At 38.4% G+C, this 115,343-nt stretch carries 97 protein-coding genes (2 of these 97 running past the window's edge); 22 read left to right on the plus strand and 75 right to left on the minus strand.

Annotated features, from left to right (window positions below; all coding sequences use genetic code 11):
• The 4 genes from tsaB to rpmH form a co-directional block, all read right to left on the minus strand.
• On the minus strand, positions 1–64 hold the beginning of the coding sequence (gene tsaB, locus LVD16_RS01850; protein WP_233771880.1) for a tRNA (adenosine(37)-N6)-threonylcarbamoyltransferase complex dimerization subunit type 1 TsaB. It extends 623 nt beyond the left edge of the window; only the first 64 of its 687 coding nucleotides appear in the window; it begins with the start codon at positions 62–64; its stop codon lies off the left edge, out of view.
• Positions 64–1,719 carry a S41 family peptidase gene (locus LVD16_RS01855; RefSeq protein ID WP_233771881.1) on the minus strand — a complete coding sequence of 552 codons (1,656 nt, stop codon included), beginning with the start codon at positions 1,717–1,719 and terminating at the stop codon, positions 64–66. Before LVD16_RS01855 ends, tsaB begins: the two co-directional genes overlap by 1 nt.
• Positions 1,697–2,095 (minus strand): ribonuclease P protein component, encoded by a 399-nt coding sequence (gene rnpA / locus LVD16_RS01860; protein WP_233771882.1) that lies wholly within the window; start codon positions 2,093–2,095, stop codon positions 1,697–1,699. Before rnpA ends, LVD16_RS01855 begins: the two co-directional genes overlap by 23 nt.
• 68 nt (positions 2,096–2,163) lie before the next feature.
• Positions 2,164–2,319 carry a 50S ribosomal protein L34 gene (gene rpmH / locus LVD16_RS01865; RefSeq protein ID WP_233771883.1) on the minus strand — a complete coding sequence of 52 codons (156 nt, stop codon included), beginning with the start codon at positions 2,317–2,319 and terminating at the stop codon, positions 2,164–2,166.
• A 196-nt stretch (positions 2,320–2,515) separates the two neighbouring features.
• On the opposite strand from rpmH, the gene LVD16_RS01870 reads away from it, so the two are divergent.
• Positions 2,516–4,240: a M61 family metallopeptidase gene (locus LVD16_RS01870; RefSeq protein WP_233771884.1), complete on the plus strand. Its 1,725-nt coding sequence runs from the start codon at positions 2,516–2,518 to the stop codon at positions 4,238–4,240.
• A 55-nt stretch (positions 4,241–4,295) separates the two neighbouring features.
• Here the strand turns inward: LVD16_RS01870 and LVD16_RS01875 are convergent, their stop codons facing one another.
• The 3 genes from LVD16_RS01875 to LVD16_RS01885 are packed head-to-tail and all read right to left on the minus strand — an operon-like array spanning position 4,296 to position 8,764.
• Entirely contained in the window at positions 4,296–6,362 is a 2,067-nt protein-coding gene (locus LVD16_RS01875; RefSeq protein ID WP_233771885.1) for a M16 family metallopeptidase, read from the minus strand.
• 1 nt (position 6,363) lies between these two features.
• Entirely contained in the window at positions 6,364–7,722 is a 1,359-nt protein-coding gene (locus tag LVD16_RS01880; protein WP_233771886.1) for a M16 family metallopeptidase, read from the minus strand.
• A 43-nt stretch (positions 7,723–7,765) separates the two neighbouring features.
• Complete coding sequence (locus LVD16_RS01885; RefSeq protein ID WP_233771887.1) at positions 7,766–8,764, minus strand: adenosine kinase; 999 nt, start codon at positions 8,762–8,764, stop codon at positions 7,766–7,768.
• A gap of 153 nt (positions 8,765–8,917) precedes the next feature.
• Between LVD16_RS01885 and LVD16_RS01890 the strand changes: the two genes are divergently transcribed.
• Entirely contained in the window at positions 8,918–12,004 is a 3,087-nt protein-coding gene (locus tag LVD16_RS01890; protein WP_233771888.1) for a sensor histidine kinase, read from the plus strand.
• Here LVD16_RS01890 and LVD16_RS01895 read toward each other — a convergent pair.
• Positions 12,001–12,858: a glycerophosphodiester phosphodiesterase gene (locus LVD16_RS01895; RefSeq protein ID WP_233771889.1), complete on the minus strand. Its 858-nt coding sequence runs from the start codon at positions 12,856–12,858 to the stop codon at positions 12,001–12,003. The genes LVD16_RS01890 and LVD16_RS01895 overlap by 4 nt on opposite strands.
• A gap of 138 nt (positions 12,859–12,996) precedes the next feature.
• Here LVD16_RS01895 and LVD16_RS01900 point away from each other — a divergent pair, with 138 nt between their 5' ends.
• On the plus strand, positions 12,997–13,602 hold the full coding sequence (locus LVD16_RS01900; RefSeq protein WP_233771890.1) for a DUF6515 family protein: 606 nt from the start codon (positions 12,997–12,999) through the stop codon (positions 13,600–13,602).
• Positions 13,603–13,638: 36 nt separating this feature from the next.
• Here LVD16_RS01900 and LVD16_RS01905 read toward each other — a convergent pair whose 3' ends face one another.
• The 10 genes from LVD16_RS01905 to LVD16_RS01950 form a co-directional block, all read right to left on the minus strand.
• Entirely contained in the window at positions 13,639–14,586 is a 948-nt protein-coding gene (locus LVD16_RS01905) for an alpha/beta hydrolase (protein WP_233771891.1), read from the minus strand.
• Between the two features lie 3 nt (positions 14,587–14,589).
• The gene (locus LVD16_RS01910) at positions 14,590–16,113 is read right to left on the minus strand and encodes a sulfatase family protein (RefSeq protein ID WP_233771892.1); all 1,524 of its coding nucleotides are present in this window, start codon (positions 16,111–16,113) and stop codon (positions 14,590–14,592) included.
• Between the two features lie 25 nt (positions 16,114–16,138).
• Complete coding sequence (bglX, locus tag LVD16_RS01915; protein ID WP_233771893.1) at positions 16,139–18,421, minus strand: beta-glucosidase BglX; 2,283 nt, start codon at positions 18,419–18,421, stop codon at positions 16,139–16,141.
• 9 nt (positions 18,422–18,430) lie between these two features.
• A complete protein-coding gene (locus LVD16_RS01920) occupies positions 18,431–19,216 on the minus strand; it encodes a carboxylesterase family protein (RefSeq protein WP_233771894.1) in 786 nt (261 codons plus the stop codon).
• Positions 19,209–20,606, minus strand: coding sequence for a glucoamylase family protein (locus tag LVD16_RS01925; RefSeq protein WP_233771895.1), 1,398 nt, complete (start codon positions 20,604–20,606; stop codon positions 19,209–19,211). The genes LVD16_RS01920 and LVD16_RS01925 overlap by 8 nt, the downstream gene beginning before the upstream one ends.
• A 13-nt stretch (positions 20,607–20,619) precedes the next feature.
• Positions 20,620–22,575, minus strand: coding sequence for a glucoamylase family protein (locus LVD16_RS01930; RefSeq protein WP_233771896.1), 1,956 nt, complete (start codon positions 22,573–22,575; stop codon positions 20,620–20,622).
• Between the two features lie 103 nt (positions 22,576–22,678).
• The gene (locus LVD16_RS01935) at positions 22,679–23,788 is read right to left on the minus strand and encodes a LamG-like jellyroll fold domain-containing protein (RefSeq protein WP_233771897.1); all 1,110 of its coding nucleotides are present in this window, start codon (positions 23,786–23,788) and stop codon (positions 22,679–22,681) included.
• 16 nt (positions 23,789–23,804) lie between these two features.
• The gene (locus tag LVD16_RS01940) at positions 23,805–25,301 is read right to left on the minus strand and encodes a RagB/SusD family nutrient uptake outer membrane protein (RefSeq protein WP_233771898.1); all 1,497 of its coding nucleotides are present in this window, start codon (positions 25,299–25,301) and stop codon (positions 23,805–23,807) included.
• 11 nt (positions 25,302–25,312) lie between these two features.
• A complete protein-coding gene (locus LVD16_RS01945; RefSeq protein ID WP_233771899.1) occupies positions 25,313–28,312 on the minus strand; it encodes a SusC/RagA family TonB-linked outer membrane protein in 3,000 nt (999 codons plus the stop codon).
• Positions 28,313–28,633: 321 nt separating this feature from the next.
• Positions 28,634–28,819 carry a hypothetical protein gene (locus LVD16_RS01950; RefSeq protein ID WP_233771900.1) on the minus strand — a complete coding sequence of 62 codons (186 nt, stop codon included), beginning with the start codon at positions 28,817–28,819 and terminating at the stop codon, positions 28,634–28,636.
• Positions 28,820–28,951: 132 nt separating this feature from the next.
• Between LVD16_RS01950 and LVD16_RS01955 the strand changes: the two genes are divergently transcribed.
• The 4 genes from LVD16_RS01955 to LVD16_RS01970 are packed head-to-tail and all read left to right on the plus strand — an operon-like array spanning position 28,952 to position 33,598.
• Entirely contained in the window at positions 28,952–30,415 is a 1,464-nt protein-coding gene (locus tag LVD16_RS01955) for a BatD family protein (protein ID WP_233771901.1), read from the plus strand.
• Between the two features lie 18 nt (positions 30,416–30,433).
• Positions 30,434–31,513, plus strand: coding sequence for a chorismate synthase (gene aroC, locus LVD16_RS01960; protein ID WP_233771902.1), 1,080 nt, complete (start codon positions 30,434–30,436; stop codon positions 31,511–31,513).
• Between the two features lie 14 nt (positions 31,514–31,527).
• Positions 31,528–32,955, plus strand: a complete 1,428-nt coding sequence (locus tag LVD16_RS01965; RefSeq protein ID WP_233771903.1) for a dicarboxylate/amino acid:cation symporter — start codon at positions 31,528–31,530, stop codon at positions 32,953–32,955.
• Between the two features lie 52 nt (positions 32,956–33,007).
• On the plus strand, positions 33,008–33,598 hold the full coding sequence (locus LVD16_RS01970; protein WP_233771904.1) for a NifU family protein: 591 nt from the start codon (positions 33,008–33,010) through the stop codon (positions 33,596–33,598).
• Between the two features lie 82 nt (positions 33,599–33,680).
• Here LVD16_RS01970 and guaB read toward each other — a convergent pair whose 3' ends face one another.
• Positions 33,681–35,150, minus strand: a complete 1,470-nt coding sequence (guaB, locus tag LVD16_RS01975; protein WP_233771905.1) for an IMP dehydrogenase — start codon at positions 35,148–35,150, stop codon at positions 33,681–33,683.
• A 122-nt stretch (positions 35,151–35,272) separates the two neighbouring features.
• Here guaB and LVD16_RS01980 point away from each other — a divergent pair, with 122 nt between their 5' ends.
• Positions 35,273–35,923: a septal ring lytic transglycosylase RlpA family protein gene (locus LVD16_RS01980; protein WP_233771906.1), complete on the plus strand. Its 651-nt coding sequence runs from the start codon at positions 35,273–35,275 to the stop codon at positions 35,921–35,923.
• A gap of 2 nt (positions 35,924–35,925) precedes the next feature.
• On the plus strand, positions 35,926–37,476 hold the full coding sequence (locus tag LVD16_RS01985) for a hypothetical protein (protein ID WP_233771907.1): 1,551 nt from the start codon (positions 35,926–35,928) through the stop codon (positions 37,474–37,476).
• Here LVD16_RS01985 and LVD16_RS01990 read toward each other — a convergent pair.
• Entirely contained in the window at positions 37,473–38,219 is a 747-nt protein-coding gene (locus tag LVD16_RS01990) for a toxin-antitoxin system YwqK family antitoxin (protein ID WP_233771908.1), read from the minus strand. The genes LVD16_RS01985 and LVD16_RS01990 overlap by 4 nt on opposite strands.
• Complete coding sequence (locus LVD16_RS01995) at positions 38,216–39,616, minus strand: flavin monoamine oxidase family protein (RefSeq protein WP_233771909.1); 1,401 nt, start codon at positions 39,614–39,616, stop codon at positions 38,216–38,218. Before LVD16_RS01995 ends, LVD16_RS01990 begins: the two co-directional genes overlap by 4 nt.
• Positions 39,617–39,693: 77 nt before the next feature.
• Here LVD16_RS01995 and pnuC point away from each other — a divergent pair, with 77 nt between their 5' ends.
• Together pnuC and LVD16_RS02005 are read left to right on the plus strand one after the other, a co-directional pair.
• Entirely contained in the window at positions 39,694–40,296 is a 603-nt protein-coding gene (pnuC, locus tag LVD16_RS02000; RefSeq protein WP_233771910.1) for a nicotinamide riboside transporter PnuC, read from the plus strand.
• Positions 40,293–40,808, plus strand: coding sequence for an AAA family ATPase (locus LVD16_RS02005; RefSeq protein ID WP_233771911.1), 516 nt, complete (start codon positions 40,293–40,295; stop codon positions 40,806–40,808). Before pnuC ends, LVD16_RS02005 begins: the two co-directional genes overlap by 4 nt.
• Here LVD16_RS02005 and LVD16_RS02010 read toward each other — a convergent pair.
• From LVD16_RS02010 to LVD16_RS02040, 7 genes are all read right to left on the minus strand, one after another.
• A complete protein-coding gene (locus LVD16_RS02010; protein ID WP_233771912.1) occupies positions 40,798–41,451 on the minus strand; it encodes a lipoprotein signal peptidase in 654 nt (217 codons plus the stop codon). The genes LVD16_RS02005 and LVD16_RS02010 overlap by 11 nt on opposite strands.
• Positions 41,451–44,750 carry an isoleucine--tRNA ligase gene (gene ileS / locus LVD16_RS02015; protein ID WP_233771913.1) on the minus strand — a complete coding sequence of 1,100 codons (3,300 nt, stop codon included), beginning with the start codon at positions 44,748–44,750 and terminating at the stop codon, positions 41,451–41,453. Before ileS ends, LVD16_RS02010 begins: the two co-directional genes overlap by 1 nt.
• A 19-nt stretch (positions 44,751–44,769) precedes the next feature.
• Entirely contained in the window at positions 44,770–47,196 is a 2,427-nt protein-coding gene (locus tag LVD16_RS02020) for an efflux RND transporter permease subunit (protein ID WP_233771914.1), read from the minus strand.
• Positions 47,197–47,346: 150 nt separating this feature from the next.
• Positions 47,347–48,669, minus strand: a complete 1,323-nt coding sequence (locus LVD16_RS02025; RefSeq protein WP_233771915.1) for a deoxyguanosinetriphosphate triphosphohydrolase — start codon at positions 48,667–48,669, stop codon at positions 47,347–47,349.
• Positions 48,670–48,819: 150 nt separating this feature from the next.
• A complete protein-coding gene (locus LVD16_RS02030) occupies positions 48,820–49,644 on the minus strand; it encodes a ferritin-like domain-containing protein (RefSeq protein ID WP_233771916.1) in 825 nt (274 codons plus the stop codon).
• A gap of 39 nt (positions 49,645–49,683) precedes the next feature.
• Positions 49,684–50,379 carry a ferritin-like domain-containing protein gene (locus LVD16_RS02035; protein WP_233771917.1) on the minus strand — a complete coding sequence of 232 codons (696 nt, stop codon included), beginning with the start codon at positions 50,377–50,379 and terminating at the stop codon, positions 49,684–49,686.
• Between the two features lie 326 nt (positions 50,380–50,705).
• Entirely contained in the window at positions 50,706–51,842 is a 1,137-nt protein-coding gene (locus LVD16_RS02040; RefSeq protein WP_233771918.1) for a DUF3103 family protein, read from the minus strand.
• Positions 51,843–52,098: 256 nt separating this feature from the next.
• On the opposite strand from LVD16_RS02040, the gene LVD16_RS02045 reads away from it, so the two are divergent.
• Positions 52,099–53,271, plus strand: coding sequence for an IPT/TIG domain-containing protein (locus tag LVD16_RS02045; RefSeq protein ID WP_233771919.1), 1,173 nt, complete (start codon positions 52,099–52,101; stop codon positions 53,269–53,271).
• Positions 53,272–53,540: 269 nt separating this feature from the next.
• On the opposite strand, the gene LVD16_RS02050 is transcribed toward LVD16_RS02045, so the two are convergent.
• The 5 genes from LVD16_RS02050 to mazG form a co-directional block, all read right to left on the minus strand.
• Entirely contained in the window at positions 53,541–53,927 is a 387-nt protein-coding gene (locus LVD16_RS02050; RefSeq protein ID WP_233771920.1) for a DUF2750 domain-containing protein, read from the minus strand.
• Between the two features lie 132 nt (positions 53,928–54,059).
• Positions 54,060–54,869, minus strand: a complete 810-nt coding sequence (locus LVD16_RS02055; protein WP_233771921.1) for a zinc-dependent peptidase — start codon at positions 54,867–54,869, stop codon at positions 54,060–54,062.
• A gap of 1 nt (position 54,870) precedes the next feature.
• Positions 54,871–56,418, minus strand: a complete 1,548-nt coding sequence (locus LVD16_RS02060; RefSeq protein WP_233771922.1) for a glycine--tRNA ligase — start codon at positions 56,416–56,418, stop codon at positions 54,871–54,873.
• 64 nt (positions 56,419–56,482) lie between these two features.
• Entirely contained in the window at positions 56,483–58,198 is a 1,716-nt protein-coding gene (locus LVD16_RS02065; protein ID WP_233771923.1) for a sensor histidine kinase, read from the minus strand.
• Positions 58,199–58,312: 114 nt separating this feature from the next.
• On the minus strand, positions 58,313–59,131 hold the full coding sequence (mazG, locus tag LVD16_RS02070) for a nucleoside triphosphate pyrophosphohydrolase (protein ID WP_233771924.1): 819 nt from the start codon (positions 59,129–59,131) through the stop codon (positions 58,313–58,315).
• 84 nt (positions 59,132–59,215) lie between these two features.
• Here mazG and LVD16_RS02075 point away from each other — a divergent pair, with 84 nt between their 5' ends.
• The gene (locus LVD16_RS02075) at positions 59,216–59,446 is read left to right on the plus strand and encodes a hypothetical protein (protein ID WP_233771925.1); all 231 of its coding nucleotides are present in this window, start codon (positions 59,216–59,218) and stop codon (positions 59,444–59,446) included.
• Here LVD16_RS02075 and LVD16_RS02080 read toward each other — a convergent pair.
• Positions 59,443–60,408: a calcium/sodium antiporter gene (locus LVD16_RS02080; RefSeq protein WP_233771926.1), complete on the minus strand. Its 966-nt coding sequence runs from the start codon at positions 60,406–60,408 to the stop codon at positions 59,443–59,445. The two genes, LVD16_RS02075 and LVD16_RS02080, sit on opposite strands and share 4 nt — an antisense overlap.
• A gap of 157 nt (positions 60,409–60,565) precedes the next feature.
• On the opposite strand from LVD16_RS02080, the gene glmM reads away from it, so the two are divergent.
• From glmM to LVD16_RS02095, 3 genes are read left to right on the plus strand one after another with little or no spacing between them, the layout of a single operon-like run.
• The gene (gene glmM, locus LVD16_RS02085) at positions 60,566–61,957 is read left to right on the plus strand and encodes a phosphoglucosamine mutase (RefSeq protein WP_233771927.1); all 1,392 of its coding nucleotides are present in this window, start codon (positions 60,566–60,568) and stop codon (positions 61,955–61,957) included.
• A gap of 5 nt (positions 61,958–61,962) precedes the next feature.
• A complete protein-coding gene (locus tag LVD16_RS02090) occupies positions 61,963–63,105 on the plus strand; it encodes a cysteine desulfurase family protein (RefSeq protein ID WP_233771928.1) in 1,143 nt (380 codons plus the stop codon).
• Positions 63,106–63,118: 13 nt separating this feature from the next.
• The gene (locus LVD16_RS02095; RefSeq protein WP_233771929.1) at positions 63,119–64,051 is read left to right on the plus strand and encodes a polysaccharide deacetylase family protein; all 933 of its coding nucleotides are present in this window, start codon (positions 63,119–63,121) and stop codon (positions 64,049–64,051) included.
• 2 nt (positions 64,052–64,053) lie between these two features.
• On the opposite strand, the gene hemH is transcribed toward LVD16_RS02095, so the two are convergent.
• From hemH to LVD16_RS02115, 4 genes are read right to left on the minus strand one after another with little or no spacing between them, the layout of a single operon-like run.
• Positions 64,054–65,070 (minus strand): ferrochelatase, encoded by a 1,017-nt coding sequence (gene hemH / locus LVD16_RS02100; protein WP_233771930.1) that lies wholly within the window; start codon positions 65,068–65,070, stop codon positions 64,054–64,056.
• A gap of 51 nt (positions 65,071–65,121) precedes the next feature.
• Positions 65,122–65,682, minus strand: a complete 561-nt coding sequence (locus tag LVD16_RS02105) for a YqaA family protein (protein ID WP_233771931.1) — start codon at positions 65,680–65,682, stop codon at positions 65,122–65,124.
• Between the two features lie 15 nt (positions 65,683–65,697).
• Positions 65,698–66,864, minus strand: a complete 1,167-nt coding sequence (locus tag LVD16_RS02110) for a GNAT family N-acetyltransferase (RefSeq protein ID WP_233771932.1) — start codon at positions 66,862–66,864, stop codon at positions 65,698–65,700.
• 20 nt (positions 66,865–66,884) lie between these two features.
• The gene (locus LVD16_RS02115; RefSeq protein WP_233771933.1) at positions 66,885–69,521 is read right to left on the minus strand and encodes a PAS domain-containing sensor histidine kinase; all 2,637 of its coding nucleotides are present in this window, start codon (positions 69,519–69,521) and stop codon (positions 66,885–66,887) included.
• 163 nt (positions 69,522–69,684) lie between these two features.
• Between LVD16_RS02115 and LVD16_RS02120 the strand changes: the two genes are divergently transcribed.
• Positions 69,685–70,527: a YdeI/OmpD-associated family protein gene (locus LVD16_RS02120; protein ID WP_233771934.1), complete on the plus strand. Its 843-nt coding sequence runs from the start codon at positions 69,685–69,687 to the stop codon at positions 70,525–70,527.
• Here the strand turns inward: LVD16_RS02120 and LVD16_RS02125 are convergent.
• From LVD16_RS02125 to LVD16_RS02175, 12 genes are all read right to left on the minus strand, one after another.
• On the minus strand, positions 70,524–71,147 hold the full coding sequence (locus tag LVD16_RS02125; RefSeq protein ID WP_233771935.1) for a class I SAM-dependent methyltransferase: 624 nt from the start codon (positions 71,145–71,147) through the stop codon (positions 70,524–70,526). The two genes, LVD16_RS02120 and LVD16_RS02125, sit on opposite strands and share 4 nt — an antisense overlap.
• Complete coding sequence (locus tag LVD16_RS02130; protein WP_233771936.1) at positions 71,131–71,970, minus strand: UbiA prenyltransferase family protein; 840 nt, start codon at positions 71,968–71,970, stop codon at positions 71,131–71,133. The genes LVD16_RS02125 and LVD16_RS02130 overlap by 17 nt, the downstream gene beginning before the upstream one ends.
• Before the next feature lie 70 nt (positions 71,971–72,040).
• A complete protein-coding gene (gene atpG / locus LVD16_RS02135; protein WP_233771937.1) occupies positions 72,041–72,925 on the minus strand; it encodes an ATP synthase F1 subunit gamma in 885 nt (294 codons plus the stop codon).
• 40 nt (positions 72,926–72,965) lie between these two features.
• A complete protein-coding gene (atpA, locus tag LVD16_RS02140; RefSeq protein ID WP_233771938.1) occupies positions 72,966–74,546 on the minus strand; it encodes a F0F1 ATP synthase subunit alpha in 1,581 nt (526 codons plus the stop codon).
• A gap of 13 nt (positions 74,547–74,559) precedes the next feature.
• On the minus strand, positions 74,560–75,120 hold the full coding sequence (gene atpH, locus LVD16_RS02145; RefSeq protein ID WP_233771939.1) for an ATP synthase F1 subunit delta: 561 nt from the start codon (positions 75,118–75,120) through the stop codon (positions 74,560–74,562).
• Between the two features lie 7 nt (positions 75,121–75,127).
• The gene (locus LVD16_RS02150) at positions 75,128–75,628 is read right to left on the minus strand and encodes a F0F1 ATP synthase subunit B (RefSeq protein ID WP_233771940.1); all 501 of its coding nucleotides are present in this window, start codon (positions 75,626–75,628) and stop codon (positions 75,128–75,130) included.
• Positions 75,629–75,720: 92 nt separating this feature from the next.
• Positions 75,721–75,909 (minus strand): ATP synthase F0 subunit C, encoded by a 189-nt coding sequence (atpE, locus tag LVD16_RS02155; RefSeq protein ID WP_202245536.1) that lies wholly within the window; start codon positions 75,907–75,909, stop codon positions 75,721–75,723.
• A gap of 38 nt (positions 75,910–75,947) precedes the next feature.
• On the minus strand, positions 75,948–77,045 hold the full coding sequence (atpB, locus tag LVD16_RS02160; protein ID WP_233771941.1) for a F0F1 ATP synthase subunit A: 1,098 nt from the start codon (positions 77,043–77,045) through the stop codon (positions 75,948–75,950).
• A 100-nt stretch (positions 77,046–77,145) separates the two neighbouring features.
• Positions 77,146–77,538 carry a DUF6168 family protein gene (locus tag LVD16_RS02165; RefSeq protein ID WP_233771942.1) on the minus strand — a complete coding sequence of 131 codons (393 nt, stop codon included), beginning with the start codon at positions 77,536–77,538 and terminating at the stop codon, positions 77,146–77,148.
• A gap of 7 nt (positions 77,539–77,545) precedes the next feature.
• Positions 77,546–77,752: an AtpZ/AtpI family protein gene (locus LVD16_RS27845; protein WP_370687634.1), complete on the minus strand. Its 207-nt coding sequence runs from the start codon at positions 77,750–77,752 to the stop codon at positions 77,546–77,548.
• Positions 77,736–78,170, minus strand: a complete 435-nt coding sequence (locus tag LVD16_RS02170; RefSeq protein ID WP_233771943.1) for a bactofilin family protein — start codon at positions 78,168–78,170, stop codon at positions 77,736–77,738. Before LVD16_RS02170 ends, LVD16_RS27845 begins: the two co-directional genes overlap by 17 nt.
• Positions 78,171–78,183: 13 nt before the next feature.
• A complete protein-coding gene (locus tag LVD16_RS02175) occupies positions 78,184–78,885 on the minus strand; it encodes a M23 family metallopeptidase (RefSeq protein ID WP_233771944.1) in 702 nt (233 codons plus the stop codon).
• Positions 78,886–79,241: 356 nt separating this feature from the next.
• On the opposite strand from LVD16_RS02175, the gene porW reads away from it, so the two are divergent.
• Genes porW through uvrC form a run of 3 tightly spaced genes read left to right on the plus strand, consistent with a single transcriptional unit; the run spans position 79,242 to position 85,935 of the window.
• On the plus strand, positions 79,242–81,815 hold the full coding sequence (gene porW, locus LVD16_RS02180) for a type IX secretion system periplasmic lipoprotein PorW/SprE (RefSeq protein ID WP_233771945.1): 2,574 nt from the start codon (positions 79,242–79,244) through the stop codon (positions 81,813–81,815).
• Positions 81,805–84,135, plus strand: a complete 2,331-nt coding sequence (locus LVD16_RS02185; protein WP_233771946.1) for a transglycosylase domain-containing protein — start codon at positions 81,805–81,807, stop codon at positions 84,133–84,135. Before porW ends, LVD16_RS02185 begins: the two co-directional genes overlap by 11 nt.
• Positions 84,136–84,138: 3 nt before the next feature.
• The gene (gene uvrC / locus LVD16_RS02190; RefSeq protein ID WP_233771947.1) at positions 84,139–85,935 is read left to right on the plus strand and encodes an excinuclease ABC subunit UvrC; all 1,797 of its coding nucleotides are present in this window, start codon (positions 84,139–84,141) and stop codon (positions 85,933–85,935) included.
• A gap of 32 nt (positions 85,936–85,967) precedes the next feature.
• Here uvrC and porN read toward each other — a convergent pair whose 3' ends face one another.
• From porN to LVD16_RS02230, 9 genes are all read right to left on the minus strand, one after another.
• Positions 85,968–86,870 carry a type IX secretion system ring subunit PorN/GldN gene (gene porN, locus LVD16_RS02195; RefSeq protein WP_233771948.1) on the minus strand — a complete coding sequence of 301 codons (903 nt, stop codon included), beginning with the start codon at positions 86,868–86,870 and terminating at the stop codon, positions 85,968–85,970.
• Between the two features lie 21 nt (positions 86,871–86,891).
• Positions 86,892–88,478, minus strand: a complete 1,587-nt coding sequence (gene porM, locus LVD16_RS02200) for a type IX secretion system motor protein PorM/GldM (protein ID WP_233771949.1) — start codon at positions 88,476–88,478, stop codon at positions 86,892–86,894.
• A 55-nt stretch (positions 88,479–88,533) separates the two neighbouring features.
• Entirely contained in the window at positions 88,534–89,367 is an 834-nt protein-coding gene (gene porL, locus LVD16_RS02205; RefSeq protein ID WP_233771950.1) for a type IX secretion system motor protein PorL/GldL, read from the minus strand.
• A gap of 75 nt (positions 89,368–89,442) precedes the next feature.
• A complete protein-coding gene (gene porK, locus LVD16_RS02210) occupies positions 89,443–90,516 on the minus strand; it encodes a T9SS ring complex lipoprotein PorK/GldK (protein ID WP_233771951.1) in 1,074 nt (357 codons plus the stop codon).
• A gap of 196 nt (positions 90,517–90,712) precedes the next feature.
• Positions 90,713–91,669, minus strand: coding sequence for a PorP/SprF family type IX secretion system membrane protein (locus LVD16_RS02215; RefSeq protein ID WP_233771952.1), 957 nt, complete (start codon positions 91,667–91,669; stop codon positions 90,713–90,715).
• A gap of 118 nt (positions 91,670–91,787) precedes the next feature.
• The gene (locus LVD16_RS02220) at positions 91,788–92,564 is read right to left on the minus strand and encodes a uroporphyrinogen-III synthase (protein WP_233771953.1); all 777 of its coding nucleotides are present in this window, start codon (positions 92,562–92,564) and stop codon (positions 91,788–91,790) included.
• Positions 92,565–92,593: 29 nt separating this feature from the next.
• Positions 92,594–93,298, minus strand: coding sequence for a DUF4271 domain-containing protein (locus tag LVD16_RS27850; protein WP_370687635.1), 705 nt, complete (start codon positions 93,296–93,298; stop codon positions 92,594–92,596).
• Between the two features lie 6 nt (positions 93,299–93,304).
• On the minus strand, positions 93,305–93,718 hold the full coding sequence (locus tag LVD16_RS02225; protein WP_233771954.1) for a hypothetical protein: 414 nt from the start codon (positions 93,716–93,718) through the stop codon (positions 93,305–93,307).
• Positions 93,719–93,748: 30 nt separating this feature from the next.
• A complete protein-coding gene (locus LVD16_RS02230; RefSeq protein ID WP_233771955.1) occupies positions 93,749–95,536 on the minus strand; it encodes a BamA/TamA family outer membrane protein in 1,788 nt (595 codons plus the stop codon).
• Between LVD16_RS02230 and hemW the strand changes: the two genes are divergently transcribed.
• Together hemW and LVD16_RS02240 are read left to right on the plus strand one after the other, a co-directional pair.
• Entirely contained in the window at positions 95,474–96,598 is a 1,125-nt protein-coding gene (hemW, locus tag LVD16_RS02235; protein WP_233771956.1) for a radical SAM family heme chaperone HemW, read from the plus strand. The two genes, LVD16_RS02230 and hemW, sit on opposite strands and share 63 nt — an antisense overlap.
• A 173-nt stretch (positions 96,599–96,771) precedes the next feature.
• Positions 96,772–97,146 (plus strand): hypothetical protein, encoded by a 375-nt coding sequence (locus tag LVD16_RS02240; protein ID WP_233771957.1) that lies wholly within the window; start codon positions 96,772–96,774, stop codon positions 97,144–97,146.
• Between the two features lie 10 nt (positions 97,147–97,156).
• Here the strand turns inward: LVD16_RS02240 and LVD16_RS02245 are convergent, their stop codons facing one another.
• From LVD16_RS02245 to LVD16_RS02320, 16 genes are all read right to left on the minus strand, one after another.
• Positions 97,157–97,879 (minus strand): LytR/AlgR family response regulator transcription factor, encoded by a 723-nt coding sequence (locus LVD16_RS02245; protein WP_233771958.1) that lies wholly within the window; start codon positions 97,877–97,879, stop codon positions 97,157–97,159.
• A complete protein-coding gene (locus LVD16_RS02250; RefSeq protein ID WP_233771959.1) occupies positions 97,876–98,919 on the minus strand; it encodes a sensor histidine kinase in 1,044 nt (347 codons plus the stop codon). Before LVD16_RS02250 ends, LVD16_RS02245 begins: the two co-directional genes overlap by 4 nt.
• 92 nt (positions 98,920–99,011) lie before the next feature.
• A complete protein-coding gene (locus LVD16_RS02255) occupies positions 99,012–99,257 on the minus strand; it encodes a hypothetical protein (RefSeq protein WP_233771960.1) in 246 nt (81 codons plus the stop codon).
• Entirely contained in the window at positions 99,254–100,567 is a 1,314-nt protein-coding gene (locus tag LVD16_RS02260) for an NAD(P)/FAD-dependent oxidoreductase (RefSeq protein WP_233771961.1), read from the minus strand. Before LVD16_RS02260 ends, LVD16_RS02255 begins: the two co-directional genes overlap by 4 nt.
• Positions 100,568–100,785: 218 nt before the next feature.
• Positions 100,786–103,641: an excinuclease ABC subunit UvrA gene (gene uvrA / locus LVD16_RS02265; protein ID WP_233771962.1), complete on the minus strand. Its 2,856-nt coding sequence runs from the start codon at positions 103,639–103,641 to the stop codon at positions 100,786–100,788.
• A 101-nt stretch (positions 103,642–103,742) separates the two neighbouring features.
• Complete coding sequence (gene msrB, locus LVD16_RS02270) at positions 103,743–104,213, minus strand: peptide-methionine (R)-S-oxide reductase MsrB (RefSeq protein ID WP_233771963.1); 471 nt, start codon at positions 104,211–104,213, stop codon at positions 103,743–103,745.
• 90 nt (positions 104,214–104,303) lie between these two features.
• The gene (gene arsM / locus LVD16_RS02275; protein WP_233771964.1) at positions 104,304–105,275 is read right to left on the minus strand and encodes an arsenosugar biosynthesis arsenite methyltransferase ArsM; all 972 of its coding nucleotides are present in this window, start codon (positions 105,273–105,275) and stop codon (positions 104,304–104,306) included.
• Positions 105,276–105,277: 2 nt separating this feature from the next.
• Positions 105,278–106,096 carry a purine-nucleoside phosphorylase gene (locus tag LVD16_RS02280; protein WP_233771965.1) on the minus strand — a complete coding sequence of 273 codons (819 nt, stop codon included), beginning with the start codon at positions 106,094–106,096 and terminating at the stop codon, positions 105,278–105,280.
• Between the two features lie 13 nt (positions 106,097–106,109).
• Positions 106,110–107,165 carry an arsenosugar biosynthesis radical SAM (seleno)protein ArsS gene (gene arsS / locus LVD16_RS02285; protein ID WP_233771966.1) on the minus strand — a complete coding sequence of 352 codons (1,056 nt, stop codon included), beginning with the start codon at positions 107,163–107,165 and terminating at the stop codon, positions 106,110–106,112.
• 13 nt (positions 107,166–107,178) lie between these two features.
• Positions 107,179–107,514: an arsenosugar biosynthesis-associated peroxidase-like protein gene (locus LVD16_RS02290; protein WP_233771967.1), complete on the minus strand. Its 336-nt coding sequence runs from the start codon at positions 107,512–107,514 to the stop codon at positions 107,179–107,181.
• Positions 107,515–107,661: 147 nt separating this feature from the next.
• A complete protein-coding gene (locus tag LVD16_RS02295; protein WP_233771968.1) occupies positions 107,662–108,624 on the minus strand; it encodes a lytic transglycosylase domain-containing protein in 963 nt (320 codons plus the stop codon).
• A 149-nt stretch (positions 108,625–108,773) separates the two neighbouring features.
• Entirely contained in the window at positions 108,774–109,532 is a 759-nt protein-coding gene (locus tag LVD16_RS02300; RefSeq protein ID WP_233771969.1) for an LOG family protein, read from the minus strand.
• A 167-nt stretch (positions 109,533–109,699) separates the two neighbouring features.
• Positions 109,700–110,605 (minus strand): TIGR01777 family oxidoreductase, encoded by a 906-nt coding sequence (locus LVD16_RS02305; protein ID WP_233771970.1) that lies wholly within the window; start codon positions 110,603–110,605, stop codon positions 109,700–109,702.
• A 100-nt stretch (positions 110,606–110,705) separates the two neighbouring features.
• A complete protein-coding gene (locus tag LVD16_RS02310; protein WP_233771971.1) occupies positions 110,706–111,215 on the minus strand; it encodes a hypothetical protein in 510 nt (169 codons plus the stop codon).
• Positions 111,216–111,436: 221 nt separating this feature from the next.
• Positions 111,437–112,615, minus strand: a complete 1,179-nt coding sequence (locus LVD16_RS02315; RefSeq protein WP_233771972.1) for a beta-helix domain-containing protein — start codon at positions 112,613–112,615, stop codon at positions 111,437–111,439.
• 21 nt (positions 112,616–112,636) lie between these two features.
• Positions 112,637–115,343, minus strand: the 3' portion of a protein-coding gene (locus tag LVD16_RS02320; protein ID WP_233771973.1) for a TonB-dependent receptor. Its footprint extends 41 nt past the window's final position; the window shows 2,707 of its 2,748 coding nt (coding positions 42–2,748); its start codon lies off the right edge, out of view; its stop codon occupies positions 112,637–112,639.

Here is a 115,343-nt window from a genome sequence, read left to right on the forward strand (position 1 = left end):
TGTTATTATAAACGGCTACGGAGCAAATTGGAGTAGCTGTTTCTATACTAAGTATTAACGCCATTAATTAACTGCCAGAATCTTATTATAGGTTTCAGTATCGTTTAAAACTGAAATTGCTTTTTGAATATCAGTGTCTTTTCTAAAAGAAGCTTCTATGTCTCCTCTAACAAAGTAGTAGCGAGAGGCTATTTCAACTTCTAAGGCCTGAACAATTTCTTCTTTAAAATTTTGCAAATCAAGTTCTTTATTGTGCTTAACCTTTTCTTTCAAAGCCAAAAGCTGCTTGTGAATATCTTCGTAATACTTTTCTTTTTTAGACGACTCTTCCAACTCGTCAATCTCCTGCTCTACTCTGGTAGTATAATCATAGTTTTTACTCTGCAACCATTTTCCAAAGGCTGCATATTCCTGATCAGTGAGTCTAAATTCCTTAGCAGCAGGAATGGTGGCGTGTTCACTTGCATACTTAGTCGCATAATTAAAAATCAATCCTTTGGTGATTAGGCTCATGGTAATAGGAGCATAATACTCATGATCTACTTTTACGTCCGGATCAAGACCCTGCCCGTCATAAACCACTCTGCCACTAGTTGTTTTAAATTCCGTTTTTAAAGAATCGGCAATCTTGTTGACAGATCCGTCTTCATTTTTATGAGTATAATCTAAGGCTTGAATACATCTGCCACTCGGTATATAGTACTTTGCAGTGGTCACTTTAAGCTGGGCATTATAAGATAGTGGTCTGGTAGTTTGCACTAAGCCTTTTCCAAATGTCCTAGCACCTAGTAGAATTCCTCTATCATAATCCTGAATTACACCGCTAACAATTTCAGATGCCGATGCACTGCCTCCATTAGTAAGGACAACCAAAGGGATCTCAGTATCTACCGGACTGTTCAGTGTTTTATAAGTTTTGTTCCATTCAGTGACCTTTCCTTTGGTAGATACCACTTCACTATTTTTCGGGATAAAGACATTACTAACATTTACGGCCTCGCTTAAAAGCCCTCCAGGATTACCTCGCAGATCGAGAATGATTTTGGTGGCTCCTTGCTTTTTAAGTTCCTCCACTGCATTCGCCACTTCTTTTCCTGCTTCGGTGGTAAAATCTTCCAGCTTCACATACCCCACCTCTTTACCTACCATTCCGTAATACTGCACATTATCTATAGTGATTTTCTCTCTTTGGATATGGAATTCTATCGGTTCACTTTTCCCAAAACGTTTCACAGTAACATCCACCTGAGTTCTGGCTTGACCTTTTAATAAAAGACTAATATCTGAAATCCCCTTTTCGTCATCTACTGTATGGCCATCTACCGATATAATTTCATCACCTATTTTCAGGCCAGCCTTTTGTGCAGCGAATCCTTCGTAAGGCATGGTGATTAAAATCTTACCGTCAACTTTTCCAATCAGTGCTCCGATACCTGCATACTGACCTGTAGTCATGGTGCGGAAACTCTCAATATCTTCTTCGGGAATGTAATTAGTGTAAGGATCTAGAGAGCCAAGCATTGCATCTATACCAGTCTCTATCATTTGATCAGGGTCTACCTCATCTACATAATAAGCATTCACCTCTTTAAAGAGGGTAGCGAATATGTCTAGGTTTTTGGCTATTTCGAAATAGCGCTCCGTAGGTTCGCGGAAAGCAAACAGGGTAATAACTACAAAAAGGGGGATTAGTATTTTAGCCTTTAGAACTCTCTTCATCTTCATTTTGCTTTGGGACTAATATTCTGTTTAAACGCTGTCCGACAGAAATCAGTTTCTTTTCTATAGTTTGATAAGGCAAAATTTCCTTAGCGGTATAAATATAAGCAATTTGAAGATTGCAAGGGCACTGATAATGCTCCTTGTTTAATCGGTAGGATTCTCGAACTCTTCGCTTGATTTTATTTCTATCCACAGCCCTTTTAAATGACTTTTTAGACACAGCCACCAATACCTGATGGCTATCTATGTCCTCTTCAGCCATATAAAAGACTTTGAACGGATATAAATAAAAAGAGGAACCCTTTGAAAAGAGTCCCTGAATATGTTTTTTTCTGGAAAGCCTTTCCGACTTTCCAAAGCTATTAGATTTCATTCCAGCGGTTTTTTTCAGCCAATGAAAAAAACAACTTACACGGAAATATTATTGCCTCAGCAAAAATATTATTTGTGAGTCTTCTCGTCAGAAACAGTAAGTTTCTTTCTTCCTTTAGCTCTTCTTCTAGCTAAAACGGCTCTACCATTAACAGACTCCATACGAGCTTTGAAACCGTGCTTGTTTTTTCTCTTTCTTTGCGATGGTTGAAATGTTCTTTTCATTTTGTATATTCTTTATTCCCTCTCAGTAAAATAAGAAGGAGTGTTCACCTTCACTTTAATTTTTTCTGGGCTGCAAAGATAAGTAGCTTTTTTGTAATAACAAACTAGCTGCGAATAATTATTAAAGACTTTAAAATTACCCTTGCATCCTGCTAAGACTATTTTCTTTAGCGTTACTTTTACAAAAAGTCAAAGTATGCAATATAATATCTCATTCCCTAATCCTTTACAGCATTTTTTTGAAATATCAGTTTCAATAGATACCACCCACAAATCAGAGCTAGAAATATTTCTACCTATCTGGAGACCAGGGAGGTATGAGGCTGCTAATTTTTCTAAATATTTAAGAGATTTTAAGATTGAGTCTGAGGCCGGAGATATAATTACGCATAGAAAGACCTCCTCCAGTTCCTGGAAAATAGATGCTTCTTCAGAGGATACTGTTATAGTAAAATATAAATATTGGGCATATAGAATGGATGCAGGAAGCAGTTGGTTTGATGAGGATTTGATCTACATCAACTTTGTTAACTGCATGGTTTATGTAAAAGAACTGATGACAGAACCTTGTGAGATTGTGTTAGATCTGCCAGAGAATTTCAAGGTAGGATGTGGACTGAAAAGGCAAGGAAATAAATTTGAGGCCTCAGATTATTATGAGCTGGCAGACAGTCCATTAATAGCTTCTGCCGAGTTAGAGCATTTGACATATACAGCGGGAGATACTGACTTCCACGTATGGATAAGCGGTAAGCATAGCGTTGACTCTGAAAAAATTGTGACTGATTTTAAAAAGTTCAGTGAATCGCAAATACAGATCATGGGTGAGTTTCCAGAGCCAGATTATCATTTTATCCTGATCATGCTTCCGTTTAAATTCTATCATGGAGTGGAGCATCATGACTCTACAGTAATTTGTCTTGGCCCCGGTATAGCGACAGACATAGATGAGCTTTATACTCAGCTAATAGGCGTAAGCTCTCATGAGCTTTTCCACTCCTGGAACATTCTAAAGATAAGGCCAAAAGAATTGATGCCTTATGAATATAATAAGGAAGCCTTTTTTCCAACGGGTTATGTAGCAGAAGGTTTTACTACTTACTATGGAGATCTATTCCTGGCAAAAAGTGGAGTATTTGATCAAGAAGCTTATTTCACTGAGCTCAATACATTATTTAAGAGACATTTTTACAACTTCGGAAGGCTCAACTATTCGGTGGCAGATTCTTCTGAAGATCTATGGATAGATGGCTATGCTTTGAATTTCCCAGATCGCAAAAGCTCCATTTATGTAGAAGGAGCTATGGTAGCTTTATGCCTTGATTTAATGATCAGAAAAAGTAGCAGTGACGAGAAATCATTGGATGATGTGCTCAAGAAATTATATGTTGATTTCGGTAAAACAGGAAAAGGCTATACCTCTGACGATGTGCAACAAATCTGTGAGGAGCTATATGGAGATTCTTTATCAGACTTTTTCCAGAGGCATGTATTTGGGACGGATGATAAGGAGGAACTCATTAACGGTCTACTCTCTCATGTTGGGTGTATGCTATGGAAATCTGAAAACACAAATCCATTTGAAAATTACCTAGGCATAAGATTAAGTAGTGTAGGAGATAACAAGGGTGGACTGAAGGTATCCCACATAGCACCTGGAGCAATAGGAGAAGGATTTTTCTCTATTAATGATGAAATTGTAACTGTAAATAACCAACCTCTTACGATAGAGACCATTGAACAGTTTGATCCAGGAGAGTATACATTTTTAGTGAAAAGAAGCTTTGACAAAACGGTGACTTTCACTGTAAAGCCGGGAGAACAACGCTATTTCCCTCAATATAAAATTACTCCTTTACTTCACCCCACGCCGCAACAGAGAGATTCTTTTGAAAGCTGGACCGGGTTGAAATTAGCATAATAAAAAAGGCCAAAGGTGCATTAACTTTGGCCTTTTCACTTTCCTAAAAGTCTATTTATTTAAAAGTATCATCCCCTACTTTAGGATTTACTTCTATGCTATCAGTTTTGATATTTAACTTCATAGGGCCCATCGGTTGAATGATGGTATGCGGGAAGTAAATTCCTGAAACCTCCTTGTAGTCAGTAAAGTCGGTGGACACTACCATCTCACCTTGTGGTGTATTCACAGTTTTAGACTCTCTTACTTTGAAACCTGTTTTGGTATCGTAGTATTCTGTAGATTTCGTACCTGAAGGATAAACCACTTCTATAGCGTAAGCATCTTTTCCTTCCACCTTCTCTACACTTTTAAGCTCAGTCTTTACTCCTAACTCGTCATACTTTAATTCTACGAATGGATAAGCAGACATTTTTAGTTGCTCTTTGGTGTTATCATCAACCGGAAGATTATTTCCCATTTGAGAAACAGAAGCCTGGTCACCGTTAATCATCTGCTTGCTTACAACATTTCCTCCCATACTTATTTCCATAACCATTTTACCGGGAACCTTCTTCACAGATTTTAAGCTAAGGGATCTTCCTCCCATATCCGCGCTCATGTTAGTAATCAAAGTGTTCACTTTATTAACAGCCTCTTCACCGCCAATAACCTGGATGTATTTGTCAATCACCTTTTCGGCAGTAAGACCTTCAGGGATAGAAGCCACTGCAGGCTCATATTCTTCACCATAAATATCAAAGTACTTCACCTCACCGAACGTGGTTAACTTATCAGCGATATCAGATGCTTTACCTACAATTACAATGTTAGAATGATCTGGTAAGATATACTTATCTGCCATAGCTTTAACATCTGCTAAAGATGTAGCTGAAACATTCTTTAGGTAATTCTGATAATAATCTTCAGGCAACTTGTAGATAGCGCTATTGATAGCAAAACGTGCAATGGTAGAAGGTTCTTCCAGTGATCTTGCGAAACTTCCAATAATAGAAGCTTTGGCAGCGTCTAATTCACCTTGCTCTACGTTTTCATCTCTCATTTTCTTTAGCTCATAAAGAAATTCGTAAACCGCACTATCAGTAACATCGTTTCTTACACTGGCAGATGCTGTGAAAGTACCGATAAGATCATCGCTAGAAATTGATGAGCGAGCGCCATAGGTAAAGGCTTTATCCTCACGAAGATTTTGCATTAGTCTTGAAGAAAATCCTCCACCCAGTATCTCATTCATTACTCTAGACTTGATTACATCTGGGCTTCCCGGCTGCAATTCTACAGGGTAAGTAATATTAATTACAGACTGCACACTACTTGGTCTGTCTACTAAGGCAATGTAAGTACTCTCAGGCGCAGATGGTGAATCATAAGTTGGCTGAGTAATTTCACCTCTTTCCCAATCACTAAAGTACTTTTTAACCAATTTCTTGGCGTCTTTGAAGCTGATATCTCCCACAACAGCCAGATAGGCTACATTTGGTTTAAAATATTTACTGTAATATCCTTTTATATCCTCCACAGTAACATTTTTCACTGTTTCTTCAGTAGTAAGCTCTCCGTATGGGTGATTCTTTCCATAGGCCATTATATCAGAAACATTAGATGCTATAGCGTTTGGATTCTCTTTACTAGCCGCAAGTCCAGATAACGTTTGCTTTCTGATCTTTTCCAGCTCGTCCTCAGGAAAGGCTGGATGGAAAAGGACATCAGTCATTAATTGCAATAACTTATCTGTATGCTTGGTTAGAGAAGAAGCGTATACGCTGCTAGAACTAGCGCTTAAAGAAGCCCCGATGAAATCAATTTCTTCATCAAGCTCAGCTTTAGTTCTACTAGTGGTTCCATTTCTAAGCAACTGACCTGTCATTGAAACATATCCTGCCTTATCATTCTCCATGATAGGATCATTATCAAACATCAATGAAAAAGTAGTTCTTGGAATCTTGTGATTTTCAACTACGTAAACCTTTAATCCATTTTTCAATTCGAAGGATTTGTATTCACCGATCTGAATCTTAGGGGCTGGGCCCGATTCTGGTGCTTTAGTACGATCTATTTGCGCAAACAAAGCTGATGAGGCAAATACGAACGTAAATAATAGTGATATATATTTGGTTTGCATTTTAGTTCTCAGTTTTAGTTTCAACACTCTCAGTTTGTTCTTTTGCAGATTCAGGAAGATAATAAAGCACTACTCTGTTTTCCTTTTTTAAGTACTTGTTAGCCACTCTTTTAATATCTTCTTTAGTTACCTTCATGTATTTCTCTATCTCGGTGTTTATAAGATTAGCATCTCCAAAATACACATGGTAATTGGCCAGATTTTCTGCAATACCTGTTACACGGCTATTTTTGGTAACAATATCATTCTCAACCTGATTTCTGATCTTTTGCAACTCCTTATCTGTAATTAGCTCAGTTTGGACCTTAGCAATTTGCTCATCCATGCCTTTTTCAAGATCTGAAGCCTCTACACCCATATTCGCTAAACCAAAAACCAGGTATAAACCAGGGTCTTCAGAGCCGAAAGGAATAGCCACTACCTGCAACGCCTTTTGATCTTCGTCTACTAATTTTTTATACATTCTGGAGCTCTGTCCATCTGAAAGTAAAGTACTTAAAAGGTTCAAAGCATAGTAATCGTCTGTACCTTGCGCAGGCATGTGATAAGCTTGGATTACTGCAGGAAGCTGAATTTTGTCGTATACAATATCACGAACCTCTTCTTTTTGCTCTGGCTCTACTTCTTTAGGGAAAGGAATATTTTTGCCTCCTTTTGGGATATCAGCAAAATAGTCATTCACTAGTTTTTTTGTTTCCTCAATGTTTAAGTCTCCAGCGATAGAAAGAGTAGCATTTTCAGGAACATAAAATGTTTTATAGAAATCTCTGAACTCCTCAATAGTAGCAGCATTTAGATGATCTAGTGAACCTATGGTAGTCCATCTGTAAGGGTGAACTTTATAGGCTCTTTTACTGATCTCAGCTAGAATAGAACCATAAGGCTGGTTATCTACTCGCTGTCTTTTTTCTTCTTTTACCACTTCGCGCTGAGTTTCAACCCCTGTTTCGTCAATTTTAGCATGCATTAAACGCTCAGACTCTAACCATAAGCCTAACTTTAGCTCATTAGAAGGTAGTACTTCATAGTAAAAAGTACGGTCATTAGTAGTATTAGCATTATTTACAGCACCAGCATTAGTAATGTATTTATCGAACTGTCCTCTTGGAATATTTTCAGACCCTTCAAAAAGTAAGTGCTCAAAAAAGTGAGCAAACCCAGTGCGGCTAGGATCTTCATTTTTAGAACCTACATGGTACATCATAGTAACCGCTACAATCGGCGTACTATTATCCTGATGCAGAATAACATGCAGGCCATTGTCCAAATCATACTCGGTAAATTCAATCTTCTTCCCCTGACCATAAGCAGTAGCGCCTATAAGCAAGACAAAAAGCAAACCGATCATTGCTTTTTTCATATTGATTAGGTTAAAGTTAAGTTTATAGATATTTAAAATTATTCTAGTTTGCAAGATGCTCAAGGATGGCCTTTGCCTCTGTTTTTTCCAACCTAGGACCAAACTGAGAAACTATTTTAGAAGAAGCCAGACTGGCTAATTTACCTGCTTCTGCGTAACTATGTCCATTTGTAATGGCATACAAAAACGCCCCAGCAAACATATCTCCAGCTCCGTTAGAGTCAATGGCTTTCACCTGGTATGGTTCTATATCGATGAAAGTATCCCCATCAAAAATAATTGCTCCGTTAGCACCTAAGGTGATGGCAAATTTCTTGGCCACTTTCTTCAATTCTTCTCGAGCTTCAATGATGGAATCCTTATCAGTAAAGAGCATAGCTTCTTCTTCATTACAAAATAAAAGATCTACGCCGTCTCCTACTACTGCCTGCATTGGTTCTTTGAAATACTTCACCATGCTTGGATCAGAAAAAGTAAGGGCAACTTTTGTACCAGCTTCTTCCGCCAATTTTTTCGCATGCTTCATGGCTTCCTGGCCATTTTCAGAAGTAATAAGATACCCTTCGATATACAAATAAGATGAGTCTTTAAGCTTAGCCTCGTCAATCTGACTTTTTGAAAAAGTAGCTGTAATTCCCAAGAACGTATTCATTGTACGGTTGGCATCAGGTGTGGTCATTACCAGACATTTACCAGTAATGCCTTCTTCCATATTAGACTCCTCAAGGTTGGTGTCTACGCCATTAGCTTTAAGGTCTGAAAGATAGAATTTACCTAACTCATCCTGAGCTACTTTACAATTATAGAATGTGCTGCCTCCAAACTGGCTCGCCGCTATGATTGAGTTGGCCGCTGAGCCTCCGCATTTCTTATCTGCCTCTGGAAGGTTGATAGCGTTCATTAATTGAGACTGTCTTTCTTCATCTACCAACGTCATGAAGTTTTTCTCAATGCCGTGAGTATCAAGGAAATCATCACTTACTTCAGTAACAATATCTACTAAGGCATTGCCCATGCCATAAATGTCGTATGTTTTTTGCATAAAATGTTCTTGGTAATTATTTGTTGCTAATTTAGTCTTTTATGTATTTAATTAAAATTTCAAAAAAGGCCTTATTTAGCCTTCTGAAATGATTGAGATTTTGAATAGGATCACATATAAAATTTTTAGTATATTGATAGCTTAATTTTTTTTATGTGGTTTAAGCGTTTTATAAGCCTCCTCCTTATTCTTACTACCTTTCAAGTAGTTCATGGGCAGCTTTATGTACCACAAGGATACCATGAAAAAGATGGTTTACCTTCTAATATTGTTCCGGGAATAGCACAAGGCCCCAAGGGTCTTCTCTGGTTTTTAACAGATCAAGGCTTATGTAGTTATGATGGAATTTCATGGGAAATAATGCACAACCTTGCCACGCCAAAAGGTTGGAGTGCCCGACTACATAATTTCCCTGATCAATCAATGATCATTACAGGCTTCGAAAGAAAGAATTTCAAAATCCTGTTTTATGAAAAGGAATGGAAAGAAATTGATTTCAACCTATCTGATGAGTATAGAAAATGGTATGATTTAGCCCTCACACAAGGTTTCTCTAAAGATGGTAAATACAAGAAATTTGCTTTTAACACAAAAGGCTATATTCATGAATATGATCTTTTAAATAGTAAGTGGACTACTTTTAAGATACCAGAAGAGGTAGACAATTTACAAACCATGAGCTATGTAAATGATACCCTTTACTTCACCACTAGCCATGTCATATATTATCACACCTCAGGAGAAAAAGAATTTAAGAAATTAAAGGTCTTCCCTCCAAAAACGCATTTTATTCATGTCTACAAAGTGGCCAACAGCCCTCGTGTATATATAGTTGGCAATGGCTGGATCGGCCTACTGGTAGATGATGAAATAAAAGTTATCGCCGACTTTTCTGATCCAACCTTCTTACAAACGAGCAATATCACAGATGATGGAATGGGTAATTTATATTTTACCTCGTCAGACTGGTTCTATAGGTTTAATACAAAGACCCATGAATTTTTAAAGTTCAGACTTGAAGATTCTAATGCAGTACCCTTACACTCCAGAATATTTTTTGACAATGAAAAGAATTTCTGGGTAAATAGCTACCGTGGTGCCTACAAGGTTAATAGTTTTAGCTTCACCAGTTATAATAAGTTCTCAGGTCTGATAGAAAATGAAGGCACTTCCATTTTTGAAGTTGAGGAAGGAAAAATAATGGCTGGAGGAATTTCCGGTTACAGCATTATTGACACTAAAAATGACACAATTGAAGCATATGACCTCAGCCAACAAATTGACAGAAGATATATCCACAGGTTTTTTGACATTAAAAAGACTAAAAACAATGAAACCTATGTAGTAGGAGGAGTTCTTGGGCTGGGAAAACTAAATTCTGATCATAAAATAACATGGCGAAAATTTCCAGAGATACCTGAAGTGGTAGCCATCTACCCTTGGGGTGATTCTATGTATATTGCCAATCAGCACAGCCTGTTCCTTTTACATGAAAATAAATTAAGTAGGATAACTTCTATTCCGGCTTATACCAGGCAGATCACTACACTACCCGATGGCAGATTGTGCCTGCTTACTTCGGAAGGGTTGTTTACACTTGAGAAAGACCAGCTTAAGCCCTATTATTATAATCACGAGGCCAGCTCTAATTTTTATGTGCTAAAACAAATTGATGGACATTTGTATGTGGGCTCACATCTGGGGCTGCTTGAATTTAAGAATGACTCAATTATACAGGGTGAAATAAATGGCTTCAAAATAGATAGACCCATCTACGATATTTTAGAAACCCGCACTGGCCATGTATGGGTTGGAACTGACAACGGAGTTTCTCTGATAAAAGATAATAGCATTACTCAGTACACTCCCGAGGAAGGCCTTATAGGTAATGAAATCAATAGGAATTCATTATTTGAAGACAGTAAAGGGCGTGTTTGGATAGGTAGTAATGATGGAGTATCATGCTTTGATCCTTTGATGGATTTGCCACCAATAAATCCTCAAAGTGTTGAGGTTCTAAAAATCTCAAATAAGAACACCATTTTAGATCAGGATGATCTCTCAGACCTCAGTTATAAAAAGAATGATTTAGAGTTTCATTATAGGGCCATATCCTTCAGTGATGAAAAAAGTGTTAATTATCGAATACGATTAAAGGGACTGGAGTCAGAATGGCGTTATCTCAAGTATCCTCAAACTTCGGTTTTGTACACATTTCTTCCCTATGGACAAAAATATCAATTGGAGATACAGGCACGAGTGAAACAAGGTCCTTGGAGTCCTTCTGCATTTAGTACGGAAGTATCTATTAATCAGCCTTTCTACAGCAGCTGGTGGTTTATTGTAGCATGTCTTCTAGTGTCTATTGGAATTGGGTACCTTATCCAATATAATGTGAATCAGGTTCAAAACAACCTATTTCTTAAAAAGACCGTAGCCGAAAAAACAGCTGAAATTGCAGCATCGCGTGAAATACTAAGGGAGCAAAACAAAAAGCTACTGGAAGAGATTGAAGAACGAAAGAAGGCCGAAGCAGAAAGATCAAAACTTATTGAAGAGCTTACCAAGATCAATAAGGAACTTGACTGGTTTATTTACAGTGCTTCTCATGATTTAAGTGCCCCGATTAAAAGCCTGGATGGCCTGATGAACATTATGGCTCGTGAGCAAATTGAAGAACCTGGCGCGCAGTATTTATCGCTCATGAAAAAGAGTCTTAGCAAACTTGAAGTATTCATTAATGAGCTGATAGACTTTTCACGAAATGCCAGGACCAAGGTAACTAAAGAGGAAATAGTGATTAAGCCTTTTGTGACTGAGATTATTGATAATTTTAAGTTTTATAAAAATTATCCTTCTATAACATTCAGTATTGAAACAGGAGAAGAAGCGGAAAGTATACTAAGCGACCCTTTTAGGATAAGAGTGATCATGACAAACCTGATTTCTAATGCCATCAATTATCATGATACTAGCAAAGAAGCTCCTTTTGTAACCATCAAAACCAGTAAGGTTGAGAACAAAGTTTTAATCAAAGTAAGTGATAACGGGCACGGCATACCATCCAAGATGATTCCCAATATCTTTAACATGTTTTTTAGGGCCACAGATAAGTCTAAAGGCTCGGGTTTGGGGCTTTATATTGTAAAAGAAGCCATGGAAAAAATACACGGCAAAATACATGTGCAGTCTCAACTGGAAGAAGGCACCACCTTTACCCTGGAACTGCCTGTGGATTAGTGCGAACTATCTTGTTTCTTTATTTCTCTGGTAAGTCCTAACTGATGGGCTTTATTTGGAAAGTCAGTAATGATACCATCTACTTTCCATCTTACCAATTTCTTAAAATCACCTTCATCATTTACTGTCCATGGAATTACCTTAATATCCTTTTTGTGCAGATCCTCGACAGAGTTCTCAGTAATCAGCTTAAAATAAGGACTATAAATAGTTGGCTTAAAGCCTAAATTAGCCAGATTAGTATCTATTGATCTGGTATTTTCAACCAGGGCGGCCAGTTTAACATCAGGATAGTGCTTATGCCAATACTGAAGAACTCTAAAATCAAAAGACTGAATTATCACCCTATCCCATGGTAAATATTGATCAATAAGGTCATATACCAGCTTGGAAAACTCTTCTGGTTTTGGATGCCACTCTCCGTCCCCCTCGGGAGAACTTTTAATTTCTATATTATAATTTACTTCATAGTTGGTTTCGCTTTTCACATGCATCTCCGCAGCTTTTATCACCTCAGAAAGTAGCGGTTTATTGATAGTAATCTTCTGCTGCTCTGGAAACCGAGTGTTATTCAGGCTACCACAATCAAACTTATGCACCTGCTCATAGGTCATGTTATAGATATTAAACTTTTTATTATCCTGAATCTTTGAATTATCTACGTTCAGGCAAATACTGGGCGAAATATAAGGGTCGTGAGACACTACCACTTTTTTATCTTTGGTAATTACCACATCCATCTCCAGTGTGGTAACACCCTGATCTAAAGCATAAATAAATGCCGGAATAGTATTCTCAGGCATCATACCTCTGGCACCTCTATGTCCTTGGATATCTATTTTTTGGGCTTTCAAACTCAAAGTAATTGAAAGTGATATGAATGTGAACAGAAAAAAAATTCGCATGTGATTAAACCTTTGAAGTCAATTAATATCTAAAGCTAAAATACATTTTAAGTAACGTATAAGAAGACAATTAAATATTAAATCTATATGAAGAAGTTATTTGCGATAATAGGATTTATATTCATTCTAACGGCAGCTCCAGAAACCAATCACGAAGCTCAAGCTCAAACGAGGGAACAAGTAGAACGAAGACATACACGAAGAGCCGTGAGAAGAAGAACCAGGAGACGCGTGAGAAGAAGGGTTTCCAGAAGAGCTCATTTAAGATACCATGGTATGCCAAGATATAGAGCAGTAGTAGCGGTAGCACCTCAAGGCGCGGTAGTGGTGAAGAGCAAAGGAGTGAGCTATCATTATCACAGCGGGGTATTTTATCAATCAAGAAATAATGATTTTATAGTGGTGCGGCCCATAGTTGGTGTTCGAGTAAGAACATTGCCGGCAGCCAAGAGAGTGGTGGTGGTAAATAACAGAAACTACTATTACTATTATGGCACCTTTTATCAAGAAAAAAGAGGAGAATATGAAGTGGTAGATGCACCAGAAGGAGCTTTAGTAGATGCACTGCCGGAAGGATATGAGGTAGAAACCAAAGATGACACAGAGTACTATGTATTAGACGGAGTGTATTATCAGGAAGTAGATACTGATGAATATGAGGACGGTGTTGGTTATGAGGTAGTGACGTTATAAATGAAAAGAGACCGCAGGGCGGTCTCTTTTTTATTTCTATTTACATATTTCAGGAGCCTCATTCAATGTACAAGGCCTGGTGGATGGCACAATCTCATGGATTTGTCTTTTACGGCCTTCGATAACGTCATATTGTATAAAGTCCAGAATATCAGGAATATACCTTTTCAGGGGAATGCTATTCCAACCATGATCTCCGTTACAGCCTGTAACCATATAATATCCCTTATTTAGCGATTCTAGTTTGTTGGCTATGGCTTTTCCACCATAAAGCTTCAGATATCCTGCATCCGCTTCCTGGCAGTAATGGTGAGAGGCAATGTCATAGGGTACCAGGTCATCACAGGTGCCATGAAAAATCTGAGTAGGTATGGCACTTTGTGCGGTAATATCATCCATAGTGTAAAGTGCTCCTGCCATACTAATTACTCCTGCATATTTAACTTCTTTCGGGAGCGCACTTTTATTTTTGTCAATATAGGCAGCATGCAAAACGGCTTCTGCACCGGCACTGCTACCTGATAAAACAATCTTTCGGATATCAATTTTATATTCCATAGCATGATTAGACAAGTAAGCTACGGCAGCAGCTACCTCTGAACCAGACTGATCAAAGACAGCTATTTTATCTTCAGCCGGAATGTTACATCCAAAGCCTCTCCCTTTCATGGTAAGAGAATAAGACATACTCACTACAACTATACCGTGAGAAGCTATTTGATTACAAACTTTTTGTATCCACTCTTCATCTCTGGCACCACCTGCAAAGCCTCCTCCATGTACATACACTAATACAGGTCTTTTTTTATTAGCGTCACCAAAGGGTTCATATATATCCATGGCCAGATCCTTTTCTCCAGTTGTGAGATAGGTAGCCTGACTTACAGAGATGCTATCAAAATGCTGGTTAATATATGAGAGTTTCTGGGCATTAGAATGTAAAAAAACAACGCTAGCGAATATTAGAAGTAGTATTTTCTTCATGATTTAATAAGTTCCTTTGTAGTTATGATCAAAACGTGCGCCATGATCTTCCTTTAAAGGTATATTATCTCCTCCGGTTTCTTGCAACCAGTTGAAAAGATCTGCCCGTAGCTCCTCTGCCACCTCTTTATATTCTGGCATTCTAATCAGATTATGAGCTTCCATTGGATCATTCTTTATATCATAAAGCTCATTAATATCCCACAGACCATAATATCTAATAAACTTATATTGATCAGTACGCACGGCATGAACCGTTGGGGTTTGCGGGAAAGGTCGCTCCCAGAAGTATTCGTAATATATTCTGTTTCTCCACTCTGGATTTTCTCCTTTTAGTAGTGGCAGTATCGAATGGCCATCCATATTTTTTGGAGTTTCCAACCCTGCCATTTCCATAATAGTAGGACCAATATCAATATTCTGGACCAGTTGCTCCACGCTATCTCGAGCTAATAAGTTGCCCCCTCCATATACTAAAAGGGGCACACGCATAGATTCTTCATAGGCTTGCCTTTTATCTATGAGGCCATGTTCTCCGAATGAAAATCCGTTATCTCCCATGTAAAAAACCACAGTATTTTCCAGTAGTTTATTTTTTTCTAAATAACTAATTACCTGCCCAATACTCTCATCTAAGGACAAAAGGGTTTCAGTATATCGGCGGTAAAAGTCATCAAATTTAATTTGCCCATGATACATATAATCGACCCCGTGCCAGCTATACCGCTGTTTTTTCACCCAATCAGGAACATCCTTATAATTATAGGTAGCTGAATCCACCTTATCCGGATACATGGTGATTGGATAGTTGGGTTTTTCATCTTTAAACTGATCGACATGTCGTTTTGCCGGTTGGAAGTCTGCATGAACACCTTTATGAGAGAGATACATAAAAAAGGGCTTTTCCTTATCTCTTTTATCAAGCCATTGAATGGCATAATCTGTAAGTAGATCCGTGATGTAAGTACTATCTGAAAATGATTTTTCTTCACCATCTATATTTAATGTGGGGTTATAATACTGGCCTTGTCCTTTAAAACTTACCCATCTATCAAAGCCTTTTCTAGGGTTAGCATGGTGCTCGCCCATATGCCATTTACCAAAAAAAGAAGTTTGGTATCCTCCCTTTTGCAGATACTGAGGAAAAAAGGTAGATGTATCTGCTACAAGTGATTGATTATCTATCACTTGATGTCTGTGGGAAAATTGGCCTGTTAGAATGGATGCTCTACTAGGAGAACATAATGAAGTAGTGACAAAGGCATTAGTGATGTGAGTACCCTCTTTAGCCATTTTATCCATATTTGGCGTTTTGAGGAAAGGTACTTTTCCGGTAAAGCCCATGAAATCATACCGATGGTCATCACTTAGAATAAATATTACGTTCAGGGGCTCATCTGAACCTTTGATTTGGTTAACCCGGAGATCATCGTTGGTTTTAACTTCTTCTCTATTGTCAGGAGCATTATTAGTACAAGCAACTCCTAACAAAATGAAAAGCACGATCAGAACGTTGGATTTATTCATTTGATCCCCGGGTTATATTTTAAGATTATTTCAAATAGAAGTCAGCCTCCTTACCTTCTGCAGAGCTCGGTCCTACAAAAACTTTGAAAGCACCAGGCTCAGCCTCAAAGCTCATATCCTGATGATAGAATGCTAAATCCTCTTTGCTTAAGGTAAAAGTCACTGTTTTAGACTCTCCCTTAGCGAGTTTTATTTTTTCGAAGCCTTTAAGCTCTTTTACTGGTCTGGTTATAGTACCTACCACATCTCTTACATACAGCTGCACCACTTCAGCACCATCATAATCACCAGTGTTACTCACTTTTACCGAAACTGTAAGTTCATCATCCATCGTTAATGAATCTGTACTTAAGCTTAAGTCACCGTATTCAAAAGTAGTGTAGCTAAGTCCGTAGCCAAATGGATAAAGCGGAGCATTAGAAACATCTAAATAATTAGATCTGAATTTTTGGAACCAACCGCCTTCTGGCAATGGTCTACCAGTATTTTTGTGGTTATAATATAATGGCACCTGACCTACATTTTGTGGGAAAGTAGCGGTAAGTTTTCCTGAAGGATTCACATCTCCGAAAAGCACATCTGAAATAGCATTTCCAGCTTCAGATCCTGCAAACCACACATTTAAGATTGATGGAATATTCTCATTTTCCCAAGTCATAGCCAGTGGTCTACCAGTGAAAAGCACCATTACTACCGGCTTTCCAGTTTTTAATAAAGCTTTCAATAAGTTTCTTTGGCTTTCAGGAATCTCTATGTCTGATCTACTAGCACTCTCACCACTCATCTCAGCAGACTCACCTACTGCAGCCACTATCACATCAGCACCTTGAGCAGCTTTAACCACTTCACTGATCATAGCTGATTCTGAGCGATTATCTCTGTAAGTAGGCTTACCGAAAATACTTACTCTTTTTTCTAATAATGAATCACTTGTAATGTTAGCTCCACGTGCATAAACCACATTTCCTTGCCCTACTACAGCCTCCAGACCTTCTCTTAAGGAAATCGACTTTTTAAAATCCCCGGCCACACTCCAGGTTCCAGCCATATTTTCTTTGTTATCAGCCATAGGGCCTACTAAGGCGATTTTACTTTCTTTTTTCAATGGTAAAATCTGATCCTGGTTTTTCAATAAAACTAAAGTCTGTGCTGCAAGCTCTCTGGCCTTCGCTCTGTGCTCATCGTTAAAGATTTCAGTTTTTTGTCTTTGCTCATCGCAATATTTATAAGGATCTTCAAAAAGACCAAGCTTATATTTTGCCTTTAATATTCTTCTACAAGCAGCGTTAATCTGCGCTTCTGAAACTATACCATCTTCCATAGATTTTTTCAGCGTAGTTAAGAAGCCTTCTCCTACCATATCCATATCTACACCTGCATTTAAAGATAGGCCTGAAACCGTAGCCAAGTCTCCAAGACCATGTGCTGACATTTCATTAATAGCGGTGTAGTCTGTAACTACAAAACCATTGAATCCCCATTGATCTCTCAAAAGGTCAGTCATTAACCATTTATTCGCACTTGCTGGTACACCATCCACTTCGTTAAATGAAGTCATCACGCTTCCTACACCTGCATCAACTGCTGCCTGGTAAGGAGCAAGGTATTCATTGAACATTCTCATTCGGCTCATATCCACCGTATTATAATCTCTACCTGCCTCTATAGCTCCATATAAAGCAAAGTGCTTCACACAAGCCATAATAGTATTGTTTTGAGTAAGGTCATCACCCTGATATCCTTTTACCATGGCCCTGGCGATAGCTGAACCCAGGAATGGATCTTCACCATTACCTTCAGAAACACGGCCCCAACGAGGATCACGCGAGATATCTACCATGGGTGAGAAAGTCCAGCAGATACCATCTGCACTGGCTTCTACCGCAGCCACTCTGGCTGATTGTTCTATCAGGTCCATATCCCAGCTACAGCTAAGCCCTAATGGAATAGGAAAAAGTGTTTTATAGCCATGAATTACGTCCATACCAAATATCAAAGGGATTTTTAAACGGCTTTCTTCTACAGCCACTTTTTGTACCGCTTTAATTTTAGAGGCATTGATGTTAAAAAGGCCACCAACTTTACCTGCTCTAATTTTTTCTCCTATATCTGAACTAGCGGCAGTACCTGTTACAATATCACCGGAAGAGGGTAAGTTAAGCTGACCCAGCTTTTCTTCCAATGTCATTTCGTTCATTAAAGAGTCTATAAAACTATTTTGACCATTATCAGAGGTCTCTTTCTTCTTCACCTCACATGCGGCAAAAGCCAGAGATGTTAATAAAACAAGAAGTATTCTTTTTGTCATGATATATTATTAATTGCGTTGTTTCGAAAATAACCAAGGTAAAAATTCAGGCTCTGCAAATGCACTATCCCAGCTATTATGATTAGCCTCGGGGTAAATGGTAAGTTTAACCTCTCCTCCTGCCTGCTCAATGGCCTCTGCCATAATTTCAGAATTTTCAGGTGGTACTATATCATCTTTTCTACCATGAAAAATCCAGAATGGCACCTTGCCAGCATAGCTTTTAGCACTCACGGGATTATCTCCTCCGCAGATAGCTATGGCGGCGGCAAAAGTATCTGGCTTACGACTCACGAGCTCAAACGTGCCCATTCCGCCCATAGAAAGACCTGCTACATACACTCTTTGCTGATTTGTAAATTTCAGAGATACCATTGAATCTAAAAGCTCCATTACCAGACTCAAAGATTTTGTAGGAGGTTCATTTCCTTCATCATCAAAGTGAAAGGTACGCTTTCCGTTTTCTGATTTTATATTCACATTAGACCAATAACCTCCTGTAGGACATTGGGGGAAAACTACAATGGCCGGGAATTCATCCTGATAATCTATAAACAATTGTCCTCCATGAAAGAGTTGTTTTTGATTATGGTCTCCCCGCTCGCCGGCACCATGTAGGAACAAAACTAATGGGTATTCTTTATTTTCATCAAAATTTTCCGGGTAAAGTATTCTATAATTCAAAGAATCATCCTCAGAATGATATGTTTTAGCCAGGTATTGGTCAAAACTTTCCTGCGCCAACACATTGAAACCAAGGCCTAGAAGGAAGATAAGCGACAAAATTTTACTCATCCTCTTTCGCCTCCGTGGTAAAACCTAACTTTTCTAAACCAGCCTGTACTTCAGGAGCCTTCATGAACAAATCCCAAAGCATGCCACTTCTATAATTCTCTATCATTACAGGTATAGGTCCTTGATCTATAGCCAAATATCTTGGAGTATACCATTTATCTTTAAAGCTGAAGGCATCATATGGCCCTAGTTCACCTACCAGACTGTCGGCATCATTATAGATGTATCTTAAGAAATCCATACTTTGCTCTGGTGTGTAAGGAAAAGATGAAAGAGCTGCCGTTGGAGATATAACTCCAAGATCCTCATTACCAGGGTGATGACCGGCATATCCATTTACAGAATAGCTTGAGGTAAGGCCCCAGCAATTTTCACCATAACCTTCAAAACCCTTAGGGTTTTCTACACAATACTTATACTGGATCATAGCGTGATTAACATTAAGCTTCCAGTAATCCGCATATTGATCTTTCAAGTTTCTAGGATCAAGGCCAAGGTAAGAGTAGTGAGCCCAGAAAAGTGGACCTACAGGATCATTGTTAGTTTCGTAATGATCCAGCTCCGTTTCCAGCCCCATGCAAGTAGTATCCATAGTGATAGAATCATTTCGAGCCCATCCTTTCTCGTAGACTTCCTTCGTAATAGGGTGAGTAGGAGAAGCGGCTGCCAGCACATACATGATTAAACATTCATTATATCCACCTACCGGAAAGTTCATTTCCCAGGCATATTCGGGAGACCAGTGCCAGTAAAGCACATCCTGACCATGAGTGTACCAATTCCATTCTACCCCTTTCCATAACTCATCAATTTTCTCAGCCAATGCTTTTTCTGCTTCGTTTCCATCTTTGAAAAACTCACGTACAGTGATTAATCCCTGCACCATGAATGCCGTTTCTACTAAATCTCCACCATTATCTTTCTGGCCAAAGGGCTGTACCTTTCCAGTTGGTCCTTTTATCCAATGTGGCCATGCTCCGTGAAAGCGATCGGCCTTGGCTAAATAATCAACAATTTTCTCATAACGATGTAATGCCTGTTCTCTGGTAATAAAGCCTCTTTTCACACCTACCAGAATAGCCATCAACCCGAAGCCGGAACCACCAGTGGTGACAACATCTTTATCATTTTGCGGGTACACATTATCCATATGCGTACGCTCTGGAGCGAGCCCAGAAGTAGGCTCTGCATTCTCCCAGAAATACTGAAAGGTTTGATATTGTACCAAATTCAACAAAGAGTCATCTGAAAGGACAACGGCTGAATCCGTCGCTTCTTTTTCCTTCGTCACTTCCTTCTGTCCTGTGCAGGCTACCAACGCTGCTCCCATCAGTACCATGCTCGCTATTAGCTGATACCTGACCTTTTTTATATGGTTAAATATTGTCATCTCTCTGTTTATTTTAGTAGCTGGTGAAATTTAATTTATCTAAGCCCGATGTGATTTCTTCATTTTGCATGAAAGTATCCCAGAGCAATCCTGTCCGGTGATTTTCAATCATGATAATGATAGGCCCCTGATCTATAGCCAGGTATGAGCTCGCATACCATGATTTATTAAGGCTGTAGGCATCATAAAAGCCATAATCGCCCCACAGCTTATCTCCAAGCAGATAATAAAAACTTTTTAAGGCCTCCATAGATTCGTCAGGGCTGTATGGCATAGATGAGAGGGCTGCGGTAGGTGTAATTACACCTTTATCATTGGTGGGAGAATGTGCAGAATAACCTTCATAATTATCACTGGCGGTAAGCCCCCACATGCCCTCACCATAACCAAGGTTTCCTTGCGGATTTTGGATACAGTAAGCTCTGTTTATCATGGTGTGATTCACATTCTGGGTCCAATAGTTTGCATAGCCGTCTTCCAGGTTTCTGGGGTCCAGGCCTAAAAATGAATAATGAGCGAAGAACAATGGCCCGCCTTTTTCATAACCTAATGGCAAGTTATAGCCATAATAGCTATTACCATTTTCCATACCTCCACTGCTGGCCCAGCCGCTGAAATACACTGAAGCACTAATGCTGTGAGTAGGTGAAGATGCAGCTAAGACATAGACAATAAGTCCCTCGTTCCATCCTTTTATCTGGTGATTCATTTCCCAGGCATAGTTAGGAGACCAATGCCAATAAAGCACCTCTTCTCCTTGAGTATACCAGTCCCACTCTACTTCTTCCCAAAGAGTGGTAATGTTTTCTATAATAGCTTTTTCCTGGGCATTAGATTCATTCAGATATTCACGAACCGTAAGTAAACCCTGGATCATGAAGGCAGTTTCCACCAGATCTCCACCATCATCTTTGGTGCTGAAAGGAATAACTGCACCCGTTTCACCATTCATCCAGTGTGGCCATACACCGTGGAAACGATCGGCCTCTTGCAAGAAGTCAACTATCTGCTCTAATCTATCTACACCTTCCTGGCGGGTGATGAATCCTCTTTCTATTCCTACTAAAATGGTCATTACACCAAAGCCAGAGCCACCAGTAGTAACTAAATCACCTGATGTATTTCTCTCTCTGGCCAAGCCACTTACAGGATGAGCAAAATCCCAGAAATATTTAAATGTCTGCTCTTGTACTTTGGTAAGTAGCGCTTCGTCTGAAATCTCAGGAAACTTATAAGTAGAGTCTATTTGGGTATAAAATTCCTTTTCGAAGCCCTCAAAAGTCTCTCCCTCATTACCCAGAAGAGTATTTTTAATTTTTAAAGTATATTTTGTCAAAGGCTTAAGTTCTGAAGCTGTGCTAACATTAAAAGTAAGATTATCATCAGAACTGATTTCTAGATTGGGTGCGGCTGTACCTGTAATGGAAACGGCCGCTTTCAATGCATTAGCCTCCACCGGCACGGTAAAGGTCATGATCATATCAAGATCAAGGTATGCATTTAATATCTTTTCACCGACTACTACCTCCTTACTTCCTATTTGCAGGTAAGAAAGGGCAAGGTCGCCAGCTATAGTTTTAAAACTAATTTCTGCAGGCACCGCACTCCCGCCATTGGTACTTTTTAGGGCTGTACTAATATTTAAAAGGTATGTGCTACTATTCTGTAATCCTCCACCAGGATAAATAATTACGGTTTTATTTTCTGAGGTGAGGGTGAAATCCAGATTAATAGAATTACCACCGAGAGTAAGGCTAATGCCATCATTCAGGCTGTTAGCATCTACGGCGCTGGAAAAGGATAAGGAGATGGATCTATCCGTAGGTAGGTTTTCAGTAATTGAGTTCTGGCTTAACTCCGTGGTGCCTACATAGGCCTGTACAAGAGTAAAATTACTCTCACCTGGCTCATCGCTACCACAAGCTGCCAAAACAAAAATGAGTAATAAATAAAGAGAGTTTTTGATCATAATTAGTTGTAAATAATGTGGACTTCGCCCGTATGACGAAGCCCACACTCACCTTAACATAAACTTAACTTAACCCTTATGTTAATTCTTAAGGCTTTAAAAATTATTCCATCATTTTTTGAATCTCACTTTGTGGCAAAGCAACATCAAAAATTCTTAGTTCATCAATAAAACTTTCATCTGATAAATGACCCCATTCAATAAATCTAGGAGCTCCTGAACCAATAGATAAGATATCACAAGTTGTCCAATCAATTCCTGAAAAAGCACCACTACTAGCCACTTCTCCATTTATATAGACAACACATTCTGTAGATGAGATTGTAAAAGCCACAAAAGTCCAGTCAGCATCCGTTGCTAAATGATATTCTTCTGCTGAATTAAACCAGCTATCAGCAGAACCATTGCCTGCATTCAATGTAATTCGTTGTTTCCCATTAGCATTTTCTCTAAAGAGTCTAAAACCTTTCGTTCTATTGTTAGCGGGGGGTGAATCGTCTGTTGGTCCCATAACTAAAATTCCCGCCCTGTCCGGAGTAGCATCTATCTTATACCAAAATGTAGCCGTAAACTCTGAATTGGCAAGATTATTAGTAGGGAATGTTAAATAAGAATCTGTAGCTCCTTGGTAGGCATTGGGACCACTTGCACTTTGTCCAGCAAAGCCGGGAGTTCCTTCAACGGTTGGCATTTCGCCACTCTCAACTTCATCGTAATCAAAATTAAATGGCCAGTAAGCCACTTGACCAGCTGGCACATAAGGTGGCTCTCCTACAGTATTTAAAGTGCGTGTAACATTGTTGAAGCTACCTTCTTCCGCCATCAAACCTCCATCTGTTGCTCTCAACACATTGGAAATTAGTAACTCATAAGTTGCATCATTATTTAACTCAACCTGTGGGGTTATAGTAACAATGTTATCTTTAACAGCAACATCTACCGGTATGGCGGAACCTCCCTGACTTAGAGAGATCGTATTTGAATTAACTGTGGATGCATCCACGGCTTTGGAAAAGGTCGCCATAAAAGCTACATCTACAGGGACCGAATTTGCATTGTTCGCAAGAGTGGCTGAATAAGTTACTCCTGATGAAAAGTCTACACCTTCATATTCCAAACTGGATAATGATAATGGTCCAGTTGTCACATTAACATCCTCTTTATCACAGCTGATGAATGCAAAAACTATGAGTATAATTAATATTTTTTTCATATCGTCAATAATTGAATTAATATCCCGGATTCTGTGTCAAAACATTGCCTGACAAATCTATTTGAGCTTGAGGAATAGGTAATAATTCATGCTTCCCTTGCGTATAATTAGTTTTCCCTGCAGCGTGTAGCACATCTGAAGCTATACCCCATCTTACAATATCATAGAAACGCTCATGTTCCATAGCCAATTCAATCCTTCTCTCATGCCTAATGGCATCTCTCAACTCTGCCTGATCAGTTGTTGTTACTTCAGGAAGAACATTTAACTCACCTCTCGCCCTAGCTCTAACCATTTCAAGCTTCTCTAAAGACTCTACCGTCTGACCTAATTCATTCGCAGCCTCAGCAGCCATTAGGACAACATCAGCATATCTTAAGATTCTGACATTAACCCACCATCCACCTTGGCCGGATGTAGCCTCTCTATATGCAGGATTCGTATAAACCTTTTGATTATATCTTGGGTTCGGAACACCAGTATCAAAATCTGGAACAGTTTCTCCGTATGGGGTGGTTTCACCCGCATATAAAATTGTTGCATCTCTTCGGGGGTCGCCATTTTCATACGCAGCATCCAGCTGATCAGAAGGCACATTAAACCCCCAACCTAAATTCCAATCTCCAGAACCTCTAACACCTTGTACAACAGCATATTGACATCCGAAATCATTGGTTTGGAAATCGCTATTTTTAAGAGCCTGAACTTCAAATATTGAGCCTGAATTATTCTCTCCTTCCTCTGTGAAAATCTCGTCGTAAGATGTGTTCAGGTCATAACGACCAGAATTAATTACATTTTGAGACATTGCTAAAGCATCCGCCCACCGTTGCTGGTATAAATAAACCTTTGCCAAAATACCTTCTGCCACATATTTATTTACGCGACCTACATATTCATGTCCCCAGGTTTCAGGTAGAAATGATATTGCTTCAAGCAAATCTTCCTCAATCTGATCATAAACCTGACTAGCGGTAGACCGTGGTATAGACACTGTTTCCGTAACATTAGACGTTACTAATGGAACTCCTCCAAACGCACGCACCATATTAAAATATAAATACGCTCTGATAAAAAGAGCTTCCGCTCTGGCTACATTGTAATCATATTCAGTAACAGATTCTCTCAAAGAATCTGCCTGTGCCAAAACATTATTTGCTTGAGAAATGCCATCAAAATGTCCCTGATAAAAGCCGTTTACCAATCCATTACTAGGGGTCAATGTAAAATCATCAAATTCTCTTGTACTGGCACCATCAGAGGGAGTACTTCCTTTATCTGCATCTTCAGATCTCACATTAGTAGCTACTACAAATGCAAAAGTATGCACATTGTAATCTCTAAGACTTGAATACATACCAAAAACATAAGAGGATAACCCTGACCCCACTGGATAATTATCTTCTGAATATCTCGCCAGTGGCTCTCTTTCTAAATAGTCATCACATGACGTGAAGACTATCATTGCGATGCTTAATAGCACACAAAACTTTATATTTAAAATTTTTCTCATTGTCTTATTTTTTAGAAATTAAGATTGATGCCAAGCGTATAAGTTGAAGGCATAGGATAAACGCCATTATCAACTCCGGCACGGAGTGCAGAGCCTCCTCCTATTTCCGGTGAATAGTTTCTAGCTTTATGCCAAGTAACAGGGTTCTGGGCATTAACATATATTTTAGCAGTGTTAATTCCTATTCTATTAATAAGTGTACTACTGAAATTATAAGCTAAAGAAACGTTTCTTATTCTGAAGTAATCTCCTGGATCAAGAAAATATGTAGAGTGTAAATAGTTATTAGTTCTACTGTTATCCATTATCGGTTCAGTATTAGAAGTTCCTGGTCCTGTCCATCTTCCTAACCTCTCTTCTTCATAATTTAGGACAGCGAAATTTGATCGTGATCTTTCTCTATATATAGAGTTTCCACCAACGCCTTGAGCCTCAATACTAAAGTCAAAGTTTTTATACGATAGACCCAAGCTCATTCCATAATATACATCTGGATTAGGATTGCCTATAAATGTTCTATCAGCTGTTTGATCGAAAACACCGTCTCCATCTACATCCTTATATCTAATATCACCTGGTTTCGCCATTCCTGCTTGCGGTGAATTGGCGATCTCTTCTTCGGTCTGGAAAATCCCCTCCATCACTAAACCGTAGAATGAGCCCACAGGCTGACCAACCACAGTTCTTGAATTTTCCTGCACAATAGAAAATTCTAAATCATCACCTATTGATGTTACTTCATTACTATTAGTGGTAATATTTCCACCAATAGTATACTTGAAATCTGAACTAATTTCATCACTCCAGCTTAATGACAATTCAACCCCCTTATTTACCACACTACCTAAATTCACCCAATAAAATGGGCTGCCCACCGTTAATTCTGCAGGTAATTCTATCTGTACTAATAAATCTGTAGATTCTCTGTTATAATAAGAGAAATCGGCTGATAACTTATCATTGATTAAAGCCGCTTCAAATCCAATATCATAACCAACAACCGTTTCCCATTTTAAATCGGGATTCCTTCTATAATTTGGAGATGCAGAAAATATTACTTCCTCTCCAAACACGGCTGCTTCAGAAGTATTCAACGTAGGGTAATACAGGTAATTTGGTATTTTGTCATTTCCTAGGGCACCCCATGAAGCTTTTAATTTTAAGAAATTAACGAAGTTAACTCCACTCATAAAGTTTTCTTCCGAGATAATCCATCCTGCACCTACAGAACCAAAATTTCCCCATTTATTATTTGGACCAAACTTGGATGATCCATCTCTTCTATAAGTGAGGTTCAATAAGTATTTATTGTTGTATGAATAATTAATTCTACTCAAGAAAGATAAAAATGCCTGTTCTTCTCCTCCGCCGGAAGCAGACTGGTTAGTGTTCTGCTGACCTATATTGACATACCACAATTCTGGAATATCTGGAATATCTACAGGTGATTCACTATTCCTTGTGGCTCCAACATTCACATTATATAATTCTCTACTAATTATTCCGCCTAGAACGGTTACATCATGAACATCATTAAAAACCTTATTGTAAGTAAGAATGTGGTCCATTTGATAAGTAGTGTACTTGGCCATACTTTGAGAAACTGAGGTAATATCATTGAATTGTGCACGGCTATCACCGGTACCAATTTCAAATAAAGGATTATAACTTCTGTCTTCATTAAAGCCCCAGTCTCCATAAAGAGTAGACTTCCAATTAAAGTTTTTAAGAAAATTAACCTCAAACCATGCAGACCCGACAATTCTATAGCCTTCACTAAATGACTTACCTTCAAAAATCTCCGTGTAGGCTACTGGATTAGTTACCTGTGCCCTTTGAAAAGATGGGGATGGATTCCAATTACCGTTCTCATCTTTTGGTGCAAAAACAGGTGCTGCATAGAGAGACGTGGAGATACCTATATTAGTTGGATTTCTTTCCCATCTATAACCATTTATATCAGCCCCAACTTTAACATTTTTATTAATCTTTAATTCATCTCTCAGTCGAACTGTATATCTTTTATATTCATCATATTTTTGCACCCCCTCCTGATCTAGGTAACTCACTGTCAGGTTGACATTATTAGTTTCAGTGGCAGATTTCACACTTAGACTAGTGTTAGTAATAAATCCGGTTCTTAAAATTTCATCTTGCCAGTCCGTATTTATACCATCGTATTGACTAAAATCAAATGGCTGATTTCCCAAATTAGCTAGCTGCTCGTTATAAAGCATCTTGAATTCATCTGCGTTAGTAAGGCCAATTCTATTATGAACTGTCTGAAAACCTGCATAAGAGTTTAAGTTCACAGATGTTTGTCCCTCTTTAGCCTTCTTGGTGGTAATAATTATGGCACCATTTGCGCCCTGAACTCCAAATACGGCTAAAGAAGATGGATCTTTAAGCACTTCAACCGATTCAATATCTGCAGGGTTCACAAAATCAATATTATCTGTGAATATACCATCTACAATATATAAAGGAGCGATTCCATTAACAGAACCAACACCTCTAATCCTGATTGTAGGAGCAGCACCTGCTCTACCGCTATTGGTTACTTGTATACCAGATGCCTTTCCTTGTAATGCATTTAATGCATTAGGTACTGGAGCCTCAGCGATTTGATCTCCATCTATGGAAGCTATAGAACCAGTTACATCACGCTTCTGCTGCGTACCATAACCTACCACAACAACCTCTTGTAATTCACTTACATCACTGGATAGCGTTACGTTAATAATGCTTCTTCCACTTACGGCTTCTTTAACACTTGTAAACCCAATAAAAGAGAATACGAGCGTCTCACCGTCGCTTACCTGAATAGTATAATTACCGTCTACATCGGTAACAGCTCCCTGGGTGGTGCCTTCCACTACGATGTTTACGCCTGGAAGAGGCTCACCATCATCAGCGGATGTCACTTTACCCTGAACTGTGTTCTGCGCCTGCGCCTGAATGGCTATCACCGCCAAAAACAGCAGGCTAGTAATTCGTAAAAGTTTAATCATAAGGTTTAATAAAATTAGTTTTAGCAAACGATTGCAATTCTGGCGTAATGGTAATCTTATAGAGTAACTAAAACAAAAACGACCAAATCTTTTCAATAAAAAACAACAAGAAACTAGAGAAAGAAGGGAAGCAATATTGCGCTTAAAAAACAATGATTATCATGCCTATCAGGGCGTTTTCATAGGAAAACCACAAAGGCATTGCACATAAATATCAATATGAATTTTGGAAGCCAAAGGAGCTAGATTTTGGTACTTATAGACATAAAAAAATCCCAGAATTTTCATCCTGGGATTTTCTTGAATTTTTATGATTTGGAATCATCCGATTACGAAACAGCGCTCTAAAACCTGTTGGTATCTGTTGTTGAATTTGGCATAGCACCAGTTTCTCAACTCATTTACTTCATCATCAATTAAAGATTGGATGGCCTTATTAAGCTCTTTTTCGAAAAGTCGTGCATCAAAACTCACCTTTGTGAGTATAGTTTTCACGTATTCTAACATAGAGTTTGGATTTAAAAAGTGTTTTCTGTCCCCTCTTTCCTCCGACGCACCTTTAATATACTAAATCATTGCCGTTTATTAAAGGATTCGTCTATTTTTGTATATAACGCAAGAATAAGTGAGTAAATTATTATGGGTTGGATAAAAAGTAGATTTAGTGCAGTGCTTTTATGCTTAGTGGGTATCATGGGAGCTGGAAAAATCCAGGCTCAGGAGATCAGCATTAAGCTTGGGCCTGACGAGATTGGTGAAAACCAGGTGTGGACCATTACGCTTACTGCATCCAACGAGCGCCTACAGAATTACAGTGACTTTCCAGATATTGATGGCTTTCAGAAAAGAGGTACATCATCTTCTTCCTCCACTCAGATCATTAACGGACAAATTTCATCATCTCAGAGCGTTACTATGTCTTATCTGCCATCTGCTCAAGGCACCTATAGCTTGAAACCTTTTGTGATGCAGGTGAATGGAAAGTCTATTAAATCAGAAGGCACTACCATTAAAGTAGGTGGGGCTGTAGCCAGAAATCAAAGGAATGATCCTTTCAAAAGCTTTTTCGATCATGACCCCATGGACAACTTCTTCAACGACGATAGAAAAACGGAGTTTGTAGATATTAAAGAAGATGCTTTCTTATCCTTATCTACTGATAAAAAAGATGTGTATGTAGGTGAAGGACTCACTGCCAGCTTATCATTTTATGTAGCTGATAATAACCGTGCTCCGTTACAGTTTCATGATTTAGGAAAGCAGCTTGGAGAAATCCTTAAAGAACTACGCCCTGAAAACTGCTGGGAAGAGAATTTTAATATAGAAAACATTAACGGTGAGCCTATTGAGATTAATGGCAAGCGATATACTCAATACAAAATTTATCAGGCAGAACTTTACCCGCTCAACTCAGAACCAATTCAGTTTCCATCTGTGGGCCTTAAAATGATCAAGTACAAGGTAGCCAAAAACCCTTCTTTCTTCGGAAGAAACAAACAGGAAGACTTCAAAACGTTCTACAGCAAAGCTAAAACAGTAAAGGTGAAGCCATTACCAGCTCACCCTCTAAAAGACAGAGTGTCTGTGGGTGATTATAGTCTTAATGAGCGCCTTTCCGGCCAGCAGCTAGAAACCGGGCAAAGCTTCAGTTATGAGTTTAATATTTATGGCGAAGGCAACATCTCAGCTATTAATAAACCCATGGTAGATGGTGACGAAACCTTTGATTTCTATGATCCTAATGTGACTCAGAACATCAACCGAAGAAATAATAAAGTAACTGGCTCCAAGTCATTCAGCTATTTCGGCATACCTAAAGAGCCAGGAGATTATGAACTTACTGATTACTTTAAATGGATATTCTTTAATCCGAAAACCGAAAAATATGACACGCTAACCTCAAATAAAGTGGTGCATGTAACCGGTGAAAGTAAAAAGAACGAATATATACAAGCCAATGACATGGGTACCTTCTATGATCGATTGTCGACCGAAAACAATACGCTTAGGAGCACCACAGGTTTTGAATGGACTAAAATCTTTGTCAACATCTTCATTTTGGCTATGTTAGCGATTACTGCAGTAATTATTTTCAAAAAATAACCTACAACCTTAATACAATTGGGAAATTCTTTTGGCACTTTATTTAAAATAACCACTTTCGGAGAGTCTCACGGAAGAGCATTAGGAGTTATTATAGACGGCTGTCCTGCCGGACTGGAAATTGATGAAAGCTTTATACAAGCTGAACTTACAAGGCGTAAACCAGGACAGTCAAAAATCACTACCCAGAGAAAGGAAAACGACGAGTTTGAAATTCTTTCTGGCATCTTTGAGGGCAAAGCTACAGGCACACCTATTTGTCTGGTTATCCATAATCAAGACCAAAAAAGTAAAGATTATGCCCACATCGCTGAAAAATACAGACCTTCTCACGCAGACTACACTTATGATGTAAAATATGGTGTGAGGGACTATCGTGGTGGTGGCCGCAGCAGTGCCAGAGAAACTGCCGCCAGAGTAGCAGCAGGAGCTGTTGCCAAATTGTACTTAGAAAAAATTGGCGTTGACGTATCGGCTTATGTGTCTAAGGTGGGCAAAATAGAAGCCCCTGAACACCATAAGCTAGACTTAACCAAAACAGAAGACAACATAGTAAGATGCCCTGATGCGGAAACCGCAGAGAAGATGATTACTCTGATTGATGAAACCAGAAAAAATCAGGATACCATTGGTGGCGTTGTTACCTGTGTTATTAAAAACACTCCGGCTGGCCTTGGTGAGCCCGTATTTGATAAACTTCACGCAGAATTAGGCAAGGCTATGCTTAGCATCAACGCTGTGAAAGGGTTTGAATATGGCAGTGGCTTTAAAGGCGTTGAAATGTTCGGCAGCGAGCATAATGACATTTTCTATAATGACGGCGATGCCATTCGTACCGAAACCAATCACTCGGGAGGTATTCAGGGTGGAATTTCAAACGGAGAAGATATTTATTTTAATGTAGCTTTTAAGCCTGTGGCCACTATCATGAAGGACCAACCTTCTGTAGATAGCTCAGGGGAAGACGCTACCGTAAGCGGTAAAGGTCGTCATGACCCTTGCGTAGTGCCGCGTGCCGTACCTATAGTAGAAGCCATGGCCGCTCTGGTTATAGCTGATTTCTATTTGATGAACCAAACCGCAAAATTGTCTATTTAATTTTTTAAGCTTTTATGAAGAAACTTCCATTACACGTTAAGATCATTATCGGCCTTGTAGTCGGGATTATTTATGCCTTTATTTCAAGTGCCCTGGGCTGGAATGAATTTACCATTAACTGGATAAACCCCTTCGGTACTATTTTCATCCGACTACTTAAGTTCATTGCAGTACCATTGGTTTTATTCTCAATAATAGGTGGAGTTTCTGGTTTAAGCGATGTCTCTAAACTGGGTAGACTTGGGGCTAAAACATTGGGTATTTATTTAGTGACAACGGTAATAGCAGTAGGCATAGGCTTGCTGTTAGTTAACTTAGTAAAGCCTGGTAACTTCATAGAAGATAGTCAGCGTGTTAAAAACAGAATTAGTTATGAGCTATGGGTGCAATCTACAGCTGGTGTTGAATCTGTAAAAGACAATAAGCACTTTCTTGCAGATCCTGAATATGCAGAAGAGGTAAAGGCTATGACTAGCATAGCGCAGCAAGAAGCTGCTGCCAACGCTGCAGATAATGAGAAAGTAGCGGAAAAAATGAAAGCTGCCGAAAGCACTAAGGGTGGATCTCCTCTACAATTTTTGGTGGATATGGTACCAGAAAATATTGTTCAGTCTATTAGCGATAATGGCTTAATGCTTCAGGTTATATTCTTTGCCATCTTCTTTGGCATATGCCTCGCCATTGTACCTGCAGAAACTGGAAAACCGGTTATTGATTTCATCAACAGCATTAATGAAGTATTTCTTAAAATGGTAGACCTGGTAATGAAAGCCGCACCATTTTTCGTTTTTGCTCTATTGGCAGGAGTTATTGCTAAAATGGCAGACACACCGGCAGAAGTTTTTGAAATATTTAAAAGCTTAGGTTCTTATTCTATAACGCTTTTGATAGGCTTAGCTTTTATGGTCTTTGTTTTCTATCCGGCTCTGCTTATGATCTTTGTTAAAAAACTGAGTTATAAAGAATTTTTCAAAAACATAAGTCCAGCACAGTTTCTGGCTTTTTCTACCAGCTCCAGTGCAGCCACCTTGCCTGTAACTATGGAGTGCGTGGAAGAAAATATGGGGGTATCTAAAAACATCAGCAGCTTTGTTTTACCTGTAGGAGCTACCGTAAATATGGACGGCACCAGCCTTTACCAGGCAGTTGCTGTGGTTTTCCTGGCCCAAATGCACATGGTAGACCTTACTGTTGCTCAGCAACTTACGATCGTCCTTACCGCTACATTGGCCTCTATTGGTTCAGCTGCAGTACCAAGTGCAGGATTGGTAATGATGATCATAGTTCTACAATCAGTAGGACTGAATCCGGCATGGATAGCAATTATTTTCCCGGTAGACCGTATCCTTGACATGTGCAGAACCGTAGTAAATGTTACAGGCGATGCCAGCGTTTCAACATTAATTGCAAAATCAGAAGGCGAACTTCCTAAATATTCGTGAGGGAACCTTTATAAATAAACATTGTTTGCTCAATTAAAGCATCTAATAAAAAATGGAGACACAAGTTAAGAATGGAAATCAGAAAGTAGTAAACCTCTATATGGAGGCTAACCCTAATCCGAACTCATTGAAGTTTGTGGCTAACTATATGTTAGTGCCGGAAGGGTCTAGCTATGACTTTCCTGATATTGAGAGCACAGAAAATGCTCCATTAGCAAAAGAACTTTTCGGATATGAATATGTAGACCGTGTATTTTACATGTCTAATTTCATCACTATCACTAAAAAAGAAGGTGTAGAGTGGGCTGAAATTAAAGATACTCTTAAAATACATATCAAAAACTTCATAGAGTCTGGTCAGGACATCATAAAACAAGTAGCTCCTGAGCCTCTATATGATGAAAATGATTCTGAAACTGTAAAGAAGATTAAAGGAATACTTGATGAATATATAAAGCCAGCTGTTGAGCAGGATGGTGGGGCTATCTCATTTCATTCATATGAAAATGGCATAGTAAAGGTACTTCTACAAGGCTCTTGCAGTGGATGTCCTTCATCTACCGTAACCTTAAAGGCTGGTATAGAGAACCTTCTTAAAAGAATGCTTCCTGAAGTACAGGGAGTAGAGGCAGAAGGCATCTAAAATGTCGACATAAGCACATATGAAAAGAGGCTTTCTCAATTGATGAGAAAGCCTCTTTTCATTTTATCTATCGAGATTCTAATTATCTGCTATAATTAGGAGCCTCTCTTGTAATGAAAATATCGTGCGGATGACTTTCCTGAACACCGGCAGCAGTAATTTTCACAAACTTAGCATCTTGAAGAGCCTCTATGGTACCTGCTCCGCAGTATCCCATACCAGCTTTTAATCCACCTACCAGTTGGTAAAGAACTTCAGCCACTAACCCTTTATAAGGCACACGACCAACAATTCCTTCTGGCACCAGTTTTTTAATATCATCCTCAGCGTCTTGGAAATATCTGTCTTTAGAGCCTTCTTCCATAGCTTCCACAGATCCCATTCCTCTGTAAGATTTAAATTTACGTCCTTCGTAGATAATCACTTCACCAGGAGCTTCTTCTGTACCTGCTAATAGCGAACCAATCATAACACTGCTTGCACCACCTGCCAGAGCTTTTACAACGTCTCCAGAGAAACGAATACCACCATCAGCTATGATTGGCACTCCTGTGCCCTTGGCAGCCTTAGCGCACTCGTATACAGCTGTAAGTTGAGGAACCCCCACACCTGCAATAATTCGAGTAGTACAAATACTACCTGGACCAACACCTACCTTAATGGCATCTGCACCTGCTTCTATTAAGGCTGTAGCTGCTGCGCCAGTAGCCACATTTCCCACTATAACATCTAGATCAGGAAAAGCCTTTTTAACAGCCTTACAAGCTTCAATTACACCTTTAGAATGTCCATGGGCAGTATCAATACTGATTACATCTACACCGGCGTTTTTTAGACCTTCTACACGCTCTAAAATATCCGGAGTAACGCCTACAGCGGCACCAACTCTTAGTCTGCCATACTCATCTTTACAGGCATTTGGCTTGTTTCTATTTTTAAGAATATCCTTATAAGTGATAAGCCCGGTAAGGATACCATCTTTATTTACGATAGGAAGTTTTTCGATCTTATGCTCCTGCAAGATGTCTTCAGCCTTTTCAAGCCCTATATTCTCCTCTGCAGTGATTAAGTCCTTTTGGGTCATAATCTCAGCTATTGGTGTAGACATATCTTTGTGGAAACGAAGATCGCGGTTAGTGATAATACCGATTAGCTTTCTGTCCTTATCTACCACCGGAATACCACCGATCTTGTATTCTCTCATGATTTTCTCAGCGTCCATCACATTAGAATTAATATCCAGCGTGATAGGATCGAGAATCATCCCGCTTTGAGATCTTTTTACTTTTCTCACCTGCTGAGCCTGGGCATCTTTAGACATATTTTTATGAATAAAACCCAGCCCACCTTCAAGAGCCATTGAAATTGCCAGATCAGCCTCTGAAACAGTGTCCATAGCTGCTGATACCAGAGGAATATTTAGTTTAATATTCTTAGTAAGTTGCGTAGTTGTAGTTGTTTCTCTTGGAAGAATCTCGGAATAACCCGGCTGAAGAAGCACATCATCATAGGTAAGTGCCTCGAATAAAAATTTGGATTGGTCTAAAGACATGACAAATAAGCGTTAATGTTATTTGCCGGACAAAACTAAAGAGATTCTATAATATAAAAAACGAATCCGAGTTAATTAATTTTATGGTAATCTTACAACATTACAAGTTTAGCGTTTAAACGATGAAATACTTAATTCTTACCTGTTTTCTTTTAGTTAACTCTTTCTTCTGTGTTGCTCAGTTTCAAAGTGGAAAAGCCTCTTACTATGCGGATAAATTTGAAGGAAGAAAAACTGCCAGTGGAGAAATTTATCGCGGCAATGAGTTAACCGCAGCTCACCCTACCCTGCCATTTGGCACTACCGTGAAGGTAACTAATCAGCATAATCAAAAATTCATAAATGTTAGAATCAATGACCGCGGTCCCTTCGTGAGCAGCAGAATTATCGATCTTTCTAAGTCAGCTGCTGAAGAACTAGATTTCATCAACCTGGGCGTGGTGGATGTCTCCATAGAAATAGTTCCTGATTCGGTACTTGAGGCAATGAGACCTAAATTTTACAGTGTAAATGTAAAGCAAATAGAACCAGTAGGCTTTGGGGTACAAATTATGAGTCTGTCTAACCTGGACATGCTACTATCTATGAATCAAGACCTTATCAAACAAAAGGAAGGCTTTAAAGTCACTATCCAGCCCAAGGTAATCCAGGAAAAACAGGTTTTTGCCCTCATTCTAGGTGATTTCAATTCAAGAGAAGAGGCCGTTAATTTTAAGAATACACTTTCAATTAAATATGCTGATAGTTATATTGTGGACTTTTCAAAGTTCTAAATATGAGATCGGCTTTAATTACCTTTATTTTTTCTTTTATAACCCTTTTTGCGACCGCCCAAGATTCACTAGTCTATTATCAGGAGTTAAGTTTTAGCTCTGAATTGGAAGAGAAGGCATTTTCAGATTTTTTTCTACATGGGCAGCAAAATTATCTTGAACTGTTTATGGCCACTTCGCCCTTGAGCACCACGGGGAATTACAATGTAGCCAACCAGAAAATTGAAACTGAAATAAACTCTATAGATAAGGAAAAGCTTTTTAAAAAGAAACCTGAAAAGCGCGTAAAAGCCTTATACGATCAAATTCACGCTGATTTTTTAAGTAAATATGAGCTTCAGAATAACTTTACTGAAATATTTACTAATGGTAATTACAATTGTGTTTCAGCCTCTGCTCTTTATAGCTTGTTTTTCGAATCCTTCGAAATTCCTTATGCTATAAAGGAAAGTCCAACCCATGTATACGTTATCGCCTACCCAAAAAGTGCTAGAATCTTGGTAGAATCTACCGATCCTGGTGGCAAGTTTATAGTTTTTGATGATAGATATAAATCCGATTTTGTAAATCGTATGAAAAGCGCCAAGTTGATAAGCGAGGCAGAATATAACTCAAAAACAGTTTCACAACTTTTTGATCAGTACTATTTCTCCGAAGAAGAAATTGGTTTAAAGGAACTAGTGGGTATCCAATATTCCAATGAAGCGCTTTACAAATTGGAAAAAGAAAACTACTTAGGCGCTTATGAAGACCTAAAAAAATCCTACTTGCTGTATCCCTCTAAAAAAGTATCTTCCATGCTCATGATGGTAAACTCTATTTTATTGAGTAGAGCTGATTACTATGACAGCACTGCGGTACAGCAGCTCAATCAACTCAGCAGATTTAAAGAATATGGATTTACAAATGATGATATGCTGGCAGAGTTTGGCAGATTAACCAATGATATACTAATTAATCACACAGATTTTGACAGGTATGCTCAGGCCTATGTAACATTAACACCTTCATTTAAAGATGAAGAATTAAGGAAGGAAGTAGATTTTGTGTTTAACTATGAAAATGGACGTATTCTCTATAACAGGCACAAATATTCTGAGGCACTATCCTACCTGGAAAAAGCTTATAATCTCAAGTCTGACAATGCCAATATAGAGGAGCTACTAGTGGCAAATATTATACAGCAAACGAGATCTCAAAGCAACAACATAGCTACAATAGCCTTTCTCGAAAAAAGAAAAGAGACACATCCTGCTCTGACGGACAACATCTCCTTTAAAAGTTTATTGACTGTCTCGTATCTGGTAGAATCAGGCAATTCATTTGATCTGAACAGAATTCAAGATGGCTTGAAATATATGCATATGTTCGAGGAGCAATACTCTAAAGACCTTTCAATAGATACGGAGTATATAGGCAGATTCTACGCCATCGCTGCCACATATTATTTCAAAAAGGGAAACACGTCCAAGGCAAAACAAACTATCGAAAAAGGGTTAGAATATGCTCCTGGCCATCATGAATTGCTGATAAGAAAGCGTATGATCCGTTAACCTCTATTTTCCGCTGCCAGATTAAATTTCTTTGTAGTAATGTATATGTTTCCTAGCTTGGTTTTTACTAATGCTATAATATTCATCTCCTCCATCATAAAGGCTCCTGGAGGTAGATTATATTTAAGCTGCATGAGACCGGGCTTTTGCGGAACCAGCTTCATGGCGTCGCTAGCAATACATCCGCCATTATCTAATTTACCCATATAAAACATTACATCGTCACTATGGTCAGACATATATAGTTCAACTATGTACTCATTGTTTTTCAATGTGTTATCTATCTCCCTAACCATAATTTTAGGATACTTCTTTTTAAGCGCTCCGTCTTTTAAATACTCTTTTAAGCCTGAGCAGGGTTTATCTTCTTTATAAGGTGCCTCAGTAGTAAGAGCTCCGTTCATCCTATATTTTTCTCGCACTCCGGTAATTTTACCATCTACGTAAGGTGTAACCTGAAATTTCTTTCCTGATTCATAATAGGTGATGGCCGTTCCATGCTTTATATTATCAACATATTCTACTTGTTGACGCACCTTCCCATTCTCATAAAAGTTTTTAGAAACTCCGTTTTTCTTTCCGTTCTTATAAGTGATCAGCGTTTTAACAGAGCCGTCAGCACGGTATTGCTTCATTTCACCGTTTTCAGGTCTTTTCTGGCTCTTCGATTCTTTTTTAGTGGTAGGCTCGCAAGCCATTAACAATACAAATAGGGATAATAAGTAAGTTCTGTGGAATTTCATAAAGTCTGAAGTATACTATCAATAATTTCGTTGGTCGCTCTATCGGCTGAGGCCGCTGCGCCATGGAGTGTACCGCTGTTTCCTTCGATATCAGTAGCCTCACCTGCGAAATATAGTCTCTTATTTACAGATTCTGAAAGAGCAACACGATCAGCGGTTGATCCTCCAACTAAAGGGTAAGAAAATCCACCTTGAATAAATTCATCGGCTCCCCAATCATATTTGGACCAATCTATCAAAGCATTATTGGCAGAAGCTTGCCCGTCAAATAAAAGATCAAGCTCCTCTATAATGGCTGCAAGCATTTGCTCATCTCCCATACTGGTGAGATTATCAGCATCTTCGCCATATACCTCTACAGTCAATACCCTATTGCTTTTGCTGGTTTTAATACCTGCATTTAAATAAGCGGGCACTACATCTCCTCCATAAATATATTTCACGTCCTGCCCCCAGAAGTTTCTATTGAACTTCAAAACCACCTTTAAGGCAGAGGCCATTCCTATTTTCTGAAGGGCAAGTTGCTTATTTACCGGTAAAGCTGGAGAAAAAGTGATCTGTTCATTTTTAAGAATACTTACAGGCACTGTGATTAAAACTTTATTGGCCGTAAATTCTCCATTATCAGTAGTTACTATTACTTCTGCACCACTATGATTAATTGCTGTAACTTTAGTGTTAAACTTCGTTATGTCAGAAAGTCCGGCAAATCTGGAGTAGATAACATCTTCCAGAGGATTATTGGAAAGAATAATTTCCTCATCACTACTGCCCGATAACTTTAAAGAATTAGCCAAAGCCTGAATTCCTATGTCATTATTATCAGCACCAAAAACCTCCCCGATCTGTGCTTCAAGAATTCGGTAAGTATCCGTTTCTATTCCATCTGCTTGAATTGCCTCCAGCACAGTCTTACTTCCTGAATTGTAATTAGTTAGGCCATTTATGAAATTCTGAGCATCCTGAAACCCAGCAAAATTGGTAAAATCCTCGGCTTGCTTTAAGGTAGAGTTATAGTAGAACAATTCTTTTCCTTCCCCTGCCAAACTGCTGGTAGCCAGCCGCATTTCCTGAACCAGCCGATAAAAAGAATTGTCGGAACTTTTTATAACACCTCCTCCTAACTCTATTGGGTAATCTTCAAAACCACGAAGTGATTTCACTCTACCACCTACTCTACTACTGGCCTCAAGGATAGTAACTGTAAGCCCCTGACTTACCAGCGCCTGAGCAGCAAATAGACCTGCTATACCGGCTCCAATAATAATAATGGATCCATCATACTCAATGGTAGGTTTTGGTTCTTCCTCCTCTTTACAAGACTGAAAAAAATTGGGGAGCAACAATCCTGCTGCTGTAGTTAGCCCCATTGTTTTAATGGCCTTTCTCCTTTTCACAATGTCAGTTATCTAGTTCAAAAAATCCGTCACAATGTACAAAATAATAATTAAAAGATATATTTGCCCAACTGAATATGGAGCAGGTAATCGATTATCTAAGCAATATAGACATCTATGAGGCCCTCGGGCTTATCTTTGGCCTGCTGGCTGTAATATTTTTGATTAAAGAAAATATACTCACCTGGCCCTTTGGCATACTCTACGTGCTGGTTTCTTTCGTAATATTCTGGGAGGCAAAGTTATATATGGATTTTGCTCTTAATGCCTTCTATCTGGTGCTCAACATTTATGGTTGGTGGTTCTGGATTTATGGTAAAAAGAAAGATGAAAAAGAAGTGCCTATCACCCACAGCTCCACCAGCACTCTTATTTACACTACTTTAATATCTGGTTTGGCTATTGTTCTTTGTGGTTATCTCTTAACCAAATACAAACCAGACGCAAGCTTGCCTTACTGGGATAGTACAACTACCATCCTGAGCATAGCAGGCATGTATCTTACCGCCATCAAGCGTATTGACAATTGGTATTATTGGTTTGTGGTAGATGTGCTGTGCACGGTCATTTACTTTTATAAAGACCTCTACTTCTATAGTATTTTATATGGCGTATACATTGGTTTGGCCATAGCCGGATACATAGCCTGGAAGAAAAGTATGGAGGCGCAAACGGCTTGAAGAAAGTAGCAGTAACCGGCCCCGAATCTACAGGAAAAAGTACTCTTTCTGCCCTTTTGGCTAAGCACTATGGCAGTGTGTGGGTGCCGGAATATGCAAGACAATATATTGATGTATTAGAACGTGACTATGAAGAGCAGGATCTTTTAGCCATTGCTCGTGGCCAGATAGAGAGAGAAGATCAGATGGAGCACAAAGCGAAACGCGTGCTCATTTGCGATACGGAGCTCATCGTGATCAAAATATGGTTTGAGCACAAATATGGTCACTGCCCAGAAGAAATTATCGCGAGCATAGAAAGCAACCGATACGACCTTTATCTTCTAACTTATATCGATATACCTTGGGAAGAAGACCCACAGAGAGAACACCCTCATTTGAGAGCCCACTTTTACGACCTGTTTAAAAAGGAATTGGAAGGTTTTGGATTTCCTTATGTAGAAATAAAAGGAGGCTTTAGTGCGCGTATGAATACCGCCACTAAAGCCATTGATGCTATACTTAAGAAATAATTACTTCCTTGTGCTCATCCTCTGCCTCAGCGGCATTAGGTTGATTAATAGTGCTGGTATTATCCTTATTCTTGAAATATCTTTTCTGGAATATTAGAATTAACACCACACCAATAAATATAGAGGAGTCAGCAATATTAAATACAGGGCTAAAGAATAGGAAATAATTACCTCCTACTCCCGGCACCCAGCTTGGGTAATATCCATCAAATAATGGGAAGAAAAGCATATCTATCACCTGACCATGAAACCATGGGCTAGGTGATCCTGCCGGAGCATTATCCAGAAGCACTCCGTAGAAGGTACTATCAATCACGTTACCTACGGCACCTCCCAGGATTAAGCCCATACACCATAGTAAACCAGCCTTAGCCTCTCTTTTGTAGAGGTAATACATGTAATAACCGATTCCTACCATAGCACCTAACCTAAATAAGGTTAAAAGCAGCTTTCCATAATAATGGCTAGACTTTAAGCCAAAAGCCATACCCGGGTTAAGCAAATAATGAAGCTTAAACCAGTCTCCAATGACGTCAATTTCACCTGGTGTGCCCATTTCCATATTAAAGTGAACCAAGAGCTTTACTGCCTGATCTAATGCAATAATACCAATGGCCAACAGGTAATACTTATATAACTTCATTATGCTTCTATTTTCACCTTAAGTTTATGCTCGTCCATTTCCAACTCACTTCCTTCTGCCAGTGATTCGGTAATGTCTAAAGATAAGGCCTGAGTTTCATTACAGATATATTCTTTGTTGGCTTCCAACGCAGCATTTACCAAATCCGTATTTTTTTCAATATGGATTTTGATTTTATCCTGCACCTCTAAGCCCATATCCTTTCTAAGGTTTTGAACCCTGTTTACAAGATCTCTGGCTATACCTTCTTTCTTTAAGTCTTCAGAAATAGTGATATCAAGCGCTACTGTAAGTCTGCCTTCACTAGCCACTGACCAGCCTGGAATATCCTGATAAGTGATTTCCACATCCTCTAAAGTAAGCGTGATGTTTTCACCGTTAACATCTATTACCTTCTGATTATCAGACTCTAAGGCTGAAATATCATCTGCAGAGAACTGGTTGATTTGTCCAGCTATTGATTTCATCAATTTACCGTACTCCTTACCCAGCTTGCTGAAGTTAGGCTTAATGCTCTTTACAAGCACGCCAGACTCATCCCCTACAAACTCTATCTCTTTGATATTCACCTCAGAAAGAATTAATTCTTCTACCGCTGATACCTGTCTCTTGAAAGTGTCATTTATTACAGGCAAAAGAATTTTTGATAAAGGCTGACGCACTTTTATCATATGTTTCTTACGAAGAGAGTGTACTAATGACGAAACTCTCTGAGCAAGGTCCATTCTCTGCTCTAAATCTGTATCTATGATAGACTCATCTACCTTAGGGAAATCTGTAAGGTGTACAGATTCTGCGGTGTCTAATCCAGTTACCTCATTAAGATCCTGGAACAGCTGCTCCATGTAGAATGGCGCAATAGGAGATCCAAGCTTAGCGATGGTCATCAAACAAGTATAAAGTGTTTGATAAGCCGCTTTCTTATCCTCATTGTATTCACCTCTCCAGAAACGCTTCCTGTTCAACCTCACATACCAGTTACTCAAGTCATCTATAGTGAAATCCTGAATTAATCTGGCCGCTTTAGTTGGCTCATAGTCATTATAAGCAGCATCTACTTTAGTGATCAGGCTATTCAGTTTTGAAAGGATCCAACGATCACTCTCTGTTCTTGAAGTTGCTGACACCTCGCCATCCTGGAAGTTGAAACCATCCAGGTTAGCATACAAAGCGAAGAATGAATATGTGTTTTGAAGAGTGCCGAAGAACCTTCTTTGCACTTCAACTACACCATCAATATTAAATTTAAGGTTATCCCATGGGTTAGCATTAGAAATCATATACCAACGAGTGGCATCTGGTCCATGCTCTGCCAATGTTTTGAATGGATCTACAGCATTGCCTAATCTCTTAGACATTTTGTTTCCATTCTTATCTAATACTAAGCCGTTAGCTATTACATTTTTAAAGGCAACTTTACCAAAAAGCATAACCGCGATGGCATGCAATGTAAAGAACCAGCCACGAGTTTGATCTACACCCTCAGCAATAAAATCTGCAGGGTAGTTAGCATCAAATATTTCTTTATTCTCAAATGGATAATGCCACTGCGCATAAGGCATAGCTCCAGAATCGAACCATACATCTATAAGATCTGGCTCACGGAACATTTTCTTACCGCTGTCACTTACCAAAATGATATCATCTACATAAGGTCTGTGAAGATCGAAGTCATCACCGATATTTTCTGTCATGAAGCCTGCTTCGATAGATTTAGCTACCTCTGCCTTCAGTTCATCAAGTGTACCGATACATTTCTCTTCTGTTCTATCCTCAGAAACCCAGATAGGAAGTGGCGTACCCCAGAATCTGGATCTGGAAAGGTTCCAGTCTACCAGGTTCTCCAGCCAGTTTCCGAATCTACCTGTACCTGTAGATTCCGGCTTCCAATTGATAGTTTTATTTAAATCAACCAGTTTATCCTTCATGGCGGTGGTTTTTATAAACCACGAATCCAATGGATAATATAATACTGGCTTATCAGTTCTCCAGCAATGTGGATAAGAGTGTTCGTACTTGGCTACATTAAAAGCTCTGTTGTCTTCTTTCAGCTTTATAGCGATAAGCACATCAAGTGATTTCTCAGGAGCCTCACCATCAGCATAGTATTCGTTTTTCACGTACATACCAGCCCATTCGGTGATTTCCTTTACATATCTACCTTGCTTATCTACTATTGGCCCAATGTTTCCTTCTTCATCTTTTACCACGATAGCACCAATCCCAGCCAGCTTAGCCACTCTCTGGTCATCCGCACCAAACGTAGGTGAGATGTGAACTATACCAGTACCATCAGCAGTAGTTACATAGTCTCCAGGTATTACTCTGAAAGCAGGACCATCTGGCTCTATGAATGGCAATAATTGCTCATATTCACTACCAACCAGGTCTTTACCTTTATACTCAGCTACTATTTCGTAAGGGATAAGCTTATCGCCTTCGTTGTAATCTGCCATGTTAAGGTCTGCCGCTTTACTACTGAAGTAAGCACCTACTCTATCCTTTGCCAGGATAACCTGAACAGGCTTGAATGTATACGGGTTAAAGGTTTTTACCTTTACATAATTTATATTTTCACCTACAGCTAAAGCTGTGTTACCCGCCAAAGTCCAAGGCGTGGTAGTCCAGGCTAGGAAGTAAGTTTCCTCCTCACCTTTCATTTTAAACTGAGCGGTGATGGTAGTATCCTTTACATCTCTATAAGTACCTGGCTGGTTTAGCTCATGCGAACTTAAACCTGTACCGGCAGCCGGAGAATACGGCTGAATAGTATATCCTTTATAAAGAAGGCCTTTGTCATACAGCTGCTTAAGCAGGTACCACAAAGTTTCCATATAATCTTTGTCAAACGTAACGTAAGGATCATCAAGATCAACCCAATACCCCATTTTACGAGTAAGGTCATCCCACTGATTCTTAAATCTCATTACCGTTTCACGGCACTTCTGATTGTATTCTTCTACGGAGATTTTTTTACCTATATCTTCTTTAGTGATACCAAGTTCTTTCTCCACCTGAAGTTCTACTGGCAAACCGTGGGTATCCCAGCCACCTTTTCTTTTTACCTGATAGCCTTTCAGCGTTTTATATCTACAGAAAATATCTTTTACTGCACGCGCCATCACGTGGTGAATACCCGGAGTACCATTCGCAGAGGGTGGTCCTTCAAAGAAGGTGAAGGTTTCATTGCCCTCACGACTATCTACGGATTTTTCAAATATCTTATTGTCTTGCCAATATTCTAGTATTCTATCAGCTACTTCGGCATAATTGAGCCCTTTATACTCTTTATATTTCACCGCTTGCGACTATTTAAAATTATGAGTTTATTTCTTTTGATGTATCTTCTTTATCCACTCTGATCAGGTCCAGATCAATCTCCTCGTCCTCATCTTCCTGATAGAATCCATCATCATATTGTTCTATTAATGGGTGTGCATCCTTTCTACGCTTACCATCATCGAAGGTAAGTAGTAGTGATGGAAGCAAGATTAGATTAGTAAACATAGCGATAAGCAATGTTACCGATGTTAGTATTCCTAATGCTACTGTTCCTCCAAATTCTGAGCCTGCAAAAATTACAAAACCAAAGAACAGGATTATTGAAGTATACATCATACTTGCCCCTGTTTCTCTTAAGCTCTTGCTAACTGCCAATGGTACAAAGAATTTATTACCAAAAAGCTCTTGCCTATACTTGGCCAAAAAGTGAATGGAATCATCTACAGAGATACCAAACACAATACTGAAAATAAGTGCCGTACTTGGCTTCAGAGGAATACCTGCAAAGCCCATAATACCGGCGGTAATCACCAGCGGAATTATATTAGGCACCAGAGAAATAACTATCATCCTGAAGTTAGCGAACAGAATAGCCATGATCACGGCGATAATGATAAATGCCAGTATCAAGCTCATTCTCAGGTTCTTAATTAGGAAGTTATTTCCTTTAATGAACAAAGGAGTAGTACCTGTAATGTCCATTGTAATATCAGAATCAGCAAAAACAGAATCAATCTCTGGTTGAATTACCTGAGTTATTAATGAGTCCATTTTATGCGAACCAATATCAGCTACCTGCATGGAGATCCTCATTTTTTGAAGTGTAGAATCTACAAATGAACTAAAAAGGCCACTGTTATCGCTTTGTCCTTTCATGTAAGGGAGAATAAAGTTTCTTTCTCTCCTATCTGGCAGGCTGTATCTATCAGGGTTGTTATTATAAAAAGCTTGCTTAGATGCCTTTACAAAACTCACCAATGACACAGGCTCTGAAATATCTCTGTTAGAGGCTAGGAATTTCTCAAACCTTTCAATTTTTCTTAAATTCTTAAGATCAATAACCCCTCTTTTTTCCTTGGTATCCACCACTATTTCTAATGGCATAACGCCGCTGAAGTTTTCTTCAAAAAAGGCCAAATCCTTTATTACCTGGCTATCTTCAGGAAGGTCATCTACCATATAAGAAACCGCTCTGATCTTTAGGGTTCCATATACGGAAATAATTACGATCACCGTAGTAGCAATGTAAATGAACATTCTGTGCCTATGGATAAGCAAATCCATCTGCGTAAGAATGAAATCCATCCCTTTGAACCTCAAATGCTTTAGTTGCTTATTTTTTGGAGGCGGCAACCAGCTAAATACAGCAGGTATAAGAATGATACTTACCAAGAAAGTAGCCATGATGTTTATACCAGCTACAATTCCAAATTCTTTAAGGATTACAATATCAGTAGAGGCGAGCACCAAAAAGCCTATTGCTGTAGTGAAATTGGTAATTAGCGTAACTAAACCAATCTTTCTAACAACAGTGCTAACGGCTTTAAACTTGTTACCGTGCTTTTCAAACTCCTGATGATATTTATTGATCAGGTATACACAGTTAGGAATACCTATGACGACTATTACAGGCGGTATAAGCCCGGTAAGTAAAGTGATTTTATATCCAAACAGTGCTAAAGATCCCATTACCCACACCACGATAACAGCGATAATGGTCATTGGAAAAACCACGGCATCCCACGTTCTGAAGAACAGGAATAATATTAAAGCCGTAACACCAATAGAAAGGTATAAAAAGAACTGCATCTCTTTGCTCACCTTTCCAGCTACTACCGAGCGTACGAAAGGTAAACCTGCATAGTGCAGTTGTATACCAGTATCTTCTTGAAATTTAGTACCAGCTTCTACAAGGTTATTGGTAAGATCCATCCTTTTGGACGAATTGTTCACCTCCTTATTGATAGAAACCAACATAAGTGTGGCTCCATTGGTATGATTCACCAGACGGCCACTATAAAATTTTTGATCTAATGCTAATTGGAAAAGGCTATCAAACTCGGCTTTAGATTTGGGTGCTCCCTGAAATATATATTCCAGTTCAAACTTCTTTTCTTTAGCGTTTTTCTTCAACCTCTGTATTTGAGGCAGAGAGATAACATTATTAACACCTTCAAATTTTGAGATCTGCTGCCCTAGTTCTCTGAATCTTTCGAAGTTTTCAGCGCTATAAACAGCACTGTCTTTCAGCCCTATAGCTACCAGGTTTCCATCTTCACCGAACTCTTGCTTAAAGTTCTGAAAGATAACCATATCCGGATCGTCGGAAGGTACAGTTTTAGCGAAATCATAGCTCATTTCCACATCACGAGCATGATAGCCCATGAATGCTGTTATAGCTACTAAAACTAATACCAGCCATAGCCGGTATTTTATTATTATATGCGCGAGTTTAGTCCACATGCTTGTAAAAGAGGCACAAAGGTAATGATTTTGATTTTAAAGTATAATTTAAATCCATTGATGTTGGAAAATACCAACAGACTTACAATTACACGCTATTAGCATAACCGAAATGAAGAGGTCATGTTTCACTATTTTTCATAAAAAAGGTTAAGAATTAGGCAAAGAGATACCTTTTAGCTTTCTGTATAAGGAAATGGCATGAGTATCTGTAAGTCCTGAAATAAAATCTATGCAGGCCATCAGTTTTTCGTATACCGTTTCAGCCCCTTGTACTTCCTCTTTTATCTCCGGCGGCATTAACCCTGAAATAGCTTTAGATTTCTTAGAGCCATCATCTCCACACACTGCCTGCGTAAAAGTTTCTAATAACCCTGGCAACACCTCAAAGCCGGCCGTTTCAGTCTCCATAACTTGCCTGCACCTATATATTTGTTTAATAGAAATATCGGAAATATTATTTAGTACCGGGGTAGAAGGAATGGCATCAGCCAGAGCAACATCAAATTCTCCACACAAGATGTCTTTCTCATTATCAAGGAATAGATTTACTGCCTGCTCTATCAGAACTCCGATGGCCATGGCCCTTAGCGTACCTATTCTTTCATCTATGCTGGTAATAGATTCCAGCTTTTCTTTATTGAACCTGTCTTTAAGAATTCCAGCAAAAAGCTCTACCGTATCATCATAGCTTACCAGACCTAATCGGCAACCGTCTTCAAGGTCAATCAGCTGGTAACAAATATCATCAGCAGCCTCCACTAAAAATGTAAGTGGATGGCGGCTCCAAACAGCATCGCCCCTAGAAATAAGGCCTACATTTTCAGCGATAGTTGAGAATACTTCTTTTTCAGATTGAAAAAACCCGTACTTCTTCTGGCTTCGCTTAGACTTATGCGCTTCTGGAAGCAAAGATTTTCTTGGGTATTTGCTAAATGCCGCCAGAGTGGCAAAGGTCAGCTTTAACCCTTGATATCTGTTTTTATTTAATATTCTGAAGCCTTGAGCATTACCTTCAAAGTTGGTCAGGTCTTGCCATTCCCAATCAGACACCTGAGTTTGGAAACTCTTACCAAAAGGATGAAACTTAAAAAACTCAGAGATGGCATCTTCTCCAGAATGGCCAAAAGGTGGATTGCCTATGTCGTGCGCCAAAGAAGCCGCCGCCACAATGGCCCCGAAATCATGAAAGGAAAATTTATTAGCCAGCTCGGCATGTCTTTGCAGTATAACTTCACCCACTTTCTTTCCTAAAGAGCGACCTACACTGCTTACTTCTAAACTGTGGGTGAGCCTGTTATGCACAAAATCATACTCAGGTAAAGGATGTACCTGTGTTTTGTCCTGTAGCCTTCTAAATGGGTGTGAAAAGATTATCCTATCATAGTCTTGCTCAAAGGCGCTTCTGCTCAGCTCATGCTCTATTGGTTTTTTACCCAGCCTTTGATTAGACAATAACTGTTCCCAGTTCATTCTTTTTGCCTTTTAAATAAAAAGCTAAGGTAAGCCAATTTGGCCAATGGTTAAACTTTAGTGATAGTTTTCCGGTAGGAATGGAAGAATAACAAAAAAGAAGCAGCTCATCTAATGATAAAATGAACTGCTTCAAAGTATTTGTTTTGTTTAGCTTACAATAAATAAACTAGCTATATCAGTGGCCTCAGCGCCGGTTAGTGGCTCATCATAAGCCTCAGTACCTGCATCTCCACCAAAAGCAGAAGCAGTATTAAAACCTGCCTGCATCGTTACATCTTCACCAGCATAAACAGCCGCCGTTGCCTCTGGCATACCGTCTCCCCTTTCATCCTGCACTATCCATCCTTTTAGACCTCGTATTCTTCTCACTTCAGAGGCATGCCTAGCCTCTACCGAATGAATTTGCAAAGCCGCCGTTAATAGATCAGGAGTAGACATTAAGTTTGCCGCCTGTCCTTTATATGCTCTTACACCTGTATCTTCAAAAGCCTGAGCCAATGCAAGAAACTGCGCATACGAAGTAGCTTTATCTACCTGACTGTCGTCATTGAATGGATCAAAACTGCCGCCAACTGTGAAATCAAAGGTGGGCTTATCAATGGAATTATCCCCTAAGCCGGCCTTTAAAAAGTCTACATGAGCAGATTCATGCTTGGATATCTGCATAAAAACTTTCTCCTCTCGCCCACCAGTGGGTATTACACCAGACTGAAGACCAAGCTCATAAAATTCTGCCTCTAGATATTCTAGCGTAAGAGCTAGTTGCAATGCCTCGGTGGGTGTCTCCATTGTTTTAGCATAACTCTTCCTGCCTGCTACAGCCACCAGGCCGAGCGGTGCAGCTGCCAATGCTATATTTTTACCCATTCTAGCAAACTGATTAAAGGCCATCTTACGAGACATAATTCCATTGCCCTTAGAGTCCATCAGATTATCATTAGTAAACTGATCTAATATTTTAAATATATTCATGGTTATCGATTTAATGTGAAAAAATTGTAGAGAGATCCATTAAGGCAAATTATTAGCCGTAAATTTAGTGGTGATGAACCCTGCTGCTATTGGTAGAATTTCTGAAGGTGCTTTAGAAGTATCTAAACCAGATGCATCTATAATATCGTCTCCAGCAAAATCTTTAGAGTCAGGATTAATAAGGCTACGTATAGCTGATGCATGCCTTGCCTCCACTGATACAATTTTTCCTGCAATGAGTAAATAATCAGGCGTTTCTAACAGCTTTCCTGCACCGTTATAAGCGGCAACACCTGTGTCTTCCAGAGCCTTAGCAGTAGCTAATACTGAATCTCTGTCATTAAAATCTAAATCACCATAATCAAACTCCAGCGTAGGTAATATCTGACTTTCACTCGCCACACCAGATATGGCAGCTTTAAAGAAGTCTCTATGAATTACCTCATGATAATAAATATCTGTCAGAATAGCCTTCTCCTCAGTAGTAGCTCCAGCGTAAAAAGAGCTGAAAACCTTAGTATAGAAATCAGCCTCCAACTGTTCCAGAGCGTAAGCATAGTTTAAAACCGCTAAATCTCCAGAACCCAAGTCAAATACTTCGGGATCTGCGTCTCCACCATCATCATCACCGCACCCTAAAAGCAACAAGCCTGCAGCAGCCAGGCCTGCGCCTCCTGCCTTTAAAAAGTTTCTTCTATCCTTATTGTACTTAGGATATACATTGATTTTTTCCATAACACGTTGGTTTAAAATTTAACTATTTACGTACTGGAATGCCCATTAAGATTTGGACATAGCAGATAAATTCAAAATAAATTTTTGCCGCTGAAATAAAGGACAGAAAATTTCTCTACTGCATCATAGAGTGACGACTCTCTATGAATTATTTAAAGGAAGATTAGCGGAGTGTAAAAGAAATACTCCGAAAAAGGGTTATACTTAAGTTAACCTTAATTATTGAATTTAGCACCAAAAAACCCCCTTATCTGAGTATTTAAATCTTATAAAAAGAAAAAGGCCTCCTAATTATTAGAAGGCCTTTAAAAAATCTTTGTAATGTTTTAATTAGCAGGTATAAAATAAGGCCTTAAATTCACCTTAGCATTTCCCCCTGCTCCGTAGTAATTCGTGTAAGTTTTATTTTTCTCAATAGTATAAAACGAATCCACATAATCATCATCATTAGTCCAGAAGCTATCTGGTAAAGCTTCTACTATAGCTGAACCAATGGTGCCTACGGCTGTGATCCATGGCTGGCCACTAATGGTGCCTGCCAGCTTGCTAATCTCAGAAATAAGGATGGACACCAAGTCCTGATAGTTATGATTATCATCTTTTTCGAATAACTGAATATTAGCCGCCTGATAGGCATAATCATCCCAGAAAAGCATGATTTGGTTAGGGTAATAATCCTTATCCTCTTTATCCAGGTAGTACATAGGAATTACCGCCACTTCTGCATCTTTATCGGCGTTTCTAATACCTGATGTTACGGCATATATCTCCGCAGCACCACTGATCCACGGCTCCTGATCATCATTAAGACGTATTTTATCAAGAATGGTAGTTTCGGCACCATTGGCAGCAGTTCTTGCTGATTTATCAATTTGAGGAAGGTTTTCCTGAAGACCTGCCTCCTGCAGTTTCTTATTCATAAAGCTCACCTCCACTTTGAAAGCTTCAAAACCATGCTTTTCAAGTACAATCACAGGCACATTTGGTTCCTGCTTAGCATCCAGGTAAACCACTTCTCCCTGTAGGGTGTAAGCTCTTACTTTAGTCCACTCCGCCTCATCTCCAGCTGGAGGATAAGCTACTAATACATTTTCTGCATTCACAGCTACACCATTAGGCTCATGTAACCAAAGCTCAGGAATGGCCACCTCCTCAGGAGCCTCACCTTTCAGTTGCTCATCATAGAAGTTAGCTGATTCATTAAGTCTGGCTCCCACTTCAGAGGATTTAGGAGTCACTTTAGAAATTACCTCACTTAGTTTTACCCCCACAGGCTGAGTTTTGAGCAAGGCTGTAGTCGCCTCCAGATTATTACCTTCTTTCAGGAAGCTGGTCATATCCAGCGCCATTTGGTCAAGGTCAGAATTATCAGATTTTTCGGAAGGTTTTACCTGGCTATCATTACAGCTAGCCAATAAAACAGCGGAGGCCATAGCCATGGCCGCTAGTGTTTTTTTAATCATCGGATTTAGGTTTAAGGTTTAAAATATATCAATTCGAAGAATTAATATTTATCCTATTAATTTAAGTAGGAATCAGATGAATGAAAAATCTGTATGGTTAATTCTTTGTGAAGAGTGACAAGGTTATGCTCTATCAAATGTATAAGCCAGAAAATGCAACTAATTAATACTTGAATTATTCAGCACCATTCTTTGTTTCCACCAAGGTTACTTTTATATAGGCTAGATCATAAAAGTCAATAAACTAGACCCCAAAATGAAAGCAGGAATTAATATATTCATAAATACAATTCTTATAACCCTATTCATATCATGCTCCGAGGATGATGCCATAAAGTCAAATATTTCATCCGTGGAACCTGCATCAGGTGATATAGGGTCAACTATCACTATAAATGGAAGTAATTTCTCTAATGACGGAGGAAGTATAAAGGTGTTCTTCAATGATACAGAGGCCGAAGTGATTTCCAGCTCTACAGAAGAACTAACTGTTAAAGTCCCATACACTTCTGATAAGCAGGTAACTTTAACAGTTATCAATAACGGGCAATCAACAGACTCTCCAAACAAGTTTGTAATCACCTCTGGCACATGGACAAGAATTTCGACTAACAATCCATTGACCATCTCAGGGTCTTCTAGTTTATTTTATAATATAAACAACAAATTATATCTGCATCATAGTGACGGATGGTTAAATGGTGAACCTTATCCTGCTACATTTCATGAATACAATGTTTCTGCATCTAGCTGGGATGAGTTAACACCACTGAAAGAAGATTTATCCGTCTCCTCATATGATTTTCAATGGACCATCAGTGGCAAAGGATATTATTACAGTGAATCCGATAAAACTATTTCTGTATTTAACTCCCAAACAAAGGATTGGACTACCTTAACAAGCAATCCATATGGCTCTACCATTTACAGAGCCTTTTATATAGCATCAACTAATACCACATATTTCATAATTAATAATGGAGATTTCATCAGTTACAATTTTAATACTGATACATGGAAGGAAGAAATATCTAATGGGTTTAATGAGACAATGAACTACCTCGGGGGTTATGCTGGATCAGATTCTTTCGGATTTATAGCGACGGAACTAGGAGGTGTTTGGAAATTTGACCCAACAGATAACCAATGGATCAAGTTGCCATCTTTTACAGGCTTTTATACTGATAATATCAATGGTGGCATCTTTCTAACCGTTAATGATGTACTATATGTTGGATCAAGCATATCCGACGAGAACAGCCTATGGTATTTCAACACAAATGATAATGCATGGTATCAAAAACTATCTTTCCCAAGAGAAGGCAAAGAATCACTTTTTATCCCAACAGAAAGTGGCTTTTATTGGGGATTTGGCATAGGTGAAAATGAATCTTATTCAAAGGACTTGTACCTATTTGAGGAAGATTAAATAGGAATAAGCTGAGTTACATCATCAAAGGGCCGCTTTAACGCGGCCTTTTTTAATATAATATATCGGCAAATCTCAAGAACTAAGACCACTGGCAACATAACCATTGGAATCACCAATATATACAACCCATCATGAGATGAGCTGCCCCAACTAAAAGCATCAAGCAATACGATATTAAATAAGCAGTATAAATAAAAACAGCTGACAAAGCGAGGTATACAAACCTGGTAAGGAGGGGTTTTGTCATTTGAGATTGTTTTTTAAAATCAATCAGAATCCATTTCATCCAAAAGCTCTTCGGCTAAAACGGCTGATGGCACGCACATGGCATCCTGGTCTTTCACAAAAAACACTCCGATTAAGATGTTCTTCTCATCAAAATCGGGAAGGATGTATTCCCACAGCTCGTCCATGTCTACGAAGCCGTGATAGTATTCATCGCCGGAGAATTGCTCAAATGGGCAGAGTTCCGCTGCTTCTTTGTGAGGCCAAATAGGAAAGACCTCATCCCCATCCGAATCTGTATAAGTCGCGATTCCATCATCTTTTTGAATGCACCATAACCCCTCATGTTTAACTATTTCTCTTATAGTATACTCAAACCTATCCTGGATATTGAGCTTGATGATATTCTTTATTTTATCTGGATGCATTTTAATAAATTAATAATTCAGGCTTTTGAATAGATATACTCCCTCTCTCCTATAACGTTAAGTTCAAATTACAAACTTCAAGTGAATTCCATCCATTTGCCTTCTTATAAACACCTAAATATGTTCGGAATTTTAAGAATAAAGCGACATCAAATCCTGTCTTAGCAAACGTACTAGTGCATCATACAAATCCGGCAGGGCAGCTTTGAAGCCCACGGGATTTTCAAAGAAGTATTCTAGCGCCACAGCAAAGAACTCATATTGGTTTGTGCCCGCGTAGCTTCTAAAGAAGTGTGGTTCACCACTTTGTATTTTAGGTAGCTCACGTGCTGTAATCAATTCTAATTGGTAAAGCGCTCTTCTATCCAGAAAATCGTACTCTTCATTCCTTATCCTATTCTCAAAGTGAATGGCATGAGCCATCTCATGAAGGCCTACATTAAAACTATCCGTTAAGTCAGCATAGCCATCTACAAAAGCTTTCCAGGACAATACAATTACCCCCATTCTTGGATTAACTTCTCCAGCATGATACAGCTTTGTAATCCTTGAATAATAGGAATCCGGATAAATAAGTATTCTATTGAAGTTAGCCAGGTATAAGAATGGTAAGCCAAAAGTGAGTTGTATGGCAGAAGCAGAGATCAGCACTTTCATTTCATCTGTAACCTCAGCAAACCCTCTGGGAATAAAGGTTTTGCTATACATAAACTTTTGCAGTCTCTTTTTAAAGATTTCTCTGTCTGCCACCCCTAAAGAGTTATAGTAAGCAGAATATTTACCTAAAATCTCTTCATGAGACACACTGAGCCTGGCCTGGCGCTTTACAAACTGCTTTCCATTATCATACATGTAAGAAAATACATCATGAGAAATGGAGTATACACCAAATATAAGTACCAGCAGTAACACTACTACTGGTACAATGACAATTGCGTTCAAATTACTTTACTTGTTTGAGGAGACTGGTTAAGGAAACTAAATCTTCAACTCTTCCCTTCAAATCTGCGATGGCAATTCTCTCTTGCTTAGCAGTGTCTCTATCTCTAAGCGTTACAGTATTATCTTCTAATGTCTGATGATCTACAGTGATACAATATGGAGTACCTACGGCATCCTGTCTTCTGTATCTTTTACCTATAGCATCTTTTTCGTCATACTGACAAGTGAAGTTATACTTTAGCTCATCTATTATTTCTCTGGCTTTCTCTGGCAAACCATCTTTCTTCAATAATGGCAGTATGGCCACTTTCGAAGGTGCTAATGGAGCAGGTATTTTAAGCACTACTCTTTCGCTACCGTCCTCTAAAGTTTCTTCAGTATATGCCGCCGACATAATAGCCAGGAACATACGATCAAGACCTATTGATGTTTCGATAACATATGGCACATAACTCTTATTCTCCTGAGGATCAAAGAATTGTAATTTCTTACCAGAATGCTCCTCATGAGCTTTCAAGTCGAAATCTGTACGGCTGTGAATACCTTCAAGTTCTTTAAAGCCCATAGGGAAGTTAAATTCGATATCACAGGCGGCATTAGCATAATGAGCCAAATTCAAATGATCGTGAAAACGGTAATAGTCTTCTCCCAGACCTAAGGCTTTATGCCAATTAATACGAGTTTGTTTCCAGTTATCGTACCATGCCATTTCATCACCTGGCTTAACGAAAAACTGCATCTCCATTTGCTCAAATTCACGCATACGGAATATGAACTGACGGGCGATGATCTCATTTCTGAAAGCCTTACCTATCTGAGCTATACCAAATGGGATTTTCATCCTTCCGGTCTTTTGCACATTTAGAAAGTTTACAAAAATACCCTGCGCTGTTTCCGGTCTTAAATATATTTTGTTGGCACCCTCGGCTAATGAGCCAAGTTCAGTAGCAAACATTAGGTTAAACTGGCGTACATCAGTCCAGTTTTTAGATCCTGAAACAGGATCAGCAATACCTAGATCTTCAATAAGAGTTTTCAGCTGGCTAAGATCTCCACTCTCCATCCCGGCTTTCATTCTGCTGTTGATAGAATCTATCTCTTCATTGTATTTCACCACCCTTGGGTTAGTGCTTACAAACTGATCCTTATCAAAGCTATCTCCAAACCTTTTGGCAGCCTTATCAACTTCTTTATCTATTTTGCCCTCTATCTTGGCAATGTGATCTTCTATCAGAACATCAGCACGATACCTCTTTTTAGAATCCTTATTATCGATCATAGGATCATTAAAAGCATCTACGTGCCCTGAAGCTTTCCAGGTGGTAGGGTGCATGAATATGGAAGCATCGAGCCCCACAATATTCTCGTTCATTTGCACCATGGATTTCCACCAGTAGCTTTTAATATTATTTTTAAGCTCTACACCATTCTGACCGTAGTCATAAGCGGCTCCTAAGCCATCGTATATTTCACTAGAAGGAAAAACAAACCCATACTCTTTAGCATGAGCTACTATCTTTTTTAACAGGTTTTCGTCTTGATTTGCCATAGAGGGCAAAGATAATAAAATGATCTTTATGCAATAACGAATTGCACGTTACTAATCTGTTTAATCAAATTTTGGGAATAGAAATAGTGAATGCGGTGCCTTCACCCATGGTTGAATGCACTGATATACTGCCATCTAACTTATCGGCCATCTCCTTGGCTATATATAACCCCAGACCGGACCCTTCTGAGTCTTCACTGGCTCTGAAGAACATGTTGAAGATATCCTGCTGCAGATCTTCCTTAATACCGCGGCCATTATCAGCAATAGTTATAACAATTTGATCATCAATCATTTCACCCTTAATAATCACATAGGGATCATCTTTAATTATATCATGATACTTGATGGCATTTGCCAAAATGTTATTAACTATGATTTTAAGCCTGCTACGATCAGCCAGAAATTCAAGGTCCAAATTCTCCTTTACTATCCTTATCTCCTGAGAGTGCTCAAAGTATTGCAAATTAAGAATAGCGTCAGACACCAGTTGATTTAAATTAATGGAGTCTTTTTCAACAGAAAGCCTTGAGTTTCTAGAGTAATCAATTATATCAGCAATGAAACCGTTGAGCGTATCTATCCGCTCACGCATCATATTGAGGCAATTTTTCTTTTCCTCATCATCATCTGTGAGTTCAAATATTCTTATGAGCCCTAAAATAGAACTTAGTGGAGCTTTAAGATCATGAGAGGTACTATATACAAAGCGATCCAGCTCGGCATTAGTCTTTTCGAGCATTTTATTTTGCTCATTTATTTTTTCCGCGGCTCGCTTGCGTTCGGTTATATCTATGATTGACCCTACCATGCGTACAGGATTTCCGTTCTCATCCCATTCTGCCTGGCCAGTATCTAATACCCAGATATATTCCCCACGCGTTTTCATCATGCGCACCTCCACTTTGAAGGGCGTTCTGTTTTTCAGGTGAGAACGCATTTTTTGAGCGAATAGCTTTTGATCATCTCGGTGAATAGTGGCCTCAAACACCTGCTTATAAGCTTGATTGATAGTATCTCCATAGCGGTAATCGAGCATTTCAGCTAACAGCGGCGATATATATATAGAATCATTTAGAATGTCCCAGTCCCAAATGCCGGCACTATTACCATGAATGGCTAACTCAAATCTATTTTTGCTTTGAGTAAGTTCTTCGGTTAAGGCTCTCAAGCTTTTTTCATTCTTTCTTAAGTTGTCTTCAGACTTTCTGTTTATCCGAAGTAGGAATGAAATGATAAAAATCGAGGTGATGGAGGCTATTATAAAATTGACCAAAAAGTTATTGGCTACATCTTCAACTGGAAAATCTGTTTTAGGAATAAAATCAAATTCATTATAGAAGCCCGCTAAAAATAAAGCAAGTGCGAACGCCGAAGATATATAGCCTTTTAGCCTTTCCTTATACCCAAAAAGTGTAAAAGACCCAATTATGCATATAATGAAGAAAAGGTATGACCCCGTGCCGGGTAGCTCCATTTCATAAAGCACAAAAACAGTAAGATTGGCTCCAAAAAGAAGTATAAGTCTGGCCAGTGTATAAAGCCCAATGCGGTTATTGATCAGACTAAGTATGGAGGTAAAACCCAGGCCCAAGTAAACCCATAACCCGGACATAGAGCCGTGGAAAAAATCGAAAAGGAAATAAAATATTGCCACAAAAAGGGCTATCAGACTAAACTGACTGGTAAGCATTACCCTTTTATAGAGGGTCCAGGATTCTATATAGATATCCTTACCAATAAAATAATTACGAAGTTTAAACCTCTTTTTCCCTTTCATTAAGCCAAATAAATGGCCTGAATTTAAGTTAAATGCTCAAATTTCAAAATTTTATGGCGGAGTTAATAATAAAATTAGTTGCATCCTTCAGTTAATTCAGTGAATAGTGCTAGTTCATAAAGATTTAGCTCTTTCCCAATATTCGTCCATTTCATCCAGGGTCATTTCAGTAATATCCTTACCATCCTTGGCGGACTCGGTCTCTAAAAATTGAAACCTTTTGATGAACTTTTTATTAGTTCGCTCCAGCGCTTCTTCCGGATTTATATCGATGAAACGCGCATAGTTGATAAGTGAAAAAAGCAAATCACCAAACTCACTCTGGGCCTTTTCCTGATCTATGTTTCCTGACTCTGGGTTGAACTCTGTTCTGAACTCACCCATTTCTTCTTCCACCTTATCCCAAACCTGCTGAGGCTCATCCCAATCGAACCCTACTCCACGAGCTTTCTCCTGAATTCGCATGGCTTTAACCAATGCCGGTAATGACTTAGGCACGCCACCCAAAACAGACTTCTTCTTATTCCCTTTCTCTCTAAGCTTTATCTTCTCCCAGTTTTCCTTCACCGCTTTTTCATCTTCCGCATCTACATCTCCATAAATATGCGGGTGACGCTCTACCAGCTTATCACAAACACTATGTAGGACGTCTGAGACATCAAAATCTTTAGTTTCTGACGCAATTCTGGCATAAAAAACATTGTGTAACATAAGGTCGCCCAGTTCCTTTTTTATCTCGTCCACATCGGCCTCAATAATAGCATCACTAAGCTCATAAGTTTCCTCAATGGTCAGGTGCCTTAATGACTCTAATGTTTGTTTCTTATCCCACGGGCAGTTTTCCCTTAACTCATCCATAATGGTGAGAAGACGATCGAAGGCTTCTAGTTTACTGGCTCTGTTAAGGTCTGGTGTTTTCTTAATTTCTTTCATGCGAACTATTGGGATTTAAGAAACTTAAAGTTAATGGTGTACGTTTAGCAACTGATGGCTAAATTTGCACAAAAATAGACAATCATGGGTACTACTTTATTATTGACAATCGGATTTATAGGGGTGTTTTTTATACTTATGTCTGTGAGACTTATTTTTATAAAAGACGGGCAGTTTAAAGGTACTTGTGCTTCTCAGAACCCATACCTAAATAAAGAAGGTGCTACTTGTGGCTTCTGTGGAAAGAAAGTAGGTGAAGGTGAAGCTTGTGGCAACCCAGAAAATGAAGTAGACAAAGTAATGTCTAAATTTTAACCTCTCTGTACCAGGTAATAGATATATCCTAAATACACCAGTACAAACAGGGCTCCTTCCCATCTTACTATTTTTGCACCCTTGCCCACTGCTACCGCAAAAAGAAGCAGTGCACTGGCAAATATTATCATTACAATATCCGTATTGCTGGCCACATCAAATGGCAACGGTCTTACCACAGCACTAATTCCTAAAATCCATAGCAGGTTGAAAATGTTAGATCCTACCACGTTACCCACAGCTATATCTGTATTATTCTTGTAAGCTGCCACGGCAGAAGTAAAGAGCTCAGGTAAAGATGTGCCAATGGCTATTACTGTAAGGCCTATAAAAGTTTCACTTAATCCAAAATCCTGGGCTATTTTCACAGCTCCATTCACTACCCATTCTCCACCAAAATATAGCCCCACCAGGCCGCCTAAGATATACAGCACCGATTTCTTCTTACTTAACAGCTCGCTGGTATTTATGGTAACATCTTGTGGCGTTTCATTAGAGCGATGCACTACATAGATATACCCTAAAAAAAGGCAGAAAAACACTAGCAATATACTGCCGTCTAACCGACTCAAAGTCAGCACCCTGTGATCTGAAAGCAAGGCAGCATTAGCCAGAAAACCTACAAGTAGTGTAGCTATGAGCGAAAATGGTATTTCAGAAAAATATATGTTTTTTGTGATAGGAAGAGCTCTTATAATGGAACTCACACCTAGAATAAGGAGAATATTAGCAATGTTACTTCCAAAAATATTTCCAATAGCTATCTCAGAACTACCCTTAAAGCTTGCTGTAAGGTTTACCAGCAATTCCGGTAAAGAAGTACCAAATGACACAATGGTGAGACCGATAATCATCTCAGAAACATTAAACCTTTTGGCTATACTAGAAGAGCCAAGTACCAGCAGATCTGCTCCTTTAATAAGTACTACAAATCCAAGCCCAAACAGAATGTATATTAACATATAAAAAATTTAGCACAGATAACCGGCAATTTAGATGAAAATAATAGTTTAAGTCACTCGATTTAAATAATTTTTATGAACAATGTTTATTTATCTCGAACGTATTAACTTTTTAAAATTCATACATTTGTAACGATTAAAAAGAAAAAATTATACTGTGACATTAATCAAATCAATTTCTGGAATACGAGGAACTATAGGTGGTAAAGCAGGCGAGGGACTGTCTCCTATAGACATAGTAAAATATACAGCCGCTTTCGGGTCATGGGCCTCAGAAAAATCAGGCAACAAAAAGATTGTGATAGGCAGAGACGCCAGAATTTCTGGTGAGATGGTAAGTGGCCTGGTAACGAACACATTGATAAGCCTTGGCTTAGATGTGGTAGACCTGGGACTTTCCACTACTCCTACCGTAGAGATAGCTGTACCTGAAGAGGGCGCCGCGGGAGGGATAATCCTTACAGCAAGCCATAATCCTACTCAGTGGAATGCACTAAAGCTTCTTAACGATAAAGGGGAGTTTATATCTGCTGATGACGGTGCAGAAGTGCTAAAGATCGCTGATGAAGATAATTATGAGTTTGCAGAGGTGCTTCACCTGGGCTCTTACAGACAGGATGCCACCTACATTGACAAGCATATAGAGAAGATTCTGGCTTTACCATTGGTAGATAAAGATGCTATTGCCTCTAAAAACTTCAGTGTAGCTATTGACTGTGTTAACTCTACAGGTGGTATTGCTGTACCAAAATTATTGGAAGCCTTAGGTGTACAAAATGTAAAGAAATTTTACTGCGAACCTACCGGGCACTTCCCACATAACCCTGAGCCCTTACCTGAAAATATCGCTCACATATGTAGTGAAATGGAAAAAGGCAGGTTTGACCTGGGTATAGTGGTAGATCCGGATGTAGACAGGTTGGCTCTTATACAAGAAGATGGTACTCCTTTCGGAGAAGAATACACATTGGTGGCTATATCAGATTATATTCTATCTGAAACCAAAGGAAATACAGTTTCTAACCTATCTTCTACCATGGCTCTTCGCAAGGTAACAGAGAAGCGTGGTGGACAATATACTGCTTCTGCTGTAGGCGAAGTGAATGTGGTGACTGAGATGAAAAACACTAACGCCATCATTGGTGGTGAAGGTAATGGCGGTATCATTTACCCTGAGCTTCATTATGGTAGAGATGCATTGGTAGGTATAGCATTATTCTTAACTTATATGGCAAAAACAGATTTGCATGTATCAAGAATAAGAGCTTCGTTCCCTAACTATCATATTTCAAAAAATAAAATTGAATTAACCCCACAGATAGATGTAGATGGCATTTTGGAGCAAATTAAAACCAAATATGCTAATCAAAAAGTAAACACTATCGACGGTGTTAAAATAGAATTTGAAAATGAATGGGTACATTTGCGAAAGTCTAATACTGAGCCAATCATTCGAATCTATTCGGAGTCAGATTCAGAATCTACCGCTGAGTATTTAGCCAACAAAATCATTTCCGACATAAGAGATATTATTACTACGCAAGCATAAGTGTGATGGAGGTTTATTTAGATAATGCAGCTACCACCCCGGTAGATCCTGATGTTTTTGAGGCGATGAAGCCATATTTTCTTTCTGATTTTGGAAACCCCTCTTCTACTCATGCACATGGTAGAAAGGTGAGATCAGCCATAGAATATGCGCGAAAGCAGGTAGCTCAACTTCTAAACGCCACCCCAGGTGAGATTTTCTTTACCAGTGGAGGTACCGAAGCAGATAACACTTTGATCTGCTCCATTATTGATACTTATGAGTTAAAACATGCCATTACTTCAGAGATAGAGCATCACGCTGTGCTCAACACACTTGAAAATTTGGCAAAAAGCGAAAAAATAAAATTGAGCTACGTGGCCTTAGATGAAAAAGGCCATGTAGACCTCAAAGATTTAGAGAGACTTCTTTCTGAAAATGAAAGATCACTAGTGTCTCTGATGCATGCTAATAATGAAATAGGCAACATCACCGATTTAGATGAAGTAGGTGTAATATGTGCAAAACATAAAGCCATTTTTCATTCTGACACCGTGCAGACTGTAGGGCATTATCAGCATAACTTAAAAAACCTGAACATTCATTGCATAACAGGTGCTGCACACAAATTCCACGGTCCGAAAGGAATTGGCTTCATGTATATCAATAAGAATACGAAGATCAATCCATTCATTCATGGAGGAGCGCAGGAGCGCAACATGCGTGGCGGAACTGAGAATGTAGCCGGTATTATAGGCTTAGCCAAAGCTTTGGAAATTGCTTATAATGAGATGGAAAGCCATCAAAATTATATTCAGGGACTGAAAGACAGAATGATAGCCAAACTACAAGAAAAGATAGATGGCGTTTCCTTTAATGGTAATTCAGCTGATCCTGATCATAGCTTATACACGGTATTAAATGTATGTCTCCCAGAATCTGCGGATAATGATATGCTTCTATTCACTTTAGATATCAATGGCATTTCTGCTTCTGGTGGTAGTGCGTGCTCCAGCGGTGCTTCTACCGGTTCGCATGTGCTAGCAGGCATAAAAGCAGATCCGAGCCGTGGTGCCGTGAGATTTTCGTTTAGCAAATACAATACTGCTGAAGAAATAGATTATACCGTAGAGAAATTAGCTGAGTTTTATAATAAAGTGGAAGCCTAATCGTAATTCATTTATGATTAAGCAGGCTATAATACTTTTCCTCATCTGCTGTTCGGCCACATCTTTCGCCCAAAAGAAGATGTGCGTTACCATTGATGATCTTACCGATATGTCTGTTGGCAAAGAAACTCAACTAAGAAAATGGGTAAATGAGGAGATCGTAAAAGTTTGCGTAGCTCACGCTGTACCTGCCATTGGCTTTGTCAATGAAAACAAAGTTTATAAAAATGAACAGGTAGATTCAGCATCTGTGAACATGCTTAAGTTTTGGCTAGACAACGGCCTGGAACTAGGAAATCACACTTATAGCCACCTGGATTATAATAAAGCTACTTCAGAAGAATTCTTTAAAGAAATTGAAAAAGGCCAGATTGTAACTAATCAACTCCTGGGCCCTGATGAGCAGGTAAAATATTTCAGACACCCTTTTTTACACCGTGGAGACACAAAAGAAAAAGTAGAGGCCTTAGAAAATTATCTTGAGCAACATGATTTAATTGAGGCCCCCGTTACCATAGATAACTCAGAGTGGATTTATGCTGCTGCGTACAAAAAAGCCTTCGATCAGGAAGATAAACTAATGAAAGACAGCATAGGCCAAAGCTACATATCATATATGATGCAAAAAGTAAAGTATTACGAAAAGGCCTCAAACACGCTTTTTGGCAGGACTATAGCTCACACCTTACTTATTCATGATAATCTACTTAATGCCGAATATCTTGACGGTTTGTTAGCAGCCCTTGAGAAAGAAGGTTATGACTTCATCTCACTCGAAGAAGCGCTCTCAGATCCTGCATATAGCAGTGATGACCAAGTAGCTGCTTCTTGGGGCATTAGCTGGATACAGCGATGGGCTATTACCCAGAAAAGGCCTAAAGAGTTTTATGTAGGAGAGCCGCTATGCCCACAGTTTATACAGGATTATAGCGGCATAAAAGAATAAGTTTACTCAAGTACAAGTTCTTTCAAACACTCCACCCATAGTGGATGATCATTAAGACTTTCTACTAACTGTACTTTTTCACCACCATGCTCCTCGAAGATTTCCTGATACTCGTCTCCAATCTCAATTACGGTTTCAAGACAATCTGCAGTAAAGGCAGGTGAGAATACAAGTAGCTTTTTAGCTCCTTTTTTACCCCATTCTTCTACCACCTTATCAGAGAAAGGCTCCAACCAGTTTTTATCTAATCTCGATTGGAAACAAACTGTATAATCAGATTCGCTAATTCCTAATTTCTCAGCGATAAGTCTGGTAGTGGCAAAGCAAGTAGCTTTATAGCAATATTGATTTTCTTCTGTGATGGTGCTTTCACAGTCATGACCTTCACACACCCCGGTATTATAGACTTTATCAACCTGCCTTACGGGTAAACCATGGTAGGAGAATAATATGTGATCATAATCTGCCAGTTTATATTTAGATGCTCTATCTACTATGGCATCAATGAACTTAGGGTGCTCATAATACTGGCTTATAAATTTCATTTCAGGTATAACCCACCACTTTCTTACTACATCCATCACTTCTTGCAAAGCTGATCCTGTAGAAGCTGAAGCATACTGCGGGAACATAGGTAGCACTATAATTTTCTTATAGTTCAGTTTTTTCATCTCTTCCAGCACACTGGGAATAGATGGGTTTTTATACCTCATAGCCAAGTGTACGCCATAGTCATCGCCTAAAGAGTCACTTAGAAGATCTCTTACTTTCTCGCTATGAAATATTAGAGGAGACCCTTGATCAGTCCAAAGTTCTTTATAAATCTTAGCAGATTTGGGTGCTCTGAAAGGAACAATGATACAGTTCACCAACAGCTTTCTTCCTAACCAGGGAATGTCAATCACCCTCGGGTCATTTAAAAACTGAGATAGATATGAACGTACATTTGACACTGAAGGGCTATCTGGTGTACCCAGGTTAACCAATAATACTCCTACTTTTCCTTTTACTGAATTCATAGCCATTTATAATATGGCTGCAAAGGTAGGTAATAATGAATAATTTAACCCTTATATCTGGGCGTGATAAACGAGGTAAGAGTAAACTGCAAACCTTAAAAACCTGGTGGCTGCTATTAATAAAAATCTGCTGGCTTTAAAATTAGCCATCCCTACCAGCATACAAACTGCGCTAAAAGGAACAGGAGTCACGGCACCAACGAAGATCAAAAAACCACCATATCTTTTTAACTGCTTTTGATATTTTGTAACATGGCTAGCCAAGTATTTCTCAAAGAGCTGCGTGTTCTTAAAATTATGACCAATGAAATAGCCAAACACACCCGCGCTATATGAGATAATGGCCAGAAAAGCCACGTTAAGCACATACGAATCGAAGAGCCCACTATTGATTGACCATATCATGAATAGCTCAGGAGGAATGATGCCAAAGACTATTTCAGAAACGCAATAGGTCATATAAACCCAAAAGGGCCACTGACCTATGTAATCTAGAAAGGCATCAAAATCTGTATACTTCTGTAATAGAATGTATCCTATAATGAGCAGTACGAAGAAAAAAAATCCTTTGGCCAGATTCTTAATCAGAAACTTTGACCTGTAGCTTAACATTCTGAGATCAGAAATTTACTGCATAGGACATCTTGTAAATGGCTTGGTTTCATCAAATAACTTACGATAGGTAATATGCGTTTTTACGATTTCGCCACCTACTTGTTCCACCACACGGATCATTTTAGGGTTAAAATCTCCTATCCAGTTCATTTCCAGGTAAGGATACCTGTGATATTTATCCTGAACCATTTCTGCTGTAGCTAAAACCAAAGCTCCTTCGAGCCCTTTACCTTGATGCTCAGGAGTAATACCGAACACCAAACCAAGCATTTTATTGCAGCTCCTGGTCCATTTATGATATAAAAACTTAAGCTTTCCTATCAGGTCAAGCTTTCCATTTACATGTTTGAAAATTTGATTTACCTCTGGCAAATTGATGTAAAATGCCACCGGCTCCTCTTCATAATAGCCAAACCATACGATTTTCTCATCCATAATAGGCTTCATCTGCTTCATGATGGTTTTGGCCTGCAGAGATGACATTTGTGCCACTCCTTTATGACGAGCCCAGGCTTTATTGTATACCGTTCTGAAATCTTCAGTATACTTATCCATCTTCTTCATGTCCATATGGCGGAAAGAATAGCCAGGAGCGTTAAGCATCTTTCTACCTTTTTCCATTAATCTTGGAGAGAATGGCTCTCTTACCTTTCTACCAAAAGTGAATTGCTTAAAATATAATTGAAAGCCATAGGCCTCAAATAATTCCTGATAATAAGGAAAGTTATAATTACAGTTATAGTTAGGCTCAAGTTCAAAACCATCTACCAATAGGCCCCACCACTTATCTCTTTCTCCGAAATTTACGGGACCATCCATAGCCTCCATGCCGCGAGCCTCTAACCACTCTTTCCCAGTATCAAAAAGCTTAAAAGCAGCATCTTTATCATTAATACATTCAAAGAATCCTAGACCGCCGGTTGGTTGATCATTTCCTTTACTTACCGTTTTTTTATTAATGAAAGCGGCAATTCTACCAATGGTTTTCCTCCTATCATCTTGCAGAATCCAGCGGATACATTCACCATTTCTGAAAGCTTTATTTTGTTTTGGATCAAAAACTGCGTCAATATCCTTATCTAAAGGACGGATCCATGTGGGGTCTTTTTTATATAATCTTACAGGAAACTTGATAAACTCCTTGGCGAGCTCTGATGTATTAACCTCTAGCATTTTCATATCGCAATAATAAGCCTTTATTATTCATTTTTGCGACTTTTTGCTTCAGTAATAGCATTCGGAATTAAGATATCAAAAATAGTCCCAACGCCAATTTCACTGTGAACTCTTATTTGTCCTCCCAACCTTTCCACTGCATTTTTCACAATATAAAGGCCTATTCCTGAACCCTCCGAGTATTCTGTGGCTCTATAGAACATCTCGAATACTTTGGGCAAAGTATCCTCTTCTATGCCAATGCCATTGTCCTCGAAACGGATGTGGGCCATCTCATCGGTTACAGCGATGTGCATCTTAACAAACGGTTCTTCTTTTTCTGGATCCAGATATTTAATGGCATTTGAAATGAGATTTCTAAAAATTTCATTGATGCGCCATTTGTCACTGTAAAAAGGATAAGATGATATCTCTATAAATTTTTTCACCTTGGAGGCCTTGGGCAGATAATTCAAATCAGAAAAGCAATCATCAACCACCTGATTAAAATTAATTTCACCCAGAGATACCGCCAGCTTTAAATTCTTGGAATGACTCAGTACATCATTAATGAAGCTATCCAGCTGTTTCACTCTATTTTCAATGAGAGAAATGTAATGATGCAAATCATCCTCATTCTGCTCATAATTGGCCAGGTTAACCAACCCGAGTATCGATGAAAGCGGAGCCCTCAGGTCATGAGACACCTTATAAACAAAATTATCTAACTCATTATTTCTTATCTGTAGTTCCTGCTCGGCTTTGGTTCTATCCGTGATATCCACATAAATGCCGTATATACCAATGGTTTTATTCTCAAAAGAAACAGGCACGCCATAAATGATAACGGGAACAGTATGCCCATCAGCATGTAATCTGTAACTCTCCAGCATTCCCACCTGGCCACTGGCAGTTAAGGTATTTATATCAATCGCCTCTTTTTCATAATCCTTAGGCACCAGGATGTTATTGAGCTGATTACCAACAATGGCCTCTTCGGAGAAGCCAAACATATCCTTAAAACCCTGGTTCATCTGCATTACACAATGCTGATCATCCAGCAGAACTATCCCCAAAGGTGAGTTTTCAAAAAGCTGTGTGAAGAGCAATTCATTCTTTTGAACAAGAATCTCAGAGGTCTTCTTATCATTGATGTCCAGGTACGTTCCCGTAAGCTTCACCGGTTGATTGTCGTCACTCCACTGCACAACCCTTCCTCTATCCAAAATCCACCGATAAGACCCTCTCTTCGTTTTAAACCTGTACTCCGCCTCATAGTATGAGGTTTTCTTAGATATATGATTATGAAGCAGTTGATGTACATCTTTAGCATCTTCCGGATGGATGAGCGCGAGCCATTCCGTCATAGTTAGTTCAAGCTCGTTAGGCTCGTAGCCTAGCTTGGATACCCAGGAATTATTAAAAATAGTTTTCTTATCCTCAACTTCCCATTCCCAAAGTGCCAATTCTGCACCTTGCAATGCTAATTTCAGCCTCTCTTCCGATAGCTTATATCGTCTTTCTACTTCCTTTTTATCTGTAATATCCAGTAGAAGACCGTATCTCACTACTGTTCCATTTTTCTTTTTTGTAGGGCTCGACTTTCCCTCTATCCATTTCTCTTTGCCTTCAATGAGCAATCTACCTTCCCACTCCCAATCCTTCAACTGCACACGAGCATTGTTAGAAGAATCATAAAATGTAGCATGATCCTCAGGGTGTATCAGGCTATCTAGCAATAAAGGATTGTTTCTTACTTCTTCAGGGCTAACACCAAACATTTCTTCACAACCATGACTGATGTATTTAAATGAAGAAGTGCCATCAAGTTTTTCCTCTAGCTCATAAATAACTCCGGGAAGCCCCAGGGTCAGCATCTGAAACTTAAGATGCGTTTCCGTTAAAATTTGCTCGGCCTGTTTTTGGAAGGTGATATCCGATAGAATAATTACTACTTCCTGAATCTGTCCTACCTCATTTTTTACAGGATAAATGTGCCCACGGATATATCTGTTTACAATGGGTGTGGGTGCTTTGGCTGCCTCCGAATCAAAAGGATTATAGTAAGTAGGTGGTATTTCAGACACCTCACCTGCAAATCCTTTTTGCAAAAATGGCATAATACCATGCTCAAGAAGCTGTGTATCCTCTAGTATGTTATAGCTCTTCAGGATCTGTCCAGTAAGCTTTTCACTGGTACCCCAAAGCGTAGAAAAAGCCTTATTGAAATATTGTATGTTACCATCAGGCCTGAAAATACAAGTAGCCAACGGAGACTCTTCCACCAATGGCTGAAACTTACTCTTAATAATACGCTTGGGAGTAACTTCCCTTAAGATAATCATACAAAGAGCAGCGTCTTCATCTGACAATCTGGTGGGAGAAAAGCTTAGACTAACAGTATGAGAAGTGGTTGGGGTGTCAATGGTGTACAAGGTACAGCAAACACTATTCTTACTTGCAAATGCCTCGATGGCACATTTGGAACACTCCTGATCCCAAAGGGTCAACACCTTATCTACCTTTCTTGATACACTTAAAGATTTAGGAAGCCCTGTTAATTCTTCCAACCTTTTATTCCATGCCAGTACAGATAGTGTACTATCAATTACCAGGATAGCCTCAGCATTTAACTCAATTAAGTTGTCTATCAAAATACGTGAGGAATCCAGTTCGTTCATGTAAATTTAGATGTTAACAAACTCCGCAATTTAATCAATTATCGATTAGTATCAATGACTAAATGGGTTTTATTAAATGTATGTTAAATTTTTAAAATTTCAGTTTATCATTGTCTAATTATTATTAACAGTAGTTTCTCTAATTAGTTAGACCGAATATGCCATGGGAATAGATGCAAAACTTAAATTCAAGTCAGGACCTGCAGTTATACTTAACTCACCCTCAGATTTCTCTTTAGAAAGGAACTATGATGAAAAAGTAATTAATGAATATTACGATAACCTTTTGGTGTTTACTCAAGATTCCAAACAGCTAAAAAGCATCATTACCGCTATTGATAAATCATTGAAAAATGACCCTATATTATGGATCGCCTATCCGAAGAAAAGCTCAAAAATAAAGACTGACTTTTCTCGTGATAACGGGTGGGAGAGTTTGACAGCAAAAGGGCTAAGGCCTGTATCACTCATTAGCCTCGATAGCCAATGGTCGGCCTTGAGATTCAGACCTGTGAGCGAAGTGACACCATCTAAAAATACTAAGACTCAGATATTCGAAGCAGAATTAAAAAGATCTGGTGATTTGTTCTTTGTAGAAGTACCCGACCAAATTTTTAATAATCTGGGAGCTCCCGAGAAAGATATCGTTATAAAGTATACCGTTCAGAAACTGAAAGGGGAAGGTACTTTAAGCCGGATTAATGATCAACCATCTCTAATGATTGATGACAGCATCTTGAAAAAAGCTAAAGAAGGAGAAACACTAAACCTATCTGTTTCAAAAAAAGATGAAAGGCCAGCCATACATATACCGATGGAACTACAGCAATTATTAGATGGTGACGCGCCCATTAAAAGTTTTTATGACTCACTATCCTACACCAACAGGAAAGAATATGCTGTCTGGATTTCTTCTGCCAAACGAGAAGAAACCAAACTAAAGCGGATTCAAGAGTGTAAAGTCAGATTAGAGAACAAAGTCAAAAACCCATCAGAAAAGTATTAAAGGACTTTTGTGAAGAGCTGGCTTTTGAGCATTCCATTCTTAATCGTTGTCTCATTCATTTTCGAAAGGCCGCATTGATTCAAGTATTGCTCGAATGGCAATAATTCCTTAGTTCCAATACCACTGGTAATACGAAAGAACCAGATCATCGTAAGAATTAAAAGCTTGTGACTCAGGCGATTGGTTTTGTAGAAGTCTGTTACTATCCAGCAACCTTTCGCTTTAAGGTGATGATATAATTTTTGAATTACCTTTTTCAGGCTGGCTTCATCAAATAAGTCGAGATAGAAATTGGTTAAGATTACATCATATTCTGAATTATGAGGAATTGCTTCAATGCCGGCAACCTGAAAGCTTATGAAAAGCTGATCAAAGGTCTTCCTGGCTTTGGCCAATCGAATCATTTCAGATGAAGTATCTAAATAGGTTACGGTCATCTTTCTATTTAAATATCCTAAAGCCTCCAAAATATAACCACTCCCGCCTCCAAGGATAAGTACGTGGCTATTTTCAGGAATTTGATCCAGATAGGTGCATTGTGCCTGATCTAACTTTGAACCAAAAACTAAATGAGCCAATCGATCATAAATGGGAGCTACAAGATTAAAATTTCCAGCCATCCTGAAGGTACAACGTAAACAATGGAAAGAGGAAAATAGCATCACCCAGCCAGCGATAGCCATTTTTAACTTTGAATATAGAATCAAGCCAAACTATCGCTACCAAAGCCAGAAGCATAACCATTACAGTGTATTGGAACCAGCTAAATGCCATGTCAAAGGATAGGATAATAGCCAAAGCCAACTGAACAGCTAGAAAATACTTTAAGAATAATTTAATACTTTGAGGTTTGTAGTTTCTGGCTATCGAAGGAAATCCGTCTTGCTCATCCCCTTCATTTTCAAAAACAGAAAAAATAAAAAGATTTGAGAGAGCCAGCATTACAAACTGAGTATAAATAATAAGTATGTTCCAATTAAAAATCTCTTCGTAGATGCTCAATGGGCCCACCATTATTCCTGCCGCGTATAAAAAGGCAATCAACATTTCCTTCTGATACCGAAATTGGACCTTGATAAAATGAAGTAGAATAAAATAGGCCAACACTAAGGCTCCGATGCTAGCCCCCCATACCACTGTTTTAATGGGTAAAATAAAAATGAGGGCAGCAATAATCATTAGCACAATTACAGATATATAACTGATACTTTTAAAATACCTCTGATGAAATCTATGTCGCTCAGACGAGGCTGGTTTTTGTACCTGCCTGGCATCCAGTAGATGATCAAATGAATATATAAGCCATACGGTAAGGCCGAGAATTAAGGATACAGGCAATGGAAGCTCCACCTTCAGAAACCAGGCTACAAACCATGAGCAAATGGTGGCTCCCAAAGCCACGTCTAAACTCAAGATGTTGAAATATTTGTATAGCCTTCCCATATACCTTATTCACAAAAAAAGGCAAACCGTATGGTTTGCCTTTTAAAGTTAATTATATATTTCTTTTTATTTAAGACCCTAAAGCCTCGGCCCCAGCTACAATCTCCAGAATCTCTGTAGTAATAGCTGCCTGACGAGTTCTGTTGTAAGTAAGCTTTAGCTCCTTCAAAAGTTCTCCGGCATTATCAGTAGCCTGATCCATAGCTGTCATTCTAGCACCATGCTCTGATGCATTTGACTCCAGAACAGCCTTAAATAATTGAATTTTTAAAGATTTAGGAATCAATTCCTTTACTATCTCATCTCTTGACGGTTCAAAGATATAATCAACGCCATAGTCAGCCTTCTCTGTTTCCTCGTTAGCCACTACTGGTAAAAACTGCTCCACATTTAAAATTTGAGTAGCTACGTTTTTAAACTCGTTGTATATAATCTCTACCTTATCATAATTACCTTCTACGAAATTATCCATGGCAAACTGGGCAGCCTCAGCAGTTTTCTCGAAAGACACTGGAGTAAACATATCCCAGAAATCACCAATTACATTATAATTTCTTTTGGTAAAATATTCAAAAGCTTTTTTTCCGATAGGTAAAATTGAAACCTTACCAGCATCAAACTGTGATTTATAAGCTTCTGCAATACGTTTGTTAGTAGCTTTAAAAATAGAACTGTTAAACGCACCACATAATCCTTTATCTGATGTAATTACGATCAGTAAAATATTTTGCTCAGCTCTTACCTCAGAGAATTTACCTGAATAGTTTTCACCGTCAGTTATAGAAGACAGATTCTTCAATATTCCTGAAAGTTTGTGAGCATAAGGACGCATTTGTGTAATGTTATCCTGTGCTCTTCTCAACTTAGCAGCCGCCACCATTTTCATGGCCTTTGTGATCTGCTGAGTAGAGGTTACAGATTGAATTCTCGCTTTTACTTCTTTTAAATTCGCCATCTATCGAATTAGATTACTTGAGGTTAAACCTTGAAAATAATTACTTATCGTATTCTTTAGCTAAATCTGTAGCTACTTGAGCCAAAGTGGCTGTAACGTTATCTTCTAACTTACCAGCTTTTAAAGAATCTAGCGCATCTCTGTGCTTAGTTCTTAAAATATCAAGGAAGTTAGTTTCAAATTCTTTCACTTTGTTTACTGGCACTTTATCCATCATACCTTTAGTAGAAACGAAGATAATAGCTACCTGCTCTTCTACTGGTACTGGAGAGTACTGTGCTTGCTTAAGTATTTCAAGGTTTCTTCTACCTCTTTCAATAGTAAGCTTAGTAGCAGCATCAAGATCAGAACCAAACTTAGCAAATGCTTCAAGTTCACGAAACTGAGCCTGATCTAGCTTCAACGTACCAGATACTTTCTTCATTGATTTAATCTGAGCAGAACCTCCTACCCTTGATACTGAAATACCTACGTTAATCGCTGGTCTGATACCAGAGTTAAATAAGTTAGTTTCAAGGAAAATCTGTCCGTCAGTAATCGAAATAACGTTAGTTGGAATATAAGCAGAAACGTCACCCGCTTGTGTTTCTATAATTGGAAGAGCTGTAAGAGATCCACCACCTTTAACTTTGCCTTGTAAAGACTCAGGTAAATCATTCATACCTTGAGCAATAGCATCGTTTTGAGAGATCTTAGCTGCTCTTTCTAATAATCTTGAGTGAAGATAGAATACATCACCAGGATAAGCCTCACGACCTGGAGGTCTTCTAAGAAGTAGAGAAACCTCACGATAAGCTACAGCTTGCTTAGATAAATCATCATAGATTACTAAAGCAGGTCTTCCTGTATCTCTGAAGTACTCACCTATAGCAGCACCAGTAAATGGAGCAAAGAACTGCATAGGAGCAGGATCAGCAGCAGAAGCGGAAACCACTACAGTGTAGTCCATAGCACCAGCTTTTTCAAGGGCAGCTACCACACCAGCAACAGTAGAAGCTTTCTGACCTACAGCAACGTAGATACAAAATACAGCTTCTCCTCTTTCATAAAATTCTTTTTGGTTAATGATAGTATCAATAGCCACGGCAGTTTTACCGGTTTGTCTATCACCAATGATAAGCTCTCTTTGACCACGTCCAATAGGAATCATAGAGTCAATAGCTTTGATACCTGTTTGAAGTGGCTCTGCCACAGGTTGTCTGTAAATTACACCTGGAGCTTTTCTTTCCAATGGCATTTCGAAAGTCTCTCCTTCAATAGGTCCTTTACCGTCAATAGGATTACCTAGAGTATCTACAACTCTACCTACTACACCTTCACCTACGTTAACTGATGCAATGCGCCCTGTTCTTTTTACAGTATCGCCTTCTTTGATACCTTTTGATTCACCAAAGATTACAGCACCTACGTTGTCTTCTTCTAAGTTAAGAACAAGTGCTTTTAGGCCGTTTTCGAATTCAAGAAGCTCACCTGATTGAGCTTTAGATAAACCGTAAATACGGGCTACACCATCACCTACCTCTAGTACCGTACCTACTTCCTCTAATTCGGCTTCGGTTTTGGCTCCGGATAGTTGCTCTCTAAGTATTGCTGAAACTTCGTCTGGTCTTACGTCTGCCATTGTATATTATAATTTAGAATTCTTTGATATATGGATTTTGACTGAACTTATGTTCTAATGATTTCAATTTTGTTCTGATAGAATCATCTATCTGCTGATCTCCTACCTTAAGGATATAACCTCCAATTATATCTTTATCAACTTTCTCTTCAAGATGAACAGTTTTCTTGGTAGAAATTTTCTTTACCATCTCCTCCATCTTAGCTCTTAAATCAGGAGTTAACGCTACTGCTGTAGTTACCTGAGCTACCTCAACACTTTTAAAGATGTTGTACTGAGTATGAAACTCCTTAGCGATAGCAGGCAATAAAGCCTCACGTTTCTTTCTAGAGATAATATCGAATATAGCTAGTGTTAGATCATTTACCTTTCCAGAGAATATTTTCTCAAGAATAGCTCTCTTTTTATCGTTTTTAACTACCGGATTTTTCAGTAATAAAACGAAATCACGATTTTCTTCGCAGATAGTATTAAAAGATTGCATGTCGGCATGTACCTGATCCAACACGTCCTTTTCCTTTGCTAATTCTAACAAGGATTTGGCGTATCGAGAAGCGGCTCTGTATTCAGTCATCTTTTAATTAGTTCAGCTTTGCGTCTTTAACAAACTCTTCAATTAACTCTTTCTGTGCCTTTTCGTCACTAAGCTCTTTTCTGATGATTTTCTCAGAAATCTGCAATGAAAGCTGAGCTACTTGATTTTTCACTTCAGCTAAAGCTGCTTGCTTTTCAGTGTTAATAGCCTGACGAGCATCTTCAAGCATTTTTTGAGATTGCTTCTCAGCATCAGCAGAAGCCTGCTCTTTTAATGAGTTAGCTACTTGTCTCGCATCTTTAAGGATCTGATCTCTTTCTTGTCTTGCCTCATCTAATAATTTAGCATTATCCGCTTGTAAACGAGCCATTTCTTCTTTAGCACGCTCTGCAGAATCTAAGGCATCTTGGATAGATTCCTCTCTTATTTTCAAAGATTGTATAATTGGTCTCCAGGCAAACTTGGCCATGATGAACAATAATACCAGGAAAATGATGGTTTGCATTATAAACAAACCGGGAGAAAAGTCATTAATCAGCTGCTCCATTACTTTTTATATATAAATTCAGTGTTTAATTCTTAAGAAAAAGCACACCTTGCGCCTATCGCAACAAGGTGTACCTTAATGTCAATACATTATTAAGCTCCTAGGATCAAGGCACCAAAACCTAATCCTTCTAATAATGCTCCAATGATAATCATAGCAGTTTGAATTTTACCGGCTGCTTCTGGCTGACGAGCAATACTTTCCATTGCTTTACCACCAATTTGACCAAGTCCAATTCCACCACCGATTACGATTAATCCTGCTCCAATTAAATTGTACATGTGTGTATATTTATATAATTAAACAAAAATTCTAACTATTAATGATGGTCATGATCTGCCACAGCCATACCAATAAATAGCGCAGAAAGCATAGTAAAGATATATGCCTGCAAGAACGCCACTAGTATTTCTATGATAGAAATGAATAGCGCAAGGAAGAATGACATTCCTGTAGCTACTACCGGACCAAAAGCAGCCTTCATAGTAATAGATAAAGCAATTAAGCTCATTACCACAAAGTGACCAGCTGTAATGTTTGCGAACAAACGTATCAAAAGCGCAAAAGGCTTCGTAAACATACCAATTATCTCAATCGGCATGAGGATAAACTTCATTAACACAGGCACACCCGGCATCCAGAATATGTGCTTCCAATATTCTTTGTTACCGTTAATCTGCACTATAATAAATGTAAGTGCAGCTAAACAAACAGTGATTGCTATGTTACCTGTTACGTTAAAACCAAGTGGAGTAAGTCCCATTAGGTTAAGAATCCAGATATAGAAGAAAGCAGTTAACAAGTAAGGCATAAACTTCTCGTAATGCTTATCACCAATATTTGGTCTTGCCATTTCATCTCTTACATAGATAACCAACGGCTCTAAGAAACGGCCAACACCTGTAGGGATAGATTTTGATTTGTAATTTTTAGCTAATGCTCCGAATAACCAGATTAATAAAATACCAGCCAAGATCATCCCAGTTACGTTCTTAGTAATAGAAAGATCTAAAGGAGTTTTATTTGTTGGATGGTGCGCCTCGTCGTAGTTAAGGTGACCTTCCGCATCAGTTTTATAAATTTTACCGTGATGTACAACGTAATAATTCCCGTTAGACTCTGCTACTGTAGTTTCATGATGAAACTTTGAAGACATAAATACGTGTAGTCCATCATCCCATAATATTACCGGGAGTGGAAAGCCTATATGCTGACCTGTTTCACCTATGGTGAAAAAGGTAAAATCATGAGAATCTCTTAAGTGGTGGTGGATATACTCGGTAATTTCTTCCTTGGTATCCACGGCTCCACCAGACTCGGTAGAATGGCCAGCTTCTTCATTATTTGAACCAAAAGCAAAGCTGGAAGCAAATAACATTACAAGTAATGTAAGAAAGTTGGTAGTTTTTTTGATCATCACGCTACTGAAAAGGAATCCGTTATAAATTTGGCGCAAAGCTAAGAATTTCCAGAAAAGATCACCTTCTTTTTTTAAATTGTTTTCCAGAAAATTACAATCAACTTTTAATTTGCTGGGAATTTAACAGCCTGCCACAGTATATAGCCTCAATTATTATAAAGATCATCATCGGCAACACCACTGACAGTTTCTCCGCCATATTCATGCCCTCTTCTGTGAAAATTACTGGATGAAAAATAAGCACGAACAGTCCTATTTTTATAAATATGGAAGCCAGATAAGCATAACCTGCCTGGCTTGGCATAATTGAGTTCATAGCTTCTATTAGCAAGCAAACCACTAGCATGGCTATGGTATGAAAGATATAAATTCCAGAGATGGAGAGACCTACCTCCGCTCCATATGAGGATAATAAGTAAGTGTGAAGGGCATAGGTGCCGTAACTCAGTATAAGAGCTAGTATCAGAAACAGTAGAAACCGTTTAAGCATGGTTGGACTATGAATTATCTTTTATTACTTGTCTGATTATAAGACCGGTAGAAAGAATAACTGCAATGAGTGTGATTATATTTTCATACAATCCATTCTCATTGCCAGTTTTGTTATCAATATATTCGCCTAATAAGTTACCTAAATAAATGGTAACAGCCATCTGAATGGCCAGGCCCGAATATTTTATATATGGGTTATACTGCTTTGGCACCTTCCTGTTTCAAGGATTTTGTTTGGCCGTTAGCCGCCTCTATTTTGATTTCTTTAGCTGCCACCCCCATTTTACAGCCTCCGTTAAATACCGCTCCGGTTTCTACTATTAATTTATTAGTAAGAATGTCTCCGTTAACTACAGCAGTAGGCTTTAGTATAAGTACTTCGGTGGTTTCTATATTTCCGTTAAGTTCTCCTTCAACTTCAGCGTTTTGAGCCAGGATATTTCCTTCTACAAAAGAGGACTGACCTAATGCAACCTTAGACTTGGTCTTCACATTTCCGATCACTTTCCCCTCTATCCTTATATTACCAAATGTCTCTACACTACCCTGAAGCACGGTACCTTTACCGATTATATTACTGGAGTTACTTATTTGTTCTGCTGTTTTATGATCTTCTTTAGAAGCAAACATGTTCTTTAGGGTTTTAAAAGGTTACAAATTCCTCTGGATTCACAGAGTTACCATTATTCCATAATTCAAAATGCAGGTGCGGCCCATCGGTAAGCTCACCCGTATTGCCAATGATAGCAATAATTTCTCCGGCGTTTACAAAATTACCAACTTTTTTCAAAAGTTCGGCATTGTGTTTATAAACCGAAATCAGGTTCCCTCTATGCTGAATAGCAATGACATAGCCTGAATCTTGAGTCCAGGAAGACATGATCACTGTGCCATCAGCGATGCTCTTCACCGGCTCGTTTTTCTTTGCCACTATATCCACTCCGTAGTGTCCTTCTTTTACGTTATACGGAGAAGAAACAAAACCGGATAAAGGTGAGAAAAAGAATATTTCCTGCAGTTCATTATAATTGCCAGAGGCAAAGTTTAGCAGAGACATATCTGTTCTCTCAAACTCCTGTCGAAATTGTGAATCTACTGGAGATAATTTTGTAACGTCAATATTCTCATTTATTATATTACCGGCCTCAACATTAGCCTGAGAATATTCCTGATTGATATTAGCCGTATCTCCGCTCAGTACTCTTTGGAAGTTTTTTATAAACCTGTCCTTCTCTTCTACTTCTAATGATAGAGAATCTACCTTGGTAGTAAGTTCATAAAACCGTTTATTAGCTTCAATCTGAGCATGACGTGGATCAAACCACTGAGCCAGTAATGTTTTCACCAATAACAGGCTTAAAAACATTAGGATAATAAATACTGTCACAGCCAACAGTATTACCTTTGCATAGGTAAAACTGAAGGTTGACTTTTCAGCAAAGTTCTCCTCGTTTCTAATAATTAAAAGATAACGATTAACCAACCAACTAGAAAGTGTCTTTCTTGCCTTCAAATTGCTGTGTATTAAAAATTTGGGCAACAAAAATAGATATTATAAACTATTATTGTATTAATTATCATATTTTTTACGTTCTCTGGTGAGTTAATCAAAATTTCATGGTTGTACAAATCAAAACGATTTAAATTATCATTTTTGTATAACTTAGATTCGCACTAACTTTAAAAACAACTTAAACGACTTTGCTACATCCTAAGATCCCATTTTTTGCATGTATTACTTTACTTTCTTTTTTAGCAGGCTGTTCTGCTGAGAGAAATAATGTAATCAGCAAAACTTATCATAATACCACTGCCCGCTATAACGCATATTTCTATGCCAAAAATGACATTCGTGAAGTAAAAGACATTGTTAGGGGCACTTATGACAATGACTATAATAGGGTGTTAAAGATTTACCCGGAGATAGATTCGGTATTAGCAGACTCCTATAAAGAACAGATTGAAGATTGTATCAAGAAGTCATCCCTGGTGGTGCAGAGACATAAAAATAGCAAATGGGTAGATGATAGCTATGTGCTTATAGGCCTTGCTCGTTTCTACAGTCTGGATTACGTAAATGCTATTGAAACATTTAAATATGTAAATACTAAAAGTGAAGACGATAATACCAGACACCTGGCCTTAGCTCACTTACACCGTACTTTTACTGATTATGAAGAATATAATAACGCCATAGCAGTATCTGATTATTTAAAAAAGGAAAAGATAAATAAGGAGAGCGCGAAGGTTTTATATCTTAACCAAGCTCATTATTACCAGGTACAAGGCGACTTGGATAATATGGTCAGGAACTTAGTAAAAGCAGCCCCTTTACTAAAAAAATCAGATGGCAAAGGCCGTATTTATTTCATAATTGGCCAAATCTATCAAGATCTTGGCTTTGATTCTGAAGCCTATAACTACTATAAAAAGTGTATAGCTAGTAATCCAGAGTATGAGCTAGATTTTTACGCTCGCCTATATATGGCTCAGGTTACTGAACTCGGCAAATCAAGTGATCTTCGTGCCGCCCGAAAGCATTTCAAAAAACTACTATCTGACAGAAAGAATAAAGAATTTAAAGACAAAATCTACTATGAAATGGCTGAGTTTGAGCTCAGACAAGGAAATATTGATGGAGCCCTAGATTATTTGAAGTCATCTGTGGCATCAAGCACTGACAATAACCGCCAAAAAGGCCAATCATACTTGCGAATTGGGCAAATTGAGTATGATAGTTTGGCCCAGTACGAGCTTGCCAAGCTATACTATGACAGCGCCGTAAAAGCCTTACCTACGGATTTTGAGAACTATGAAAAAATTAAGCAAAGACAAGAAGTGCTTGCTGATTTTGTCACTCAAATTAATACCATCCAACTTCAAGATAGTCTTTTGGAGTTAGCATCATTAGATTCCGTCTCTATCATGAATAGGATTGATGACTATCTAGCACAAGAAGCAGAGAAGAAAAAGAAAGAGGAAAAAAGGCAAGAACAAGCCCAGAAGAGAAGACAATTTGACCTCAGGAATAGCGACAGTGGTATTGGAGCCACTAGCTGGTATTTTGGTAATCCATCGGCTGTAGCTATGGGGCAAACTGAATTTCAGCGCATTTGGGGTGATAGAGCTCTGGAAGATAATTGGAGGCTTAGCTCAGTACAAAGTGGTGCAGTACCTCAAGATGCACCTTCAGATGTAGCCACCAATGTAGACATTGTAGATGGCGTACCTGAAGAGGGTTTGGTTCAAGATGCTCCAGCTGAAAATCGAGCCGCACAGATGTATTCTCAAATTCCTTTTTCCGAAGAAGCAAAAGGCATGGCTTTAGGTAAAATTGAAGAAGCTTATTACAAATTAGGAAACATTTATTATTTCAATTTAGAAGAGCTGAAAAATGCTTCAGAAACATTTGATAAGCTTTTAACCCGATTCCCAGAATCCACGAATGAGCCCGAGGTACTTTATCAAATGTATCTCATTGGTAAAGAACTAGGCACAGATACTGAAAAGTATAAAAATGAGCTGCTCACAAAGTATCCTAATACAACATATGCTAAGCTCATTGCTAACCCGAATTACACGGAGGAAAGCACCGCCGCAAATGAACAGCTTAAGATTGTGTATAAAGATGCTTATGCATTATTCAGAGAAGGCGATTATGCCGCCTCCAACAACATGATTGATTCAGCTTTGAATAAGTTTCCAGAAACCGTATTTACCCCAAGATTAAGACTCCTAAAAATTCTTATCGTAGGGAAAACAGAGAACATCAATCTGTATCAATATCAGTTATCAGAATTCATAAAGAAAAACCCAGATAGCGACATTACTCCTTATGCACAAGAATTATTAGATGCTTCAAAAAATTTCCAAAAGAAACAGCAGCGCCTATTAGGCACTAAGTATGTAGAATATTTCGAACAGGAGCACTATTTCATTTTTGTCTATGAATCAGGCAAAGGTTTAGCTGATGAGCTTTCTAGCCAGGTTGAAGCCTATAATGATAATCAGTACACCGAGTCAGAATTAAAAACCAGCAATCTAATTTTAGATGATAGGTATGATATGGTTATGGTAGCCGGGTTCACTGGAAAAGTAGACGCTCAAAAATATTATAACCAGTTTATTAAGAACAAGGTTATATTCGAAGATAGTAAGAACTCAAAATTCTATAAATTTGTAATTACTAAGGACAATTTCAACATTTTTTATCAGAGTAAAGACTTAGATGCCTATCTAGGGTTTTTTAATAAATATTATACCAATGGACTTTAAAAGCTTTTTAAAAAAGGCCAATGAGAAATCCAGCAAAAAAACAAAGGGATTTAAAATAGCCATTATCTCCTTGTGGGTTTTCTTTTTCATAATGGTAGTGATTGTTCCTACCTACATTATTACAGTTAGTAATGATTTTATGGGGCTATATGGCGGCATGCCAAGTATTAGGGCTATGGAAAACCCTGAAAACGATCTTTCTTCAGATCTACTATCAGCGGATGAAGTTTCTTTAGGAAGATACTCTAGATACAACAGAAGCCAGGTAACATTTGATCAGCTATCCCCGGCATTGGTCAACACATTGTTATCCTCAGAAGACCATAGATTTTATAAGCACCCCGGCATTGATCTTACTGGATTAATGAGAGCCGTAGTTGGAAAATTAACATTAAACTACGCTGGTGGTGGTAGTACCATAACCATGCAGCTCGCTGAGAACCTTTTTAATACTATGACTGAAAATGAAGGATCTCTCTACAAAGTAGGTGGTTTGAGAGAAATCATTATCAAAACAAAAGAGTGGATTATTGCGGTACAGTTGGAGCGAAACTTTACCAAAGAGGAAATTATGGCCATGTATTTTAATACTGTGTCATTCGGTAGTTTATCTTTTGGTATAAAAGCAGCCGCTGAAACCTTCTTTTCCAAACAGCCTAGTGAGCTAACTTATTCAGAATCGGCAGTACTAGTAGGTTTGCTTCAGGGAACTTACGCTTTTAGCCCCATTTACAATTATGACAACTCTCTGAGTAAACGGAATCAGGTATTAGGTAAGATATATCGTCACGGTCATATTTCAAAAATAGAATTAGATACTCTGAGAGAGAAACCCATTAATACAGAAAATTATAATGTAGCCAATCAAAATACGGGGATAGCCCCCTACTTCCGTAAAGTCATTAGACCTTATCTTTTGAAATGGTGTAAGGAAAATAATTATGACTTATACGAAGATGGTCTGAAAATTTATACTACCCTTGATAGTCGGATGCAGAAATATGCCGAACAAGCAGTATCTGAGCACATGAGTGAACTGCAGAAACTATTTGATGATCACTGGAAGGGAAGAAACCCGTGGGTTAATAGCCAGGGTGAAATTCCAAACTTCGTAGAAAAGACATTCAAAAGAAAATCTCCTTACTATGACCAACTTGTAAAGCGTTATGGTAAAGATTCAGACAGCTTAAATATTGCCATGAATCTGAAGAAAAAAATGACAGTGTTCAGCTGGCAGGGAGAAATCGATACAGTAATGAGTTCACTTGATTCTGTGAACTACTATGAAAGATTTTTAAATACTGGTATGATGTCAATGAATCCTCATACCGGGCATATAAAGGCCTGGGTAGGAGGAATAGATCATAAATACTTTAAGTATGATCACGTGCAGCAAGGTAAGAGACAGCCTGGCTCTACCTTCAAACCATTTGTTTACGGTACAGCAATAGAGCAAGGATATCCTCCATGTTATGAGGTGCCAGATGTAATGGTGACTTTTGATTTACCAGAAGGAGGCACCTGGACTACCCCTAATGCTGATGGAACATATGGAACCGGTGAAAAAATGACTATTCGACAAGGAATGGCCCGATCGATCAACACGATCACTTCTCACATGATGAAAGTGGTTGGCCCTAAGAACGTAGTTGATTTTGCTCATAGAGTGGGTATAACCAGTAAACTCGATGCTGTTCCTTCATTATGTCTTGGTGTAAGTGATGTCACAGTCTTTGAGCTTGTAGGTGCATACAGCACATACGCCAATAAAGGCATCTATACAGAACCTTACTTCATTACAAAAATTGAAGACAAAAATGGTAACGTGATCGAAAACTTTGTACCTAAGACGCGACAAGCCATCAGTCAGCAGACAGCCTACAAAATGATATATATGCTTCGCGGCGGTGTTGAAGAGCGGGACGGAACCTCTGTGGGGATCAATCGTGAGTTAAAAATCAATAACGAAGTTGGCGGTAAAACAGGAACTACAAATAATGCATCAGACGGTTGGTACATGGGCGTGACCAATGACCTTGTAACTGGAGTTTGGGTAGGTGGTGATGAAAGAAGTATTCACTTTAGAAACTGGTATTATGGTCAAGGGGCAAAAACTGCTCGTCCTATTTGGGAGAAATACATGCTGAAGGTTTATGAAGACGAAACCCTTGACGTGAAAAAAGGACCATTCGAAAGACCTCCTGGTGGCATTGACGTTAACCTTGATTGTAGTAGATACAATCAAACTAACCCTTCTGACTCAACAGCAGTAGAGGAAATAAGAGAGGATGACATGTGGAAAGATGATGATTTTAATTAGTGGATGCAAATACCAAAATTAACGGTTGATCAACGAAGTATGCTCCCTAATGAACCGGGAGTATACAAATTTTATAATAAAGAAGATAAATTAATTTATGTTGGAAAGGCCAAAAGTTTAAGAAAACGAGTTGGCAGCTATTTCACCAAATCGCATCAACTAAATAGAAAAACGCGCAAACTCATATCAGAGATTGTAGCCATTGCCTATACCATAGCCAATACCGAACTTGATGCACTTCTTCTGGAGAACAACCTGATCAAGGAGAATCAACCTAAATACAACATCCTTTTAAAGGATGATAAAACCTTTCCGTACATCTGTATAATTAATGAAAGGTTTCCTCGCATCATTTCCACAAGAAAATTCGATCCCACTTTCGGTGAATATTTTGGCCCGTTTTCTAGCGTAGTTGCCATGAAAAATGTGTTAGAGCTTATTAGAAAGCTTTACACCATCAGAACCTGCAAGCTTAACCTGACACCAAAAAACATTAATCAGAATAAGTTCAAGGTTTGTCTGGAATATCATATTGGCAATTGCAAAGGACCTTGTGAAAACTTTCAATCTGAAGAGGATTATAATCAGGAAATAGAACAAGCCAGACATATACTAAAAGGTAATCTTGGCGTAGTAAAGACCTATTTTAAAGATAATATGTCCGTTGCTGCTTCAAAACTCGAATTTGAAAACGCTCAATTATTTAAGGATAAATTAGGCCTCCTGGAAAAATTCCAGATTAAGTCTACCGTAGTTAATCCAAAATTATCAGAGCTAGATGTTTTCACAATTGTTACCGAAAAACAAACGGCCTTTGTGAATTATATGCAAGTGAATAATGGTGCAATCACTCTTGCTAAAACCGTAGAGATCAAAAAGAAACTAGATGAAACCAATGATGAGGTTCTTAGGCTTGTTGCGGTTGAGTTAAGAGATCAGCACAGTAGTAATCATAAAGAAGTTATTTCTAACGAGGAGCTAGATCTGGGAGAAGGAATAATAAACACCGTGCCTAAAATTGGTGATAAGAAAAAACTGCTAGACTTATCACTAAAAAATGCTCTAGAGTACAAAAAAGAAAAGCTCACTTACTCAGGGAAGAAAAAGAAGAACGAAGTATTAGTCCAGATGAAAATGGACTTGAAACTCACGGAGATACCAGAGCATATTGAATGTTTTGATAACAGTAACTTACAAGGCACAAACCCTGTGGCTTCAATGGTGTGTTTCAAAGATGGGAAACCATCAAAGAAAGACTATAGGCATTTCAACATTAAAACAGTAGTTGGCCCAGATGACTTCGCATCAATGAATGAGATAGTTCACAGAAGATATCAGCGGCTTTTGAATGAAAACGCACCACTTCCACAACTTATAGTAATCGATGGAGGTAAAGGCCAATTAAGCAGCGCATGTGATGCTCTTAAAGGTCTGGATCTATATGGGAAGATACCTATTGTCGGAATTGCCAAAAGACTAGAAGAAATCTATTATCCCGAAGACAGCATACCGGTTCATATAAGCAAAAAGTCCCCGTCACTATTGCTTCTTCAAAGAATACGAGATGAAGCACATAGATTCGCCATTACCTTTCATAGAAATAAAAGGAGCAGTGCAACATTTAACACAGAACTTGAAAGCATTCCAGGCATTGGCAAAAACACTACAGACAAACTGCTTCTTACTTTCAAGTCCACCACAAAAGTAAGATCAGCAACCTTAGAAGAACTCATTGATGTGGTAGGTACACAAAAAGCCCAAACAGTATATAATTACTTTAAACAAAAAAAGGCTCAGTAAACTGAGCCTTTCTTGCTTGATATGTTAACCTATTAGTATTCCCAAAGGTTATGTTCTTTTTCCATAAGTTCCATTTCCCACCATTCCGATGCCATAACAGCTTCCATTCTGTTTTTGTACATATCAACGATTGGATCGTCATCAGGATTTTCAAATTTGAATAATGTAGATCTGAATTCTCTTAGCTCAAAAGCATCAGCAAAATTCTTATTCTCAGCACTATTGTATCTGTTAATCCAGATAGCACTTTCAGGGTGATCTTTAAATAACTTATGTAAGTCTTTGTATTTCAAAACAACTAGTGGTAATTCAACACCATCCAGAGTGTAAGATCCTGGAATGATTAATTGAATACTCTGTGGCTTGTAGTATAGTCTTGATCTTCTCTTGTCAAAAATCATATCCTCCATTAATCTCATAATGGTAATCTGACGAGGCAAGAAAAGAATAGCATCACCTACGCCGGGAGTTTCTTCCCAATCATCCGGTGAATCTGACGGAATCGAAGTCACCTCATCAAATATAGCAGAGTAAACTTTCCCATTATACTTCACTTGGTCTCCTTCGTAATATTCAACTCCAGCTTCCCACGGAGCTATTTCTAAACCAGGTTGGTAAACAAGTCTTTGCATGAACTCATCCTTGCCCATTTTGCTGGTAAGAGAATCATTTGTATAAAGATCAACCAACTCGCCTGATTTAATAGCATCCAAAATAAAACCTGTGATCTCGCCACCACGAGCAAAGAATCCTTTATTTTGTTTCTCTTGTAAATCAATTGTTCTCCAAACCCTTCTCTTGAACAAATGTTCGTACCTAGCTATTGGTTCAATAGAGTTGGGATTGTATTGCTCTAGCTCACTTAACTGAGCGAATGCGGGTACAGCCAACAACCCTATCAAGACAATTAAAATGTATTTCTTAAAATTTAACATGTTCACAACCTGTCTAATTCGTTATTTAATTGGAATACTGTAGATGGTGTTAGCAGGTTTTACCTTCTCATTTCCACCTTGGTATGTTCTTCTGCTAACGTCTTCTATTTTTATAATCAAGTTATCACCAGCTCTAAAAAGGCTTCTCCAAGCTCTTAAATCTATATTCTCAGAAGTGAAATCTTCAGCTTTAATTTGTCTTCCAGAACGAGCTAATTTAACACTCACTTTTCTTACTCTATAACGTGCATCATTCGGCACTTCTCTTGCGAAGTTCTCCTCAGCTTCAGCACCAACTTTCACAGTAGTTAAAGCAGCTGCGCTAACACCGTTTTCGAAATCAACTGGTCTGTTTCTAGAAGTAATCTCGATTGTTGGAGGTGGAACCTTTTTAACATCAAACGTTTCAGTACCTAAAACATTGCCTGAGTTACTAACAGTTAATTTAACTTTGCTTCTTCCTTTAGGAATTACAGTAACCAAACCTGTTCTGCTTCCTTTTACAACAGAAGCTTCACTTGAACTAAAGCTAGGATTATAGCTGGTTCCTAATGCCGGAACCTGTATATCTAACTCATTTCCACAGTTCATATAAAGAGCTTGTAACGCTGCTGATCTTACCTGAATAACTGGTTTCACCACATAGTACGTATGATTAATTTCATAAGTACTGTCGTTCAAGCTAATTTCAGCTTTAAATTTCTGCTCCGACATTAAAGTCTTTGGATCATAACTAGATGCCTTAGCAGGGAATTTAATCTTTCCGTATTTGATACCGTTTTCATTAGTTTCAGATGGCACTTCTTTACCATTATACTTAAACGAAGGATTCATACCTGAAGCTGCTGCAGTAATAAATAAGTCTGCTTCGAAATCAGCACCAGATGCTACAATATTTGAAGTAGGTCTAATCAATGGAACCACTTTATCAAATTCGATATCCTTTGCACCAACTTGCTCTGCTAAATCTTCCAAAGCTCTAGCTTCATAACCTAACAATTCTGTTTCAAGTTGGCTAATCGTTGCCATACCCGCAGCCGTAGGAGTTTCAGCAAAGTAGTACTCCGCAAAAGCTTTCTTTGCTTGATTAGGATCACTCGCGGCTATAGGAATATCTTTAGCATCTTTGGCTAAAGGCTCAAATTTATCTCCAGTCATCGTGCTTAATTGCTTAGCATAATCATTAAGCATCTTTTGAAGCTTATCACCTTCACCATTTCTGATCATAACGTTACCTACGCCTTCAGTGTCCTTAGTACCAACTAAGTTACCTTCTTCGTCTCTACCTCCAGTTTCTTCAACCATTCGGTCTCTTAGACCATCCATATAGGTTAAAGTTTCTTGAGTCATTTCACGTACCTTCTTGGCCTTATTCAGAACTACAACATCATTTCCCCTATCACCTTTTTTCTTAACTTCTCCAGTGATAGCAGTTAATGTTTTACCATTCTTTTCAGAAATCTGAGCTCCAGATTCCTTTAAGGTCTCATCTATAAACACAAACTTTTCGAGAACGGCACTACTTACGTTCAATGCTAACAATGCTGTTAACACCAGGTACATCATGCCGATCATCCTCTGTCTTGGGGTTTCTTTTCCGCCAGCCATATTAGATTAATACTTTTAATGAATAAATCATAAATAATTTCTTCGGGTATCCCTATTAACCTTGTTTAGGGCTTCCACCTCTCATTGCAGTAAGCATGTTACCATACACTGAATTCAATGAAGTAAGGTTCGTAGTAAGCTTATCTAATTCGTTGGCAAAAGTTTTAGTTTTTTCACCAGCTTTAGTCATTCCTTCTAACGCACCAGCCATGTTAGTATAGAACTTGTTCATAGCTTTCACGTGACTATCAGCATCTTTAAGCTCCATCTCATATACAGCGTTAAGAGCACTTAAGTTCTTAGTAACGTTTTGTACTTGAGTATGGTATTCTTTAGAATCTTTAGTAGCATCAGCCATGGCAGTCATTGCCTGAGCTGTTGTAGCATAAGATTTATTCATTTCAGATAATGACTGAGATGCTGTTTTAACATTTTTCGCATAATCGTTAGTTGCAACAGCTGCATCAGCCAGGTTAGACATTTTAGATGCAGAATCAGCCATACTTCTCATTCCTTTGCCTAAAGAATCGATAAGCTCAGGACCGATTTTGGCTTTATCCATCATTTGGTCTAATTGCTGTGAAGCCGAAGGTCCAGCAGCAACCTGCTTGTTAGAAACTCTTGGAGCTACAGTAGGTCCTTCAAAGTCTTCCGCAAGCTCAGGATAAACTTTTGACCAATCTGGCTCTGCATGAGGGGGTTCAAATGCACTTAAAAAGAATATAACGGCTTCAGTGGTAAGACCGATCATCAACATAGCATCGGCACCTTTTAAATGTAAAATCTTGAACAAAGCACCTACAATAACTACGGCTGCACCAATACCATATATTTTTGGCATTATTGTTTTATATAACAGTTCCGCAAATCCGCCTTTTTTTCTACTCATTGTCTTAAGGTTTTAATTTAATGAAAGTTAATTATTGGGTTTGATAAAAAATAAAAAAATGAAAAAATATAAAGTTTAAAACTCGGCTCCCGAAGATCTACCCAAATGTGTCATAGCATTTCTGAACCCAATATAGGCTCTAACCGAATCTTTAAATTCAAAAGTTCTAGTTCCTGTTTCTAGGTAATAGGCCACATCTTTCCATGATCCTCCTCTGATTACTTTCTTAGGAAGAATTTCAGGATCATATTGTGCGCTATTTGGATCTGTACGCTTGTCGATGTATTGAGGGTTTAGATCCCAAACGGTAGGTACAGAAACAGGACTAAAGTCATCCAAACACCACTCTGCAACATTTCCAGCCATGTCATATAAACCGTAGTCATTGGCAAAGTATTCTGCAACTGGAGCTGCGTAGGCGAAACCATCATCATAATAGTTTCCTCTTCCTGGCTTGAAGTTAGCCAGCATACAACCTTTAGAGTTTCTTATATAAGGGTTACCCCAAGGATATTTAGCCATATCCCTACCGCCTCTGGCAGCATATTCCCATTCAGCTTCGTTTGGTAACCTGAAAGACGGCATTGGCACTTCACCAACACTGATTCTGTAGTCAGCCCAATAAGCAGTTCTCCACTTACTGAAATATACAGCAGCCTCCCAGTTAACACCTACTACTGGATAGTCATCATAACCAGGGTGCCAGTAGTAATAATCCTGAACAGGATCTCCCATGTGGTGAGCAAAGTCTCTCACCCATACAGTGGTATCAGGGTAATAATCGCTTCTTATTTTATCCTCTCCTAAAACACTCACTGAGTCTTCAAAAAGACGATTAATAAATTGGCGATATTCATTATTGGTTATCTCGGTATCATCCATGTAGAATGAACCAATAGTAATTTGCTTGTTAAAATTGATTTGGGTAGAAGCGGGATCTTCATCGGCTTGTCCCATATGAAAGGTTCCAGCGGGAATAGGTACCATACCGTAAGGTAGTGTCATTACCCAACCTTCTCGACCCTGTACACCTACCAGTTCGCCTTGGTCACCTCCTCCGCCACCCAGGCCTAAGAGTCCACAACCTCCTAATATTGCTGGTGCCAACAACAACAATGAGTAGAGGAATCTTCTTGTAACTTTATGCATAACACTTTTGTTTAAACTCTTTAACTTTTAATTCCAGTTAAAGCCAACCGTTTGTTTGTTTTAAATTTTTGAAGCGGAAATATATAAAAAAAAATCAATTTAAATTCGCCCGTATAATAGTTTTTAGCAGGCTAGAGTTAAAAAATATATTTCACAAATTGTATAAATTCTTTTTAAAAGCAAAATATTTTAAAGCTTAATGTCTGAACCTCGGTGATCTCACTATTTTCTTCCCACTGCCAGGGTTCACAGGTAATTGATAACTCACTAAAACTTCATGTGTCGTTGGTTTCTTGGCATCTTGCTGACTAATAACATAACCGAACGAATAGCCAAAGCTTAACGACTTATCCTTTAAAAAATTGTATCCGAGCAACACATTTATATCCTCCGACTGGCGATAAGATAACCCACCCCACATCTGATCTTTATAATATGCAAGTCCGCCTAATACAAAACTATACTCATTAAAGTCAGTATATACTAGCATTGAGGGAGAAACTTTTACATCAAAATTAACCTCGTGAACATATCCTAACGTAAAATAAGCATGATTTTCGAAAGGATTTCTAATCGCATCTATACCAAAATTAAATTCTGATTTTAAAATGTGATTAAAGCTCAAGCCTGCATAATATTTTTCAGATCTATAATAAACACCCACAGCCATGTCTGGTCTTATCTGAGATTCCTCTCCTGCTTGTAGGATCTCGTCATCAGGATCAATAGCATTATATTTATCTCTATCTATTGACATTGAAACAAGTCCAGCGCGCAAACCAAAGCTTAGCTTGGAATTCTTTATACCTAAATGGTAGGCATAGGAAACCTGCATTTCCAAATTATTTATCGGACCGAGCTGATCATTTACTACATGAGCTCCAAATCCACTCTTAAATCTATAGATGGGAGTGGTCATACTAAAGACAGAGGTAGTTGGTGCACCACCATCATCAAAAGTACCTTGATAACCAGCCCATTGTCTTCTATGGATCAAAGTCATTTGGGTAACTCCTTCACTTCCTGCAAAAGCAGGGTTATAAAAGAGCATATTCTTCATGTAATATGAAAATTGGGCATCTTGCTGTGCGCTAGCTCCATTAAAGCTAAAAAATAGCGCCACCAGTGATATGTAAAAAATTATCCTACGCATATCTATAATCAAAAAGCAGTCTTAAATATAAAGCATTTTCAACCATAGATTCAAGCCTTTTTAAATAAAAGGCAGAAGATAATATCTTATTTACATTAATTTAATATAAAAATCTATCTTATTTGATCCCATTCGCCTTCTTAATATAAAGCTCAATAGCACCTGTCATAGATGGTGCATTAGGTAAAGGAGCTTCAATATCAAGAATCATATTAGCTTCTCTAACAGCTTTGGCCGTGGTAGGTCCAAAAGCTGCTATTCTAGTGTTATTCTGTTTGAAGTCAGGAAAGTTCACTAAAAGAGAGTTAATACCAGAAGGACTAAAGAAGGCTAGTATGTCATAATAAACATCTTCTAAGTCTGACAAGTCACTAGCTACTGTACGATATATTACTGCTTCTGAAAATTTAAAATCATTTTCACCAAGGAATACAGGTATATCGTCCTTTCTTATATCCGAGCATGGGAATAAATATTTCTCATTCTTATGTTTCTTAAGAATTTCGATTAGATCTCCAGCTGTTCTATGGCCTGTAAAAATTTTTCTTTTTCGAATTACTATATATTTCTGCAGATAGTTAGCAGTTTGCTCTGAAATACAGAAGTATTTCATATCTGCAGGCATTTCAATTTTCAGCTCACCACATATACTAAAGAAATGGTCTACGGCATTTCTACTTGTAAATATTATGGCAGTATGATTTAAAATATCAATCTTTTGCTGTCTAAACTCCTTAATCGATACAGGATCGACCTGGATGAATGGACGAAAATCTACTTTGATATTGTATTTTTCTGCCAACATGAAATATGGCGAATTATCATTACTTGGTTTCGGCTGAGACACCAGGATACTCTTAACGGGACGTATCCTTTCTTTCACTTGATCGGTCATATCTTCGCGCAACAATTACTTCTAGATACTCAGAATGGTTGATTTAGTCCTAAATACAGAAGTAAAATATATGGTATTACTTCTGTGCCGCAAAGGTAGGAAAATAAATGCAAAGTTCTATACGCACCAGTATTCAATAGCTTAAAAAACAAGATAATAATCTTAATTCCCATTAAGATTAACATAATATTAAACAAAATAATATAATAATTAGCTGATACTATCCCGAAACCATAATAAGAGAATACTAAAAATACTAATCCAACTGAGAAAATAACCATGGAAATTCTCACATAATTAATAAAATGTGAATTCAGAAAACTACCAAGCTTAAATAGCCCCGTAAGGTTTCCTATGAGTAAATATTTGATTGTTAGCCATAAGAAAATAAGTAAGGAAATCTTAATCCAATTAAGAAGCCCCTCTATAAATGTATCAGCTCTGAACATTCCTATATCCTGGAAAATCTGTGACAGATTAGCACAGAAGAATACCGTAAGTCCTATAAGCAAACTAAGGAAAAGGTAAAAAAGGAGATTGACACCATTCAGAGGTCTATTCTTTAAGAGGTTCTCATCTATCTCTCTTACCCCAATGGCTCTCCTCAATTTGAAGAACTCGATAAAGGTATTGACATAGAAGCTATACAATACCGCCAGGAAAATTGCCAGTATTAGTATAGACACAAAAATCACATTGTTGAAATTACTTTGTCTTCTTTGCTTTATTAACACCAAATCTCAAGATAATGGAGCTGAATCAGCTGTGCTAATAGATAGCACTTGAGTAGTAAGGTTAAAAACATTTAAGTTTTTATTATATAAAGTAAACCGTAAGTCGGATTGATATAGACCCTGAAGACTATCAATAGACAATAACCTAGTACCTTTTAATATTAAGGCTAAATCATTATTAAGAAAAACTGAAACAGGATCGGAGGATTTTAGCAACAAACTTTTACCCTCATATTCCTTTTCTTTCAGCGTAAAGTGAATGGTACTTTTCTGATAATTGGTTTTGTCTATAAGAGGCAAATACCCATCATTATCCACGAAGTACCAATCTTCATTAAGATTACGCACAACAGTGGTATCAATAGTGGCAGCTTCGGCAGAAAGCTGAAGCAAAAGAAATATAGTGAGTATTCTTATCAAATGATATAATTTTTACTGAGTCGCAATTTATTAGAAATTGGCCACATAACCGAAATGAAATTTAGAAAGTCTTGCACTAAAAGGTTGTTCATCAGATCTCCCTATGGCATAAGCCAAATTAACTCGCCCATTACCCGTTGGAAGTGATAAACCTAAGCCTGCCCCCAGTGGTGCAGTTAGTCCCATTGAACTTACCTTATTTCGCATAACAGATTGATCATAAAACAAATACAAATATGAGTCATAATTAAAATACCACTCTAGTTGTACATTGGATAAAAAATAGCTTGATGCATAAAAGTTATTCTCATTAAATCCTCTTAGAGATTTTAGGCCGCCTACTCTGAAAAGATCATTTATATATAAATGATCGTTTATGAGTGCAGCCCCGGATAATTTATGGTTCAACTTAAAATATTTAGTCAAAGGAAAAGAATAATGAATCATACCCTGCAGTTTATATTGGACTGACTCAGAATTGAGACTATCTGAAGTAACTAAACCTGGAAGAGTTGCCTGACTAACCTTTTTATTTCCAAGCGCTCCACTAAATAGTAGCTGTAACGCTGATTTACCTACTTCACTTATGTTAGGATCACTTCGCCTATACACTACACCATAATAATTAAGATCCAGATTGGGGACAATCTCAGAGTTATCAGTACTGGTGAGCTTTCTTGAAGAAGTGAATTCATTTAAAAAAGCGATATTATTTTTCCTGAATGAGTAATTCAGGCCTATTAAACCACTGCGATTAATAAAGGTGCTATCTTCTTTAAAAAGGTTAAAGTTAAACTCAACATTTAAAGGAGTACTCAAAATATTTGGAAGCTGCAAAGACATATCGAGCAACTGTGACTCTGGCTTTAATCTTTTCCATTCTACCTCAAAGGATTTTCCACTTCTAAAGAGGTTTGAAAGCCTAAGATCAAACTGGCCTGTGACCATGAGCCTTCCATCGGCCTGAGCATTGGGCAAAAAGCCAATAACTCCATCTATGTAGTCAGCTTTTTTATGCTTTAAACTTAGGATGACCCTCGCCTGGTCATTTTGAAAAGTTATTTCTGGCTCTTTTTCTAAAATCAGAAAATTTAACTGAGAAATAAGTTTACCGATTTCATCAATATTCTTTTGTTGAAAAGGTTTACCGTAACTCAAACGCAAATAATTAGCCAGCCACTTATCTTTAACATTTACATTTCCCTGAACCACCAAGCTATCATAAGTGATCGAAGGCCCCGCCTCGTATAACAAGGTACTTTCAACACTTCCACCAACAATTGTAAGGGAATCTAACATTACAGATGCAAATGGAAGTCCGCTGTTTTCACTCTGCTTTATTATTCCTTCGAAAAGCCTGGTTAGCTCCTTGATCTTGAATGGCTTATTAGAAAAGAATCTTTCTCTAAATCCTGCTTTACTTAACAAGGTCTCTGGCACGTTTCCGGCAGACAACCTGGCCCATTCGAATATCTGGCCTCTTTCAATAATGACATTGACAACCGAATCTTGCTGATTTAATTCTGATATCTGAGCAGACAAATATCCTTGGTATACCTTTTCTCTAAGTTCATTTTTAATATTGCCCGCAATCAATATACTATCAGAAACCATTTGGGTGGCATAGGGAGAGTCTTGCTCGAGATCATAATAGTTGATTAGATATGTTTGTGCAAAAACCTGAGGAGACAAAAGTATAAGACCTGCCAGGCACGTAATCCTTACTAAAAACTTTAAGTTTGCAATTATTCTCAAATGGCAGGTATCTACATCCATATTCCGTTCTGCAAGCAAGCATGTCACTACTGCGATTTTCATTTCAGCACAAATCAAAGTTATGTGGCTCAAATGACAGCAGCAATTTGTGATGAAATAAAATTACAACGCAATTATTTAGAAAGGGAAGTTATTGACACTGTTTATTTTGGTGGCGGCACCCCTTCATTGCTTAGTCAAGGTCAAGTGGACCAGATTCTTAATACTTTAGCCAAATATCATAACATTAATGAAAACGCGGAGATTTCATTTGAGGCCAACCCTGATGATTTAGATCTAAAGAAGCTTGGAGAACTATCTGAGTCAGGCATTAATCGACTAAGTATAGGGATTCAATCATTCTCTGAGGATGTTTTAAAATTTCTAAATAGGGCACATAATCGTGATCAAGCCCTAAATTCTATACATTGGGCTAGAGAAGCTGGTTTTGAGAATATAAGCATTGATCTCATCTATGGTATTTCAATCAATAACCACATTGGATGGAAAAGCGATTTAAAAACTATCCTTGAGATAAAGCCTGAGCACATATCTTCTTATTGCTTGACAATAGAGCCTCAAACAGTCTTTGGTCATAGGGCAAAGAAAGGCCAATTCCCAAAACAGGATGAAGAATTTGAGGCTGAGCAGTACGATATGTTAATTAGTCAATTAATATCAGCAGGATATTTACATTATGAAGTTTCTAATTTTTGCCTCCCTGAAAAATATTCAAGGCATAATTCGAACTATTGGAAACAGAAGAAATATCTAGGGCTAGGTCCGGGAGCTCATTCTTATAATATGACGGAGAGACAATTTAATGTAAGCCATAACCACAAGTATATGAGCAGTATACAAGAAGGAACGGTGCCAGCTGACTTTGAAGTGCTCACCCTGGAGGAGAAAATAAATGAGTATATTTTAACGACAATTAGAACAATTTGGGGATGTGATTTGAGTTATCTTAAAGATAAGCATGGTTACGATCTCTATTCGAGAAAGTATTCATATCTCAACGATTTGATTTCCAATAAGTTTGCAATGCTTGAGGGAACAAGTCTGAAATTGACAGAAGAAGGTCTATTGTTAGCTGACGAAATTTCATCCGCATTATTTGTGTAAAAAGATTATAGTTGATCTTTGCTATGTAAAATAATGATATTAACTTTCTTAAAGGGGATGTTATAAATCTGGACAAGAGTCATTCTTTTTGAGAAGCATTTGTTTACTTTGTAGTATAGTCCACGAATAGTTAAATCATTTTAAACCAAACCTACTGCCTGACGCCGATTGAAATGGATAGCGAAGAAAAAAAAGCATACCTACTATTAAAATCTGTGATTTTCCATTACCATGGACTCGATGACGAGGAACGTAAAAACCTTGAAGAGACCACCAATGAAATTGATGGACAAGAAGAAATGCAGTGGGTAAATGATTTTATTGCGGAAGACTACTTCAACTCCTTTGAAAGAGCTCGTGAATATTTAAATACCATTATTGGTGACTACCCAAAAGATAAGCGTGTATTTTATATTGACATGGTTTGGAAAGCGAACAATTTGAAGGGCTATGTTACCGAACTAGAGGCAACAGCAATGCTTCAGCTTGCTAGAGACTGGCACGTAGAAGAGGATTTGATCAATATCCTAAGGGGTAACAACTCTTGATGAATCTCAATTAGAGACTCATCATTTCCTTGAATTTAGCTGCTTGTCTTCTGCTAACCTCTACTTTATCACCACCTTTTAGTTTAACCATAAGACCTCCGTTAAACCAGGGCTCGATACTTTCTACCCAGCTTAAGTTTACGATGTGCTTTCGGCTGGCTCTGAAAAAGCTGCGTGTATCCAATTTTTCATCCAGGGCATTCAAGGACTTATGGATCATTGGCTTATTATTATCAAAATATACTTTGATATAATTACCGTCAGATTCAAAAAGCCTAACATCAGATAATCTTACAAACCAGCATTTATCTCCATCCTTCACAAATACCTGATCAGATAGAGTTAATTTCTTCTGATCCTCAATGGCCACTTCTTTAACAGGCTCTGATTTTTTCAAAAGCTTATTTAGGCTTTCGTTTAAACGTTCGGTTTGGATAGGTTTTAGTAAATAGTCTAGAGCATTCACTTCAAAAGCCTTCAATGCAAACTCGTCATAGGCTGTAGTAAAAATCACATGTGGCACATTATCCAACATCTCCAGTAACTCAAAACCCGTTTTACCTGGCATTTGTATATCCAGAAACAATAAATCAGGGTGCAGCTCATTGATCATCTCAAACGCTTCATCAGCATTGGCCGCCTCACCTACTATTTCTATTTGACTATAATCCTTTAATAAATTAATCAGCTCCTTCCTCGCTAATCTCTCGTCATCTATAATTAATGCCTTCATTCTTTAGGTATTACTAGTTCTGTTACTACAATATTATCTGTTTCATTAAAAATCTTCAAGTATGCCTCTTCGCCATACAAAAGCTTAAGCCTTTTTCTGGTGTTTTTCAGGCCTAAGCCCGGCTTGTCATCCACTTGAATATCTTCTGAACCTTCGTTCAGTTGCCCGCTATTTCTGATCTGTACTTTAAGTTGAGAATCTGAAATAGTAGTTTTTAAATATATAATACCACCTTCTTTAAGCCTAGAGATTCCATGTTTAATACCGTTCTCAACTAATGTTTGTAACATAAGTGGGGGAACCAGGAATTCATATGAATCTGGATGGATCTCAAATTTGGTGACCAGTCGCTCCTCAAAACGAATACTTTCTAAACTTAAATAATCTTTTACGGTATTTAGCTCATCTTCAAATTTAGTGAGTCTTTTTTTATCTGATATAAGGGAATTACGTAGAATATTAGAAAGTTGGGTGATAGCATTTTTAGACTTCATCGGATTTTCATCCACTAATGCCCGAATGCTATTTAGCGCATTGAAAATGAAATGTGGGTTTAATTGAGATTTGAGATTATTAAGCTCTATCTCATTTATAGCAGCCTCATGCTGCAGAGAAAGATTATATTTTTCGAAATAATGATAAATGAAGTATAAAACTGCCCACACGAATAGAATTAAGGCAAAAGTAATGCTGAGTGCAATCACCTTCGAGGGATCAAAGATCATTGAAGGATTATAAATCTTGAAAAGATAACTGACTAAAATTCTAGCAGCATAAACCAGAAAGCCAAGTGCCAAAACAGAAGCTATGATTCTCGGGATCAGTCTTGGCATATGTAGCACCAGCCAACCTCTATTTACAATGATATTTCTAAATATATGGCTGGCCAGCAAGAAGATACCACCTTCAATAAACCAAAATATTATTTGAAAAGCATGAACCGCTTTTCCTTCGAATACAATGAACCCAAATATCTGAACCAAGGTGTAAAACAACCATCCGCCCACCTGGAGGATCCAATATAATTTATGCTTATTCAATAGATCTTAAACTCGTTCTATGTAAAGCTATTCAATATTTTAAGTTTAGACATTATTTTTTTACCAATGGGAGGATGCTGATTCCAGTGGAATTATGCCTCGGTTTGTATTAGAAACAAGAATAGAAGACCTGCACCAATTATTAAGAGCCATGAAACTACATTTAACAGCTTTTTATACTGGGGAAGAGCGTCATTTTTAATAAGCCCCATAACCACAAAAGCTAAACCCGCCGTCACGTACAAACTAAATTCCCAGTAATCTTGTCGCACTATCTGATAAATGGCAAAGCAGAGCATGGCTCCGCCTACCAAATATTGAATTATGGAATCCTTCATTCCTCTTTTATTTTATTTCCAGGTATGAACTTACGAATAATGAGCCTGGTACCCTTATCGTAAGTAAAATAATTCCACACCCAGTTACTAAATACGATTAGTCTATTTCTAAAGCCTATGATTGATATTAAATGGATAAACATCCAGATAAGCCAGGCCACAAAGCCTCCAAATCTTAATTTACCCATATCCACTACGGCCTTATTTCTACCGATAGTGGCCATAGAACCTTTGTCTTTATACTTAAATTTTTTAGGTTCTTTGCCCTTCAGCATCTTGGCAATATTCGAGGCCAGATGATCTCCCTGCTGGATGGCTACTGGCGCCAACATCGGGTGTCCGTTAGGATAATCTTCATCAGCCTTCATTAAGGCGATATCTCCAATGGCATAAATATTATCAGTGCCTTCTATCTTATTGAAGCCATCAACTTTTAAACGGCCACGCTCCACCATGTCATCTTCCAGGCCATCAGGATAGTTACCCTGAACACCTGCTGCCCATATAAGTGTGCAAGTTTTGATCTCATCACCATTATTCAATTTGGCAGTAATGCCGTCGTAAGAAGTCACTAAGGTTTTAAGCCTAACCTCTACATCAAACTTCTTTAGATATTTAAGGGCTCTTTTAGAAGCGAATCCAGACATGGCAGAAAGCAACTTATCTGCCCCTTCTAAAAGAATAATGTTCATTTTATCGAAATCCAATTCAGGATAATCTGCAGGGAGGATGTTCTTTTTCAATTCACCTAAAGCACCGGCTACCTCCACACCCGTAGGTCCACCACCCACAATGGCCAGGTTCATCATGCATTCCATTTTATCTGGATCCGTGGTAATGGTAGCCGCCTCAAAATTTTGAAGAATATGGCTACGCAAGTCAAGTGCCTGTGGTATTTGCTTCAATGGAAAAGCATGCGTCATAATAGACTCATTACCAAAGTAATTGGTCTTTGAGCCAGTTGCTATCACCAAATAGTCAAAAGACATATCACCTATTTCCGTGGTGATGTATTTTTCCTGGTGATTAATAGAGTACACCTCGGCCATTCTAAAGAAAAAATCCCTAACTGGCTCCAGCTGCTTTCGTAGTGGATCAGCTATGGAATCCGGCTCTAATCCTGCCGTGGCTACCTGATATAATAAGGGTTGAAAAGTGTGATAATTATTCCTATCGAAAAGTACTATTTGCAAGGGCTGCTTACTTAACTTTTTGATGAGCTTAACTCCGGCGAATCCTCCTCCTATAACGATGAGTCTTGGATATTTTGAAGCGGGAATCGGGATGTTTTTTTGATTGGCTTCTTTCATAAAAATAAGTTGTAAAGACCTCTGCAATATTAATCCCGGGGGAATTAAATAAAGAATTCTAAAGAGTTATTTTAATTTTTCTTTTGAGTGGAACTCTTTTAAGAAAAATATGCTTTTAGAGATAAGCAATAATTCATAGTTGATAATTTTCAAGGTTTTGGTTGAATGAAAATGCCGCTGTAAAAAGCGGCATTTTTTATTTTAAGAATTTTTAACAATTACAATTCCAATTTCAGGTACTTAGCCGTGAAGCTTTCTTCATTTTCAGCCACTTTTTCCGGAGTACCAGAAGTAACTATTCTACCTCCACCGTTACCTCCCTCAGGTCCCAGATCTACAATATGATCTGCCACCTTAATTACATCAAGGTTATGCTCAATGACCAAAACTGTATTTCCTTTTTCTACCAATCTATTGAGCACATCTAACAGGTGCTGAATATCTTGAAAGTGTAAACCTGTGGTAGGCTCATCAAGAATGTAAAATGTTTTACCAGTATCTTTTTTAGAAAGCTCGGTGGCTAACTTAACACGCTGAGCCTCTCCACCAGATAACGTGGTGGCGTGCTGTCCAAGAGAAATATACCCAAGACCAACTTCATTAAGAGTCTTGATCTTTCTTACGATCTTCGGTTGATGCTCGAAGAATTCTGTTGCCTCTTCCACAGTCATTTCCAGCACGTCAGAGATAGATTTACCTTTAAATCTTACTTCCAATGTCTCTCTATTATACCTCTTACCCTTACAGGTTTCGCATGGCACATGAACATCTGGCAAGAAATCCATCTCAATCAGCCTTAGACCAGCACCTTCACAGGTTTCACATCTACCTCCCTTAACGTTAAAGGAAAACCGACCTGGCTTATAGCCTCTAATTTTTGCTTCAGGCAGTTCTGAAAACAGCGCTCTTATGTCCGTGAAAACCCCGGTATAAGTAGCTGGATTAGAACGCGGCGTTCTTCCGATTGGCGATTGGTCTACTTCTATCACCTTATCTAAATGCTCAAGGCCAGTCACTTTTTTATATGCTAACGGCTCTCTTCTAGAATTATAGAATTTTTGATTTAAAATAGGGAAAAGGGTATCATGAATTAGGGTGGATTTTCCGCTACCAGACACCCCGGTTATTAATGTTAAAGTACCTAGAGGAACTTGAAGATCTACACCTTTCAAGTTATTTCCACTGGCCCCGGTCAATTTCAATTTTTTTCCGCTACCCTTTCTTCGCTCTTTCGGAACTTCAATTTGTCTTTGATTATTAAGGTATGCTGCGGTGGCACTCTTTTGCTTCAAAAACTCTTGCGGCGGACCTTGCGCTACCACCTGACCTCCATGTCTACCTGCACCAGGGCCAATATCTATAACATAGTCAGAAGCCAGCATCATATCTTTATCATGCTCCACTACAATGACCGTATTTCCAAGATCTCGTAAATCTTTCAATGCCTTGATAAGCTTAACGTTATCTCGCTGATGCAGACCAATACTCGGCTCATCCAGAATATAAAGTACGCCCACTAACTGAGTACCTATTTGGGTAGCTAGCCTAATTCGCTGCGCTTCACCACCAGAAAGTGTTCTTAGCGGCCTATTCAGGTGTAGGTAATCAAGCCCCACATCTAACAAGAAGCCAATTCTTTTTCGGATTTCTTTTAATACTTCAGCTGCTATAACATTTTGCTTATCCGAAAGCCTTAGCTCAAGACCGTCGAACCAAGTCCATAAAGTGCGAATGTCAAATTCGGCTAACTGCGAAATATTATGATGGTCAATCAGGAAATGTAAAGCTTCCTTTTTTAACCTGGCACCGTTACATTCAGGACAAGTAGTTGTAACAGTGAAGTCATTAACCCACTTTTGTATTTTATCAGAACCACCTTCTTTCTGCTTTTCCAGAAATTTGATGATTCCTTCGAATTTTGTATTCCAGTCAGTGCCAGGGTATTTTACTGATTTCACAGCTACCGGCACACTATCACCATAAAGCAAGACATCTATTACCTCCTGAGGGATTTTCTCAATTGGAGTGGTGAGCGCCACCTTATGCCTTTTGAGAATGGCCTGTATCTTCTTGAAAATCCATATATCTCTATATTCTCCAAGCGGTAAAATACCTCCTCTGCTAATACTCAATGACTTATCCGGAATTACTGATTCTTCAGTAATTTCTTCTATCTCACCAAGGCCATTACATTTGGGACAGGCTCCATAGGGAGAGTTAAAAGAAAATGTATTTGGAGCAGGCTCATCATAAGAAAGGCCTGAAACCGGATCCATTAGATATTTAGAAAAGTGGTGAATATTATCTTCCTGATCTAGAAGCATTAATACTCCTTCACCTTGCTTTAAAGCCGTTTTTATAGACTGGCTAATCCTATATCTATCTTTTTCTGCTACCACAATTCGATCGATAACCACCTCAATATCATGGGTTTTGTATCGATCTACCTGCATTTTTGGCACTAGCTCTTGCAGTTCACCATCCACCCTTACTTTGGAGTAGCCATTTTTACGGATCTGCTGGAACAGCTCTCTATAATGACCTTTACGCCCTTTTACCACTGGAGCGAGAATGGTTAGCTTCTGACCATCAAAATTGGAGAGAATATGATCCAGAATTTGATCTTCTGACTGTCTCACCATGCGCTCGCCAGTAGAGTACGAAAATGCTTCTCCTGCTCTGGCATAAAGCAAACGCATAAAGTCATAAATCTCCGTCACCGTACCCACAGTAGACCTCGGATTTCTAGACGTAGTTTTCTGCTCTATTGAAATAACCGGGCTAAGACCATTGATCTTATCCACATCAGGTCGCTCCAGGTTTCCGATAAATGATCTGGCGTAGGCACTGAAACTTTCCATATATCTACGCTGCCCTTCAGCATATATGGTATCAAAGGCTAATGAAGACTTACCGCTACCGCTAATACCCGTTATGGTAACTAAAGTATTTCTTGGAAAGGTAAGGTTTACATTCTTGAGATTGTGCTCTCTGGCACCTATAATCTCAATATTTTCATAGCCTGTTATATCGTATCCTTCGCTATCATTTTTTACTTCCTCTTCTGCGATCATAGGCTATTTGGGTTTGATTTTGGAATAAACCACAAAATTGAACCTTAGAATGTTTAAATGCAACTGCTGAAAATTTTTATAACTGTATGATATGAAATTAATTACTCTGCTGTACCGGGTTCAAAGTCTAATGAAACGCTGTTCATACAGAATCTTTTAAAGGTTGGAGCTGGGCCATCATCAAAAATGTGTCCTAAATGAGAGTCGCATCTGCCGCAGAGCACTTCTATTCTGTGCATCCCAAAGGAGTTATCATCTTTATAGATCACACTATTTTCACGAACGGCCTCGTAAAAACTTGGCCACCCACAACTGCTGGCGAATTTAGCATCTGAATAAAACAGCTTATTGCCACACACAGCACAATAGTAGGTGCCTAAAGCATCAGTATTCCAAAACTTTCCAGTAAACGCTCTCTCGGTTGCAGCTTGCCTAGCTACCGCATAAAGATCAGGTGGTAATATTTTTTTCCACTCTTCATTTGAGATATTGAGTTTTGAAGTGTCAGTTCGGGAATAATAGGGATTATTTTCATGGCTCTGGTTTTCTTGAGCCTTAGATTCAATGATCATAGTAAAAATTATTAATATTATAAATATGCTTTTCAATGCTCTCATCACTATCCTTTCTCTTCTTTAAACATACAATTGAACTGATGGGTTTCAGCAGCAACCGCCACCATCATAAAAATAAGTGCTTTCTGAAATGTAGATATCCTCACGTTTCAAGTCAGCAAGTGCCTTAGCTGTTTTATCACAAACTGCCAGGGGCTGGTTAGGCATCAGCACATGGCCTTTTTTATCATCAAAATATTCTTCATCACCAAAATAGATAGCTGCCTTACCTGTAAATACACATGGACCATCTGAAGGCATAGGATCCTTAATGGCGCAGACTTCTACACTTTCAATGAAAATTCTCTGACTAGTATTGTAGTGCTTAGGATCCAGAATTCTATAAGGTCTTTTGGCTCTTATTTCTACGGTTCCAAAACCTGCATCGGTGATTAATTTAATGTATTCAGAAAGTGGCAGCGCACCGCTTAAACACAGCGCTCTTAACTCCTCATCATTTTTTAGTTCTTCAGGCATGGCCTGATCACAAATAGGATCTGAAAGCACCAGTCTACCGTTCGGCTTTAGCACTCGATACATTTCAGCTAATGCAATTTTAAGGTCTTCTGTGGTGAAAATATTAAAAAGGCAATTTTGTGCAGCAACATCAATTGAGCTATCTTCTACAGGTAGATTTAAGGCATCTCCCTCTCGAAGATCTATGAAATCTGAGCTGAACCAATCATTTTGTTGTTCCGCTTCTTTAAAATTCCTTTCACTGGCAGCCAACATTTCAGGCACCACATCTAAACCTACAACTCCGCCTTGCTTCCGGCTAAAATATGAGAACTGCAATAATTCCATTCCTCCGCCAACACCGACATAAAGGACTGTGGGATCATTCACCAAGTCCCGTGGATGGACTGTGCTACCACACCCATAGTTCATATCCAGCATCACTTTGGGTATAGAAAGACCTGGCAACTGCCATACGGGAGTAGTGGTACAGCAAAGACCTACATCAGGCGATTCTGCTGCTTTCTTATATACATTTTTGGTGGTTTCTAAATATGAACTCATCTCTATAGTTTCTCTATTAGTTTTATAAATAGGGCAGTTAATTTCACCTCTGCTTTTCCAGCAATAGCTATAATCTCTTCAATACTCACCGGTTTTAAATTATCAGGGTCGCAATCATCTGTAAGCACAGACACGGCACAACATGGCAAGCTCATATGATTAGCCACTATCACCTCTGGCACAGTAGACATGCCAACCACATCGGCACCAATCTTTCGCAGGTATTTGTACTCCGCTCTCGTTTCCAGATTTGGACCTGTTACAGCCACGTACACTCCTCTGTGCAGTCTGATGTTATGGTCATACGCCAAGTCCATTAAAGTATTTCCCAGATGCTCATCATAGGGCTGACTCATATCTGGAAACCTTGGGCCTAGCTCATCAATATTGGGTCCTACTAAAGGATTTTCAGGTTGAAGATTGATATGATCTTCTATGAGCATAAGATCACCTTTTTCCCAGGCCAGATTCATATTACCTGCCGCATTGGAGACTAAGAAATGCTTCACTCCTAACATTTTCATTACCCTCACAGGGAACGTAACTTGCTGCATGGTATAGCCCTCATAGTAATGAAAGCGTCCCTGCATAGCCACTACTTTTTTACCGGCAAGCTCTCCATAAATGAGTCTGCCATGGTGAAACTCAACAGTAGCTTCAGGGAAATGAGGAATATCTTGGTAAGCTATCTCTGCCTTAATATCAATTTCCTCAACGAAGGTTTTTCCTAAGCCTGTGCCCAAAATTATACCTACCTCGGGCGAATCGAAACCCTGACCTTGCAAAAAGCTGGTGGTTTCTCTTATAGTTTCTAATGTCATTTCAAAGTATATACTATGCTACGGTACCCTGGCAGCTAGATCCAGCTCCGGCGGTGCAGCCATAGCAATGTTGGTTGATTATTATATTTCTATTTTCAAGTTTGTTCAGATCGAAATCTTTAATGTGCTGGCCTGCTGCTTTCTCCACCTTTAAGTCTAGCATTTGATTAAAATCACAATCATATAAATACCCTTCATAATCCACGGAGATAGTATTTCTGCACATTACCCCCTTCACTGCAGCAGGATTAAAAGACATCACCAGCTTTTCCATGTAATCTTCGTAATTATCCGATCTTAAAAGAAAATCTAAAAAGCGGCTTATGGGTAAGTTAGTGATTGTAAAAAGGCTATTGAAGTCTATATTATAATTTTCTTTCAGCTCTTTTTTAAAATCCCTTTCCAGCTGAGACTGATCACCTGGCAAAAAAGCTCCGCTGGGGTTGTAGACCAAATCAATAACTAGTCCTGATCCTGCCTGTCCATAACCGACCTCATTTAACATTTGCAGGGCTTTTATCGACTTATCAAAAACGCCTTCGCCACGTTGTCTATCAGTTTTATCTGGCTGATAGAAAGGTAAAGAAGACACTACCCTAACATTATTTTTCTTGAAGAACTCAGGTAAATCATGATATTTAGGGTTGGCTAGTATAATAGTGAGATTAGATCTAACTATGATTTCTTCAACACCGGCCTTGCACGCCTCCTCCACAAACCACCTAAAATCTGGGTTCATTTCAGGAGCTCCACCAGTAAGATCGAGTGTATGTATATTAGTTTTCTTTATGACATCTATACATTGCTGCATAGTTTCTCTAGTCATGATTTCCTTTCTATCAGGCCCGGCATCTACATGACAATGCTTGCAGACCTGATTACACATATAGCCCACATTTACCTGAAATATTTCTATTTGACCTGGTTTTAGAGGAAACTCATTTATTGGCTCCAGCTTATTCTTAAAAGTAGGCAGAGTACCATCCTTAAAAATACCATTAGAGAGCACCTGTAATTGCTCTCTTGTATCAGAAAGTTTATGTTGTGTAGCTTGAAGTGACTTAATCATAAAGGATTTTTAATTACATGGAAAGCTTTTTTGCTTTATTCATCATCTGCACACTGTGTACTAATGATGCTCCACCACGGATGGCTGTAGTGACATGCACGGCTTCCATCATTTGCTTTTCGGTAATTCCTTTTTCTAATGAATCAGATGTATACGCATCTATGCAATAAGGACATTGAATGGCATGCGCCACGGCTAAAGCAATTAAAGATTTTTCCCTGGCTGTCAAAGCTCCTTCTTTAAATACGTCTCCGTAATAGTCAAAAAACTTCTTGGCCAGCTCAGGGCCGAAATCTGCTACATCTCCAAATTTCTTAAGGTCGGCGGGATCGTAGTAGGTTTTTTCCATGGTTAGTGATTTACGTAAGTTAAATTTCGATATCTGGAAAGATAACAGAAAGGTGCCAATTGTGTTAGCGATCGACCTATAATGTAAAGGATCTGTCAGCCAATGGACAGATCACTTTCCTAACTTAATTTACGAAATCTTTTACTACTATGGATTAACCGGGATAGCGATTTTATAGGTTTTATTTCTAGACACGTCTAAATGGTCATCTCTTAACCATGGATTATGTCTTTTCAATAACTTGTAGTTAATACCCTGATCATGGGCAAAAGCGATAAGGTCTTTGATGTCGTGATCTACCTCAACATAGCGAAGTTCTTCGGCATCATAAAGGTGTTGTTTTTCGATGTTGAAGCCATATTTTTTGGGGTGCTCAATAATCTCTTTTATGGCCAAAATCCTAAACACGTAGCGTGATGTTTCTTCGTTAAGTAAAAGATCATAGTAAGAATCTACTTTTTGGTTATCAATGGCTCTTTGTAACCCTGCCATGCCACGGTTGTAAGAGGCTGCCACGCTAGTCCAGTTACCGAACTTATTGTATGACTTTTTCAAGTATTTGCAAGCTGCCTCAGTGGCTTTTAGCGGATCATACCTTTCATCCACTTCTCTATCTATCTCAAGTCCGTTTTCTTCTCCTGAAGATTCCAATATTTGCCAGAAACCAACTGCATTAGCCGGAGAAACCACGTTAGCAAACCCACCTTCTATGGCTGTGAGATATTTAAAATCATCTGGAACTCCGTTTTCTTTCAGAATTTCTTCTATTTGAGGCAACCAACGATGTGCTTTTTTAATAAGTACAATGGTAGAACTATGCCAGTATGTATTAATAAGCAACTCACGGTCAAGCCTTTCTCTTACATCTGGAATCTCCAAGGGCACTCGCTCACCGGCAAAACTAATCTCTGTTGGTATATCTAAAGAAACAGCATTTAAATAACCTGTATATTCTCCCCCGGGTGCGTGATCTACCTGATAAAGTGGTAAATTATTCTGACGCTGTCCTGAATCAGTTCTGCTGAGCTCGGCTCTGTTATTATCAAACTTAATGTAGAAACATACAATTACGAATGTGAGAAACGACAGAGCGTGGGGAATGTATTTCATAGATTTTTACAGATTAAAAAATTAAACACCTGAAACTATTAATTCTAAGAGCAATTAAATAGTTCCTAAATTATACCTGTTGGAGGAAATAAATCTATGAAAAAGAAAAGAGAAGAATGCCCTTTGATCAGGCAATTCTTCATAAAATTTTAAAAATTTGGAGAAAGGAGATATTTGTTATAAAAATCGTCAATAACATCTACTGCTTCTTTCTCAGTTTCAACTATTTTGAAAAGGTTAAGGTCCTCTTTACTTACGTTATTAGCGGCGTTTAGCATCGTGTTTTCAATCCAATCTAAAAGTCCGCCCCAGTATTCTTTACCTACCAAAACAATAGGGAATTTACCTATTTTCTTGGTCTGAATAAGTGTAAGTGCCTCAAACAATTCATCAAGAGTACCGAAGCCACCTGGCATTACAATAAATCCTTGTGAGTATTTAGTGAACATTACTTTTCTCACGAAGAAATAATCAAAAGTGATCAGTTTATCTGGATCTATGTAATCATTTCCCTTTTGTTCAAACGGCAAAATGATGTTCAGCCCCACGGACTTACCACCCTCAGCCTTAGCTCCTTTATTAGCAGCCTCCATAATTCCAGGACCTCCACCCGAAATTACACCATAGCCATGTCTTACTAACTTGGCGGCTATGCGCTCAGCCATTTTATAGTATTTGTGATCGTTGCGAGTTCTGGCAGAACCAAAAATAGTTACACAAGGACCAATCTTAGCTAACTTCTCGAATCCTTCTACAAACTCTGACATTACCTTGAAAATCACCCAAGAGTCATAGCTCTTAATTTCATTCCAGTCCTTCTCTTCAAACGCACGGATTATTCTTTTCTCGTCTTCCGTTAGGTCTTCAAAGTTTTCAATATGTTCTTGTTTTCTTTTTTTTCCTTTCATAAGTATTAGTGTTTTTCATGAGGGGCATACAACGACAAAAAATCTTCCTTCAGCTGTTAATAATTGGGAAACGCGCAAAATTTTCGTCCATTTCGATGCCGCTAAAAATTAAAACAGCCGATAAACATAATTAATTATGCTTTGATTACAAACCGACTGTAAATGATTTAAGACAGAAGATCTTTCAAAGCATCTTCTAAATGAGGGTATTTAAACTGATAGCCAGCATTTTCTATCTTTTCGGATGATACCTTACTTCCTCCTAATAACATAGACGCCATTTCTCCTAATGCTAATTTTAAAGCAAAAGCAGGAACTGGAGGTAAAAATGCAGGTTTATGTAATGCTGCCGAAGTAGCTTTAGTAAATACTTTATTCGTAACCGGGTGCGGCGCCACTCCATTATAAGCACCCTCTAACGGGTTTTCCATAGCATAGATAAACTGGTCACATAGGTCATCTATATGTATCCAGCTCATATACTGATCTCCTGATCCCAGTGGCGCATTTAAACCAAATTTAGCAGGCTTGGCAAGCTTCTCCAATGCTCCTCCCTCCACGGACAATACAAGACCAACTCTAATCTTCACCAGCCTAATACCCTGATCAGCAATCATATCGGCTTCTGCCTCCCAGGCCTTAGTTACAGTGGCCAGAAAATCATCGCCAAATCGGCTGTCCTCTTTTTTTAGGACTCCACCGCTGTCAGATCCATAATATCCTATAGCTGATGCAGAAATTACAGCCTTTACAGAATGATCGTTATCCCTGAGAGTATCCTTAAGCAAGGCAGTAGATTTAGTTCTACTCTCTAACAGAACTTTCTTCCGCTCCTTATTCCATTTTTCATCTGCAATACCTGCACCGGCCAGATTAATAATGTAATCGGTTCCTTGTAAGCATTCCGTATCAATAGTTTGTTTTTGGATATCCCAGGCATAAGCTTTCACACCCTTTACTTTTTCCGGAGAACGAGAAAGGTATTTTACAGTGTAGCCCTGGTTAACAAGAAGTTCAGTAAGTCTGGATCCGATGAGTCCGGTTCCGCCTGTGATGAGTACTGTTTTGGTCATGAGTAATTTTTTCTACCAATGATAAAACGAACTCAAATGGGAAAGGTTTAATTAGGAATATGTAAAAGCCGCAGCATAATTTGGCTGCGGCTCTATTCACTTACTTATAAACGGTATATACAATAACACCTGCATTGGTTCCTTTACTACAAGGCCATGAAATTACATCTCCAGATATAAATGCTGCACCATTACCTGCTGCAGTAGTTACATGACTTTGAAGATTATTCATATAATGATCTAGGTTAATATCATCATCACTATCTACATAATAAGAGAGACCTAAGTAATAGGTTTTAACTTCTCCTGAAGGAGGCCAAACTCTGTTATATGTAGTGCAATTTTGAATGAAGTACTCTACTTCAGAAGTTGCTTCACTGCCGCACTGCACATCATTACCAAGAATACAACCTACTCGATCCAAATTAGATGAAGGCTTAGGAATACTGCTTAATTCCTCCTGACTGGCTTTTCGTGTTTCTACTTTACCAATCAGATCGGTCAAGCTGGTCTCTGGTTTAGGATTCTCTGCCAATTCACTTTCATCGCAAGAGCTGAGACTGGCAAAGGCAATTAATGCTACGAAGAATAATTTAAATAAGTTTTTCATAATATTATTTGGTTTAAATTGATATGATTAAATTAAATAATATTATAATCTTATTTAACATGTAAAAATTACTAATATGTTATATAATTAATACCTATATAAAATAAAAAGGACAACCATTTCTGGTTGTCCTCATATCTAATATTGACGTAGCAGATTTCTCTGATAGTGGTGTATTATTTGGTTGCAGCCACACCAACCTACGCCAATACTATATTATTTTAGTTAAGAATGCTTGTCCAAGAGAACAGAGCAGCATCAACTCCACCTGTCTCACCTTCTGTAGCATTTACAGTCACCTCATTATCTCCAGATTTAACATCTTCGATATCAACTGTACCTGCTCCCACAACAGTAATAGTACCGCCTGCAGCATGACCTTTGTCATCTGTGCAATCTACGAAGTCGCTAGCTGTAGCAACATCAGACACAAAACCGTTTGTTATTGTAATAGAAGATCCTCTTCTTACTTTAATAAGGTCTGCAAAATTTGTAGTTTCATCTTCATTGATGATAGTTAAACCATTAAAAGTTACGTTAGACTGGCCTTCTTGGTCAGGTGAATTTCCATCTAAGTTTCCGTCACCTTCAAGACCTCTTACATCTTCTGACTCAGCAGTAAAACCTGACTGTCTGATTCCGTATGCGTTGGTAATTGTACCTTGGTAACCTTGAGTCCAGTCAAACATATCATCTCTGATATTCACCGCCAAAATGTTTTTAACATTTACACGACCACCGAAGAATTCTACAGCGTCATCATCACCATAGTTAACGGCAATGTTCTCAATTGTAGTTCCAGATCCAACAGCATAGAAAGTAAAGCCGTTAAATTCTTTCTCACCATTGATACGAGCTCCAGTATATTCAAGGATCATGTATTTAATGATACCTGAGTTATCATCTACTTTATCTCCACCATAAGATAATGGCAATACTTCTGTAGTAGATGTTCCTCCACCGCTAATTGGAGCAAGACCATTTACAATGAAACCACCCCAGTCACCTGAACGTGGATTAGAAGCAGCTGAAGTTATTACGATAGGATTAGCGGCTGTACCTTCGGCCATAATTTTAGCACCAGTTTCGATAACAACATACACGTTTGTACCCCCAGCGATAGCCTTAATAGTTGTACCAGCTTCTATGGTTAAAGTAGCACCAGACTTTACTGCCAATGGCCCAGTTAAAGTCCATTCTGTAGCTGCGTCTAATTTAATATCTGCTGTTACAGATCCTTTTAAATCTGTAGCAACTAAATCGGGATCATTCTGACTTTCAATGATACCATCTCTTGTAGGCTCTGGATTATCCTTACCTCCATCATCATCACCACAAGATGAGAACACTAAAAGTCCTGCAAGTGCCATTAACGAAAGAAATTTCGAAGCAATTTTCATAATTAATAAGTTGTTTAGAGTTTAAAGTTTAAAGGTTAATCCCAAAGAAATCTTAGCTCCTCTTTGAAAATTTTGGATCACAAAACTTTCACCACTTCCGATATCTTGAGATAACTTATATTCAGGGTCTAAGATATTCTGTGCTTTGAAATCAACTTGAAAATTTTTGTTAAATCTATATGAAGAAATTATGTCCAAAGTAGGTATACCTTTTTCCATAATGTTATCTCTATCAGCAGTACCTATTGTATAAATACGATCACTGAAATAATTGAACACTAGTGCTGCAGTTATGCCTTTGTTTTCAGTTTCTGACTTGTAAGAGATATCAGCATTTAATAAAAGGGGTGACGCACCTTCTAATTCAGCCTCATCATGCGTGAAAAGAACGGTAAGTTTATCATCTGGATCGTCTTCTAACTTTTGCTTGGAGTACAGATAAGAAGCATTAGCTCCAACTGAGAACGAGCTGAATTTATCACCTGTCTGCTTCTCCCAAATTTTCTTCTGGAATTCGAGTTCTATACCTGAAACATCAGCGTTACCTGTATTGACATAAGATAATTCTGTGGCTGCTGAAGTTACTAGAACACGATTGATAGCATTTTCAATATGCTTATAGAACCCAGTTACAGCAAATAGATTCCCCTTACCAAAATACTTTTCAAATTTTAAATCAACATTATAGTTATCAGCAGGCTTAAGATCTGGGTTACCAAAACTTGAGAAGTTAACGTCTTCATATAAGAACGGAGCTACTTCCTTAAACTGCGGGAAAGTGTATGATTTACTAGCCGCTAGTCTAATAATGTCATTCTCTGATATTGAATACTTTAAATTAAAACTCGGAAGGATGTAGTTAGGGTTTCTTTCTGACAAGTTTTCTCCATATTCATTACGGTCCTGGTTGAAATCCCAAATTACTTCCTGTCTAACTGTCTCATATCTTACTCCGGCTCCTAAAACAAATCTATCAGAAAGCTCATAGTTGAAGTTAGCTATAGCAGAGTGAATAATCTTAGATCCGTCATAGGTATCTGGTGCGAAAACATCAATCTGCTCTTGATTAAATCCACGAGTAGTGATTAATCTAAAGATATCATCATTAATTGACTGCTGATTAAATAATGTAGCATCTGGGTTATTAATATCTACAGGTGCCTGGTTAGCGAAATCAAAACTGAATTGTCTATACCCGAAATTTCTTTGAGTATTTCTGTAAGAATAACCTAACTCAAATTTACTAGCTCCATCTTTATCACCTTTTAATGCATAACTAAACACAGCTTCTGCATTAACATCATCCTCCTCAAGAGTTGAGAAGAATCTGTGATTTAAGCCAGCGCTACCAGCCGCCACTGAATATTCACCAGTGTTTTCATCTAGCAAGAATGTGTTTGTTCTTCTATCTGGCTCGGATCCTCTAATAGAGTTGAATGATCCCGCCAAGTTTAAATTAATCTTATCAGAAAGAGAAACATCTGCTAAAAGCTGATTCACAAAAAGATCATTGTCATTTACCTGTTGTCTTCTAATAAAAGCAGACCTACCATCCACTTCTGTAAGGTTTTGTGCCTGACCAGCATACTCCCCAACCATTTGGCTGTTATTGTGGATGTACATGGTATTATAAGACAAATCTATATTACTCGTCAGATCATAGTTAAAATTACCCATGAAGATCTGAGCCACATTGTAATCGAAAGCTTTGTAAGTATAATCTCTACCAGCTCCACCATCTGAGCTTACTGCTGATCTTGTTATACCTTCTTTATATACATATTCATTTTGCACTGATGCTACTAAAAATGCATCTAGCTTATGAGAACCAATATCTAGTCTTTTTCCACCACTTACAGAGAAAGAGCTGTTAAGTGGCATGCTTACAGTAGAGGGCTTAAAGCTATTGTTAAAATCATACTGAGTAAGATCAGTAATAGGGCTCTCCTCACTTAAGCCTGTTCCTAACATATTTGAACCATCCGGACGAAGGAAATCCTGGCCAACAGAACCTGTGTTCAGCCCGGCAGATAAGCTTACTCTTAGTTCCTGATCTTCGAATAACTCTTTAGAAACTATGTTAATGTTAGCACCATCAACATCTCCAAAAATTGACGGATTAAATGTCTTATTTATATCTACACTATTGATAATACTGGTAGAGAAGAAGTCTAAAGAGATGTTTTTATACTCAGGATCTTCTGATGGAAGAGGAAGACCGTTTAATGAAGTAGAATTATATCTATCTCCTAATCCTCTTACAAATACGTTTTTAACACCTTCTTGCTTACTAACACCAGTAACCTTTGTTACCGCTGCCTGAGCATCACCAACTCCTTTTCTAGACAGTTCTTGAGCTCCAATGCTTTGCTTAATTTCGACAGCATTTTTTCTTTCTAAAAGAAGAAGATTTTCAGAAGTTTGATCAGCCTTTGCAGTTACCACTACTTCTTCCAACTGAACATCGTCCGTTTGAAGCAGAACAGTAAGTTCAACTACCTCACCAGCTCCAACAGTCAGATCCTGAATTTTGAAATTAGCGTAACCAATAAAAGTAGCGATAAGGTTATAAGTTCCTGGCTCTACCTGGAATTGGAAATTCCCCATGATGTCAGTAGCAGCACCTGTAGAAGTACCTTCTACAAAAACATTGGCACCGATGATTTCTTCACCGGTCTGTTTGTCTTTCACCAAACCTTTAATAGTCCCTTTCTGAGCCATAGCTGTT

This window comes from Fulvivirga ligni (assembly GCF_021389935.1).
Taxonomy (GTDB): Bacteria; Bacteroidota; Bacteroidia; order Cytophagales; family Cyclobacteriaceae; genus Fulvivirga; species Fulvivirga ligni.

Excerpts from the sequence above, each read along its gene's own strand:
- LVD16_RS01855 (WP_233771881.1), bottom strand. The coding sequence starts at position 1,719 with ATGAAGAGAGTTCTAAAGGCTAAAATACTAATCCCCCTTTTTGTAGTT.
- rnpA (WP_233771882.1), bottom strand. The coding sequence starts at position 2,095 with ATGAAATCTAATAGCTTTGGAAAGTCGGAAAGGCTTTCCAGAAAAAAA.
- rpmH (WP_233771883.1), bottom strand. The coding sequence starts at position 2,319 with ATGAAAAGAACATTTCAACCATCGCAAAGAAAGAGAAAAAACAAGCAC.
- LVD16_RS01870 (WP_233771884.1), top strand. The coding sequence starts at position 2,516 with ATGCAATATAATATCTCATTCCCTAATCCTTTACAGCATTTTTTTGAA.
- LVD16_RS01875 (WP_233771885.1), bottom strand. The coding sequence starts at position 6,362 with ATGCAAACCAAATATATATCACTATTATTTACGTTCGTATTTGCCTCA.
- LVD16_RS01880 (WP_233771886.1), bottom strand. The coding sequence starts at position 7,722 with ATGAAAAAAGCAATGATCGGTTTGCTTTTTGTCTTGCTTATAGGCGCT.
- LVD16_RS01885 (WP_233771887.1), bottom strand. The coding sequence starts at position 8,764 with ATGCAAAAAACATACGACATTTATGGCATGGGCAATGCCTTAGTAGAT.
- LVD16_RS01890 (WP_233771888.1), top strand. The coding sequence starts at position 8,918 with ATGTGGTTTAAGCGTTTTATAAGCCTCCTCCTTATTCTTACTACCTTT.
- LVD16_RS01900 (WP_233771890.1), top strand. The coding sequence starts at position 12,997 with ATGAAGAAGTTATTTGCGATAATAGGATTTATATTCATTCTAACGGCA.
- LVD16_RS01905 (WP_233771891.1), bottom strand. The coding sequence starts at position 14,586 with ATGAAGAAAATACTACTTCTAATATTCGCTAGCGTTGTTTTTTTACAT.
- LVD16_RS01910 (WP_233771892.1), bottom strand. The coding sequence starts at position 16,113 with ATGAATAAATCCAACGTTCTGATCGTGCTTTTCATTTTGTTAGGAGTT.
- bglX (WP_233771893.1), bottom strand. The coding sequence starts at position 18,421 with ATGACAAAAAGAATACTTCTTGTTTTATTAACATCTCTGGCTTTTGCC.
- LVD16_RS01920 (WP_233771894.1), bottom strand. The coding sequence starts at position 19,216 with ATGAGTAAAATTTTGTCGCTTATCTTCCTTCTAGGCCTTGGTTTCAAT.
- LVD16_RS01925 (WP_233771895.1), bottom strand. The coding sequence starts at position 20,606 with ATGACAATATTTAACCATATAAAAAAGGTCAGGTATCAGCTAATAGCG.
- LVD16_RS01930 (WP_233771896.1), bottom strand. The coding sequence starts at position 22,575 with ATGATCAAAAACTCTCTTTATTTATTACTCATTTTTGTTTTGGCAGCT.
- LVD16_RS01935 (WP_233771897.1), bottom strand. The coding sequence starts at position 23,788 with ATGAAAAAAATATTAATTATACTCATAGTTTTTGCATTCATCAGCTGT.
- LVD16_RS01940 (WP_233771898.1), bottom strand. The coding sequence starts at position 25,301 with ATGAGAAAAATTTTAAATATAAAGTTTTGTGTGCTATTAAGCATCGCA.
- LVD16_RS01945 (WP_233771899.1), bottom strand. The coding sequence starts at position 28,312 with ATGATTAAACTTTTACGAATTACTAGCCTGCTGTTTTTGGCGGTGATA.
- LVD16_RS01950 (WP_233771900.1), bottom strand. The coding sequence starts at position 28,819 with ATGTTAGAATACGTGAAAACTATACTCACAAAGGTGAGTTTTGATGCA.
- LVD16_RS01955 (WP_233771901.1), top strand. The coding sequence starts at position 28,952 with ATGGGTTGGATAAAAAGTAGATTTAGTGCAGTGCTTTTATGCTTAGTG.
- LVD16_RS01965 (WP_233771903.1), top strand. The coding sequence starts at position 31,528 with ATGAAGAAACTTCCATTACACGTTAAGATCATTATCGGCCTTGTAGTC.
- LVD16_RS01970 (WP_233771904.1), top strand. The coding sequence starts at position 33,008 with ATGGAGACACAAGTTAAGAATGGAAATCAGAAAGTAGTAAACCTCTAT.
- guaB (WP_233771905.1), bottom strand. The coding sequence starts at position 35,150 with ATGTCTTTAGACCAATCCAAATTTTTATTCGAGGCACTTACCTATGAT.
- LVD16_RS01980 (WP_233771906.1), top strand. The coding sequence starts at position 35,273 with ATGAAATACTTAATTCTTACCTGTTTTCTTTTAGTTAACTCTTTCTTC.
- LVD16_RS01985 (WP_233771907.1), top strand. The coding sequence starts at position 35,926 with ATGAGATCGGCTTTAATTACCTTTATTTTTTCTTTTATAACCCTTTTT.
- LVD16_RS01990 (WP_233771908.1), bottom strand. The coding sequence starts at position 38,219 with ATGAAATTCCACAGAACTTACTTATTATCCCTATTTGTATTGTTAATG.
- pnuC (WP_233771910.1), top strand. The coding sequence starts at position 39,694 with ATGGAGCAGGTAATCGATTATCTAAGCAATATAGACATCTATGAGGCC.
- LVD16_RS02010 (WP_233771912.1), bottom strand. The coding sequence starts at position 41,451 with ATGAAGTTATATAAGTATTACCTGTTGGCCATTGGTATTATTGCATTA.
- LVD16_RS02020 (WP_233771914.1), bottom strand. The coding sequence starts at position 47,196 with ATGTGGACTAAACTCGCGCATATAATAATAAAATACCGGCTATGGCTG.
- LVD16_RS02025 (WP_233771915.1), bottom strand. The coding sequence starts at position 48,669 with ATGAACTGGGAACAGTTATTGTCTAATCAAAGGCTGGGTAAAAAACCA.
- LVD16_RS02030 (WP_233771916.1), bottom strand. The coding sequence starts at position 49,644 with ATGAATATATTTAAAATATTAGATCAGTTTACTAATGATAATCTGATG.
- LVD16_RS02035 (WP_233771917.1), bottom strand. The coding sequence starts at position 50,379 with ATGGAAAAAATCAATGTATATCCTAAGTACAATAAGGATAGAAGAAAC.
- LVD16_RS02040 (WP_233771918.1), bottom strand. The coding sequence starts at position 51,842 with ATGATTAAAAAAACACTAGCGGCCATGGCTATGGCCTCCGCTGTTTTA.
- LVD16_RS02045 (WP_233771919.1), top strand. The coding sequence starts at position 52,099 with ATGAAAGCAGGAATTAATATATTCATAAATACAATTCTTATAACCCTA.
- LVD16_RS02050 (WP_233771920.1), bottom strand. The coding sequence starts at position 53,927 with ATGCATCCAGATAAAATAAAGAATATCATCAAGCTCAATATCCAGGAT.
- LVD16_RS02060 (WP_233771922.1), bottom strand. The coding sequence starts at position 56,418 with ATGGCAAATCAAGACGAAAACCTGTTAAAAAAGATAGTAGCTCATGCT.
- LVD16_RS02065 (WP_233771923.1), bottom strand. The coding sequence starts at position 58,198 with ATGAAAGGGAAAAAGAGGTTTAAACTTCGTAATTATTTTATTGGTAAG.
- mazG (WP_233771924.1), bottom strand. The coding sequence starts at position 59,131 with ATGAAAGAAATTAAGAAAACACCAGACCTTAACAGAGCCAGTAAACTA.
- LVD16_RS02075 (WP_233771925.1), top strand. The coding sequence starts at position 59,216 with ATGGGTACTACTTTATTATTGACAATCGGATTTATAGGGGTGTTTTTT.
- LVD16_RS02080 (WP_233771926.1), bottom strand. The coding sequence starts at position 60,408 with ATGTTAATATACATTCTGTTTGGGCTTGGATTTGTAGTACTTATTAAA.
- LVD16_RS02090 (WP_233771928.1), top strand. The coding sequence starts at position 61,963 with ATGGAGGTTTATTTAGATAATGCAGCTACCACCCCGGTAGATCCTGAT.
- LVD16_RS02095 (WP_233771929.1), top strand. The coding sequence starts at position 63,119 with ATGATTAAGCAGGCTATAATACTTTTCCTCATCTGCTGTTCGGCCACA.
- hemH (WP_233771930.1), bottom strand. The coding sequence starts at position 65,070 with ATGAATTCAGTAAAAGGAAAAGTAGGAGTATTATTGGTTAACCTGGGT.
- LVD16_RS02105 (WP_233771931.1), bottom strand. The coding sequence starts at position 65,682 with ATGTTAAGCTACAGGTCAAAGTTTCTGATTAAGAATCTGGCCAAAGGA.
- LVD16_RS02110 (WP_233771932.1), bottom strand. The coding sequence starts at position 66,864 with ATGAAAATGCTAGAGGTTAATACATCAGAGCTCGCCAAGGAGTTTATC.
- LVD16_RS02115 (WP_233771933.1), bottom strand. The coding sequence starts at position 69,521 with ATGAACGAACTGGATTCCTCACGTATTTTGATAGACAACTTAATTGAG.
- LVD16_RS02120 (WP_233771934.1), top strand. The coding sequence starts at position 69,685 with ATGGGAATAGATGCAAAACTTAAATTCAAGTCAGGACCTGCAGTTATA.
- LVD16_RS02125 (WP_233771935.1), bottom strand. The coding sequence starts at position 71,147 with ATGGCTGGAAATTTTAATCTTGTAGCTCCCATTTATGATCGATTGGCT.
- LVD16_RS02130 (WP_233771936.1), bottom strand. The coding sequence starts at position 71,970 with ATGGGAAGGCTATACAAATATTTCAACATCTTGAGTTTAGACGTGGCT.
- atpG (WP_233771937.1), bottom strand. The coding sequence starts at position 72,925 with ATGGCGAATTTAAAAGAAGTAAAAGCGAGAATTCAATCTGTAACCTCT.
- atpA (WP_233771938.1), bottom strand. The coding sequence starts at position 74,546 with ATGGCAGACGTAAGACCAGACGAAGTTTCAGCAATACTTAGAGAGCAA.
- atpH (WP_233771939.1), bottom strand. The coding sequence starts at position 75,120 with ATGACTGAATACAGAGCCGCTTCTCGATACGCCAAATCCTTGTTAGAA.
- LVD16_RS02150 (WP_233771940.1), bottom strand. The coding sequence starts at position 75,628 with ATGGAGCAGCTGATTAATGACTTTTCTCCCGGTTTGTTTATAATGCAA.
- atpE (WP_202245536.1), bottom strand. The coding sequence starts at position 75,909 with ATGTACAATTTAATTGGAGCAGGATTAATCGTAATCGGTGGTGGAATT.
- atpB (WP_233771941.1), bottom strand. The coding sequence starts at position 77,045 with ATGATCAAAAAAACTACCAACTTTCTTACATTACTTGTAATGTTATTT.
- LVD16_RS02165 (WP_233771942.1), bottom strand. The coding sequence starts at position 77,538 with ATGCTTAAACGGTTTCTACTGTTTCTGATACTAGCTCTTATACTGAGT.
- LVD16_RS02170 (WP_233771943.1), bottom strand. The coding sequence starts at position 78,170 with ATGTTTGCTTCTAAAGAAGATCATAAAACAGCAGAACAAATAAGTAAC.
- LVD16_RS02185 (WP_233771946.1), top strand. The coding sequence starts at position 81,805 with ATGGACTTTAAAAGCTTTTTAAAAAAGGCCAATGAGAAATCCAGCAAA.
- uvrC (WP_233771947.1), top strand. The coding sequence starts at position 84,139 with ATGCAAATACCAAAATTAACGGTTGATCAACGAAGTATGCTCCCTAAT.
- porN (WP_233771948.1), bottom strand. The coding sequence starts at position 86,870 with ATGTTAAATTTTAAGAAATACATTTTAATTGTCTTGATAGGGTTGTTG.
- porM (WP_233771949.1), bottom strand. The coding sequence starts at position 88,478 with ATGGCTGGCGGAAAAGAAACCCCAAGACAGAGGATGATCGGCATGATG.
- porL (WP_233771950.1), bottom strand. The coding sequence starts at position 89,367 with ATGAGTAGAAAAAAAGGCGGATTTGCGGAACTGTTATATAAAACAATA.
- porK (WP_233771951.1), bottom strand. The coding sequence starts at position 90,516 with ATGCATAAAGTTACAAGAAGATTCCTCTACTCATTGTTGTTGTTGGCA.
- LVD16_RS02215 (WP_233771952.1), bottom strand. The coding sequence starts at position 91,669 with ATGCGTAGGATAATTTTTTACATATCACTGGTGGCGCTATTTTTTAGC.
- LVD16_RS02220 (WP_233771953.1), bottom strand. The coding sequence starts at position 92,564 with ATGACCGATCAAGTGAAAGAAAGGATACGTCCCGTTAAGAGTATCCTG.
- hemW (WP_233771956.1), top strand. The coding sequence starts at position 95,474 with ATGGCAGGTATCTACATCCATATTCCGTTCTGCAAGCAAGCATGTCAC.
- LVD16_RS02230 (WP_233771955.1), bottom strand. The coding sequence starts at position 95,536 with ATGAAAATCGCAGTAGTGACATGCTTGCTTGCAGAACGGAATATGGAT.
- LVD16_RS02240 (WP_233771957.1), top strand. The coding sequence starts at position 96,772 with ATGGATAGCGAAGAAAAAAAAGCATACCTACTATTAAAATCTGTGATT.
- LVD16_RS02245 (WP_233771958.1), bottom strand. The coding sequence starts at position 97,879 with ATGAAGGCATTAATTATAGATGACGAGAGATTAGCGAGGAAGGAGCTG.
- LVD16_RS02255 (WP_233771960.1), bottom strand. The coding sequence starts at position 99,257 with ATGAAGGATTCCATAATTCAATATTTGGTAGGCGGAGCCATGCTCTGC.
- LVD16_RS02260 (WP_233771961.1), bottom strand. The coding sequence starts at position 100,567 with ATGAAAGAAGCCAATCAAAAAAACATCCCGATTCCCGCTTCAAAATAT.
- uvrA (WP_233771962.1), bottom strand. The coding sequence starts at position 103,641 with ATGATCGCAGAAGAGGAAGTAAAAAATGATAGCGAAGGATACGATATA.
- msrB (WP_233771963.1), bottom strand. The coding sequence starts at position 104,213 with ATGATCATTGAATCTAAGGCTCAAGAAAACCAGAGCCATGAAAATAAT.
- arsM (WP_233771964.1), bottom strand. The coding sequence starts at position 105,275 with ATGAGTTCATATTTAGAAACCACCAAAAATGTATATAAGAAAGCAGCA.
- LVD16_RS02280 (WP_233771965.1), bottom strand. The coding sequence starts at position 106,096 with ATGACATTAGAAACTATAAGAGAAACCACCAGCTTTTTGCAAGGTCAG.
- arsS (WP_233771966.1), bottom strand. The coding sequence starts at position 107,165 with ATGATTAAGTCACTTCAAGCTACACAACATAAACTTTCTGATACAAGA.
- LVD16_RS02290 (WP_233771967.1), bottom strand. The coding sequence starts at position 107,514 with ATGGAAAAAACCTACTACGATCCCGCCGACCTTAAGAAATTTGGAGAT.
- LVD16_RS02295 (WP_233771968.1), bottom strand. The coding sequence starts at position 108,624 with ATGAAATACATTCCCCACGCTCTGTCGTTTCTCACATTCGTAATTGTA.
- LVD16_RS02300 (WP_233771969.1), bottom strand. The coding sequence starts at position 109,532 with ATGAAAGGAAAAAAAAGAAAACAAGAACATATTGAAAACTTTGAAGAC.
- LVD16_RS02305 (WP_233771970.1), bottom strand. The coding sequence starts at position 110,605 with ATGACCAAAACAGTACTCATCACAGGCGGAACCGGACTCATCGGATCC.
- LVD16_RS02310 (WP_233771971.1), bottom strand. The coding sequence starts at position 111,215 with ATGAAAAACTTATTTAAATTATTCTTCGTAGCATTAATTGCCTTTGCC.
- LVD16_RS02315 (WP_233771972.1), bottom strand. The coding sequence starts at position 112,615 with ATGAAAATTGCTTCGAAATTTCTTTCGTTAATGGCACTTGCAGGACTT.